At 34.4% G+C, this 81,149-nt stretch carries 78 protein-coding genes and 4 pseudogenes; 44 read left to right on the forward strand and 38 right to left on the reverse strand.

Features of this window, described 5'->3' with window-relative positions; genetic code table 11:
* Positions 1-230 precede the first annotated feature (230 nt).
* Positions 231-437, reverse strand: coding sequence for a hypothetical protein (locus AC3OCB_RS00715; protein ID WP_498340235.1), 207 nt, complete (start codon positions 435-437; stop codon positions 231-233).
* Between the two features lie 8 nt (positions 438-445).
* On the reverse strand, positions 446-637 hold the full coding sequence (locus tag AC3OCB_RS00720) for a hypothetical protein (protein WP_338601220.1): 192 nt from the start codon (positions 635-637) through the stop codon (positions 446-448).
* A 133-nt stretch (positions 638-770) separates the two neighbouring features.
* On the opposite strand from AC3OCB_RS00720, the gene AC3OCB_RS00725 reads away from it, so the two are divergent.
* Genes AC3OCB_RS00725 through AC3OCB_RS00750 form a run of 6 tightly spaced genes read left to right on the forward strand, consistent with a single transcriptional unit; the run spans position 771 to position 7,557 of the window.
* On the forward strand, positions 771-2,669 hold the full coding sequence (locus AC3OCB_RS00725) for a VirB4 family type IV secretion system protein (protein WP_498340236.1): 1,899 nt from the start codon (positions 771-773) through the stop codon (positions 2,667-2,669).
* Positions 2,669-2,806, forward strand: coding sequence for a ribbon-helix-helix domain-containing protein (locus AC3OCB_RS00730; RefSeq protein ID WP_498340237.1), 138 nt, complete (start codon positions 2,669-2,671; stop codon positions 2,804-2,806). Before AC3OCB_RS00725 ends, AC3OCB_RS00730 begins: the two co-directional genes overlap by 1 nt.
* Entirely contained in the window at positions 2,793-3,380 is a 588-nt protein-coding gene (locus tag AC3OCB_RS00735; protein WP_338604962.1) for a hypothetical protein, read from the forward strand. The genes AC3OCB_RS00730 and AC3OCB_RS00735 overlap by 14 nt, the downstream gene beginning before the upstream one ends.
* 48 nt (positions 3,381-3,428) lie before the next feature.
* Positions 3,429-5,279, forward strand: a complete 1,851-nt coding sequence (locus AC3OCB_RS00740) for a hypothetical protein (RefSeq protein WP_498340238.1) — start codon at positions 3,429-3,431, stop codon at positions 5,277-5,279.
* Between the two features lie 36 nt (positions 5,280-5,315).
* On the forward strand, positions 5,316-7,097 hold the full coding sequence (locus AC3OCB_RS00745) for a hypothetical protein (protein ID WP_498340240.1): 1,782 nt from the start codon (positions 5,316-5,318) through the stop codon (positions 7,095-7,097).
* Between the two features lie 10 nt (positions 7,098-7,107).
* Positions 7,108-7,557, forward strand: coding sequence for a hypothetical protein (locus tag AC3OCB_RS00750; protein WP_338604970.1), 450 nt, complete (start codon positions 7,108-7,110; stop codon positions 7,555-7,557).
* 46 nt (positions 7,558-7,603) lie between these two features.
* Here the strand turns inward: AC3OCB_RS00750 and AC3OCB_RS00755 are convergent, their stop codons facing one another.
* The 5 genes and pseudogenes from AC3OCB_RS00755 to AC3OCB_RS00775 form a co-directional block, all read right to left on the reverse strand.
* On the reverse strand, positions 7,604-7,885 hold the full coding sequence (locus AC3OCB_RS00755) for a winged helix DNA-binding protein (RefSeq protein WP_338604881.1): 282 nt from the start codon (positions 7,883-7,885) through the stop codon (positions 7,604-7,606).
* 796 nt (positions 7,886-8,681) lie between these two features.
* Positions 8,682-8,969: pseudogene (locus tag AC3OCB_RS00760) on the reverse strand (SSO2105 N-terminal domain-containing protein); the annotation flags it as partial.
* Between the two features lie 344 nt (positions 8,970-9,313).
* Positions 9,314-9,748: pseudogene (locus AC3OCB_RS00765) on the reverse strand (ATP-binding cassette domain-containing protein); the annotation flags it as partial.
* A gap of 720 nt (positions 9,749-10,468) precedes the next feature.
* Positions 10,469-10,837: a hypothetical protein gene (locus AC3OCB_RS00770; RefSeq protein ID WP_498340242.1), complete on the reverse strand. Its 369-nt coding sequence runs from the start codon at positions 10,835-10,837 to the stop codon at positions 10,469-10,471.
* A gap of 12 nt (positions 10,838-10,849) precedes the next feature.
* Positions 10,850-11,311, reverse strand: coding sequence for a hypothetical protein (locus tag AC3OCB_RS00775; protein ID WP_498340244.1), 462 nt, complete (start codon positions 11,309-11,311; stop codon positions 10,850-10,852).
* 459 nt (positions 11,312-11,770) lie between these two features.
* Here AC3OCB_RS00775 and AC3OCB_RS00780 point away from each other — a divergent pair, with 459 nt between their 5' ends.
* Both AC3OCB_RS00780 and AC3OCB_RS00785 read left to right on the forward strand, forming a co-directional pair.
* Positions 11,771-11,965 (forward strand): hypothetical protein, encoded by a 195-nt coding sequence (locus AC3OCB_RS00780; RefSeq protein ID WP_498340246.1) that lies wholly within the window; start codon positions 11,771-11,773, stop codon positions 11,963-11,965.
* A gap of 144 nt (positions 11,966-12,109) precedes the next feature.
* Positions 12,110-12,241, forward strand: coding sequence for a hypothetical protein (locus tag AC3OCB_RS00785; RefSeq protein WP_498340248.1), 132 nt, complete (start codon positions 12,110-12,112; stop codon positions 12,239-12,241).
* Between the two features lie 13 nt (positions 12,242-12,254).
* On the opposite strand, the gene AC3OCB_RS00790 is transcribed toward AC3OCB_RS00785, so the two are convergent.
* Together AC3OCB_RS00790 and AC3OCB_RS00795 are read right to left on the reverse strand one after the other, a co-directional pair.
* A complete protein-coding gene (locus tag AC3OCB_RS00790) occupies positions 12,255-13,025 on the reverse strand; it encodes a hypothetical protein (protein ID WP_498340250.1) in 771 nt (256 codons plus the stop codon).
* Positions 13,026-13,096: 71 nt separating this feature from the next.
* Positions 13,097-13,825 carry an exodeoxyribonuclease III gene (locus AC3OCB_RS00795; protein ID WP_498340252.1) on the reverse strand — a complete coding sequence of 243 codons (729 nt, stop codon included), beginning with the start codon at positions 13,823-13,825 and terminating at the stop codon, positions 13,097-13,099.
* 185 nt (positions 13,826-14,010) lie between these two features.
* Between AC3OCB_RS00795 and AC3OCB_RS00800 the strand changes: the two genes are divergently transcribed.
* From AC3OCB_RS00800 to AC3OCB_RS00820, 5 genes are all read left to right on the forward strand, one after another.
* Complete coding sequence (locus AC3OCB_RS00800; protein ID WP_498340253.1) at positions 14,011-14,886, forward strand: hypothetical protein; 876 nt, start codon at positions 14,011-14,013, stop codon at positions 14,884-14,886.
* Between the two features lie 315 nt (positions 14,887-15,201).
* Positions 15,202-15,468: a DNA polymerase II gene (locus tag AC3OCB_RS00805; RefSeq protein WP_498340255.1), complete on the forward strand. Its 267-nt coding sequence runs from the start codon at positions 15,202-15,204 to the stop codon at positions 15,466-15,468.
* Positions 15,423-17,096 (forward strand): DNA polymerase domain-containing protein, encoded by a 1,674-nt coding sequence (locus tag AC3OCB_RS00810; protein ID WP_498340257.1) that lies wholly within the window; start codon positions 15,423-15,425, stop codon positions 17,094-17,096. Before AC3OCB_RS00805 ends, AC3OCB_RS00810 begins: the two co-directional genes overlap by 46 nt.
* A complete protein-coding gene (locus AC3OCB_RS00815) occupies positions 17,090-17,662 on the forward strand; it encodes a hypothetical protein (protein ID WP_498340259.1) in 573 nt (190 codons plus the stop codon). Before AC3OCB_RS00810 ends, AC3OCB_RS00815 begins: the two co-directional genes overlap by 7 nt.
* Positions 17,663-17,781: 119 nt before the next feature.
* Positions 17,782-18,516 (forward strand): transglutaminase-like domain-containing protein, encoded by a 735-nt coding sequence (locus AC3OCB_RS00820; RefSeq protein ID WP_498340261.1) that lies wholly within the window; start codon positions 17,782-17,784, stop codon positions 18,514-18,516.
* Positions 18,517-18,625: 109 nt separating this feature from the next.
* On the opposite strand, the gene AC3OCB_RS00825 is transcribed toward AC3OCB_RS00820, so the two are convergent.
* The 7 genes from AC3OCB_RS00825 to AC3OCB_RS00855 form a co-directional block, all read right to left on the reverse strand.
* Positions 18,626-19,465, reverse strand: a complete 840-nt coding sequence (locus AC3OCB_RS00825; RefSeq protein WP_498340263.1) for a hypothetical protein — start codon at positions 19,463-19,465, stop codon at positions 18,626-18,628.
* On the reverse strand, positions 19,452-19,898 hold the full coding sequence (locus tag AC3OCB_RS00830) for a conjugal transfer protein (protein WP_498340265.1): 447 nt from the start codon (positions 19,896-19,898) through the stop codon (positions 19,452-19,454). The genes AC3OCB_RS00825 and AC3OCB_RS00830 overlap by 14 nt, the downstream gene beginning before the upstream one ends.
* Before the next feature lie 216 nt (positions 19,899-20,114).
* Complete coding sequence (locus AC3OCB_RS00835; RefSeq protein WP_498340327.1) at positions 20,115-21,155, reverse strand: glycosyltransferase family 4 protein; 1,041 nt, start codon at positions 21,153-21,155, stop codon at positions 20,115-20,117.
* 601 nt (positions 21,156-21,756) lie between these two features.
* Complete coding sequence (locus tag AC3OCB_RS00840) at positions 21,757-22,347, reverse strand: PaREP1 family protein (protein WP_498340267.1); 591 nt, start codon at positions 22,345-22,347, stop codon at positions 21,757-21,759.
* A 405-nt stretch (positions 22,348-22,752) separates the two neighbouring features.
* Positions 22,753-23,394: a hypothetical protein gene (locus AC3OCB_RS00845; protein ID WP_498340269.1), complete on the reverse strand. Its 642-nt coding sequence runs from the start codon at positions 23,392-23,394 to the stop codon at positions 22,753-22,755.
* Between the two features lie 92 nt (positions 23,395-23,486).
* Entirely contained in the window at positions 23,487-23,615 is a 129-nt protein-coding gene (locus tag AC3OCB_RS00850) for a hypothetical protein (RefSeq protein ID WP_498340270.1), read from the reverse strand.
* Positions 23,602-24,051, reverse strand: a complete 450-nt coding sequence (locus AC3OCB_RS00855) for a conjugal transfer protein (protein ID WP_498340271.1) — start codon at positions 24,049-24,051, stop codon at positions 23,602-23,604. The genes AC3OCB_RS00850 and AC3OCB_RS00855 overlap by 14 nt, the downstream gene beginning before the upstream one ends.
* A 172-nt stretch (positions 24,052-24,223) precedes the next feature.
* Here AC3OCB_RS00855 and AC3OCB_RS00860 point away from each other — a divergent pair, with 172 nt between their 5' ends.
* The gene (locus AC3OCB_RS00860; RefSeq protein ID WP_498340272.1) at positions 24,224-24,514 is read left to right on the forward strand and encodes an AbrB/MazE/SpoVT family DNA-binding domain-containing protein; all 291 of its coding nucleotides are present in this window, start codon (positions 24,224-24,226) and stop codon (positions 24,512-24,514) included.
* A 99-nt stretch (positions 24,515-24,613) separates the two neighbouring features.
* Here the strand turns inward: AC3OCB_RS00860 and AC3OCB_RS00865 are convergent, their stop codons facing one another.
* Positions 24,614-25,204: a PaREP1 family protein gene (locus AC3OCB_RS00865; RefSeq protein WP_498340273.1), complete on the reverse strand. Its 591-nt coding sequence runs from the start codon at positions 25,202-25,204 to the stop codon at positions 24,614-24,616.
* Positions 25,205-25,465: 261 nt separating this feature from the next.
* On the opposite strand from AC3OCB_RS00865, the pseudogene AC3OCB_RS00870 reads away from it, so the two are divergent.
* Positions 25,466-25,609, forward strand: a pseudogene (locus tag AC3OCB_RS00870) (RNA-guided endonuclease TnpB family protein); the annotation flags it as partial.
* Between the two features lie 74 nt (positions 25,610-25,683).
* Here the strand turns inward: AC3OCB_RS00870 and AC3OCB_RS00875 are convergent.
* The 4 genes from AC3OCB_RS00875 to AC3OCB_RS00890 form a co-directional block, all read right to left on the reverse strand.
* On the reverse strand, positions 25,684-26,253 hold the full coding sequence (locus AC3OCB_RS00875) for a PaREP1 family protein (protein ID WP_498340274.1): 570 nt from the start codon (positions 26,251-26,253) through the stop codon (positions 25,684-25,686).
* Positions 26,254-26,750: 497 nt separating this feature from the next.
* Positions 26,751-27,164 carry a type II toxin-antitoxin system VapC family toxin gene (locus AC3OCB_RS00880; RefSeq protein ID WP_498340275.1) on the reverse strand — a complete coding sequence of 138 codons (414 nt, stop codon included), beginning with the start codon at positions 27,162-27,164 and terminating at the stop codon, positions 26,751-26,753.
* Positions 27,157-27,849, reverse strand: coding sequence for a hypothetical protein (locus AC3OCB_RS00885; RefSeq protein ID WP_498340276.1), 693 nt, complete (start codon positions 27,847-27,849; stop codon positions 27,157-27,159). Before AC3OCB_RS00885 ends, AC3OCB_RS00880 begins: the two co-directional genes overlap by 8 nt.
* Position 27,850: 1 nt before the next feature.
* Positions 27,851-28,327: a hypothetical protein gene (locus AC3OCB_RS00890; protein ID WP_498340277.1), complete on the reverse strand. Its 477-nt coding sequence runs from the start codon at positions 28,325-28,327 to the stop codon at positions 27,851-27,853.
* A gap of 1,056 nt (positions 28,328-29,383) precedes the next feature.
* Between AC3OCB_RS00890 and AC3OCB_RS00895 the strand changes: the two are divergent.
* The 13 genes and pseudogenes from AC3OCB_RS00895 to AC3OCB_RS00955 form a co-directional block, all read left to right on the forward strand.
* A pseudogene (locus AC3OCB_RS00895) lies at positions 29,384-29,631 on the forward strand (recombinase family protein); the annotation flags it as partial.
* Positions 29,632-29,755: 124 nt separating this feature from the next.
* Complete coding sequence (locus tag AC3OCB_RS00900; protein ID WP_498340278.1) at positions 29,756-30,211, forward strand: hypothetical protein; 456 nt, start codon at positions 29,756-29,758, stop codon at positions 30,209-30,211.
* A 435-nt stretch (positions 30,212-30,646) separates the two neighbouring features.
* Complete coding sequence (locus AC3OCB_RS00905; RefSeq protein ID WP_498340279.1) at positions 30,647-31,288, forward strand: FkbM family methyltransferase; 642 nt, start codon at positions 30,647-30,649, stop codon at positions 31,286-31,288.
* Positions 31,289-31,297: 9 nt separating this feature from the next.
* Positions 31,298-31,909: an IS607 family transposase gene (locus AC3OCB_RS00910; protein WP_498340280.1), complete on the forward strand. Its 612-nt coding sequence runs from the start codon at positions 31,298-31,300 to the stop codon at positions 31,907-31,909.
* Positions 31,881-33,206 (forward strand): zinc ribbon domain-containing protein, encoded by a 1,326-nt coding sequence (locus AC3OCB_RS00915; RefSeq protein WP_498340281.1) that lies wholly within the window; start codon positions 31,881-31,883, stop codon positions 33,204-33,206. The genes AC3OCB_RS00910 and AC3OCB_RS00915 overlap by 29 nt, the downstream gene beginning before the upstream one ends.
* Positions 33,207-33,247: 41 nt before the next feature.
* On the forward strand, positions 33,248-33,514 hold the full coding sequence (locus tag AC3OCB_RS00920) for an FkbM family methyltransferase (RefSeq protein ID WP_498340328.1): 267 nt from the start codon (positions 33,248-33,250) through the stop codon (positions 33,512-33,514).
* Positions 33,515-33,961: 447 nt separating this feature from the next.
* Positions 33,962-35,329: a hypothetical protein gene (locus tag AC3OCB_RS00925; protein ID WP_498340282.1), complete on the forward strand. Its 1,368-nt coding sequence runs from the start codon at positions 33,962-33,964 to the stop codon at positions 35,327-35,329.
* A gap of 282 nt (positions 35,330-35,611) precedes the next feature.
* Positions 35,612-36,178, forward strand: coding sequence for a hypothetical protein (locus AC3OCB_RS00930; protein WP_498340283.1), 567 nt, complete (start codon positions 35,612-35,614; stop codon positions 36,176-36,178).
* 78 nt (positions 36,179-36,256) lie between these two features.
* Positions 36,257-36,397 (forward strand): hypothetical protein, encoded by a 141-nt coding sequence (locus AC3OCB_RS00935; protein WP_498340284.1) that lies wholly within the window; start codon positions 36,257-36,259, stop codon positions 36,395-36,397.
* Positions 36,398-36,850: 453 nt separating this feature from the next.
* The gene (locus AC3OCB_RS00940; RefSeq protein ID WP_498340285.1) at positions 36,851-37,678 is read left to right on the forward strand and encodes a hypothetical protein; all 828 of its coding nucleotides are present in this window, start codon (positions 36,851-36,853) and stop codon (positions 37,676-37,678) included.
* Between the two features lie 1,254 nt (positions 37,679-38,932).
* Positions 38,933-39,265, forward strand: coding sequence for a hypothetical protein (locus AC3OCB_RS00945; protein ID WP_498340286.1), 333 nt, complete (start codon positions 38,933-38,935; stop codon positions 39,263-39,265).
* A complete protein-coding gene (locus AC3OCB_RS00950; protein WP_498340287.1) occupies positions 39,262-39,798 on the forward strand; it encodes a hypothetical protein in 537 nt (178 codons plus the stop codon). The genes AC3OCB_RS00945 and AC3OCB_RS00950 overlap by 4 nt, the downstream gene beginning before the upstream one ends.
* A 495-nt stretch (positions 39,799-40,293) precedes the next feature.
* Complete coding sequence (locus tag AC3OCB_RS00955) at positions 40,294-41,628, forward strand: hypothetical protein (protein ID WP_498340288.1); 1,335 nt, start codon at positions 40,294-40,296, stop codon at positions 41,626-41,628.
* Positions 41,629-42,411: 783 nt separating this feature from the next.
* Here AC3OCB_RS00955 and AC3OCB_RS00960 read toward each other — a convergent pair.
* A complete protein-coding gene (locus AC3OCB_RS00960; protein ID WP_498340289.1) occupies positions 42,412-43,320 on the reverse strand; it encodes a hypothetical protein in 909 nt (302 codons plus the stop codon).
* Between the two features lie 54 nt (positions 43,321-43,374).
* The gene (locus AC3OCB_RS00965; RefSeq protein ID WP_498340290.1) at positions 43,375-43,896 is read right to left on the reverse strand and encodes a hypothetical protein; all 522 of its coding nucleotides are present in this window, start codon (positions 43,894-43,896) and stop codon (positions 43,375-43,377) included.
* Between the two features lie 98 nt (positions 43,897-43,994).
* Here AC3OCB_RS00965 and AC3OCB_RS00970 point away from each other — a divergent pair, with 98 nt between their 5' ends.
* Positions 43,995-44,939 (forward strand): hypothetical protein, encoded by a 945-nt coding sequence (locus tag AC3OCB_RS00970; RefSeq protein WP_498340291.1) that lies wholly within the window; start codon positions 43,995-43,997, stop codon positions 44,937-44,939.
* 232 nt (positions 44,940-45,171) lie between these two features.
* On the opposite strand, the gene AC3OCB_RS00975 is transcribed toward AC3OCB_RS00970, so the two are convergent.
* Positions 45,172-45,837 (reverse strand): FkbM family methyltransferase, encoded by a 666-nt coding sequence (locus AC3OCB_RS00975; RefSeq protein WP_498340329.1) that lies wholly within the window; start codon positions 45,835-45,837, stop codon positions 45,172-45,174.
* Positions 45,838-47,430: 1,593 nt separating this feature from the next.
* Between AC3OCB_RS00975 and AC3OCB_RS00980 the strand changes: the two genes are divergently transcribed.
* Both AC3OCB_RS00980 and AC3OCB_RS00985 read left to right on the forward strand, forming a co-directional pair.
* Positions 47,431-48,561, forward strand: coding sequence for a glycosyltransferase family 4 protein (locus AC3OCB_RS00980; RefSeq protein WP_498340293.1), 1,131 nt, complete (start codon positions 47,431-47,433; stop codon positions 48,559-48,561).
* Between the two features lie 826 nt (positions 48,562-49,387).
* The gene (locus tag AC3OCB_RS00985) at positions 49,388-50,353 is read left to right on the forward strand and encodes a glycosyltransferase family 2 protein (protein WP_498340294.1); all 966 of its coding nucleotides are present in this window, start codon (positions 49,388-49,390) and stop codon (positions 50,351-50,353) included.
* Between the two features lie 1,290 nt (positions 50,354-51,643).
* Here AC3OCB_RS00985 and AC3OCB_RS00990 read toward each other — a convergent pair.
* Positions 51,644-51,919 carry a glycosyltransferase family 2 protein gene (locus tag AC3OCB_RS00990; protein WP_498340296.1) on the reverse strand — a complete coding sequence of 92 codons (276 nt, stop codon included), beginning with the start codon at positions 51,917-51,919 and terminating at the stop codon, positions 51,644-51,646.
* Between the two features lie 647 nt (positions 51,920-52,566).
* Between AC3OCB_RS00990 and AC3OCB_RS00995 the strand changes: the two genes are divergently transcribed.
* Together AC3OCB_RS00995 and AC3OCB_RS01000 are read left to right on the forward strand one after the other, a co-directional pair.
* On the forward strand, positions 52,567-53,454 hold the full coding sequence (locus tag AC3OCB_RS00995) for a glycosyltransferase family 2 protein (RefSeq protein WP_498340297.1): 888 nt from the start codon (positions 52,567-52,569) through the stop codon (positions 53,452-53,454).
* Between the two features lie 14 nt (positions 53,455-53,468).
* Positions 53,469-55,658, forward strand: a complete 2,190-nt coding sequence (locus tag AC3OCB_RS01000) for a hypothetical protein (RefSeq protein ID WP_498340298.1) — start codon at positions 53,469-53,471, stop codon at positions 55,656-55,658.
* Positions 55,659-55,700: 42 nt separating this feature from the next.
* Here AC3OCB_RS01000 and AC3OCB_RS01005 read toward each other — a convergent pair whose 3' ends face one another.
* Positions 55,701-56,657, reverse strand: coding sequence for a glycosyltransferase family A protein (locus AC3OCB_RS01005; RefSeq protein ID WP_498340299.1), 957 nt, complete (start codon positions 56,655-56,657; stop codon positions 55,701-55,703).
* A 535-nt stretch (positions 56,658-57,192) separates the two neighbouring features.
* Between AC3OCB_RS01005 and AC3OCB_RS01010 the strand changes: the two genes are divergently transcribed.
* Positions 57,193-58,593, forward strand: a complete 1,401-nt coding sequence (locus tag AC3OCB_RS01010) for an oligosaccharide flippase family protein (protein WP_498340300.1) — start codon at positions 57,193-57,195, stop codon at positions 58,591-58,593.
* Between the two features lie 39 nt (positions 58,594-58,632).
* On the opposite strand, the gene AC3OCB_RS01015 is transcribed toward AC3OCB_RS01010, so the two are convergent.
* The 3 genes from AC3OCB_RS01015 to AC3OCB_RS01025 form a co-directional block, all read right to left on the reverse strand.
* Positions 58,633-59,670: a glycosyltransferase gene (locus AC3OCB_RS01015; RefSeq protein ID WP_498340302.1), complete on the reverse strand. Its 1,038-nt coding sequence runs from the start codon at positions 59,668-59,670 to the stop codon at positions 58,633-58,635.
* 190 nt (positions 59,671-59,860) lie between these two features.
* Positions 59,861-60,088, reverse strand: coding sequence for a hypothetical protein (locus AC3OCB_RS01020; RefSeq protein ID WP_498340303.1), 228 nt, complete (start codon positions 60,086-60,088; stop codon positions 59,861-59,863).
* 24 nt (positions 60,089-60,112) lie between these two features.
* Positions 60,113-61,489, reverse strand: coding sequence for an AAA family ATPase (locus AC3OCB_RS01025; RefSeq protein WP_498340304.1), 1,377 nt, complete (start codon positions 61,487-61,489; stop codon positions 60,113-60,115).
* A 98-nt stretch (positions 61,490-61,587) separates the two neighbouring features.
* On the opposite strand from AC3OCB_RS01025, the gene AC3OCB_RS01030 reads away from it, so the two are divergent.
* The gene (locus tag AC3OCB_RS01030) at positions 61,588-62,019 is read left to right on the forward strand and encodes a hypothetical protein (protein WP_498340306.1); all 432 of its coding nucleotides are present in this window, start codon (positions 61,588-61,590) and stop codon (positions 62,017-62,019) included.
* Between the two features lie 15 nt (positions 62,020-62,034).
* Here AC3OCB_RS01030 and AC3OCB_RS01035 read toward each other — a convergent pair whose 3' ends face one another.
* Positions 62,035-62,823 carry a glycosyltransferase family A protein gene (locus tag AC3OCB_RS01035; protein WP_498340307.1) on the reverse strand — a complete coding sequence of 263 codons (789 nt, stop codon included), beginning with the start codon at positions 62,821-62,823 and terminating at the stop codon, positions 62,035-62,037.
* A gap of 96 nt (positions 62,824-62,919) precedes the next feature.
* Positions 62,920-63,885 (reverse strand): glycosyltransferase family 2 protein, encoded by a 966-nt coding sequence (locus tag AC3OCB_RS01040; RefSeq protein WP_498340308.1) that lies wholly within the window; start codon positions 63,883-63,885, stop codon positions 62,920-62,922.
* Positions 63,886-64,919: 1,034 nt separating this feature from the next.
* Here AC3OCB_RS01040 and AC3OCB_RS01045 point away from each other — a divergent pair.
* Positions 64,920-66,566 (forward strand): AAA family ATPase, encoded by a 1,647-nt coding sequence (locus tag AC3OCB_RS01045; protein WP_498340310.1) that lies wholly within the window; start codon positions 64,920-64,922, stop codon positions 66,564-66,566.
* A complete protein-coding gene (locus AC3OCB_RS01050) occupies positions 66,559-67,146 on the forward strand; it encodes a hypothetical protein (protein ID WP_498340311.1) in 588 nt (195 codons plus the stop codon). The genes AC3OCB_RS01045 and AC3OCB_RS01050 overlap by 8 nt, the downstream gene beginning before the upstream one ends.
* A gap of 451 nt (positions 67,147-67,597) precedes the next feature.
* On the opposite strand, the gene AC3OCB_RS01055 is transcribed toward AC3OCB_RS01050, so the two are convergent.
* Positions 67,598-68,065, reverse strand: a complete 468-nt coding sequence (locus AC3OCB_RS01055) for a hypothetical protein (RefSeq protein ID WP_498340312.1) — start codon at positions 68,063-68,065, stop codon at positions 67,598-67,600.
* A 621-nt stretch (positions 68,066-68,686) separates the two neighbouring features.
* On the opposite strand from AC3OCB_RS01055, the gene AC3OCB_RS01060 reads away from it, so the two are divergent.
* From AC3OCB_RS01060 to AC3OCB_RS01080, 5 genes are all read left to right on the forward strand, one after another.
* On the forward strand, positions 68,687-70,369 hold the full coding sequence (locus tag AC3OCB_RS01060) for a hypothetical protein (RefSeq protein WP_498340313.1): 1,683 nt from the start codon (positions 68,687-68,689) through the stop codon (positions 70,367-70,369).
* Positions 70,341-70,919: a hypothetical protein gene (locus tag AC3OCB_RS01065; protein ID WP_498340314.1), complete on the forward strand. Its 579-nt coding sequence runs from the start codon at positions 70,341-70,343 to the stop codon at positions 70,917-70,919. Before AC3OCB_RS01060 ends, AC3OCB_RS01065 begins: the two co-directional genes overlap by 29 nt.
* A gap of 47 nt (positions 70,920-70,966) precedes the next feature.
* Complete coding sequence (locus AC3OCB_RS01070) at positions 70,967-71,491, forward strand: hypothetical protein (RefSeq protein ID WP_498340316.1); 525 nt, start codon at positions 70,967-70,969, stop codon at positions 71,489-71,491.
* A gap of 82 nt (positions 71,492-71,573) precedes the next feature.
* Positions 71,574-72,575: a hypothetical protein gene (locus AC3OCB_RS01075; RefSeq protein ID WP_498340317.1), complete on the forward strand. Its 1,002-nt coding sequence runs from the start codon at positions 71,574-71,576 to the stop codon at positions 72,573-72,575.
* Positions 72,576-73,243: 668 nt separating this feature from the next.
* Positions 73,244-74,443, forward strand: coding sequence for a hypothetical protein (locus tag AC3OCB_RS01080; RefSeq protein ID WP_498340318.1), 1,200 nt, complete (start codon positions 73,244-73,246; stop codon positions 74,441-74,443).
* Positions 74,444-74,447: 4 nt separating this feature from the next.
* Here AC3OCB_RS01080 and AC3OCB_RS01085 read toward each other — a convergent pair whose 3' ends face one another.
* The 3 genes from AC3OCB_RS01085 to AC3OCB_RS01095 all read right to left on the reverse strand — a co-directional run bounded on the left by AC3OCB_RS01085 (position 74,448) and on the right by AC3OCB_RS01095 (position 76,520).
* Positions 74,448-74,924 (reverse strand): hypothetical protein, encoded by a 477-nt coding sequence (locus AC3OCB_RS01085; protein WP_498340319.1) that lies wholly within the window; start codon positions 74,922-74,924, stop codon positions 74,448-74,450.
* 661 nt (positions 74,925-75,585) lie between these two features.
* Positions 75,586-76,035 (reverse strand): hypothetical protein, encoded by a 450-nt coding sequence (locus AC3OCB_RS01090; protein ID WP_498340321.1) that lies wholly within the window; start codon positions 76,033-76,035, stop codon positions 75,586-75,588.
* On the reverse strand, positions 76,023-76,520 hold the full coding sequence (locus AC3OCB_RS01095; RefSeq protein ID WP_498340322.1) for a hypothetical protein: 498 nt from the start codon (positions 76,518-76,520) through the stop codon (positions 76,023-76,025). The genes AC3OCB_RS01090 and AC3OCB_RS01095 overlap by 13 nt, the downstream gene beginning before the upstream one ends.
* A 461-nt stretch (positions 76,521-76,981) precedes the next feature.
* Between AC3OCB_RS01095 and AC3OCB_RS01100 the strand changes: the two genes are divergently transcribed.
* Positions 76,982-77,437, forward strand: a complete 456-nt coding sequence (locus AC3OCB_RS01100; RefSeq protein WP_498340323.1) for a hypothetical protein — start codon at positions 76,982-76,984, stop codon at positions 77,435-77,437.
* A gap of 419 nt (positions 77,438-77,856) precedes the next feature.
* A complete protein-coding gene (locus AC3OCB_RS01105) occupies positions 77,857-78,006 on the forward strand; it encodes a hypothetical protein (RefSeq protein ID WP_498340324.1) in 150 nt (49 codons plus the stop codon).
* Positions 78,007-78,768: 762 nt separating this feature from the next.
* Here AC3OCB_RS01105 and AC3OCB_RS01110 read toward each other — a convergent pair.
* From AC3OCB_RS01110 to AC3OCB_RS01120, 3 genes are all read right to left on the reverse strand, one after another.
* Positions 78,769-79,071: a hypothetical protein gene (locus tag AC3OCB_RS01110; protein WP_498340330.1), complete on the reverse strand. Its 303-nt coding sequence runs from the start codon at positions 79,069-79,071 to the stop codon at positions 78,769-78,771.
* A gap of 570 nt (positions 79,072-79,641) precedes the next feature.
* Positions 79,642-79,878, reverse strand: a complete 237-nt coding sequence (locus tag AC3OCB_RS01115) for a hypothetical protein (RefSeq protein ID WP_498340325.1) — start codon at positions 79,876-79,878, stop codon at positions 79,642-79,644.
* Positions 79,838-81,091 carry an RNA-guided endonuclease TnpB family protein gene (locus AC3OCB_RS01120; RefSeq protein WP_498340326.1) on the reverse strand — a complete coding sequence of 418 codons (1,254 nt, stop codon included), beginning with the start codon at positions 81,089-81,091 and terminating at the stop codon, positions 79,838-79,840. The genes AC3OCB_RS01115 and AC3OCB_RS01120 overlap by 41 nt, the downstream gene beginning before the upstream one ends.
* Positions 81,092-81,149: the final 58 nt, after the last annotated feature.

Below are 81,149 nucleotides of genomic sequence, written 5' to 3' on the forward strand. Positions count from 1 at the left end.
GTGGATGAAGGTTCTGGGAGGGGTTACCGCGAAAGGGGGTAAGGGCGATGATATGCCACCGATGAACCCAAGAGGTGGACTGAGCCTAATGAACCCCAAGGCTTTCATAGGTCTATGAATGCCTATGAAAGCTGAACCCCATATATACTGTTAACATCAATTAACAAAAGTTAACGGTATGCTAACAATTACTAACAAATTGTTAACATGTGCTCTACTGGGAATAAATACTAAAACTTATAGCATAGTTTGAAATCCCTTTCAGTTTCTATTAAGATAACATCAATTTTATCTATTTTATCTTCTATTTCAGTCATTGTTTTTTGTATGTCTTCTTTATTTGAGATCAACACGATCTCTTTTACTCCTCTTTCTGTTAAAAACCCTATGAATCTGCTAACATCGCTAAATATTGATTTAGACGTGTAGCATTTCATTCTCTTCTCTAAATCACTAAATACAATGACAGTAATAACACACCACCAGCTAGAAGAGTTGCTGAAATTATTTTAACTGATGGAGTATCGAAATTAGGTATTTTAGCGAGATATAGTATATAATAGACAAAGGAAAAAAAGAAGAAAATTATAGCGGGGATTATTAGAAGAATTTTTATTGCTACTGTGGGACTTAACATTTCTCCTCATTGTGACAATATCATATCTTTTTAAACTCCCCCGATTAACATCGAATTTACTCCCCAGTAAACAGAGAAAAATTAAAAGACTGTAACCTAGGGGTATTTAAAGATATGATATTTTTCTTTTGAGATGGCATTATTAGATATCTTTAAGAGTAAAAATCAAAAGAAGACTGAGCAAAAAACCCAGAAGCCAAAAGAAAGACCTCAGAAACAACTTAATGTCTATCAACTTGAGCCTGGACCTTTCGAAATATTATCAGATGAAGAAAGAGATCAATTAGAACAGAAATTCCTCCAGATCCTTAACGTGGTTGATAAAGGCACAATCTATATACAAGCAAGTAAGACTAAGTACCAATACGAAGACGAAGAGTATGAAGTGCTTTTCAATAAATTTTACCTCATAACAGAGGCAAACCTAGATTATCCAAAAGGTGAACTGACAAGAAAGAAAGTAAAAAGGGCATTACCTAGGTATGTCATTCTCGAGGACAACACTCTAGCGCAAGCAGCAGTTTTCTACAAGTTCCCAGACTTAGCCCCTGAAGGTATGTTATTCGAGTATTTCGGTTTAGGAGACATAGTTATAAAATGGGAATCTCTGGATCCAGTCTCTGCAGCTTCAGCTGTCGACAGATCGAGAAAGAGATTGGAAAGTTTAGGGAGCACAGACAGTATTATCATGAGGAAATTAGAGAAAGTAAAACAATTACAAGCAATTATTGGCGGTCAAGCCAAACTTTTGAGAATGTGGGTATATATAATTCTATACGGAAAGGACGAAGCTGAACTCAAGCAGAAATTCCTTCAGGCTAGAACTATCGCTAGATCAAGATTATTTGACTTAGATATTCCAGTTTTTTACCAAAAAGCTCTTTATAATTTAGAAACTTCAGTAGCTTTATTCATACCTTTTGCGAACTCTGTCAAATCAGTGTATGTAGACACGCTAACAGCATCATGGGAATTCTATCCGCTAATCTCGGAAGATCTTATAGACTCTGAGGGTATATTTGTAGGATTTTCCGATTCTGGTTCGCCAGTGTTGTTTAACCCATTCATGAGAAATAACCATAACATCGTAATATTAGGAGAGACTGGCTCAGGGAAATCAATGACATTGAAAATTTTGTTGAAGAGAATGAAGGAAAAATACAAGATTAAGCTATGGGGAATTGATCCTGAAAACGAATACGTTAAGTTGGCAGACATTTTGGGCTTCAAAGCAATAACAGTTAAACGTGGAACAAAGCTGGGGTTAGATCCAGTACTAATGACAAAGGTTGGTGTTCTTAACCCCGAAGACGTCGCAGAGTTACTATCAGAATTCTACTTACCTGATGATATTACATTAAGGAATAGACTAAGAGCAGCAGTATTTGACGTGTTCGAAAGCTCTAGCGATTTATTTGACTTAATAGAGAGAATAAAAAGCGTTGATGATCAGATATATAAATACTTAGAAGCAGCTAAGACACCTCCAGACTCATATATCTTTGAAACTGAAGAGAACGAAATAGAAACGACAGAAAACATTGTCTTCGGCTTAAGAGAAATATCAGGGCAGGGAGCAACTAGACTAAAAGCACTGATAACTACTCTGTTAGCTGGGATTTTCCAAAGAGAGGCATTCTCTGACCGCGAAAGAGGATTTATATTTGTAGACGAGGGATGGCTGTTTGTTAATTACCCAATAACAATGTCTTTACTAGAAAACTTAGCAAGGAGAGCTAGGAAATATTCCAAAGGGCTTATATTTGCAACACAGAGACCTGCGGATGTCGTGAACAACGATTCAGGTCGAACAATACTAGAACAAAGCGCTACAGTGTTCTTATTGAGGCAGAGAACCCAATCCCTGCAAGTACTAAAGCAGACATTCGCATTAAGGGATGAAGAAGCACAAGCATTACTTCAGGCTGAGCCTGGGCATGGTATTCTGAGAACAGGCAACTATCTCCTTAGAGTATATGTACAGCCATCCAGAGCTGAATTTGAAGCATTTAAGACCACTGGTGAGTGGTGATGAAGAAAAAAGCAATTATTACTTATGTAGATGAAGAGACATATAGAAAATTAAACGAATTAGCCTTAAAGAAAGGTGCTTCGATTTCTCAGGTAGCTAGAGAGATAATTTTAGGTGAATTAAATGGCGAGAATTAGAGAGAGCCTAATCATTGAAGAATTATCTTTCTTGGACGAGAAGCTAGGAGGAAACCCATTACTGACCCTGAGAAACATGATGTATCTAATGGTGGGGGGACTTGTTTCGTATAAATTGATCGAGGGAGGAGGGGTAAAAACGGCGGTAGGAGTAATCATTATACTCTTCGTCCTTGCGCTCATCGCTTATCCGAAGAGATCATTAACGTTAGAGAACATCATTATAGGAGTAATATCATATTATTTAGAGCCCCAAGGTGAAGAGAAGAAGAAACAAACAGCGAAAAAAGAGGCAAGAAAGCAAGAGCTAAAGAAAGAAAAACCAAAAGCAAAGAACCCTGCGCCATTAATGAAGCTATCAACGATTCTAAGGCTCTTCAAAATAGATATATCGTTGTTAAGTGCTGGCATTACTCTACTGGCATTAGCATTTGTGTTGTATAGCAGAATATTACTACTGGCTATATTCCCTGGTGTTATTGGAAGTTCCCTAATAGCTTCAGAGATCCTATATTTCCTTATGGTAAGGTTAGTGAGGTTGAAAAAGAAGAAAGCCGGGTTTACTGGGGAGTAAACTCCTAGGGGCACTATTTAAAGTTACGATATTTTTTAACGAGGAAAAATGAGAGTGTCATACATAAATGCTCTGTTATGGTTCATTCTAGCAATAATAATATCAGGTTTTTTAGTCGTACAACTTGGGATAATACATTCTCCTCCGCCTAGTCCTTCAGCAAATCCCCCACCTGGGCTGAACGTCACGAAATTAAGCTTAGTCCTTCAGCCATACTTCTCAGAACTTCCCGTTATCATCAATAAAACAGCATTGACGTCAAAATTTGGTAATTCGATCTTTATCTCTAACGGATCCGGCGAGCCTATCATTGACATAATAAAGCAAATTCTAACAATGAATGCTTCAGAGGTAGCACCGGGCCCCTACTGGGAGACAGCAGACCTAGGTGGATTTATCTACATGCAGCAGATAAATACGACGCACTACCCTGCAGTCGTTCAAAATGTGTCAAACCTCTCAGATGTACATTACTATAATATATCATTACCATTTTACACCGCAAAGCCTTACAATGTAACGTACCCTCCTTCCGACAACGTCATGGCAACTACTTCTTCAGAGATCGTGAACTCTTTCACTGTAGAGGCAGTGATACATCTTTCGTATAGCACGAATGAGTATCTCGCACAATCGTCGTCGTACTCAGTAACTCATTGCACGCATGATAACATGACGAACACAACATGCGTAACATATCATTATGTCACGGAATGGTACGACATACAAGTGTCAGGAATTGCACAACTACTAGCGAACGGGGTAGCAATAGCCCAGCAGGCCTTCACGGTCACTTTTACGTGGAATGGAGGGACCTACGGGCCTGTGACATTATATGGAAGTTACACAATCCCCCCAGGGGTTCAGAAGGAGGTTTTTGCTAGCTATGAACTCCAAGCGGGGGCGGGAGAGACTAGCTACTGGTCAGGAAACACGCACTACACGATTTACTACCCGACAGGTCCTACTGCTATTACACCCGTAAATACGTTCACTTGGTATGAATATCTAGTGGCTGTTCCGTTACAAATACAAGTTGATAACGGGACTTCTCCCGTCACTACGATCACTTTGCAAAATAGTACATACAAGCAGACATGGACTGAGACTGGGAGAAGTATTTCCGTGAGTCCCGGTATGTTAGAATGGACTAGCGCTCCTTATGATTTCAATGTATCCGTAGTCACTAAAGATCATATCGAATACAATAATCAAACGTTGTATAGAACATGGAACGCAGGTACTATAGAGGTACTCCCATCATGCTATAGTGTTTCCTCTGGGAGTTTTCCGGGGAGCGTTACAGTTGATTATTATCTAAACGTCTCAATGAATTCTGATATAACACCTCAACCTACTTGGGTCTTCCATCACATACCGCAAGAATATGTTTATCAATTTAATCTTGCAAATGACTACGTCAACGGAATAGCATACTATTATAGTTTGGACAAAGCACTATCACAGAACTTCACAGCATATGAGATTTTCGAAATCATACACGCTATCCAGTCTCAAATGAGAATAACAAACGTAACATATTCACCTGTTCTCTCATTAGAGACTAAAAATGGGTCAATGATAGATATCTATGATCAAATAATTCCGCTATTATTTACTAATTATTGGCATAACTTTACAAATGTAAATGCAAGCGTCTTAGTACAAGCTTTCAATTACATCAACCAGAGCCCTATAATTATAAAGAATTCAAGCTATACCTACAGTGGTATTATTACCGATGCATCATACACACCTAACAAATACATAAATATCTCAGAGCTGCTGACGAATGGGACATATAACTACTACGTATGGCTGAACTATTCAGAACCACCTATACAATTTATAACATCTCGTCCAATACAAATGCAAACGACATTCTCCCCGATACCATGAGTATAAAAAGATATGATATTGTATTGGTGAGAGGAAATGATTGACCTAGGTACTTTAATAGATTACGGAGTATATGGAGCTTGGTTAGCTGTTTTTGGCGGACTTATTTTAAGTGCAATATACATTGCGTTAGGCAAGGAAGAAGGGAAGAAGCTTCTTATTGGTTCAGTAATTGCAGCATTTATATTAGCCTTTGGTTGGACAATATTGACCTCATCAATCTCGTATCAAAGTTATAACATACCTGGCTGGAGTGATATTGCTTATATTATCTATGCGGCAGCTGCGACTGCTGTCATTGCATCAGCAATAATGTTTCTCCGTGGTGATTCCAGAGAAGCATTAGGATATTTAGTAACAGCAGCAATATTGCTTTGGGCTGTGAATTATGGGCCGAGCGTACTAGGGGTCAATAACCTAAATCTTAACTCAACTACACCAACGGAAGAGCTTGGTGGATTTAGTGTTGCTGGTTTCTCTATCGGCGGAGTGCCAGTAACTTGGTTAGTTGATTTACCAAATCCCGATACTTTACCAGGCTTCAAGAGCATGTATCAGACAGCACAAAACATCGCGTTGGGGGTACTTGGGATAACAGCTACTGGGGCATTGATTTATTATATATACGAGACAGAGGACGCTTTTGAAGGGCTGAAAAGAACTGCTAAAGATTTGATAATTGCAGTGTTATTAATATACTCGATACCCGACCTCTACTCGCTATTTGCACAAGTCATAAACTATATGTCTAACACATTGATGACACAGCAATCAGTTGTACAAGGAATAGGCACGATGGACAATGCAGCAATATCAATCATTCTAGCGGGATTTGCTACAGGGTATTTCGTGCCAGCCTTAGCCGATATAGCTAGTGACTTACTCTTTTCTATTTTCATTCTAGCAGCCTTAGCTGCAATAAGATTCTTCGTTATCGCTGCCGCTATTCTGCTTGCACCGATGTTTGCTGCACTCTGGCTTTTCCCACCGTTACGCGGTGCTGCAAAACTCCTCGCTGAGATAATAATAGGATTGGGGTTCGCAGGAGTAATTGCCGCTGGAATGATATACTTACTCATTAACTTCTTGAACACTTATCCAATTCTCTACATAGCGTCACCTGTATTACTAGCATTCTTCCCAATGATGCTCGGCTTCGGTGGAGCAACTGGCTTGATTTCTGGGGGCACAAATCTGATACCCTTTAGAAGACCAAAAGCCCAGGGTTCTGGTAGTAGTGGTGGTTCTGCTGGCATTGGTAGTACTATAGCACAGACACAGCTAAGGCCAGCTCAAATGCAAATCCAGAGATCTGCAACATCTCAAGGGACTACTGCAGTTACTGTTCTCAGAAAGCCATTAGTCCCTCAAGGAATTGTAGGAAGAGTCAAGAATAGAGAGCAACAAATTCAGATTACTCCAGGTATTGTCCCAGCACCTAAACAATCCTTTTTGGATAAATTAAAGTACAAAGTAAACAGGGAAATCTTACCTCCTAATGTAAATATGCAAAAAGTACCCTCTGGTAGTCTAAGATTAAATAATATGGGTCAAATCCAAGGAATGGCTCGTATAGGTGATAACATAACACCAGCTAGGACTGATGTTTGGACTAAGATAACTAAGCAAGAAAGAATTGGTCATGCTATTATTAGTGGTATGGCTTCAAACATGAAGGAAGGAATTAAGATGACGATGGACAAAACAATAGATAAAATCGATGCATTTCTGAAAGCTCATGGACTAAATCTTAAATTATCTGAAGCGAAAGAATATATAAAGAATACAAAATTAAGAAGAAGAAAAATGAATGTATAAGGGATGGGAAATGTCAGAATTAATTGAAGTTCCTGATGTCGTTGAATTAATAAGAAATGATATGATGCCAAGAGAGCTTTATGCACCAGACGGGACATTATTAATGAGTGATGATGATTATATTGCAGAAACCCCTCTCGTCAAAAATAGAAAGGTCTGGAAATTGTATCCAAATATAGAGATATATGAATTTGATCCTGATAAAGAAATTGTAATTTATAGAAGGCTTAGTGATGGCGCCTTTGTTAAAGTTACAGACGTATATGTGGCAAATGTAATAGGTCACGTAAGGAGAAACCCTGGGATTACTGTAGAGACTGCTATCGCAATGGAATTAAATGCTATTGAAAATGAAACGGGAGAAATAACTGATGAGAGAGAGTTCGCAGCAACCTTAACTGCATTGTATTATGCTTTAGCTTATGCAATAATATACGATCTTGTAAGATTACAAAAGTAATTTTTTCTTTTTTTATTTTGGTTTACTGGGGAGTAAACTGAAATTTTTAAGATTGCTCATTAAGAATTTTATCTATTTCCTTTAAATGCTGAGCAACAATCTTTCCCCTATCAGTCAACTTTACGAATCTTCGTCTAGGGAACTCTTTCTCTCTTTCTTCCTCAATTAACCCCATCTCTTTTAGCTCATTAATTGCCTTCAACACCGCCGAAGAATTTGCCTTAGTTAGCTCAATCACTTGGGTCACAGTTAAGAACTCGTCACTTAAAACAAGCAACACTCTTTCTTGTATTTCTGTCAGTACTTTTCGTTTTGTTTCTTCCGACATAGGAAAACCTAGTTGAATATTAAATCGAAGAAAAGAAAAGAGTTACTTCTGTATAGCGAATTCCGTAATAAGAAAGACTTATATATTGTTTTTGTAGACTTTCATTCACCCACATTTACCAGGTCTTATTTGCATTTTTAGTGCTTAGAATGGCCCTTTTATTTGCTAGCTCTTGATCTTCTTCAGCAGTAAGGGGTTCTGGAAACTGTTTCGATTTTTAGGATGATTTAATTTGAAACAAGATGATTTAGAATGATTAATAAAAAGCACCAGCTTAGAGCTGTTACAGATGTTTCAACGCTATTAAATAAGCTGAAGTTGTATGTCTGTCTAATCCCTTTTCTCTCATTGTTTTATCATGCTCTTTTGAATGCGTAGTCCCTTTAGGTGAAACATAAACAACGCTAATCGAGTATAAAGGTGCTTTATAGCTTATTCTCTCTATCAAAGAGTTCCTAAACATTGAGACTTTGTAATTGTAGCTTTTGCCTTTCCTTTCGCCATTCTTAACCCAATAGTAACGCAAATAACCAATTACGTTAGGATTCTCTAAAACAATGGTTGAAACACCGTTATTATAGGCATAGTCTAGCAATCTGTGTATTGCCTCATTTATTTTGCTCCATGCCCCTTCCTTTCTGTATCCCCTCGCTAGCGTATCATTAAACCAAAAAGTCCTCTTGTCTCTCAAATTCCCCTTGCTATCTACAATGGCTAGATTCAATCTATCAGCATTAACATCAACACCACCAATGAGTTTGCCCAATGGCTTATCATACCTTTTCATGACTTCCATATACAGAGCGTAAGGAGCCATAATTTGGAGCTCACAGTATAAGTGAAGTCTATCAGAGTATGCATTGTACTCTTTTATTGCAACCCTAGCGGGATATCCAATTTCCTTTCTCTTACTCTTTTCTAACAAGACGTTGACTAACTTCTTATAACCTTTTGGTATTTGAATGTTCACTGTGATCCTTTGTGGATTTTTATCCTTATCAAAAGTCAACATCTCAACTTTTTCAACTGACATTAAGCGAATGTTTAAATTGCCTTCCGAAACAGTTAATAATTTGATAGGCAATAACAGAAATTGGTAGTCAAATATTGGACAATTAAATATAAATACTTGAACTGTTATATTACTTATCGAATGAAGTACTCCCAGAAGCGGAGGTAAAATAAAGCTCCAAGAGGGAGTATGGATAGTAACTTAAAATGTGCGGTTTTCCCAGACCCGAGCACCTCCACCATGTGGTGACCTCTGGGATGAACCCTTGGCTGGAGGTGTGGATGAAGGTTCTGGGAGGGGTTACCGCGAAAGGGGGTAAGGGCGATGATAAGCCACCTATGAACTCACGATGGTGGCTGAACCTTATGAACCCCAAGGCTTTCATAGGTCTATAAATGCCTATGAAAGCTGAACCCCATTGCTATCAAAGTCCTTCTCTTTAAACCGCCGGACAAGTCCCTAGCCAAAGTGTTCCTTTTTGAGGTTAAATCAAGTCTCTCTAGTAATTCTTCCCCTCTCTCTTTTATCTCCTCTTTTTTGACGCCCTTGAGCCTACCCATGTAATATATATTATCCCAAACTGTCAAATCCCCGTAAGGTTCACATTCTTGTGGGATAACTCCTAGCATCTTCCTCATATGTCTATCAGTTGGTTTTTTCCCGAGTACTCTTATCTCTCCTCTCGTGGGAGTTAATTCGCCGTAAATTTGCTTTACTAATGTCGTTTTACCTGCACCATTAGGGCCTAACAAAGCAACTATCTCACCCTCTTTTACGAGCATTGAAACATCTTCGTTGGCAACAAGTTTGCCATAATATTTCCAAACATGATTAACTTCAACAACATTCATATTAAATACTTAATTATGCTATACCATATAAATTTATATAAGATTAAGAAATGAAACTCTTCTAGTTTGTTTTATAAATTAGTTGTAAAGAAAAATTAGATATTTAATAAACAATTGATGTTCTTGCTAGATCCTCACCAGAGAAATGTTATGAATGTTTTTATTTTCGACGAAATGTAATGTTTGAACTACACGTAAAGTGTTAATTATAATTTAATACTAATTGATTTATTATTCAAAATCATCGCCAAACCTTTAACATCTTTAAGTTCTTGGTTTTCAGTTTCACTCTCATGTACATTAATTATCGATCTCATAACTAGTTTTGACTACCTAGTTTTTCCTCTCAAAAGCTTGTTGGATTCATTCCTTAAACGAGGAAGTCTTCGAAAATCAGTAAATGAGATCAATTATGATTGAAGGCCTCATCTTTCAAGACAAGGAGAAGTCAGTTTCCTAAATATACATAATTCTTGCCATAACCTCTTTTATACCGTATTAACTTATTCCAAATATATAATTCCATTACGTTAAATATTTGGAAATTTTCCTACATGCCATACTTTACGACCGTGATTGTTTAACAAATTTTCATTTTCTAAGTCATTAACCAAGTCCTCAATAAGAAGCTCATTCTTTAGAAAAGCAATAAAAGATTTTTCATTGTGACGATAAACTTAGCTGTAGGTGCATCTATTAGCAGTATACTTATAAAAAAACTTACTTTAAGAAGCTATACACTAAATTCTTATTCTGCATATCGAAAATTGAAACAATTTGAACTGGAGTAGTTATTACAATCTCTTCAGCACCGCCTATTTGCCCATAAGCAGGAGCTACTGTACCTTTGTATTTTATATAGCTAGGGTCAATATCTTTCAGCATAAAACCTCCAATCCTATAAAGAGGGGGTTCTGGTAGTGAAAGTCTTTGCTGTGCATATTTAGGATCATTCGTTAAAAGAGTTGTCCAGTGAGTCCCTGAAGGATTAAAAGAGTAAATAATCCCATTTTTCATCACAAAATTAAACTCCGTAGTTGTTCTTACATATCTGTACATGTATTGGGTCTTTAAGAAAGTATAACTCATCTTTTTCACCTCTTATAGGGAAGGAAGGTTAAAATTCTTTGCAACTTCATCATATACTTGTACTAACACGTTTAAAAGACCGTAGTTAAGGACTTTAATCTCTCTGTCACTTCCTTCTAACTTCTTTTCTAACACTATTTTAAAATCGCTTCTATCTGGGCTGTCACAATTCCCCATCCAGCTGTAAACACGAATTATTGGAACACTTAGATTACCACTTTCAAGAATCTGTATATCTTCTAATGATATTGTAAAAGACCTTGGGTTATTTATATGATTTCCCATAACGACTGAAATAACTCTAGTATCAAATGGAAAGATGTGATAAGTAACGCACTCAAAATCCTTTTCCGTCATACTTTTAGTAAACCCTTGTAACTGTTCTTCAATAAGCGTGACTACCCCTAATATTTTGTCCCTCTTTTCAGACAGTTTCATCCAATAATCAAAATCATCTTTTAGTTGTTCTGTCATGATTTATATTTATTGCATAGCAATTAATAAATCTTGTCAAAACTTATGCTTACCAACAGAAATCACAAATTAAAGTAATGGAGATCTTAAATATATGAAAAAATTACATACATTTAACATTATTATCTAATCAGTATTTTATACGAGTAACGCTCCTCCATGTTAATTTCTATCTTCATCATTCTCTATTTACAAACAGAAATTATGCTTCTCGTACGTTATTTATGTTCTAATAGAGACATTAGCAACTTTATTGCAACCGAAAGCCTCGCCCTTTAGGAAGTCAGAAACTTACGCTGATTAATTTAATAAGATCAATCACTTGTTTTTAACATATATAATTCTACTTGTTGTTAGCTCGATGTATAACATTCACATGAAAAATAAGATATTTTAACCATATAATGTGCTTATTTTTGAAAATGTTTATTATTTTGAGGGTTATTAATTACATATTATATGTTTAAGTACGTTTTTGGTCATGTTCCTTCAAGAAGGTTTGGCAAATCTTTAGGAGTTAGCGTAGTACCTTTAAAATATTGCAATTGGAACTGCGTGTATTATCAGCTGGGTAGTACCAATCATTTCATGAACACTGAGATGGATTTTCAAGACTATAGAGAAATTGAAAAAGCTTCGCGAAAAGAAAGTTAAAGTCATTGTTATTGAAGAAAGTGATTAGAAGTAAGCAAAAATAACGAGAGTTCATTAAAAAAGGAAGAGACTAATGAAAGCTTCAGAGTTTTTTGAAAAGTATCTTTATAAAAAGCTTGAAGGAGGGTATCTTTACTTTTGACTTTGCCAAGAGAAAGGTTTAATGCTATAGTTGCTGATGGTTCAAGGTATTTTAAAAGACAGGTTAATTTCACTAGAATAACAATAAGCAGATACGATATTTCGGAGATAATGAAAGTAGTAAAACTTGACTGAAAGAGTAAAAAATCTAGCTTGAGAAGAAGAATGAGAATATTCCTAAGCCTATCATAAAGATTCCTAGGAAGAGTAAAGAAAGTCTTCCTGCACTTACTAAAAGTTCTGGCGACTTCATCGACTTAATTAGTCCTTTGTATGCCAAAACCACTACAGTCAATTGAGATAGCCAGCTGCCCACGCCAAACAGTAAGCCAGCTAGGAAGGTTGGAAACGATGGGAATAACGCAATAACGCTCAATGAAATTATTAGTACCACAAAGAAGTCCCCTCCAAATGCTGCAGCAGTGCCGTGAATCCAGATTAATTTATAGTCTGGTGCCTCTTTCCTAGTCACACCTACCTCATCTTTAACGGTGGATTTCTTTCCACTTTTAAAGATGTAAACGAATGCAACAGCTATCATTGTTAGTCCAACTATTATATCAATTGTTGGATCAAGAGTTGGGTTAGAGCCTAGACCTAAATTCACTACTTGTCCTACAAATGCGCTAAGCGCAGACCATATAGTTGTTAACGCTAGAGCAAAGACTGAAGTGGATTTAATAGCATCAACTAGGTTTTTCTGCATCATTGCGTAGGAAATTGTAATAGGCCAAGTGTGCTCATCTGGCTTTAGGCCGTGAATTACACCTATAATGAACAGTGCTAAAGGTAAAACAGGGGCTAAATTATTAATTATACTCTCAGCTATTGGCTCTAAGATATCTGGCATGGATAAAATTGCTATAGCTATTGCTGAACTTATAACCAAAGCCAAGTATAGTTCGTTTCTTTTAATCATTCAATCACCAAGTTATTTAGGGTTACCCAAAATAATAAATTTTTGCCTTAAAATGTTAATTTAAAGAAGATTTAAATCTCTATCTCAAGAAGAATTGGGTAATGGTCTGAGCCCTCAATTTTTAGGATTTGAAAGTCCTTCACTTTGCTTTTAAGCTCTTCAGAAACAATGCAGTAGTCAAGTCTCATCATAGTCCCTTCATGCCTATAACTCCTCCATGTATATTCAATTTTATCTGGGTACAACAGCCTGAAAGTATCTACATAACCCTTTTGCAAAATGTTGTTTATCCATTCTCTTTCTTTAGGTGATAATCCGGGTAGTCTTTCATTCCAAGTTGTTGAATCTTTTTTCAAATCAGTTACCGCGTTGAAGTCCCCGCAAGCAATTACTGGCTTTTCTTTCCTTAGTTTGTCCATAAATTTTTCAAATTCATTATCAAAGCTAAGTTTGAAATCAAGTCTAGATAAACCGTCCCCAGCTCTTGGGAAATACGCGTTAATTAAGTAAAAACTCTCAAGCTCTACAGTTATTACTCTTCCTTCATCATCAAACTCTGGTATTCCTATTCCTTTAATTACGTTCTTAGGTTGAGTTTTTAGAATTGTCATTACACCACTATAACCTTTCCTTTTAGCGGGGAAAGAAATTACCGTGAAACCACTAGAGAGTAAGTCTTGAGGTATTTCTTCAGTCCTTGTCTCTTGAAGCAAAATTGCGTCATACCTAAGGACTTCATCTAATTTTCCTTTTTTAGTAATTGATTTTAACCCATTAACGTTCCAGCTAACTATCTTCATAGGTTAAAAATGTTAGCAATGAAATAAAAGCTTCATGGATGTTGATGTAACTCACTTTCCAACATCTTGGATGAACGAAATTTATTAGACATTTCTTTTGTTAGCAAAAACTCATGACCACGATAATCTTATACTTTTGGTCAACAGTCAGCTATATTTATATATCTTGATACTGATGATTTCTTATGTCATCAGATGTTCTAACTAATACAATTTCCCAGCTAATTGCTGATTATGTTAAGACAATTCTTGATAAAGCTTTGCAAGGAAAGAAGCTTTCTAACCAAGAGTATTTGATATTACTTGTTTACTACAACGTAATGTATGCCAATATGAGGTTTACTGAACTAAAGGACTACATAGAGAAAAGATTAGAGGATAAATTCTATACTGTAAATCAAAGGATTGATTTATTGGAGAAAAGAATTGATGGCATGGAGAAGAACTTGATCCAGAGGATTAGTGATGTAGAGAAAAACACGAACCAAAGGATTGAAGACCTTAAATTCGGTTTGACTCAAAGGATTGACACAGTAGACAAAAAAGTTGATGAAATTAAAACTTCTCTAGGTCAAAGGGTTGAAGAAGTAAATAAAGGTTTGAACCAAAGAATTAACGATGTAGAGAAAAACCTGACTCAAAGGATTGATTTATTAGATAAAAAGGTTGAAGAGACTAAGGCAAGCCTGAACCAAAGGATTGATTCGTTAGACAAAAAAACTGACGAAATTAAAACGAGTTTGAACCAAAGGATTGAAGACCTTAAAGTTACCCTGACTCAGAGAGATGATAGCATTGAGAAAAACCTAACCCAAAGGATTGAGACTTTAGACAAAAAAATTGAAGAGACTAAAATAGCTTTGAGTCAAAGAGACGATAACATAGAGAAAAGAGTGGAAAAAGTAGAGAAGAAGGTTGACGATTTGGCAAATGATGTTTCTGAGTTAAGGAAAGAGGTAGGGGATATTAGGTCTGAGCTTAATGGTTTGAAAAAAGATATTGGAGATTTAAAAGACATGACGGGCAAAATATTAGATGTTTTACTTGGAGGAAAGAAATAGAAAAGTATAGCAAAACACTTCATACTTGACTAGCAATAAGGTTAAAGAAGAAATCTTAACTCTAAGCTGTCTAATCTTAATTCTCTCGCTTCTCCTCTTGATCGGCAAAATTTATCCCAGCTTTGCTATACTCTTGGTACTCAATTTGATGAAATGCTTCTCGAAACTGAAGAGGGAGAGAGTTAACCGAATTCATCTTTCCGGATAATACCAAAATAAAGGTATTATCTTCCTAGAATTCTTATTCAAAAGTTAAAATTTTCACTTTCACTGTTCTCTCTCGAAGTTTAATTATCACAAGACGAATCTACTCTTATGGGAAGAACTCAGCCCTCCTACACTAGGGCGGTTAATGAAGAGCTGGAGAGAGTTGAGAGAATCATTTCAAGGTTGAACTCACCAATCCTTTCATCCCTTCTTGAGGAGGTAAAGAAGAAAGTTAGGTATGTACAGAGCGCTTCTTACGACGAGTTCGTAGACCCCTATGACCTAGTCTTCTTCACGCTTATCTGGGCTTTAGCGGAGGAGTGTGAGAAATGGAGGAATATGTACTTGACGCATATCCAACAAAAGGAGGAGTGAAACTGCTATTAAGCAACTTCAAAGAGAAATTCGTAAAGACTACTTTCCCAGTTTACGCTATTACAGACAACCCGGAAGTTGTACTGCAACACCCAGAAGTGAAATACTATGAGGAAGAGAAATGGAGGACTTTAGAAGGGAAAGAAGTTATACTCTACCGCTTTGAAGTTGAGTCTTTTAACGCTTATCATTACATGAGAAAAAGGCTGAACATTGTAAACGAAATACCCACAGTTTTATCTCAAACGCTTTACCGTTTAGGGATAAGACCTTTCACCACGCTTTCTGGAGAAGAAGGAGAGGAAGCGTCATATTTTCCCAAAATCACAATGGCTAGAGTTGTCCCCCTAGATTGGTATGGAGAGTCTTTAGACGGTAACACTTTTGAGGTAGAAATAAATGGAGAAAGGAAAAAATTCTACGGCTACCCAGAAGTAGAAGCTGATGTAGTAGAGTGTTTGGGTAAAGCCTGTGACCACGTAAAAGCACAGGTTAAGGTGAGGATGGAAAAGAAAAGATCACCAGTTTCAATTAAAGGGTTAGTGGAATGGTCTCTCATCTCCAGAACCCCCCTGCATGAAATTGCTTACGCAACTATTGGAAAAGCGTTAACCACAAACGAGGCTTGGGTCGCATTTAAGAGGAAAGTCCTAATACCTAGAGTAGTACCGAGAGTGGAGAAGTTAAGGAGACTGGAAGACATAATGAACGCTGATAAAGGTGGTCTAATCCTTTTCCCACAGACCGGTTGCTTTGATGACGTATATCAAGTTGATTTCTCTTCAATGTACCCCTCCCTAATTGTCAAGTATAACATTTCAGCTGAAACTGTAGACTCATGCGACGATATAAAGACAGAGTTGCATTCGATCTGCCTGAGAGAGAAGGGGATAGTCCCGGAGGCTTTGGAGTGGTTGATAAAAAGGAAAGGCGAGTTGAAGAAAATAGACAAGGAGAGGGCTGAGGCAATTAAATGGATTTTAGTTGCATCTTTTGGTTACCTAGGCTTTAGGAATTCGCGTTTTGGAAAGATAGAGGCTTATGAAATGGTCACCTACTTCGCCAGAAAAACGTTAAGAAGAACAATGGAAATAGCTGAAAGAATGGGGTTAAGCATACTACACGGCATTGTTGACTCTCTAGTGGTTAAAGGGGACAACGTGGATAGGTTTGTTGAAGAGGTTGAAAAAGAAACGGGATTAAAGCTTGATTACAAGAGATTTAACTGGATAATTTTCACCTTGACTAGGGAAAATACACCTTACCCCACAAGATATATTGGGAACAGAGAAGGTGAAATGATAGCAAAAGGATTAATAAGGGAGAATATGCCTAACATTGTCAAATCATTCCTTGAGGATTCCCTAGACATTTTCTCTTCAACAAGGAACTGCGAAGAAGTTAAAAAAAGTGTAAGGAAAATCAGAGAACTCCTTGATGAGTATAAGAGGAGAAGTGTAAACGGAGAGCCTCTCGATTACGTGATCTGGGTTAAGGGAGTTCCCTACGTTAGAGGGATAAAGGGTTTTTATAAAGCGACTCTTGGTTTCAGAGGAAAGGATGTTGATTATTACAAGGAGTATCTCGAAAGGGCTTATGAAGACTTAACCAAGGTGATAAGATGCTAAGCACGGGATTTCCTTACCTAGATGAAATTATCAAGAGAGATGAAATAGTGGAGTTTTATTCGTTAGACGAAGATCTGCTCAGAGTATTTTATCATAAGGTCATTGCAATTTCTGCTCCCGTTTTTGTAGTTATAGTTTCCGAAAGAGGTGGTCTAGACCCTTACCTGGTTAGACGTTTTCAAAATGTTTTTGATAATCATTCCGAGGTCTATGTGAGAAGAGCGTTTAAGGCAGAAGACGTTCCTGAGACAATTAAAGCGATGGGTGATAACGAGTTAGTTGTTATTGACCCTTATCACCATAGAAAAGACTATGATAAGATACTGTCAGCGTTGAGAATGGGAAAGGGAAGGAAGTTCATTTTCAGTTTTATGGACAGGGAAAGGGAAGGGTCAGTTTTTGGACTACATACGGCACACTCGGTAATCAAGCTAGTTAAAGGCAAAAGGGGGTTTAAGTTCGTGATAGTTAAAAGCGTGACTACAAGAGAGATTGAAATACCCAACAGTATATGGGAGCTGTACGGTAAAGTTGTTGATGATGGAGGGTTACTAAGGTACTTATAAAGAGGAAGACTTACTTTCGGGAGGACGGTTTAAGACGATCTCGTCTAGGTGACAATAAGACGGTGATAGAAGGGGAACAAAAGAAAAAGACTTTTCAGCTAAGTCTTCGTTCAACAATTATGCAAAAGTACAAAGTCTCCATTGACATTTCCTTTCTTAACCCTACTGACATAAAGGGGAGAGTTTACGTCCTTCCTTACAAAGATGATAGTCAGAAAATACTTAGCTTTGATCTTTCTTATCCGTCATTTTGCAAAACTAAGATAAACCAAAATAAGTTTAAGAATGAATACCTTGAGTTTCAGTGCTCTCCTTCAGATGATTTTTCAATTAACGTTGAATATGAAGTAGAAGTTGATAATGCTTTTTCCAGGCTTAAAGGTGACGAAAAGGATTTCCTTTCTTCAAGTAAGTACGTAAACCTTGAGAAATTCCAAAGTCTCCAAATTCAGTATTCTTCCGTGGAAGAGCTTATCAACAAGGTGATAAGCGTTGTGAGAGGTTCGATGAAGTATGATAAAAACAGCGTCAAAATTAAGTCAGCCTTTGGCTCCTTACTCACGGGTACCGGTGTTTGCGTGAACTTCAGTCACGTAGCCCTAGGAATTTTTAGGTCTTTAGGAATCCCTGCTAGGTATGTTATTGGTTTAACTCCTTTCTTCAGTTCTACTAAAGAGGCTCATGCTTGGGTTGAGATTAAAGTAAATGACTATTGGTTGCCTGTGGATCCGACGAATGGACTTGTTGGGGTAAAATACTTAAAGTGGGCAATAGGAAGAGATGATAGTGACGTCAGAACTAGAGTCTGGTGCCATAAACCAACTGTAGTGGATTTCTCCTTTGAGATAAAGTGAGATAAACTATTAAAGGATGAAGTCTTCAATCAGTAGGAGAAATAACGACTTAGTCATGAGCAAAAAGTGTAACTGAATATATCATTTTTCTGTCTATTATTTAATCATTTCATGGGAAGTCTTCAAACATTATACGTATCTCATTTAGTTCATAGTTAAACTCTGGATTACTCACTAGTCCTTCTAATGTAGTCCCTTCTCTTTTCAAGAATTCCAAGATCTGTTTTTGATATTCCCTTACATTACTAAGATACCGTTCATCCGCTTCATCTCTCCCAACTCTATATCTTGCTACACCTCCCGCAGCGTGCTCTAAGTATAACATATAAAGTATTTTCTCCAGAACATCATCAAACACTATGGTAAATGTGACCACTAGATCTCTTATTTCAACTGGATCTTTCTTTAGGTTTCTAATTGTAGATTCTTCAGGATTATTTTCTAGTTTAAAAGAAATAAAAGTCATGTTAACTTCATCCATAATATTTTTCAAATATTCAAAAGTTCTCATTTTTGGGTTTAACTTCATATAATTAATTATCCTAGCATAAACTTTCCTTAATTCCTTTGGTAGAAGTTTTTCAGTATAGTACATCAAATCTTTTAGCTCTGATTGAGAGATTGGTTTATGGCCAAGCCTTTTCAACTCTTCTTCATCAAAAGATGTCAAAACTATTTTCCTCAGTAGCTCACCAATTTTCATTACTAGTTCTTGTTTATCCATTAAGTCTTCTAACTTGTTAAATATGAAGAGGGGAAATACAACGGTTAAGCCATAGATGGAAAGCAAAGCTTTAGAAAACCTTTCTGCTGAAGAAGCTAAATGAGATATTTTTATATTCTCTTTTCCTTTCCTTGTAAGATTCTTCTCTATATCTTCAGCAGCTTCCAAATAATCAATACCCTCTTCTACAAATTCTGCGAAAATCGATTTTCTACTTGTGGCCAAGAACCTCTTCCCTTATTTTTGATAGATCTGTGAATTCAGTATACTTAGAGTAGACATATTTTAGTATTTCTTTCCTATCTTTTACAATCCACTGTTTAAAGAAGTTGAGGATATCACTATCTACTTTGACTTCGTAATCTCCATTAAGCTCATAAGTGGACTTATGACCAATAACAAAATTCGTGAAAGGATCAACAATATCTTCTTCAATAACTTTAACAACTCCTTTCTCTATTAACATGTTTAATACATCATTAAGCTTTTTACTGTAGGGGCCATAAAGCCAGGGCCTAAAATCAAGGTTAAAGTTTATTCCCTTCTCTCTTTCTAGGAGAAAGAATATCTTCTGAATTTTAGTCGCATTCACTTCAGCCTTTTCCTCCTTAGCGGCCTTGAGGAGGGCAACTAAATAGTTTTCAACTTCGGAATCCATAAATACACATTCTCACTTGCTTTAATAAACTTTAGAGACGGTTGAAAGTACTAAAGCAACAGAAACTCTTTTCCGAGTAGAGAGTGGAAACCACATTTAATATCCTTGAGATAAATTGGTAAAAGTTTGAATTTTAATAGTCTTTGAGATAAACACTACTCAAAGTTACTCTCTTTTTAGTAAACAAAGTGATCTCTGATGAGGGAAATTGGTTACTTACAGTTTTTCCATTAACTCTTTCACTTTTTCAGCGTGATTTTTCCAATGAAGGTTTTTTGCAATTTCCCATGAGTTCAAGCTAAACTCTCGTCTGAGTCTCTCATCCTCTAGGATCTCATTTATTTTATCAACTGATTCCATTTCGTCCTTAACAACAAAACCGTTGTCTTTTATTAATTCTTTACTTCCAAGCCCCTCGTTAACGATAACTGGCATGCCACTTGCCATTGCCTCTAATACTCCCATACCAGGGCCTTTCTCGTGATAACCAAAACGTATAAGAACAGAAGCCTTATCGTAAAGAGTCTGAAGCTCACTTTCCGGTAAAGGGCCAGTAACTATAACCTCTGGGTAGTTCCTCTTAAACTCCTCCATTATTACTTTATCAACCCATGAGCCAGCCATCATCAGTTTGCCTTTTATTCTCTTAGCAATTTCTCCATAAACTTCTGGTCTCCTTCCTTTGTCCCAAAGAGAGACTGTAAGAACCAGCTTATCTCTCTCTAGGTTGATCTTTTCTTTTGGATAACAGCCTGGGTAAACGACCTCTGAGCTAAAACCGTGCTCCTGCAAGATCCTTTTGTTCCAATAGCTGTTAGTTATTATCAATTTACTTTTTGAAAGAACGGCTTTCTCTAGTTGTTTAGGCAAAAACCACTTTACGCCTTGGTTGTCTAGAGAGGTCTCATGGATGTAAACTGCATAATCCTCACCATGGTCCCTCTTTCGCAAATAACCAGTCAAACCAGCAAATTGGTCGTGAAAGAGTGCTTTCCCCTTGATCAAGTCCTTTGCTCTTATTATTCTGTCAAGGTCAACTGTTGCCTCACTCCCTCTATGTTTTGCGTAAAGAGAAGTAAGGAAAGTGAAAATCTTCCTTGAGCCACCTTCAAAAAGGATTTCGTAATTAACGCCTGTCAAATCGTAGTAAGTCTCGCCTTTTCTGTAAGCAATTAACTTTGCTGGAATATTTCTAGCCTCCTCAAGGGCAACCCTTGTAACTCCTCCTTTCCAAAGAATTCTTAAAACAATATTCATTGACATTGAGGATAAATAGAAAAGACATATAAAATGCTTAACGTAGAAGATTAGAGGGTTTAATTTAAAACGTCATTCTTCCTCATTCTTATAAATTCTGTGTTCCTAACCCCATCTTCTATTCCTCCTGGTCCGTTTAGTTTCATCCATAATTACGAGGCACTTCTTCCCCATATTGTCATATATAGGTACATATCTTTTATTCCATTACTTCTCGCTCACCCTAAGATGAAAGTGTTCTTCAAGAAGTTTAATTAAGTACAGCTTCAACTCGACAAGCTTTATGTTTAATATAAGGATTATCGTGAGTTCAATAATATTTGGTCATGGCTATAGTAGAAGAATGAGCCTCTTAGCTTATGTAGGTTTATAAACAATACATGAAAAATTAATAAATATAAAAAAATTAAAATTAAGCTTAACTCAAAATTCGAATGTATGAACAGTGAGATTACTTAACATTCTTCATTCCGAATCTTTATGCGTTAAGTAAATCATGATAATAAAAGTAAAGATGCCTCTTGCTACTTGGATTTAGAAATGATGAAACTAGTGTAAGCCAGATTACACAAGTCATTTGATACTCTATATCGCTGTAAAATCACATTTGATCAATAACTTTCTTGATCTTATCTATAAGTTCTACAGCCTTATTAAAGGCCTTTTCAAACGCTTCGTCACACAAGTTGTCCTCATAGAAGTTTACATGCAATACACCAGCGTTCAGAAGCAAATCATAAAAAGCGTCACTAAGTGAAATTGTAGAGCCATCCGGAAGTTTAACTGGCTTATCGCTTACGTTTTTAACAACGAAATTAAAAAGTTTCCCGTGATTCCAGACTTTTATGGGGATTCCTTTTTTAGCAGCATAAATCTTAATTAAAGCTGTAACAGCACCCCATAGTTTTTCTCCTGCCTGTCTATAGTCTTTTTTCTCCTTAAGTTCTTTAGCCTCTTTATAGTATTCATCAAATAGTTTTTGGTATGTTTCTAAACTGCTTGAAGGCTCTTTATCAAGGTTTTTGATTTCATCCATAACTGCATCTACGCTCCAACCAGTTTCTTTAGAAATTTCTTCAATCCATTCCATATCAAGAGTATTAAGTGTTTCGCCTCTGCGCAGCTTCTCGTAAATTCTGAAAATCTCTGGCCATTCTCTTTTTAAGTCAGATAAGTAAGCTTGTGACTCCAATTAAATCCCTACTTAATATTTCACATTCCTTACTTATATATATTGTAATGCGTAGACTTCTTATGATATTCAATTCCATTTATTTTCTAATTTAAGCCGTTCTACTTTTAGGAAATTAATGTTTACATCATAGTTTCTGACGAGATATCTTATCACATCTTAAATAATCAAAGAGTTTTCAATACTTATTTACTACTTTTTTATAAACTTCAGTCTGAACAGCACTTTGACATTTCGTATAAATATGTTACTGAGTTAACATAAACTTTCAGATTGTACTTAACATATCATTAGCTGAATTTACTTGCACAATATAACCTCAAAAAGCAATAGTCAACAAAAGTCAATTACACGTAATAAGGGACTAAGAAAGGGACTAATTAATACGATCAAAAATTACTTTCTCTATCTATTTCTAATCATTTCACGAAAGTGCACTTCTTCAAACAGTTTGCGTATGTTATCTAGCCCATCATTAAACACTGAAGATTCTGATAATCCCTCTAATATGACTCTTTCTCCCTCTAAGAATTCAAATATTTGTTTTTGATGGTCTCTTACGTTACTAAGATAACGATTATCAGCTTCATTTCTTCCCATGCTATACCTTGTCACGCCTCCTGCAGCATGCTCTAAATATAACGTATAAAGGATTTTCTTCAGTACGTCATTAAATACAGTATTGAATGATACTATTAGATCCACTACTGCAATCGGGTCTGTTTTATACATATCAGCTACAAGTCCTCTGAATAAATCCTTTACTTTAAAGGAGTTAAAAGCTTTGTCGACTTCATCCATTATGCTCTTAAGCTCGTCGTAAGTCCTCATCCTTAGATCTAGGTTTATATAATCGATAACTTTAGCATAAACTTTCCTTAATTCCTCTGGTAGAAGTTTTTCCGTGTAATACATTAGCTCTTTTAGCTCTGACTGAGAAATTGGCTTATGGCCAAGTCTTCTTAATTCTTCTTCGTCGAAAGGCGTTAAGATAACTTTCGTTAAGACTTCACTAATTTTAGTCATTAAATCTTGCTTTTCTCTCAAATCTTCCAACTTGTTAAACATGAAGAGAGGAAATACAACAGTTAAGCCATAGATAGAAAGCAAAGCTTTAGAAAACTTTTCTGCTGAAGAAGCTAGATGGAATATTTTCTATTTTCTTTTCCCTTACTCGTGAGATTCCTCTCTATATCTTCAGCAACTTCTAAATCATCAATACCATCTTGTATAAGTATAACAAAACTTGAATCTTCACTTGTGGCCAAGGACTTCCTCCCTTATCTTTGCTAAGTCAAGGAACTCCTCGTATTTAGAGTAAATATATCCGACAATTTCTTTCCTATCCTTAACAACCCATTGCTTAAAGAAATCTAGGACGTCTTTATCAACTTTAGCTTCACAATCTCCATTAAGTTCATAAGTGCGCTTATGACCAATAACTAAACCAGTAAACGGATCGTCAATAGCTCCTTTATCAACAACTTTGACAACTCCTTTGTCTATCAACCCATATAATACCTTATCAAGCTTCTTAGAATAAGGACCGAAAAGCCAAGGCCTAAAATCGAGATTTAGATTGACACCTTTCTCCCTTTCTAGGAGGAAGAATATCTTTTGAATTTTAGTTGCGTCAACTTCAACCTTCTCCTCCTTTGCGACCTTAAGGAGAGCAATTAAATAATCCTCAACACCAGTCTCCATAAATACACATTAGCCAAGACACTAATAAATTTTGGAGATGGTTGAAAGTGTTAGAAATTCAGCTTAAGTAAAGTTTCTCTTTTGTTATACAAAAAGCGTCTGTGTTGTAGTTTCGCAACGACTTACTTAGCTAACTGTGAAAGTTTAAATTCAACAAAGAATTATAACATTTGTGGAACGAAAAGAACAAACGGCAAAAAAATTTGAGTTTATAATAGGGAAAGAAGATAACATCCTCATTTTACCTAGGGCTATCCGTGAAGAGGCAGGGATTGAAGAAGGAGAGGAAGTTGAGGTCGAGGTTAGAAAAGGGGAAATAATAATCAGAAAAAAGAAGATAGACTTAGAAAAGCTTAAAGAAGCAATGAAGAGGCACGAAGAACTATTAAAACAGATACCTGGAATAAAATATCCTAAGCCTGGGGATGTGTACTACTTAGAAGAAGAGTTCGAAGATGAATAAAATTTTATGTCATTTAATTAAGTTTAAGTTTATGCAATTTATCTACTTTATATTGGAAAAGAAGTAATATTTGTTAATTTAGAATGTTGGTTTAAATAATCACTTTTCATCAATAGCTTTCTTAATTTTATCTATTAAATCTACTGCATGGTTGAAAACAATTTCAAAAACTTCTCCATGCATATTATCTTCATAGAAATTTTCATGTAATGTACGACCATCCGAAAGCAATAACGAAAAAGCTACTTTAAGCGAAATTTCTGAACCATCTGGAAGTTTGACTGGCTTATTGCTTACGTTATTGTCTACAAAATCATAAAGTTTTGCATGGGTCCAAGCGGTAATCCGAATTCCTCTTTTACTCGCATAGAGTTTAATTAAAGCTGTAATAGCATCCCAGAGCTTCTCTCCTGCTTGTTTATAGTCTTTTTTCTCCTTAAGTTCTTTTGCTTCTTTGTAATATTCTTCAAACAACCTCTTGTATTTATTAGCAAGGCTTGGTGGCTCTTTATCGAGGTTTTTGATTTCGTCCATTACAGCATCGACGCTCCACCCTGTTTCTTTAGATAGTTCAACAATCAATTCCATTTCAAGAGTATTAAGAGTTTCGCCTCTTACTAGTTTTTCATGAATTTTAACAACTTCAGGGAATTCTTCTCTTAGTTCAGATAGATAAGTTTCAGCTTCCAAGTTAATCCCTAATTAATATTTCGTTTCTTATTTAATATGTTTATATGAGGGAGTCAAAACAGAAGCATCGTCATAGATTTTGCTAAGAAAGTTAGCAGAGGGATTGTCAAAATAGCTACTTTGTTAAAAGTTAACGTTATAGTGCTACAAAAGACTAAAAAGATGGTTAAATACGTTAGCAATTTAAGGAGGGACTACAGACTTAAACTATACCTAATGCAATGTAATGTGTTCAAAGACGGATGGTAAGCACAAAAGTACGGTTTGAAAGTTTTATACGTTTTACCATCATATTCCTCAACTACATGTCCTAAATGCGAAGAAAAGATTAGAACACTTAAACGTGGCTTTGAGGAACATCGTAACTATGCAGTTGTTATTAACCTTTATGGGAGGGGTCTCTGACCCTCTCGCCTGCTCATAAGTGTGGGAAAGACCACTCAGACCATGAGAACCTTCGCCCTTTAGGGCGAAAGAAGTCAGCCAACTACGATCTTTTTTGCCTCTTCTATCAACTGTACAACTTCGTCAAACGTTTCTTTAAAACCTTCTTCACTCAAGTTGTCTTCATAAAAGTTAAAATGAAGTATTTGCCCCTTATAGAGTAATTCTCTAAAAAGTTTCTTATATTTTTCCTCTACGTTGCTAGAAATAAACCTGTCCATTTCTCCAGCACTCCAATAAATTACCCCAACTCCTTTCTTAGCAGCAAAGAGTTTAATTAGAGCTGTAATAGCCCCCCAAATTTTTTCTCCTGCTTGTCTTCTATCACCCTTCTTTTCCAATTCTTTAGCTTCATTATAGTATTCCTCAAACATTCTTTGATATATTTCGATACGCGAAGAAGGCTCTTTGTCAGCATTCTTTATCTCGTCAACCACATCATCCACGCTCCAGCCAGACTCTTTAGAAATTTCTTCAATCCATTCCATATCAAGAGTATTAAGTGTTTCGCCTTTATTTAATTTCTCATAAATTCTGAAAATTTCTGGCCATTCTCTTTTTAACTCAGATAAATAAGCTTCTGCCTCTAATTTTCTTACTTCCATTTTTCCACAACTATTATATTTCTCGTAAAGATTATTTAAACTTTTATAGTCTACTAGAATAAAAAGCATAAAGCATCATATATAAAAAAGAGAAATCCTCTAGTTAATCTACTGCAAAATTGAAAGCTAACATATAATGAAAGCAATAGTATTGGATAAGACTTCCATGTTAATCTCCTATAACATAAAAAGTCGAGCAATTAATTTTTCCTTATAAATGTATGTCAGATGAACATATATGTAAAGACGTTTTGAAACAAAGATAAGAGGAGAAACCCATGCTTACTGAAAGAGGGGAAAAACGCAATATGGAACAGTTAAAGCGTTCAGAACTATTTAAATGAGAAAATTGCGTTAAAGACAATAGCATGTAACACAAGGAGGATAATAATCTTGAATGACTCTATATTTATTTTAATTATTTTTAGGTTTTTACAGAGCTTTAGTCGCCAGTGTAAAAACGTTAAAACATTAGTATTTCACGAGTAGTTTTCTCTTTACTTAACTACTTTCTCGACATTCACATAATCTGATAGTCTGCTCCAGTCATTGTCGTTTGAAAGGACTTTTTGGATGTTATTAGATTTTGCTATACTAGCTAATGCTGCATCCCCAACATCAACTTTTCTTTTTACTGCTAAATCTATGCTATCTAAAAAATTATCTATGTTTGGGTGTAGCAATGGAATTTTTCTCTTCTTTATTTCCATAATCATTTGTCTTGAGCTTTTTAAAAGTTCCTCAGCCCTATCAACCTTTTTCCTCTTTAAAAACTCCTCGTACTGTTTCCTTACATGATTTAAGTACTCAAATATAACTATTGAAGAAAATGCAATATTTCTATTACCTAAAACCTCAAACAGTCCTTTCCCGTACATTATGATAATGTTTGTATCTACTAGCTCACTCATACCATTTCCCTAAATATTTCTCTGAAAATTCAAGGGAAATATCTAAATGCCTTATCATTTCCTCATCGGAATATCCCTTGCATGTTGGCAAAATTTCTCTTTTCTCTGATAAAGCATTAAACACACCATATACAAATACTACGTACTCTGCTTTCATTAATTTCTCACAATCATCTAACAAAATCGTTATCGCTTCTTCATTTTCGGTTACAGACTTTACTCTTATTCCTACGCCTTCTAGCGCGTCTAAATAGTTAAAGTCACGTTTTGTTGGAAAAACAATAGCTTGTAAATCAGAGTTCTTAACATAATTTATCCAATCATCATAACTTACATAAAATGCAGGCTCTCCTTTTTCGTCTATGTCTATATTCTCAACTCTTTTTACATATTTCAATACGTAATAAAGTCTTTCAAATACTAGATCATAATTAACTTTCTCCTCATCAAGCGCAAGGGGCGAATCTCCTAAGAAGAAAGTTAATGAAGTTAGTAATAGTAAAGATGATAATAAAGTAAAGAATATCTTTTTCTCTGCTTTATTTTCATTTTCTTCTATATTACTAAAATTTTCAAATGTAGCAAAGATTAAGGGACTAGGAACTTCGTTATTAGACTCTTCTATTTTCTCTTCTTTTCCTAGCTTTTTATAGGAGATAATTACTTTCGACACTGCTAAGTTCATGTCACTCCCCTTTTCTCCAGCTTATTTTAGTGGTTACTGCAACGTTATATATTGGTTCGCCTTTCACTGTGCGGTAATTAGTATTTTTTGAGACCATTAAAGCTTCCATTTCTGCCCTAATTATATATTTCTTTTCATCTAATATGTACTCGACCTCTTCGTATGCTGGCTGTTTTTCAATAATATCAATTAGAGTCCAACCATCTGTAGGTACTTTCCCGGGCTCTATCACTGGTTTGTCTTTTACTTCACTCATTGCTTTTTCTGAAGGAAGAATTGATATTCCACCAGCTGGAATAACCTCAAATTGTACTTCATATAGTGAAGGGCCTTGCAGAGGCTTTACGTCAACTATTGCAACCCTCATAATAACTATTGAGTCATCGGATAATTTAACATGGCCACGTCTATAATCCTTAACCTTAAATCTCTCTGATAAATCAGGCAACTGAGACATAGCTATTCGCACTCTCTTCATTTAGTAATATTTTGCTAATATTTTAACCTTAAGTGAAAGATGAGCTACAGTTAAATCGGTACCCTGATTTACTTTTTATGAGTGGAGAAGTAGAAAAAAGAAGAAAATAGGCTTAGCATTTCGCAAGTTCTTTCTGTCAGAGAGTTCTAGCTAAATTCTCCTTTTTCCTCATCGCTCTTTTCTCTAACCTGTTGCCTCTTCCGCAGTTTCATTTAAGTAAATAAAAATGCCTTTCTAAACGAAAGCTTGGAGACATTTTCAGCAATGTAGACTAAATCACGCAGGACCTCAAGAGTCTTAGAATTAGGTCGTCAAAAGTCCTTTCTCGGGGGCAAACAATTTACTAGGGTGTAAAAGCTAACTACTGGTTGTGCAGGAGTCCTTTCCCTGAAACATCTTCTCCAAACTACTAATTAATTACTCTAATTTCTCTTTTTTGAGAAGGCGAGGGCCAATATGAACTCAGTTTGTAGCTCATCAATAACTCATTTTGTTTGTTCTAGTTAATAAGAACGCGGTAAAAATCATTATACCTGAAGTCCAGGCTTTAGAGTCAATCTTTATAAGCTTTCAAAGAAAATGAAAAAGCTGATGCTGTCGTCACGCACATACCAAGTTAATAATTTCGTAGCTGTATTTACCTCTAACACTTCTAATTCTAAATTTTAAATCTACAAATTTTAAACTTTATACAAAGGAAGTGAAATTGCTTAGTGACAAATAGTTCAAGATCTCACAAAATTCTATTTTCAATATAATTATTCAGCTATTATAGAAGGAGCAAAGTTTTTTAAACCATATAACTGCAAAATAACAACGGGGGCGGGGGACATGTTGAAGAGCTAGACAGCTTAATCGTGATGAACCGGACTAGATCTGAATCCCCCGCCTCCTATACTTATACTAATTGCATTCCTTCTAATAAGCGTTTCTATTCATGGTCATTCAACAACTACAACAACTATAGCGATGTGGAAAAGTTCAACGTCTACCGAAACAATTAAATATGGTAAGCAATCATAGAAATTGATAGGCAAAGATGAAAAACTGTATTCGATGAAAAAAGCATTAAGATGCTTGGTGTCTACATAAGGACTCTGCAAAAGTAGGATGAGGAGGGAAAAATACACTTTGTTAGGACTGTTGGTGGTAAACACATAGTGCCTGAGTCAGAGATAAAGAGGATTTTGGGGCTACATGAGGAGAAGAAAGTGATTGGTTATGCCAGAGTATCCTTTCACACCCAGAGAGATGATTTGGAGAGACAAATCGAAGCGATAAGCCAATATGCAAAAGAGCGAGGGCGTTTTCAACTCTCCTTAATCCTTGCTACTTCTGCATAACACCTTTCTTGGAATATTGCATCTAGTTTGTTGAGCGGTACAAGTCTTGAAAATCTTTTTAAATGTCTAAAACAAGGTAAAATTAATGAAAGGCCTAATTGCACTTTCATTGATTATAGTGACAATAGTAGCTTTAGTGCTGGTAACTCATAAAACACAGCAAAACAGTCTTATAACGGGACAAAACTCCACTACATCAATAAAGCAGAACAGTTCTATCATAGTTATAAACACGGTAAGTAAAGGAATTTATCTGCTTAAGAATAGCAGTAGTATTGTTTATATAGTATATTACCAGCCAATAACTAAGCTAAAGATCTTCAATAACACTTTTGTAAATGCGGGACCTTTGTCAACATTTAACGGAGTAGTAGAGTTGCAAAATGCGACTGTGTATCAGAAACTACAGGATCAAAAAGAGTTAACAGTGCAAATTTACAATGGCACATGGGAAAGTATAACCCTTGTTATCTCTTACACTTCACAAAGTTTACAGCCCTATGCCTTTCTAGTTCCTAGTGAAGAAATAATGCCTTTCTAACTTTTCTTGTATAATCTATTTAGCTTTGATAGTAAGTGTCCAGAGTTTGCACTCATTAGGAGCTCTTAAAAAGGTCTGTTTAGTAGTAGTATAGCAATATACGTGTTCAACGCGAAGAAAAGCCAAAGGGTGGAGTAACATGGTTAAAGTAATTTTAAATGCTGGTGGTCATCTTCAGTTTCAAAACTATTCTGGTGAATGAAGAACTTTAGTGACTTCTTACGAAGAGAACAAACTTCCTATTCTGAAATGGAAACTCCAAGGCTTTCGCTTCTATTTCAATTAACTGGTTTTTCAGCCTCTTTAGCGTTTAAAGACAAATAAATGGCAAGGGTCTAGTTAACTATTTGATAGAGATTTAAGTCTTCTTTACTCGATCTTTCTACTAAGAAATGAGGAATTTTATATGAGTTATAGTACTATTAACTTGAAATAATGCTGATAGATGAAATAAGAATGGCCAGTTTGTTGCATAAAGAGCTTGGAATTAGCTATTTTCAATTTTTGAGGGGATACTTCACAAAAGGTAGGGTTGTAACTATACGTATCAAAAATTCATCTGTCAAAATGGATATTTATAAAGCATACTATTTAGCTAAAATTTTGAAGAATATAGAAGATCATGGATGGAAAATAATTGACAGTGCCAATAATCTAGTAGTATATGAAAATAAGCAAAAAGGGTTAAAGTTCTACTCTAGGATCGATGATATCTTAGATTTCACTAGCGTAATTAATGAGGTTTTTGTCCAAGAGCTTTACAAAGCAAATGTAAAAAACAAGGTTGTAATTGATGTTGGTGCTTATCGAGGGGAATCAGCAATCTATTTTGCTCTACAAGGGGCGAAAAAGGTAATTGCACTAGAGCCAGATGAAGAGAACCACAAGTTGGCTTTGATGAACGTGAAGGAGAATAGGTTAGAGGACAGGGTTGTCTTGTTAAACAAGGCTGTTGCAGCTAAAGAAGGTGTTATTAGCCTCTACAGATACTCTTATCCTTCAGATCTTGGCTCAACAGATCCTAGTAATATGCCTTCCGAAACAGTTAAATATTTGATAGACAAAGATATATTTTGATAGACAAAGATGGAAAAGCTCTATTCAATGAAAGAAGCATCAGAGATGCTTGGTGTCAATTTAAGGACTTTGCAAAGGTGGGATGAGGAAGGAAAGATACACTGTGTCAGAACTGTTGGTGGCAAACGCAGAGTCCCAGAGTCAGAGATTAAGAGGATTCTAGGGCTACATGAGGAGAAGAAAGTGATTGGGTATGCTAGAGTATCCTCCAACACACAGAGAGATGACTTAGAGAGGCAGATTGAAGCTATAACTCAGTATGCAAAAGAACAAGGATGGAATGTTGAAATCCTCAAAGACATTGGCAGTGGGCTAAATGAGGAAAGAAAAAACTTTCAAAAACTTCTCAAAATGGTTATGGACAAGAAAGTGTCAAAAGTTATTATCACGTACCCAGACAGGCTGACAAGGTTTGGGTTCAAGACCTTGCAGCAGTTCTTTCAAAACTACGGCACTGAAATTATTGTGATAAATCAAGAAGAAGAGAAGGAGCCAAAGGAGGAGTTGGTAGAGGACTTAATAACGATTGTCTCTCACTTCGCTGGCAAGCTCTATGGCAAGAGGAGTCGTAAGTACAAGGAGGTAGTCGAGAGTGCAAAAAGACTCATACAAGATCGTTAGCTATAAGGTTAAGCATAACTACAACATTATCGATTTTCTGCTCAGCTACCGCTCTCTGTTGCAAAAAGCAGTAGATATAATCTGGGAGAACATCACATGGGTTGAAAAATGGGAGGAGAGATGCTATGAGGTTGAAAGCGGAAGGAAGAGAAAGAAAAAGTGCTATCAAATTAAACGACTCGTCCCACTGCTTCCAAAGACTAGGGAGTTTAAAAACTCGCTTAGGAAAGAGCTGTTAAAGGGCTGGGTGTATGCTTCCCACTATGTTGATTCTGCAATAAAAGTAGCTTATTCTATTTTGAAGTCTTGGAAGAGAAATTATCTTAAGGGAGAAAGAAGGAGAACAAAACCTACTGTCAAGAAACTTTTTGTTAGAGTCAAAGAAACGCTCTATACCTACAAGAATGGAAAAATCAGGGTGACAGTAGTCCCTAGGAAACTATATTTAGAGTTTGACTTAGCAAAAGCTTGGTTTAAGAACAGGGTTAAAGGGCTGGATCTGGGAGAGCTGATACTGACAAGGAACGAATTAATAATTACTTTCAGAAGACCAAAAGAGGAGAAAAATCACATCGAATATATTGGTTGGGACTCAAACTTGTTCAGCCTTGATGGCTTTTCACCGAGGTATGGGTGGATAAAAATTGATTTGAGTGAACTGTACCACATCCACAGAGTTCATGAAATAAAGAGACAAGTCGCTCAAAGCGTAGCTAGTAAGAAAAACGCAGTGGAGGAGAGAGTGACTAGGCACGGAGAGAGGGAGAGAAACAGAGCTAAGGACTACGTGCACAAACTCACTAATGCACTCACGAGGATATTTCCAAATGCTGTGCACGGTTTCGAGGACTTGAACAAAGAGGGGATGTTCAACACCTCGAAAGACCACAACAGAGAGATTGCTAAACAAAACTGGAGGCAAATAGTCAGCTATATGAAATACAAAACTGAAACGAAATTAGTTGATCCTAGGTACACTTCATCCACCTGTCCTAGATGCGGAGGATGGATGGTAAAGCTCCAAGAGGGGCAGGTGGTTAGGTGTTTAAAGTGTGGATTAGAACTAGACAGACAGCTGTGCGGAGCAATAAACATCTACCTCAAAATGTGTGGCTTTCCCCAGAGCCCGAGCACCTTCTTCCGTGCGGTGATTAAAAAGATGATCCCTCGGTGGAAGGTTCAAATGAGGGCTCTGGGTGGGGTTGCCACGAAAGGGGGTAAGGGTGATGATATGCCACCGATGAACTCAAGAGGGTGGCTGAGCCTGATGAACTCCAAGGCTTTCATAGGTCTATGAATGCCTATGAAAGCTGAACCCCTAATGTTATCGATAAGTTAATAGTTAAGCAAGTTGAAGCAATAACGCTAAACCAAGTACTAAAAATGGCAAGTGAAGAAAGAATAGGGCTACTCAAATTAGATTGTGAAGGGTGTGAGTATTCCGTCTTAAACTCATTTTCTGATTTTGACGTAATTGATAGTATAGTCTTGGAATATCACAATGGTGTTCAGAACTTACCTAGTTTGCTGAAAAGTCATAATTTCGAAATATCGATAGAAAAAAGAGATGAGAAAATTGGAATCATAAGAGCTTTCAAAAGATAATCATCTTTAGGTTAACTGAATACATCATACGTAATGCTAATATCGCTTTTAGTTTTAGGGTCTCAAAAGTCTCCTCTTTTCTCATTCTAACTTTTGTATGGCAACCTCACAACCTCTTATAGTTTGTTCTCTTCAAAGAGTTATGATATCATTGCACTACTTATGAGATCTTACTCAGTCAGAACACAAACCTTATCTTATTCTCTTTGTCAGATGTAAAATTCAGAGTTAATGGTAATAAGTACTTAAATTGGTTACATAAGGATTTATACGGTAAATTATTAATTTATAAAACATTTAAATGGACACTGGCCAGTATCCCTTTTACAATTTTGTAGTTGCTGGCCAGTACCCTAGGAACAGTTATTATAAAACTACCTAGATGAAGCTGACTGATTACACAATAATATTTAAATAACTATTGTTTGACCAATAACTGAATCCATCATGATTAAAGTTTTTGAGTTTAAAGGAGGTCTCAGAAAATCTACTGAGTATCACTTCGTTATTGACGACAATAAATTAATTCATTTATCTAAATATGCTATTTCGGTTCAAGATAAAGGAGATCATATTGAGTATGAAGTAGATCTTAGTAAATTAAGTGGTAAAAATATCATTGAGATCTCAGTTAGTAACTCTGGAATAATATGTCTTGCTGATGAATATCCTGCTGGAGACCTAGCCTTACCATATCAATCTAAAAGGGTGATAAATAGACCTCTTTCTTATCTTAACAATCTTGAGTTTATACACTTAACATCGGATGAGAAGAAATTCGTTCAAGGTGATTGGAAACAGTATTACATCCCTATGATTGAACAAATTCGAATGTTTCTCGACTCGGTTAAGAATAATAAATTGAATTTACTTAAGGGCAATACATCAGATGTATTTATCTCATTACCCCAATTGCTTCAATGTCAAATTGAAAGCAATGCAAACTATCCTTTATCATACTTAATACCTTACTCTTCTAATAATAAATCTAACAAAAACAAAGAACCTAGAGAGATGTCTTTAGAGGGATTAACTAAGGAAATTCATCAGATTTGGATAGCTTCACGCATAATTGAGGAATTAGACAAGCTTAATGCTCTTAAAAGCTTCACTTCATTCTCTGATAATTTCAAATCTTTAGACTTTAAGCAAAGCCCTTCATATCCTATAGCAATCTTTAACTGTAGCTGCGGTACTTGCTCTCTTTGGTATGAGTTCGACTTAGATGTACATACCATGTGTGACGGTATGTTTAGAGATGCTATACGTGTCAAGCCTTCTTCCATACAGTTACCAGATAATACATCTAAATCATTAAGAGAAATGGAGCAAGAGCTTACTAATATGCCTCTACCCTATGCGAGGTACTTGAGGAAAATATATGAAAATGCGGAAATTGACCTAAGCAAACTACCTAGCGGGATAAGGAAAATATATGAAAGGGCAAGAAATACACCTGTTTACCAGGATTTATCTAAGGCAAAGCGTAGCAATAGAGCAGCCTTAAGGCCAGACATAGTAATTTTATGTAATATTAATAACTGCAACGACCTCCAGAAAGCTAATGAGATCAAAGTCAAAGCCTTTATTGAGTGTAAAGACAGAGACTTTGGAGAGTGGCAAGGAGAGATTGATACCCAGATAATTCCGTATAGGCAAATGCTTCGCTCAGATATCGCAATGGTTGCTTCCCTTAAGAAAGCCCCAAATAACATTAAGGATTGGTTAGCTAGCAAAGGAATTAAAGTTATTGACGAAGTATATCCAGGAGGTAAGGGAGAAAAGGATCTGCTTCAGATTATTACCAGCTTATAGCGAGAAAGACTAAGTGACTCAGACTAGCGACCTCATTTTACAATTTTTCTACTTATACTTCATTCTGTTAGAGGGGATTAAGTAAAGGAAAACTGGTAACGTCAATAGCCTTCACTTTTGCTAAAATCATTAAATGTTAGAGTTTTCGGGAATGTCTATGGTTTATAGCGTTGAAACGCTAATAGGGGATCATTATGAGAGGGCAAACTATTGTTAATTTAAAACTTAATTTTTATATCGTTTCTGAGTATATCATATCTTGTAGAGAGTATGAGTATTATAATGGCTTCAAGAACTCAAGAAATAATAGATAAATTAATGAGAGCATTGGCTAATCGGCAAATTACACATATACCCAATCAATTACACATATACATAGTACCAATTAAATTAACTGTTGAAATACCTCCAGCTCATCCTGCACAAAGCTCAATTCAGACTAAGATGTCACTTCAATTATGTCAATTCATAAAAGAAAATGAGACAAATATTATGATATTTACAAAGCAAATATGGGCAGTAGTAGACATTTATGTTACTCAACCTCTAAGCATAGATGGTTATCTTCAAATATCTAAGAATGGTGACCATTTAGGGGATTTCCCGTCATTAAACGCATTAAATATAACTAACCCAGGCCGTCACACATTACCATTGTTGCCTCCAGAACTAACTATATTTGAGTCTGGAGATGCATTGGCAGTTCATTTCGTGCCGTTAGGAGCAAATAATAGTACTAAAACGATAATAGAGAGTGCTACAATAAATGTTATTATAATAGACTTTACGTCTACTAACTTACCAAATGCTGAAGTGTCAATGATTGCTTATTTAATGCGAAATATTTAAAATAATCCTTTATCATTTTTCTATGCTTAATGGGACGTCTATGACTGCACGGCCTTTTTACAATAATACTGGCAAAGAATGAGGATATATCAGAGAGAAAAACAAAAAGAAGAGGAAAAGGCATTTGTCAGAAGAATTCAAAAGGATGTAGATAGTGAAACTATGCATTCAGTAATAAAGAGAAAGAGTTATTTGTTAGGTCAAAGATCCCAGAAGTAACTGAAGAAGGAATTATGTTAAAGATCAGGATTCAATAAGGGATACCGTAGTCCTAAATTACTCTATCGTTTTTCATCATTTTTTGGTTTTCTACGAATTTAAAAAGCATTTTAAAGTATAGAGACAGAAAACTTGTCTCATAGCTGTTGTGCATTTGTATGCATCTGCATTTAACTCTTCGAATAGCTTGATTACCGTAGACTCTAACACTTAAGAACAAATATTTTGACACGTACCACAATCCAAATTTTACCAAGAATGATCGCTCGAGATGTATTTTACTCTAACTTTATATGGCACTCACTAAATGTGCCATGAGTAAATATAACTACGTTTATATGTTTATTAAAGGTGAAAGGTTTATTTCCTTAAACAACGCAATCTAGCTTATATCATTTAAATGTTTCTATATTTATATACCTTAAACTCATTTAATATATTACGATATCTACAATGACATATCTAAACACTGAGGTAATAGAGGTGGCAATTCTTGAAAATTTCGAGCTTAAAGACGCAGAAGAGACATTGATAGATAAATATAGAATACGTAAGCTTAATGAATGGGAGAAAGAGCAACTAATGAAGTTGGGACGCTTTGAGAAACTTGGCATAATGGTTGGTCCGCCTCTTATTCTCCCACTGAATGTATGGTGTATTGAAGTTAATTATGGTGTTCAGAAAAAAGATTCGCCTGACTTAGGCTCTGATATAGATGAGTTCATAAAAGTAATGAGACTATTTAAAGGAGGTAGTGTATCTCGAGGTGCTGTATTAAGGTACTCCAAGATAGGGAATATATTTTCTGTCAACTTAGCTACTTGGAAAAACATTCAAATTTCCGTGCCAAGATCCATTTATTATGTCCTCAAACAAGATGAGGTAAATTCTCTGAGTCAGCTTTGGGAGCTCTACAATCGTGTGAAAGATAAATTACCAGATCAGCTGGAGTTATCCTTAAGATGGTTCGAAAAGTCATATGAGGAGCTTGAGGTCGAGGATAAAATCCTAGATCTAGATATAGCCTTCGATGCTATGTTTTCGGGTTACAAATACTTTAATTATGTGAGAAATCTACGACGACTTAGGGATGCGAGAAATGGCATTGTGCACTATCAACACGGTCAGCGCAAAAAACTTCAGCCTAATGAACTTGAAGCTATTGCTATAGAGGCTGAAGAGATCTTTAGGAAATGCTATAAATGGTTTCTCAAATTGATTGATAATAAGAAGTATTACGAAGAGATTATTAAAGAGGAAAAACACCCTCCCTGCGGTTGATCTAAGTGTCACACTCTACATCCTAGTATTTTCTATGTGTATCACATTTCCGATCTTCACATAGATTTATGTATTGTTCAAGCATTTTGCATAGAGGTTTATAATCGTAGACTCTTTATTCTGGCTTTTATGTTAGCTTAGACTTTGCAGATAACCGTTTTGAATATAATGAAGGAAGGGAGGATTTTATTATAAATGGTGTTGATGTAGGCAAGGCATCGGTTCCTATCACTGAGATGATAATAACCATTGAAAAGGCTAATTCTGATATACCCAAAGTTCTTTAAGTAAAATTAAACTGAAAACAAGAATAAAATAATAAAAAGCTATTTGGTGGAAGCAGGGAAAAGTAATAGCTCATCGAGTTATTACATTATACATTATATATTAATTATACATTTACAAAATGAGAGGCCAGGTAGTTTAATTGAAAATGTAAAGACTACATTAAAAAGTTAAAACGTAAAAGATGAATTCCATAGACGCGGGGAAGTTATGAAATAATATATGTTAACGATAAATAGAAGCCTAGTTTTACTTATCCGATTAGAATATCGCATATAACATGTAAGGGAATTCTTCCTACGTTTATCTCTATAATACAAAGATAAATCAGTTAGAAATGGAAATGAATAAATGTCGTTACGGCTATATTGTTTATCGCCGTGACAGTAAGGAAAAGTGAAATAATACTCCTAATTTGTCCTGCTAAGCAGAAAAAGATATCATGTTGATTTTATTGCATCATCAGAATTCGGTTATAAATATGAGGACTTGCTAAAGGACGTTAATTACAAAGTTATTTCACCTAACCATAAGTCACTAATGACACCCATTTACTCGAAGATAACTAGGATGTTCACAAAGAAAAGGAAGGACGAGCAGAGTTGATTATGACTTAGTTAGTAAGTTTCCTTCTGCAATAAAGGACGAAAAGTTAGACTGCTTAATGTCTCACGACAGTGGGCAGGCCCAGAGTTTTTGCTGTGAACAGAATGAATATATAATTTATCTAGAAAAGAATTTATAGTATAGAAACCCAGCTGCTCCTTTTTGATGAAAAGTAAAGAAGAACAAATAAGTTAAATGTTAAAAACTAATTAAGTTAATTGCAACTAAGCTAAAAAGAATATAATAAAAAGTTACAGAATAATCAATTATTAAGGTATTACCATAATAATAAGCAAAAGCAAGTATTTCTATAAAAATTATTATTCGTAAAATTTAAATTTTGACCAATTAGAAATTATATTAATGGTAAATAACGCGCCAAAAGAGAATAAAGAGAATATAGTCTTCTTATATCAATATAATATAGTAGAACTTATTCGGAATGCACTCTCCGATTTAGAATTTGTTATAGCAGAATTAATTGGTAAAGATAAAATTAAAGTTATGAGTGATACAGAGGACTTAGAAATATTTCACTTAGCTTCTTCATTCGAAAAATTCACAAAGGCCTTACTTCCTTTTATTGGAACTATGATAGCTTTCCCTTCATTTGCAGCTAGTGACCAAGACGTAGCAATAAACGCTGCTAAAATCCTACAAAGGATTGACCTAATACCTCTTGATGAGGAAAAATGAAAAAACTTAGTCATAAACCTATTTCCAAGTCAGAAGAATTAAAAGAGTTAATGATTTCTACAAAGGAATTATTACCACCAGAGTTAAGGATGATTTATGACAAATTACTTAATTATATGTCACTAGATCCAAAAACGAGGACTTATGAAGAACTAGAGAATATTATAAAAGAGATAGATAGAATTTTTAGATCTTTAGAAGTTAAAATTTTCCTTGAAAGAACTATGATGAAAATTTCTAAAACTCAACTGATTAAAGCGGAAGATGTTTTATTTACGGCTGAATTATACAAGAACGCGTTAGAAATAATGGCTTATATACTATATTTAGAACATGCTGCGGGAAGTGTGACAAGGTATGGCGTAGGAAGAGATGACATCGACGAACGATATCTTAGCAACGTAAGGGAACATAAGGGACAAATTTTAGACTTCTTAGTAGATAAATCAATAACTTTGATATCTTTCGCTATAATGCATATTAAAGCTGTTAGTAAACTCCCCGAGCTTATACTTTTTGACATGAGGAATTGAACAAGGAAAAAGATTGACTTTATTAGTTAGAAGGCTAACTAACTGTCTGCGAAAGAGAGATCAGGGCAAAGATTATACAGTTTACATCCTAAGGTCTCTCTAGGCAATCAGAATGTAAAATGGTTTTTGCCAAACAACTAGAAAAACTCATTCTTACAAAAAGCAAGTCTACAATTATTAACAGTTATTGAAACAAGAGAATCTTGTAAGGTTTTAGATTAGAGATTATCTATCTTGGCTATCATTCAAAAGAAAAGAGCCTCTACAATAGTTATCCATTATAATAATAATCTGTAGCTACATTATTTTCAGACGTTTATAGCGAAACCATTAATTATTTTATGAACTGAATTAAGATTAAAAGGAAGAACATAGAAAGTCATTACAATAGTATTACTTTAATATTAAGCAAAAATAGGTATTACTTTATTAATTTGCGTAACAGTTTTTAGGTCTTTGCATAGAATCTAAAATGACAAGGGAAGGGGAATATCTATGAGTACTAGTAACATAGCAAAAGTCGAAGATTACTTAATAGCTCTTCTTGACGTTGCTAGAAATAAAAATGTCGAAATATATGACGATCAAATTCACTGGATTTTCTTTCTTTTAGAGAATGAGAAGAAGATTAATTTAGGCCTAAATTTTATGCCTGATTATTACGGCCCTTCCTCGCCAGACCTTACTAGAGTATTAGTGAATTTAATAGAGGAAGGGGTCGTGAAAATTAATTTTAAAAAACTCAACTATATGTCCTTTGAGCATTTAGTTTTAGGTAGGCTACATAGTTATGAACTTAATGGCAATTATAGTGTAAATGTCAGTAATGAAATTAAGAGATTTTTTGAAGAGCAAATTAGTAAAAATACAAAAGAAATATTAAAAGACTTTAGTAACAAATATAAGCAATATATGAAAATATTAGAAGTAATAGAAAAACTATCAAAGAAAAATACAAAACTATCAAAAGTAATAGGTAAATATAATGATCCCTCAAAAATATTGGAAATAGAAGAAAATACAATTTCCTCGTATATTCAAGATGCTATTGTTGACTTAGAGATCGCTGGACAAATAAAAAGTAACATTACTAGAAAAGATAAGGAAAAAGAAAATAGAATGTTATTTTGTTTAGCGTCTTCTGCAGAGAAGTTCACTAAGGCCTTGCTACCTCTCTTTATATTGGAGATAAGAGAAACAATAAATTTATTTGTTCTAGGTGATATATTAGTTGACGTTGACGCTTACAAATTGAGTTTACTAGGTAGTATCGTTGAAAAAGCAAACCTTATCATGCTAATGGCTTTTAATGCGAATAAGTTAAAAAAGATTGGCCATGAACCAATTTCTAACTTAGAACTAGATGAGTTATTAGAAGATATCAAAAAGTTATTACCAAGTAATTCAATAAGCTTACATGAGGTTTTTGATGAAATAATACAATATATGCAAAAAGAACCAAATGAAAGGAGATATGACGAGCTGAGAAAAATTACAGATAAAATTAACAGTGTTCTTGATCCTTCTAACCTAAAGAATTACGTTGATGAAGCGATAGCGAAGGTATATAAAAATAAAGATCCTAACTTACTAGATAAAGCGATTAATGCGTATACTTATACGTTAAAGAATGTGTTAAAAGAGATACTTTATATGCTGTACTTAGAATATGCAGCAGGAAGTATAACAAGATATAGTGTAGGGAGAGAGGATGCTGATGAGAAGTATCTAGAAGATTTAAGGAGACATAAAGATAAAATTTTTGAATTCCTGAAAGAAGAGAAAGAACTTGCAGAGAAACTTTTAATGAGTTCTCAGTTAAATCATTGAGCAAGCATAATCAACAGCTAAATAAATATGAGCAAGCATTCATAACGGAGAAATTTTTCCATTGATTTAAGGCAAAATTTTGTCGGTTACTAAGTCAACATTAAATTTCCAAATCAATGAACAAAGACGGTATGCTGTAACTTTAATAAACTTAGTTAACTATATTAAACTTAAGTGTAATATTCATTGGCAGAGTAAAGTTTAGCTGGAATCCTGGTATTGTACTTTATGACAAGAGTTGTATAATACAAATCCTTTTCACGGTTCCAGCTATCCTCTAGCTATAGACTTTAACTCGATAACTGTTCTTAATCTTAGCTAACTAAGTTTATGCTCACCATCGTCTTTTTATACATGTTGACAAGATACAGAACACCCTGCTGGAGAAAAACCTATCTTAAATTTGTAAAGCTAATTGACTGTGCGATGATTCGGTGTTTCCATCTCTAATTCCAGATAATACACTACCTAAATTATATAAGACTTTAGATATTGAAAGTTTTCAAGCGCAAATAATTTTTATGAATTTATAAATATTAATACACTTGACAGACCTCTTAACAAGGGTTCCTCTCTCCATTTATACAACCCATGTATATGAATATTCTAAATAATTAAAAATGAAAAATAAACTTATTAAGATGATTTCACCTAATCATTAGGAAGGCATGAGGTTATAGGCTTTATGTGAAATGTTATATCATATAACATAACTAAGCAAAGGAAGAATTAGGTTTTACTTTTCTCCTTAATGAGGCAATAAATATAAAGGTAGAGAGCCAGTCATACGTGGAAATGTATAATCGGTACTATGGAGAGATAATTTACGAATGTAACAGTAAGAAAAAGTGAAAAGAGACCACTAATCAGTAATAAGGGGAATAAATCTACTTTCTTTCCTAGGTAAAGAAAAACGGGAGATAGAAAGGGAAACGGGAAAGAGGATAAAACAAAAGCTATTAACTCTTTTGCCCCTATTTGAGTCTTTGCCTTGATAAGCAGTGTCAAGAGTGAGAAAACTAGAGAGAAAGAAAGATACCACGTTGATTTTATTACGTCACCAGAAAAGAAGACGGAAAGGGAGTAGACAAAGTAAGTTCCGGAAACAGCTAGGAACAAGTGGTTGAGCTTCAGTTTTACGTCTTTCATGTAATGTAAAAGAGAGCCAATTAAAATGAAGATAAAACCTAACAGTGAGTAGTGAAACACAAAATAGCCAACTATGGGTACTAACAAAGAGAAGGCTGGGTATTCGAAGAGGGAAACCGAGACACCAGCAAATGGGTTAATTAGCGAAAGAAGGGCAAAAGCCAATCCCTTAATTTTCACTTCGTAGGGAAAAACTATTGCAATTGCGGTTAAAGAAAAAAGGGCAAAGTACATCAAATTGAAGAAATAGAAATAAACAGCAAGGAGAAGTAGTGATAGAGAAATTAAAGATGGGTAAATGCGGTAAAGTGTCTTAACAATCGACTTCACTGGTAAATGATAAACGGCAAGGAGAAAGATAAGAGAAAGGGACAGAAACACGACGTTGTTATAGTTGCCTGAAAGAAAGAAATAAACGTCGATAACTAGAGGCGGAATGAGATATAACGCTGTTCGTCTCTTATCAACTAGAGAAAGAGAAGGTAAAAGAAAAGAAAACAGAGCAGGGAGGGCAGAAGCATACTTAAACTTCTTTTCCAGCACTTTAAGAGTAAGAAAAAGTAAGTAGGGATTAAAGTAAGCAAAAGGAATTGCTAGCTAAGGGAAGAAAGTGAGAGTTAGGGGGAGAAGGAAGTAAAGATGAAAGTTGACTAAAAGAGAAGAAGAAATAGCAACGAAAGAAATTCTAGGTGAAAGTCTATCCTCTACAAGGGCTGAAATAACGCCTGCAACTAACAACATATAAGCTTTATCTCCTAGAGAAGGGATCAGCACAGAGGAAACTAAAAGGGATAAACCCGATAAAAATACTCCTCGTCTTTCTAAAGTTGAAAGAGAAAGAAGAAGTAAGAGATCGTCAAATAGGAAAGAGAGAGCTAGAGAGAGAAAATAAGAGATACTTAGCTTCTTATCTACAAAGAGGAGAGGATAAGGAAGAATTGAAAGAAGGGCGTGTAAAGGAGAGAAAAAAAGAAGAATTACTGAAACAAAGGGAGGGAAATACTTAAGCCTAAAGAAGGAGGCAAAGGCGTAAATAAGAAAGAGAGAAGAAAGGAAGTAGTGAGGGAAGAATGAAGAAAGGATAAGGAGGGAGCCTGCAATTACTTCTTTGTATTCCACGAAGATAAAAGAGATTAACGAATAAAAAGTTTAGCTTTGTGCTAACCTAGCTAAGTCTTATCAGAGCTTTTTATAAACCTATATCACTGTTTATTTTTATGCATAAGTTGCTACTATCTCTGCTTTTCTTGACGTTAATCATCTTGCCGTCTTCCGTGCTTTCAGCAAATTACGTAATCGAAGTAAATCATCCTAAGAGCGTTTATTGGGGGCAAAGCTTTACAATAGCTTTCTCTTTAGCAAGTACAATAATTAACTCGACAAACTTTCAGCATGTTACGCCTGGGACTAAAATATTGAAAATTGATAATCACACCGCCTATCAAGGATTTGGGGAATATTGGGCTGTTGATAAAGTAAATATGACCAATGCCTCTAAATTAGTAGTATCATTTGAAGGGAAAGTTGTAGGTGAAATTTCGGGTAATCCAGGGATTGTACTTTACAGTTCTAATTTCTCGTTAACAAGCAGAGATGGACAAATGGGAACTTATGAAATTTTAGTGGCTTGGAGCGGAATACTCTGGTTAGATAAACTAAATGGTTGGTACCAAGCATTAACTGAATTACCAACTTTTACTTCTGGTAATTATACAGTTATGTTCACAAAAAGTGAGAATGACTCTGTATGCGTCTACTCAATCATTATTAATGGCTCTACCTATCTTGTGAAATATAATACTGGAGTACCTTGGGACAGTATAGGATATGTGGGTATTAGAACTGATACTGATACTGTACTTCCCCTTAAGTTTTATGTAATAGCTAATATACCAGCACATTATATCGTTTACGTAAATGACAAAGACTACACTTCCGGTTTTGGTAGTTGCGGAAACCTATCACTAAAGCTCTATTCACCAGCTACAGTAAATATAACTTATCCTGCATATAACGTTTACAAGGTAATTACGGTATCTACTAGTAATAATTCAAATATCAAGCTACAGTTCCCAATTATTCAAGTAACGCTAATTGTTATAACTGGTTTCCTAATTGGAGTGTCGGCCTGGAGAGAAATAATAAAACTAAATAAGAAGTAGTATTGTAAACTTTTCTTATACATGATGAAAGAGAATTTAAATGTCTAAGCTATGAGAGACGTGAATATAGAGTTTACCAAGATTAAATACTACTAGTAAATATGAATACGTCTAATTAACCTTTAACATGGCTAATATACATAAATACGGCAAGATCCCTTATCAAATTAACGTTTACTTTTGTTGAGGATTTCTAAGAACTTGAAATTATAAGTGCTATAAAATTACAATTTTAGTTTTCTTTTCTTGTGGCATAAATATAGCCTACTTTCATACTAGGATTGGACGCATAGGGATTGTAACTACTCCTAGGCTCTGTATATTTTACATCAAAATTATTATCTTTTAAATAATTATACAATTCTTCATAACCATAATGATATTCAATTTGAATTCTTTTGAACCTTCTTATTGTATCTCTGTCTTCATTTAATAGATTGTATTCACATCCTTCACAATCCATTTTTAACACTGCCTCTTTGATATTAAACATTGAAAGTATCGTTATTAAAGAATACAGATTTATTAGCATACCCTTTTCGTCCTTGCTCTCTTTCAAATCAGAGGAAGAATTTGGTATGAAGTTTTCATCTATTCTCATTAATCCATCTTTGCCATATCCTGCATTTAGCGATATAATTTTATCTGTACAACCATTTATGTTTACGTTTTCAGAGAGTAATTTAAAAGTGTAAGGATAAGGCTCTAATGCAATGACTTGTCTGGCTCCTTCAACGCAGAAATAAATAGGAGTGTCACCAATGTTAGCTCCTATGTCAATAACTACCTCATTTTTTGGATCTAAAAAATTGTACTCTTCATTAGCGAAAACTGCGACAAGATCCCCGTTCCAAGGTTCAATAAATTCTAGCTCGAATCCCTTAAATGTAAAAGAAATTTCATTATTTTTATGTCAATATGTTTAATATTAGGATATTTAAGTAAAATAGTGTAAAAGAATGCTAATTCAAGATTAACTTCACGCATTTTTTCATTACTCCTAAGAATAACCTTTATTTTATAGTTCGATTTATCGCTTAAATTTCTAGCTTTATATATATTATACAACACGGAAACCCAGTTTCGATAAGCTTTTTTATAACGAGATATTATCTCGATTAAGCTCATACCTTATTTCTTTTTAATCTCCTTATTAAATGTTGCATTTAACAGTTATGCCTTTCATATTTTAAGTACTCGTTTGCTTGTTGCTATTCTACCTAATTTAGAAGTATATATTTCTATAGATACATTCGTTAGCCTAATCATAGGTCATCAGGTTTAAATAATAATGATAGTTAAACAAGTTGGAAACGGTAACGCTAAACCATATAATAAAAATAGTAAGAAGAGGAACATGGCTGCTCAAATTAGATTGAGAAGGTTTTAAATATTCCGTCTTAAACTCATTTTCTTGTTTTGATTTAATTAACAGCATGATCCTAAATATCACAATAATGTTCAGAACCTATTCTGGTTTATTATAAGACTACGGGTTTAAAATAGTATTTGGAAAAGGACTAAAATTTAGAATTTTAAAAGCTATTAAAAATAATCAAATTATATTTGAGTTAACTGATATCTCATATGCCAAGTCGTTACCAATAGATATCGTAGTGTTAGTACAAATCCTTTCCTTGGTTCCAAATATCCTTTAGCTATAGACTGTGAACTCGGTAACTGTTCTCGATCTTAGCTAACTAAGTTGATGATTACTATCGACTTTTCATATACGCTAAGAGATATAGAATGTATTACTGAGGGTAAAACCCTTTAAAGCTAGTTGAGTGGGCTGATTCAGTATTACTGCCTCTAATCTTAGTTGATACATTACCTAGAATTAAGTAAGACTTAAGACTTTAAACATTAAAGGTTAAGCTTCCAAGTTCATATAATTTTTGCGAGCATCAATACAAACGATTAACAAGAGTTACTCTACTTAATTTATACAAACCTTACATATAAGCATCTTAGTGATTAAAAATGAAAAATAAACTAATTAAAAAGGATTCCTCCCAACTATTAGGAAATCATAAGGTTGTAGACTTTATGCGATAACGTTATATTAAATAACATAAGCGAGTAAAGAAGAATTAGGTTTATATTTCTTCGTATGAAATAATAACATAGAGGTAGAGAGCCAGTCATACATGGAAATGTACAATCGGTATTATGGACAGATAGTTTTCGAATGTGGCAGTAAGAAAAAGCTGAGTAAGTTCACTTATTAGTGGTAAAGGGGATAAGTTCACTTTTATTTCGGGACACAAAAATAAGGGACATAATAAGTGGAAATAGAAAAGAGTGTAGAACAAAAGTTACTTGCTCTTTTAACCCTACTTGTAGGTATCCCTATAACAACAATACTATTTTATTATATAGAATATTATGTGTCAGTTTATACATAAGGATTATTATAGAAACACTTATTATTTGCGGTATTAACATAGTTCATAAAGTTATTATTGAGATCGAATAAAGGGGAAAATTAATGGAATTACTTAAAATAAATTATATGATTTTTAGCACACCAAAAACTGGAGGGGTGCGTGTACTATTTAACTTTATGAACGAATTAGCCAAACTTGGTCATGAAGTTACATTAACAACTTTGTATTATACCAATTGGTTCCCTTTCTCAAAAGATATAAAAATAATATCAGCAACAAAATTTTATTCCGGTTATATTTATTTATTAAGTAAACTTAATAAAAATAGAAACTTAATTTATAGAGTAGAAATGATCAAAAAATTAATGGATATGTCTCCTAAGGCTGATGTTCATGTTGCTACATTCTCTCCATCTGCTTATGCAGCTAGCTGGAAAAGCGTTGATGGATCTACTCCTTTTTACCACATACAACACTTTGAAACTATTATGTTCGACGATCCTATCATGAAAAAATTTGTATATGATACTTACTTTCTTCCAATTTATAAAGTGGTCAATTCTAGTTGGCTTCAAAGAAAAATAGCTTCAGTTACTGGCATTGAGTATCCTATCGTGTATAATGCAGTAGAGCACGATATTTTTCATCCTCGAAATGCACCTAAAGGAGATGGTAAGGTTATAAATATAGTAGCATTAGGAAAAGGAGGTTGGAAAAATGCGATGGGAATATATAAAGCCTATGACTTAGTAAGAAAAAAAATCCCTGATAAAAAAATTATTCTTCATTTTTATGGTTCTAAACCACCAAAAGGTATAAATTTTGATAATAAAAACGTTATATTTCATAAAAATTTAACCGACGAACAACTTGCTATATTGTATTCCAACTCGGACATACAAATAACATTTTCCACATATGAAAGTTTCCCATTACCACCATTGGAGGCAATGGCAAGTGGTTGTGCTGTTATTACAACACCCTATGGAACAGAGGACTTTGCCATTGATAATTATAATGCTTTGATTGTAGAGCCTAGTAACATAGAAATGCTAGCTGAGAAAATTTCATTATTGATTGAAGACGAAGCACTAAGAAAAAGATTAATAGAAAACGGATTAAAAACAGCATCTAAATTTACCTATTCACAGCAAGTAAAGATTCTGGAAGAACATATTAAAAAAGCAATTGATTTAAATAATAGTAAACTACTCAAGAATTCTTTACTATAAGCTTAGGATTGAAGTATTAATAAACCTATATTCTCCTTTGCTCCATTAAACAATTAAGGAAAAATAAACTCCGAATTTCGTAAACATACATTCAAAAAGTTCTTTTATATCCCATTTCGAGATTGCATTTATCTTAATATAAGTTCTGTGAATGACACAAATTTTTCCTTTGTCATAATGTTACATGTCTAAACGAGAATTATATGCCTTGAATATATCTTTAAAATTGTCACTAGAAGTTTGTTTTGATAACTAATTCTATATAAACTTCAATATTTCTTCTTCTACTATTCTTTCTCTGGCGAATCCATCATTTGCTTTGTTAGTAAGGAAAGGATCCTAAGGGCAAATCTTTCTGGGAAGGCTAAATATTGAGGATATATTATATATTTATCGCTTCCAATCTCATCTCACCTGATATACAGGCACATAGTAGCTCGGCTTACAACTCAAGGGCAAACTTCCATTTGCTTTATTCAATTGATTAAAGCCTCACAATAGTTTATTAACAACCTCCAAGCGATCTTATTTGAGGACAAAAATAGTCAAAGACTCTACCTCACACAAGGAAATACATAATTTATACTATAAATAGAGAGCTTACGAGCGTGATAGTAAGAAAAAACTGGAATAACAGTGCTAATTGCGGCAGGGTAAAGGAGTTTAGCTTCTTTTCTATATAAAGAAACAAGGGAGACAAGAAGAGAATTAGAAAAGAGGATAAAACAAAGGTTATTAATCCTTTTATCCCTACCTTTGTGTTGACCATATTAAGAAAAGACAGAAAACTAGATAAATTTAATAATATTACAATATTTCTACTACTGTGAATCCATATATTTCAGTAATAATTCCAGTGTATAACAGAACTCAATACGTAGGGGAAGCAATAAACTCTGTTTTAAACCAAGCGTTAGATAGGGATATGTATGAAATAATTGTTGTAACTAACGTAGATTTGCCAAAAAGTGAAGGAGTTAAGATAATAAAATCAAATGAAAGGTGGTTGGGGCCAAAGATTGCTGAAGGAATACTAAATGCAAAGGGAGAGATAATATGTCTCCTTGAAGACGACGACCTATTTCTCCATAACAAATTGGAAACCGTATACGAAGCATTTAAGGAACACCCTGAGCTGGGGCTATTTAAGAATCCAATGATAAGAGTAAAATATATAGGGCAAAAACAATCTCCATTGGCCCCTTCTCCAACACCCAAAAATCCAATTTACATTCACAATTCCATTCTTAACAAGCAATTCATAAATGAAGCATTAAGATATGAGACATGTTTTTACAATTCCACTTTATGTTTTAGAAAAAATCCTTTATTAGATTATATCGGGCTTATCCGTGAAGTGAAAATATTAGTTGACATGTTTATCGGACTGTATTTTCTTTCAAGGTATGACGTTATGATATGGAACTCATCTCTTTCTATATATAGAGTTACTGGTTTAAACACATATTTTGAACTGTCAGATTTCGAAGGATTTATAAAGAAATTCAATGAACTTCATATGCTGTTCTATAGAGATCATGAGGTAATTTTCAATGCCGTAAAAGGCACAAGGATTGAACATTTGTCTAAACAATATCTAGCTTTTGAAAAAATTTTGGCAAAATTCTCAGGGGACAGAGCGGTCCAACTTAGCACTAGAGATGTATTTTTAGCATCAACAGTAAATAGATACGCTATTTTTGCTTATTTGGCGTCGTTTCTTCCCATTCCATTAAAAAAAATGGCATATAGGTTAGCGTTTTGGCTACAAAAAAGGGCATTATCATATTAAAACCTCATGCTCTTTTAAAATAAATAGTTTTACTTCTTTGGGGAAATTAGCTTGAATAACTTTTAATCGTCAAGTTTATGATAATATGATCCACTCTTGCTTAAATCTCACAAATATAAAAACATCTCTTGTTGGTTTAAAATTTATAATATTTTCATAAGAGATATTATTCTTTAATAGAATATTGGTTTAGAAAATTTTTAGTAAAATAACCCTCATGGAAATCGAAAATAGTTTAAAACTAATTTACTACTCTTTATTCATGTCCACAATTCCTTTCCTTTTTGTTTATATATAACAAATTCGTTAATTGTAGAGTTCTTCAAGCTTTCCTATTAATTTCTTTGTCCGGATCATAGTTAGTCCTAAGAACTTAAAATTTATTTCAGAAAAGCCTTAAGACAAAATAGAACTAATAGTACTAAGCAGAAATTTCCTCATATCATGAACAAGAATAAGGACAGAAGGGTGAGGAGGAAGTTCGTAACTTAAATCCTCATAAGAGACACCATGTCTTTGGACCTAATAAAGTAAGGTACATTTACATATTCAATGCTTACTAGGTTTAACACCATAAATATCATATAATTTTTAAATTCCTAAGCTCATTTTTAAATATACGCTCAAAAATAAGCTTTTTCCTCAAGGAATAAGGCATAAATGAAGCCAAATAAACTAGTAATATCATCAATTTAGGAAATTTCGAATTATATATGAGCGCGGCATCTAATACGTCCTTTAAAGTCACTCTTATCTCATTTGTGTTTTTACTCCAAAGTTTTAGAGAAACTTTCTCATACTTTATCCATTTTTCCAGTAGCTCACTAAAACTTGAATTTTTAAGAGCTTTACATAGGGTCAAGTAGTCTTCATAATATAATCTCTTAAAAGAGCTTCTATGTTGTATATATTGATCTAGATTTATTAATTTATTTGACGTATTCCCCGATCAAATCCTATATATTGTTAGTGGTTTATTATATATCATAACTTCATTTGTAAATAGAAAAAGAAGACTTATAAATGTATCTACTGCCAGTTTGACTTCTTTCAAATAGTTTAAATATTTGCTTATATCTCTCTTTCTAAAGGACATAGAAGTACTATTAAATGCTAATTGGTATTTACTAATAATTTCATTTAATATACTTGATTTCAAATTTTTATATGATATTGTTATTGGCTCTTTAGGAAGAGGGTCTAACCATTCCTTGCCTTTATCATTTATATATTTTATAGGATTTTTGAAAAACCCAATTTCTAGCTCTTTAAAAACTTTATATAAAACTTCTAGCTTATTAGAAGGAAAAGATCGTCATCATCAAGTAGAGCTATTACTTCACCTCTAGCCTCTTCAATTCCTTGAATAATCATTGGACCTTGCCACCTTTCATTACTTTTTATTATTTTTACTCCTTCTCTGTCTGGCAAATCCATATTTGTAACTACAACAATTTCATACTTATCTCTACTTAATGTCTGATTTAGCACAGAGTTTACTGCTTCACCAATGTATTGAATACGATTATAAGCTGGGATAATGACAGAAATGTAAGGGATAGGCATATTTGAATAATGGATTTCTTAATTACAAAACTTTAAATCCACAAGTAAAAAGGACATAAGTTAGAATCTCGTTGTCACAAGTAAGAAAATATTACACCTTTTTTAATAATAAATTATGATCATTAACTGTCAAAATATAAATTTTTACCTCTGTCTCAGATTGGTTTCTATAATAATAAATCTTCAGAATAGTTAATAATGAAGGCTTTAGTTCTAGTATTATTTTAGACTAGAAATAGAAGAATTATATACACTTAGAGACGGAGCTGTATTTTCGTTAACCATAAAGAAGAACTATGAGTCATATGTAAAAGTGGACATGGTAAAGTTGGAGAAAGGGGATGATGAGGACAATAATAGTAATAGTAGTAACAATGTCTAAGATCAACCATTCACATGATAAGGTTATCATCTACGGATTCACTATAATGGACTTGACATCTATGCTTTACCTAACTCATGGTTCCAGCATGCCAAAAAAGAATGTCTTTGATAAGGCGATGTCAGTAGGCATGGATATTGATATTAAATCCGTTTTTCCGACAAACACTACCATTTCCCGCATATATGGATAGGTTTAATGGCAACTAGGAGAGATACGTTTTAAGTTGTAAATATATAAATACAAAAATTCTTTATACCGCATAATGTCCAAAGTCTCAGTAGTAATACCAACTTATAATCGCAAGGAAAAGCTAAGAAGGTTACTAAATTCACTTAAAAAATCTACACATAAGGACTTTGAGATAATAGTCGTAGACGATGCTTCCACTGACGGCACAGATGTGGTAATAAAAAGTGAATTTCCAGAAGTAATATATATAAGGCATGAGACAGAGACCCTTGTTTGGAAATCTAGGAACGATGGCATTACAGCGGCAAGTGGGGATATAGTATTTATGGTTGATGATGACAATGTAGTTGATCCTTATGCCATAGAAAAAATTGTCAAGGATTTTGATGAGATAAATGATGCAGGAGTAGTTGCTCCCGTAACGTGCTACTATTCAGAGCCCGATACTATTATGTATGCTGGAACCATATACACTAAGTATATGAGAAGAACCAAATATCTCTATGTCGATAGAAAATGTGAAGAATTAAATGGAAAATTTCTAGAGGTAGATGGTGCAGCAAATAGCTTCGCCTTAAGGAGAGATCTGGCATTAAAAGCAGGGCTTATTCCTCAAAAGATTCCCTTTAACGGAGAGGATGGATATTTACAATATAAAATTAAGAAAATGGGGTTCAAAATCATTGTTGACGGGTCAGCTAGGGTATACCATGACCATGAAGGATCAAAAGGTTACAATCAAATGCGATATTATTATGCCTTAAGAAGTAAGATAACCTTTCATATGGATCTTGATGAAGGATTGCAGAAGTTTACGTTTTTATTAAGTTTGCCTATTTATGTAGGTTATTATTCTTATAATGCTCTCAAGCTGAGAAATTGGGAAGGTCTTAAAGCAGTGTTTGAAGGAACAGCGGATGGCCTGCTCAAAAGGTATAACCTTAAATATTTAAAGAAATAGTAGGTAAATTAAGTATGCAAACTAGAGGCACGCCAACCTTTCTAGGAATCGAAAGACGCGTTCTATATGAAGTAATAGCAATAATAGCTTTATCAGCTATTGTGGTTTATAGGTGGTTTGGGGATCCAACAAAGTACTTAATTTATAATGGAGATGAGTTTTTACCATTTAGCCCTTCATATTACATGCAAAATCTTTTATCTTCATGGGCTTTTAACATCGGTACAGGTAGCGGGAATAATCCCGCTTATGTAGTTATTGTTCCCCCCTTTTATTTTTTACATGATATAATTGGACTTAGTTTGCAGATGACGGAGTACTTAATTGAAGTCATGTTCCTGAGCTTGAGTGGTCTTTCAATGCTGGCTTTTACCGAATCTATATACGAATATAAATTAAAAAGCTCTTTTGCGCCCATTATGTCGGCCGTTCTTTATATGTTAAGTTACTACATTTATTCTTGGTTGGGAGAGTTGTACAGCCAGATTTACTTTTATTCTGTCCTTCCATTACTTATGTTACTCATCTATAGGTCGCTCAAATTCCTAAAAACTGGTAGATTTCCTATTAAAGAGTTGCTTGGAATCTTCATTGTTGTATTTTTTATGGGACCTTCATTAGGCTGGGTTTGGGTTGAGCCTTTGTTATTTATTTTTATAACTTATATAGTAGGTCTTATACTGCATTTTAGGCCTAAAATAAGAGTAACCTTTGCATATATTTTATTACTTATAATAGGAACAATTCTTGTAAGCCTTCCTACAGTTATAGCTATATTGAGAAATATAAGCGGAGTTATAGCTTCATCAGAGGCTTCAGCTTCTTTAACTAATACACCATGGTGGGGATGGGTTGTGGGGAATAGTGAAAATACAAACTACCTTAGCGCAATGGCAGGAATGTACAAGACACCTACTCTGACTGTTGATTTTTATCTAGTATTGATAATCTTATCTATAATACCTTTTCTAACAGTAAAAAAAGATAATTCTGATCTAAAATTTCATGTTTACTATCTGCTCTTCCTTGAACTTGTGTTTACCCCAATAATTGCAGGGACAAATGGCCCATTTGGTCCAATTTTTGCTTATTTATGGTTACATAGTATTCTTTTTAGGCCATTTGTAACTTTAACAATGGATTTTGGATTTGTGGCACCTTTAGTAACTTCAGTTCTTGCTCCAGTAGGTTTAAAATATTTAGCAGAGAAGGTATCAATAAAGAAAATACCAGTAAAAAGGGTTAATATAGGAATTTATGTAGGGGCTATGATAATTTTATTGATGCTCTTCTTTGGGATTGCAAATACAAGTGCCATAACTGGGGCGTGGGCAACTCAACCAACCAATGGTCATGGGAGTCCCTCTTCACGTATCCACGTTCCAGAATATCAGTATGAAGCTGAAAAATTCTTTAAGCAAAATTTGGAGCCTTGGCAAAGAATTCTCGAGCTCCCAATGCAGGGCCCGTTAGTGGGAACCCCATGGTATTATGCAACAGATATTTTTAGATTCATGGGCATCTCAGCTATTTCGGGCACCTATTTGCCAGGGAATGATACTTCGATATATTACATAATTAATTCTCAAGTATATGGAAATAATACAGTAAACCTAGCTAATGAGCTTGCTGCTTTTGGCGTCAAATATGTTGTTGTTGTTACTCAAAATAAGCAGTTTTGGAGCCCACTTCCAATAACTCCACAAACACCATATCTATTGGAGGAAAACTTAAATGCCACACATAGCTTAAGGTTCGTTAAGCAGATAGGCATTTACGCAATTTATGAAGTTAATAAAACTTTGCCCTTGGTTTATACAGAACCAATAGATCTCTTAGGAAATGGAAAAACATTTAACCCCAACTCCTCATGGGTTGATAACGCTAATTTCATAAACACCGACTATAAAATAATATCTCCATATGAAATAATAGTAAACGTACATAATGCTACACAGCCCTATCTCCTTGTTTATGCAGAGACTTACAACACTGGATGGTCACTTATTGGCGCAAATTCTACCCACGTAGAGGTTTTGAGTTATGCTAACGGATGGGTAATAAATAAATCTGGAAGTTACACACTTATACTCTTTTATACCCCACAGTTAGAATATCAGAAGTATTCATCGATTTCAATTGTATCAGCGATAGTCTTCTTAATAGCCTTAATAATCCTATTTTTAAAGGAAAAATTACTTTAATATTATTAAGAATTTAAACGAAATTATTCTAAAATTTTGTTATTAACTATCTAAGTTTAATTGTCTCCTTAAGCGCTTGAGAGCATATCTGATTGCAATCTTTCTTAAAGACGAGGGGAAGAAAGTTGAAATGTAAGCTAAAAAAGCAAATCTGTTCATAGATTGGGCCAAAAATATATCCCTTAAGGTAATTTTCAAATCCTCTTCGTTATTAATATCATAATACTTTATTTGTATTTTCTTAAGTGCTATCATACGACTTATTAACGAGCGAACTATTTCATTATTTATGCAATCATTTATAGTAATATAGTCGTCATAGTGTTTCTTATTGCGCTCATTAAGTTTCTTTAAACCGCTTTCACTAAATAAATAGTCATGAGATTTATGTATCCTATATATCGATAACGGAGAGTCCCAAATCATTATTTCTGATCTGGAAAGAAAAAGATATGCTATTGAATCAACTGACGATTTGATTCTTTTTAAACAATCTTTGTACTCTAAAAGCATATTTTTATTAAAGCAATGAGTTGAGCTATTCCATCCTACCCCAAGCCGTAAAATTTCTTCCATTATTTTCTTATTTAATGTGGAATTCGAAATGTATAAGGGATTCTTTAGCATTAGAGGCGTAAATTCTCTCCCTAAATAATTCCTAAGCATCGCGGGGTGCTTGAATAAACCAAGATTTCTATTCTTCTTAAATACTTCATAGACTACTTCTAACTTGTTTGGCAAAAATAAATCATCATCATCGAGCGGACAAATTATTTCGCCCCGTGCTTCCTTAATTCCATCATAAATAAAGGCGCCTTGCCATTTGTTTTCTGACTTTACTATTTTTATACCGTCTTTTAAAGGAGTATCAACATTAGTTACAACTATGATCTCATACTTTTCTTTTTCAAGCGTTTGATTTATTACTGAACCAATGGCCTCATTAACAAAGTCGACTCTATTAAATACTGGGATTATGACCGAAATGGATGGATTCATAATAAGAGGATGAGTGAAAGAATATATAAAAATTAAGACTTACTCAAATGCCGTCTATTATTGAAGCTCATGGAGGATCTTACTAGAGATGACGTTGGAATGACAACTTTAGATACTATTACATGAGGAAACTCATGAAACATCATCTTCGATCAAACGTCCATCTAATATAAACAGTTATCGTTTTTAAGCAAAAAGATAACGTCTCCTTTAGTTTCTTTAGACCCAGAATTATCTCAGGTCATAGACACCTTTCATTAGACATTGTTACTTTTTCACTTCTCTAACATAATTGCCAACTTTTTTTGTCTTCTTTTTAACTATGACAACTTCGTATTTGTTTTTATCTAATGTTTGACAAAAAATTATACAAAGCACGAATCAAACGGCCACACTCTTTATTTTCGATTAAATACCAGTAGTTATTTAGGAGTTTAAATATAGGATAATAATGTTTGTCTCGTTGCAGATAATTAGGCTATACAAAAAGCCTTAGAAAGTTTTAAATCTAAACATGAAAACTAGTATGAGGTAAATGAATCCAATAGTAAATGCTCTTAAGAACTTGGGCTTGGCCACCGTTAACATTATAGTTGCTTTGGTCTTCTTCATTGTTACTGCAAAAATTACTAACCCTGCTTTCTTTGGAAAGGTAGCAATTATTCAGCTTCTAGAGATAATTTCTGCCTCATTTTTCATGATTCTTAATCCCAATATAGTAAGTAGAGAAGTAAGTTATATGTACGCAAGAAAAGAATTCGATAAGAGTTTTATTTCGACAGTACTTTTAACCCCTTTTATTGTCTCTCCAGCTTTTTTAATACTTTTACTATTTCCTACATATGTCAAGCTTGCGATACCTTACTTAGTTTTGTATGTGTATAATCTATATAATGGGAGTATTCTTATCGGAATGAATAAGTTCACTGAAAATACTGTACTAGGAACTGTTTTCTTAATAATTAGATGGGCAGTTTCAATCATAGCAGTTCTTCTTAAAAACATTTACCTCTTCATAGGTATATGGACACTTGGCGCATTACTAGCTAGTGGTGTTGGTTTCTTCATCATTTATAGAGCATTAAATAGTATACCATTGAGGTTAGATCTCAATATTTTCAAAAAGGTTTTCAAGATGAGTTTAACTTTATATTTGTCTAGTAGTACAAACTTTTTGGCTAGTCAAGGTGATAGAGTTACTACTTCTTTCTTGTTAGGAAGTTATTATCTCGGACTTTATCAATTTGCTGCTTTAGTTGCTAACGTACCTTCAATGATTATTAATAGTCTCACTAATGTCCTTTTACCAACTTCCTCTTATTACAAAGCTTTAGGAAAAGATGAAAATTTAATCTCTCGTCTCTCATTTAAGGTTACTTCTCTTTTAACCTTACTCGTTGTGACAATTTCCCTTCCTTCTGCAGTAATTTTAATTCCTAAGCTTTTTCCCGATTATGTAGAAAGTATAAAACCCATGATAATCCTTTTGCTAATCACTACCCTATCAGCGCCTATTATCACACTTACAACGTTTTTGATTTCCTTTAATAAGAGCTTAAGACCATTTCTAATCCTCTCTGTCATAAACGCTTTTACAACACTTCTCACTTCTTACCTTTTAATCCCAAGAATAGGTATATCGGGAGGGGCTTACTCTCAGCTAATTGTTGGTATAATCTCTACCTCTTTTGCTTTATACTACGTTATAAAGGAGAAAGTGTTTCATCCTACTAAAAAAGAATGGATCCTTCTATCTCTCCTTCCAATAACTTTGATCTTTGAGTTATTTGTAGACCCAACTTACCTCGACGTTGTATATGTGGTAATAATCTTTGTAATTTTCAAACTTCTAGGCGTTTTCGAAAAAAGGGAAAAAGAGATAATTCTTGGCTTTACTCCCTCTTCACTAAGAAAGGTTGTCAGCATCTTTTTATGACATATTCTAAACACATTAGCCATTAACTCAAATACTTCATTAACTTCTTACTGAGTCCTCTATAGAGAATTCTTTTGCCCTTTCCACAGCTTTTTCCCTCGTTTTATCTTCATAACCATTCTCCCACACCTCTATCACTTTCTGATAGAACTCCTTCTCATCATTTACAAGCCAACCTGTCTCTTGGTCAACAATTGTCTCTGCAGGACCTCCAGAAAACCTATAAGCAATAACTGGGGTTCCACAAGCCATCGACTCGACTGGAATATAACCAAAGTATTCAAACTTTATTGGGTAAAGAGTGGCATAAGCGTTACAGTAAAGCTCTCTCAACTCCTCATCGGAGATGTTAAAGTAAGCTTCTGCTCCCTCAATCCTAAAACCAATAACTTTCATCTTAACCTTTTTTGCCAACTTTTCTAGTAACTCAGTGTCACTTTTATACCCTCTTTTCACGAAAGCCAAAACGTATTTCTCTTCTACCTTTTTCCTAGCGTGACTAGAGTAGTACTCAACGTCTAGAGGAGGATAAATAACCTCACTGGGGGGTCTATCATAAAAGAGAGAGATGATGTTTGCTGATGTTTTGCTATTAGCTAAAACGATGTTGTATTTTTTCACTTCCTTGTGTAACCTTAGGTTGTAAGAGGAAGCAAAATATCCCATGAGCTTTTTCACAGAGTATCCCCTAGTGTAAAAGGGGGGCCACATAAAGAGCGAGGCTAAAGCACCTTGGCTCCAATAAACAAGGTTGGAGGGATCTTTAACGAAAGAAACAACGTTAGTTAAATCATCATTTGCTACAATGAACTTCTCGTTAACGTTATCAATGTGCTTAGCCATATCTTTGCTCATTTTATTAAACAAATACTCAAACGCTAGGGAAGTTATACTTCCTCCTCTTGTAGCCAAGGAGACAACTTCAAACCCTTTTATTTCCTCTTGTAGCCTGGGGTCAACCTTATAATAGCTAATAATTCTCACTTTGAAGTGTTTAGAAAGACCTTTGGCAAAGTTTAACACTGCTTTGCTTTGACCATCAAACTTACTTAGGTGGCTAACAAGAAAAGTAACCATGCTACTCTTTACTTGCTAATAGTAGTTTTTTGTTTATCTCTCTATATAGAGATGCTTTAGCTTAATTTTGAAATTAACTGCTACTCGTTAAAGGAAAGCAAGGATCTGAGTATTTAATTGTCTAGGATAGCAATTAGTGATAGATGATCTGATAGTTAGTGATAAACTAAAGAGTCAAAACAAAGGAAAACTAATTTCTTTTCAATAACATCTCAGCTATCTTCTTTACCAGTTTCTTCTCATCCTCTTCTGATTTCATCTTTGCTTTAATAACCTCAAGGAATTTGTCAATTACATCATCAAATGTAAATGCCTCATCTTCCTTAATGACATCTAAAAAGGTTAACATTTGCTTCTTATATTTTTCATCACGTCCAAGCACTCTTACTTTCTCCCCTTTTCTCACTATAATTTTCATCTTCTTAATTTCTGCAAAAAACCTTTATTGGTCTTCTCTTCCTCCCTTTAGCTCAAACATTACAATGTTACCCATTACTTGTTTTCCAGGGGAGTTATAGGCCAATTCATTGGCAGGGATTTCTTTTGCAGTCCCCTTTTCGAATTGATAAGCCTTTATCCCCTTTAACGTCTTTTCAGCCTCCTTCAGGACATAGGCAGGGAGGGGTTCATAGCCGAATATTCTCTTTAGTAGTTCATCAACCCCCTCTTTACTCATTACACTAAGGAATGAGACTAATAAGTCGCTATGCGTTTCAATAACAAACTTATAACCGTGTTGGACTAGGCTTAACAGCACTAGGAGGAGTAAAATCTGATAAGTTGGGTGAAGATAAGCCTCTGGCTCTTCAATAAAAACTAAGGCTGGGGTTTGGACGTCTGCAAGAGGCAATAAAATCCTTACTATCTCTTTTATTGTTACAGAGGCGTGAGAAGGTCTTATCTCTCCCCATTTCTCTTTAAATACAATCTTTCCATTTTCAACGCTTAAACCAGTGATAGCTTTTAGAAGGTCAAGGACATGACCATTGGGCAATTTCTCTTTTGCGTTATTAAAATGAAGGATGTACTGCTGAACAGATAAATCAAGCCCAGCAATTGGGTAACAGCTGTCTAAGGCAAACATCTCCCCTAGGTCAGTCAAAAAAACTGAATATTCCATATTCGTCTCATTAACCAATTCTATTTCACTTCTAGCAGAAGGTATAAAGATTGCATCCTCGTTTATCCCTACAGAGTCAAAATATCTCTTTACCCCTATGGAAATGAGGCTTGATGATACTGAAGTAAGCCTTGATCCTGGCTTAAATTTTACTTGGAGTATTCCATTACTACTCAATTCAAATTTTGCGTTGCCAATTTCACCTTTCAATTCCTTTATATCTAGTCCTTCAACTTGCTCCATTATTTCTTTTCCGTTAATGTAAATTGCTGAGGAATCATTGTAGTTTAGACTTTTCCTCAAAAGCTTCAAGTAATCCTCCTTTATTCCATTTTTAATCATTGAAAGAAATTCTTTAAGAGTGTTAGAAATGTCCTCGTAAACCCTTATTTCACATTCATCTCCCACTTCCACCCTTATGTTAGGTATAAGGCTTTCAATAGCCTTTGGGTTACAAGTGTTATTTTGGAGGTAAGAAATTAAGCGATCTGTCCCCGTTATTGAAGCTTTAGCTAACATTTCATAAAACTTTTGCTCAAAGAACTTCTCGTATTTCCTGCTTAAAAGGACTAAAGATGTGTAGATGCTACGAAGTGCAAAAGACTTTCCAGTTGATGGTAAGCCTAGAAAGAGAGTGAAATCACCAAGCTCAATGTTAGCTTCTTTTATTGGACCTATATTCACAAGCTTAAATTTCATAAAAGTAATACACGAAGGAAAATATTAAGCTTAATAGTTGTTGCAATTTTTTGCATTGCCATAGTCATCTTTTTATATTCATGAAAGAATCTTTATTTATGTCAGAAATTTCGATAAATGTGGCATCTCAGTTGATTTCAAATTACAATAAGCTAGTCATTGATAAAGCAACTCAAGGGAAGAAGCTAAGCAATCAAGAGTACTTGATCTTGCTTGTGTATTATAACATAATGTATACCGATAGGAGATTTACCGAACTAAAGGACTATACAGATAAGAGGTATTTCGAGTTGAAAGACTATGTTGATAAAAGATTTCAGGAAGTGGACAAGAGGTTTGAATCTTTAGAAAATGAGGTCAGAGAGTTAAGAAAGGAAGTTAACGATATAAAAGCTAAGATTGCTACAATAGAAACTAGATTAGATAACATGGAAAAAGAAATGAGCGACTTAAAGAAATTGATGAAGCAAATGCTAGCATTGATGACCCAATTGGTTTCAGTGATACCAAGTAAGAGTCAAACGAGCTAGGCTCATTGATGTTTCTCATAAATAGTAACCGAGTAAGTAGGGAATACCTCTAGCTAAATAGAGAAGGTAAAGAGACTTCCTTTCCCAGAAACTCCCTTTGCAAATTCTCCTTGTAACTCTCTTTCTAGCTAAAAAGTCAGAATATGGGGAGTTTTTCAACACCCTTGCACTCTTTCCATAGCGGTAGTACTTTCTCATTATATCTAGTAAGGAGGAATCACCAAAATGAGAGATCAGTTCTTCACGAACTACATAAACTCTATTGGAAATTTTGCTAGCCTCATAAAATATGATGTCATGATCTCTAAAGACAACTTCGTAAAACTTTTCGCCAAGCTTTTCCTCTGCTGATGAGAAAGCCTTAGAAAGTATCTCGCTCTTGAAATATCTAGGCAAGGCAATTCCATTCAAGGGATCAACTGGATTACAATAAAGGACGTTCTCTTTATCAAGCTGAGCCAATTTAACCCAGAAGGAGTTTCCAGTCTCTTTTTCTCCAATAATGACCATGTCATAATCAAGGGAGGAAAGGGTTTTTAGTGTATCCTTTTCTAACATTCTAGTTTCGTCAAGGATCAAGGCGTAATCTCCTTTGCTCTCCTTATGGGCTAAATATCTAGCGTGAAGGAGTTTTGCTTTTTTCTCGACTACTCTAAAGCCAAACTGCTTAACTAAGTCTGAAAGCTCTTTTCTCCCAGAATTAACGACAATAACTTCATAATCTTGATATGATTGGTTGCGAATAGATTCTAACACTTGGCGTAAGTACTTTCCGTGTGTTACTGGCATTTCTATTGAAATCATTATTTTACTAAACGACAAGTAGTTTAAATTCGTGTATTGAAATCAGATGTTATGCTACAAGTTCTTCGACATAATTCAAACGAGCATAATTCATGTTTATAATTTTAATTTTTTGAGTTCTTTCTCATAGAACCTCTTATATACAACTTTCTTCAAAAAATAAGGAAAAGACGAAGCTAAATAGAGTGAGAGAATTTCCAATTTTGAGGCTTTAGGATCATCTAGAGACAAGGAGTTAAGCGCTTCTTTCAAATTTAACTTTACTGGCTCTTTGCTCCAAAGCTTTACAATAATTTTCTGATAATTTACAATTTTCTCTACTGTCTTTTCGAAACCAGAGGATTTAAGAGCTTTATATAATGTTACGTAGTCCTCATAAGCTATTCTCTCCAGTGTTCTTTTATGCTCTATGTATTGGTCTAAGCTTGATAACTTGCGTGAGGTACTAGTTGATAAAACTCTATAAACGCTTAATGGCTGATTCCATATAACTACTTGGCTGGTGAATAGGAAAAGAAAACCTATAAACGCATCTATCACTAGTTTTACCTCTTTTAAATAGTCAAGGTAGTTGAGAATATCCATCTTTCTAAAAGACAAAGAAGAGCTATTAAACCCCACTTTATATTTCACTGCTTCACTTAACTTATCTAAGTTTAGATCTTTGCTTGCAAGCGTTATTGGTTCCCTAGGCAAAGGGTCTAACCACTCTTTTCCTTGCTCATTTACCCATTTTAAGGGGTTTTTTACAAGCCCTACTTTATCATTTTTAAAGACCTTGTACACAACTTCTAGTTTATTAGGGAGGAAAAGGTCATCATCATCAAGTAGTGATATTACTTCTCCTTTAGCTTCTTCAATTGCTTGAGCAAATTTTGGCCCTTGCCACCTTTCATTGCTTTTTATTATTTTTACTCCTTCCATTTCTGGCAAATCTACGTTTGTAACTAAAATAAGCTCATATTTTTCTCTATGTAAGGTCTGAGAGAAGACGGAGTTTATTGCTTCGCCAATGTATTGAGTGCGATTGTAAACTGGGATAATGACAGAAATATAAGGCATCTAAATAGTGACAAATTCCTAATTATAAAAACCTATTCATAAAGGGAGCTCTGTAGAAAACCTAAAAATAACAAAAATAAATATAGAATGATATAGAATTATTATCCTCCTTATATTGTATGCTATTATCTTTAACGCAATCTCTTTTTCAGCTACATCTGGGGATCTTTAACCTAACAAATGATCTGCTCTTCCTTTTTACTACTGAATACATAATTTTAACACTGGACATTTTTTATATTCATCTGGCAAATGTCTTTTCATTCTCTTTCTGTTTTTCCTTTGACACAATATATTGGCGTATTCTTGTTCCTTAAGATATTATAACAATAAGAGTGTTTTTGACAATAACGTGATTTAACCTCTTTCTGAGTCATATCCCTTACCATCAGTGATGGGCTCAAACTTATCAATTATTTTACTGTCCTATTTTCTAGTGTCTCCTAGAACTTCTTTATATTATGAAATTCCCCAAAATAAACATCATATAAAACTATTATCGGGATTTATCATCTCCACATATTGTTGTTTGAACGGACTTTTTCCCTTTCCCTCTTCACAGAATCGTTAAGCCTTTCATCGTAGTAAAATAAATGGTAATTTATGGAAAACCCTCCACAATCATTACGATTGTATGGCCTCATGAAAGGTATGACAACCTTTTACAAAATTTTTGAATCGTCTTAAAGTAAGTGTTTCTGAAGGAGACAAAAGTACAACAAATACGGGATTAGAAATTATTATCTTGATGGCATCACGGGAGCTTACATTTGCCAAGATCTCATCTAAGAGAATAATAGAGAGCTAAACCGCTTGTATTTTTCTTTAAGAACTCGAGAAATAAATTAGGAGAACTTTTGGATATAATTATAGTCTGTTTGATGAATTCACACTTTAGAATTCCATAAGGGACTGGGACTTTGTAATAATACGATAAGTCGTAAATTCAGCAAATTCCCCTAGATAAATGCTTCACTAAGGGGTTTTCTACAAGACTACAATAGGCTTAAATATTTCCTAGTGTAGTACTACCCGTGAAATTTGAACTCGTAAATATTGGCCCGATAAAAGATGCTGAGATTGAGTTAGGCGACTTCACCCTTTTTCTGGGCTTACCATCAACCGGTAAATCGTTTGCACTAAGAAGTATTTACACTTCACTAATATTTCTAGATAAAGAATATGAACGCTCCATTAGAAGGAAACTATCAGATATTCTACGTCGTAGAACTACATTAACTGGAATAGATTATGCAATTTCTTATATTCTAAACTTGCTAGTAAACGGATATAATATGTGCGAGCCAGATGCCCTTGAAAATATAATAAAAGTGGTTAAAGAACATAATTTTGACATAAGTGGAACAATTGAGAATAATTGTTTAATAAAAATTTCAGAAAGAGTAAATCTTTTAGAGAAACTCGAAAATATTGTACCGTTAATAAAGGAAGAAATTAAGAATGAGCAATTAAAGTTGTTAAGACGAAGCATTGAATATACCGATATTTCATCGATTTATATTAACGGGAAAAAAATTGAGAATTTATTAGAAAGTATTAAGATACTTCCTATAGAAACAGAAGATTTGAGATTAAAGTGGAATGGAGGGTTTGTAATCCCAGAAAGGGGTGAAATCAGATTTAAAGTAAATGGAGATTATGAAGCTGGGATTATCAAAATTAATATAGAACTTAAACTAATAATCGGGCAAAAAACAGATAAAAAGTTGACATTCGAGGAAGTCAAATCTTTTAAGCCGAAACTAATAGATTCGTTTATCCTTAGTCATATATTGCCTTTAGAAAAGATAGCAAAAAACTTAATAAAGGAGTACGCTGATATGCTTGGGTTTACTTACAGTATAATTTTCATACCATATGGCAGAAGTGGGTTAGAAGTAATAAATGAAGAAAGCATCTCAATTTATTCCTCGACTAATGTATTGAAAAGAGTTGTTGCGCGCAGTTATTCTCCACTGAATATACTAGATGGATCAGTCAAGAACTTTCTATTCCATATTAATGATGTAAAAGAGAAAATGAGAAGAAACGAAATTATGGATAATTACATCCTTAATCTAATTTCCGCGATTACTAAAACAAGGATAAAAGTTGATGAGAAGAGAAGGATCAAGTTCGAGATACAAAACGGAGTAGAGTTAGATCCCTTTTATGCGTCAGCAATGATAAATGAGGTGACCAGCATTCTGCTCCCTCTTCTGGACTTACAAAAGCCAGCCTTAGTTTTGATTGAAGAGCCAGAATCTCGTCTTCACTTAGCTTACCAAACTCTGCTTCTCCTCGTGTTATTGAGCTTAATCCAACACGGATTCAAGTTTGTAATTACAACCCACTCGGATTTGATGGCTTCATTTTTAGGCGATTTAGTTAGATATAAGCCTTGTAAAGAGAAAATTGCAGGACTGTTGAAAAAGGTACTTAAACAAGATTCTCTTCCCCTCATTATTGAAAAAATCATAGAAGATGTAGAAAAGACAATAAAGGAGGAAAAAATAGAGGAAAAAATAAAGGTTTACTATTTTGACTTTGAAAATGGTACCTCAATGAGTATTGCAAGAGAATTTCCTGCTAAAGAATTGACTTACAATGTTCCTGGAATCACGAAAGAAGTGATAGATAGCATCGTAGACTGGGAGACTGAGCTGATAGGAGATGAGTGAACAATATATAGGTTGCCAGAACTCTGATGATATCGTCATTTGTGATAGCATAAGTAAAAAATGTTGTATCATGAGAAGGGATATTTTTCTTATATTAGACCTTGAAAAAAGAATTAACAGCGATTTAGTAATCAAAACGCATTTCAATTATAAGGACGAACTTACAAGTGGTGAAGAACCTCACCCTGATTTTTTAATAATGATTAGAGATGAAAAGTCACTAGTACTAGAAATTTTGGAGTTTAAAACTGCCTCTTATGAAGATACAATAAAATATGGAATAACGTTACAACTCTTGTATTTTTATAGTAGATTTAAAGAATTATTAGAAAAATTGCTAACCTTCCCTTTTGACATTAATAGTGTTAGGTTGTTGATTTACGTCTCCCCAGATAAAGTAGGGATGGCTCAAGATGTATTGAAAAAATTAAAAGTTAACATGGATGATTCCTTATTCTCTCTTTTCAGAAAATCGGAAGATAAGCGAAAGAAACTAGAAAAGGTAAAAAAGCTTATAAAAGATACTGAAGGGAGAATACTTGATAGAATTGAAATTAGATCTTGCGTTGAAGTGAAATAATAGATATTAAGTTCATTGTACCAACCTTGTGATAAATCCTGAGCCTTTATCTCGCTGTTATAAAATCTTAATACTTTCCATTCAAATTACTTTCTGTGAAATTTAGACTTATAAACGTTGGTCCGATAAGAGATGCTGAAATCGAGCCAGGAGACTTTCCTGGTCTCCCTCCAACTTGCAAATAGTTTGCACTTAGTACAGTAAGGGTCCTCTCCCTTAAGGCAGGGAGAAGCCAGCTTATGGAGTCTGTGCCATAACTCAAAATACTTCATTAGATTTCATCTTATGATAGATGGCATAAGTCCAAATAGCTGAGCAAATTGAGTTGCTACATTATAACTCAGTCGTTCTTAATATCAACTTCACTTTATGAACTCTTTAAACTTCAACTCTTTCTCTAATTCTTCACAGAAATCCTCTCTTCTACTTAAACAAAGTCGATAAGCGGAAGCTATATAGTCAGCAATTTCGGATCCAGCTGCAGCGCTAGTATGGTGAACCCTAAACGGTATCCTCTTTTGTTTTTTTTAATTGCTTCTCCTTCTAAATCACATCCCTTTCCTATTCCCTTAATTATTATTGTTAACAGCGAGTTAGAGACTGGAATTGAGTTTATTACGCTTGTAACGTAAAAATATGCGTATTCCTCGCAAGTCTTTGGAATTTTGTTAAAGAGCAAAACCCCAAAGTAGATTTTAGATTTTAATATCTCTTCAAAGAAAACTTTTCTAACTTCGATAGGATCATCACTAAAGTGAAATTTCCTTTTCCGTCTTATTTTATATGACAATTTCTTCATGGCCTTATCCTTTATGCTTTCTGGTAGTTTTTCTTTTTCTGTCCACACTACAGATATGACATAGAACGTAAAGTTTATCAAGTCATATGATTCGTCGACAAAGACATAAGCTTTTTTCACTGGCGATCAATTCTCTTAATGGTTAAAATTATTTATGTTTATCTCGAAAATATAACAGTTCTGCTTCATTTGAATACGTCTTAATTTCACAAACCAAAACGACTATGTTATGATACTTATAACCCCTTCATCCCTCTCGGGCTTACCCCGAGGGGTCTGGGGAAGGCCGATCTTCATTCCCCGAGTGATTACCTGGTTTTATTTTTTCTACCCAAGTAACCACTCGGGAATCAGGAGGCCTCAAGTTTATTTTTGTTAAAAAGTTTATTTAAATGTTGTGGACTTAAAGCTCTGTAGAAATTCTCAGTAAAGCACTTATTTAGAGAAATTTTACCGTATTTATGACTTGTCATATTATGGTCTAATTCGGCATGAAACCACGAGGTTGATCGAATAAGCAATATCAAAAAGGGTTCCTTCCCCTTATTCCTTCAAGTTCTCAAAGAAGAAGTCCAAGTAGTATTAGCTAAAAGGCTCAAAATAAGTACTAGGGGAATACTTGGTAGAATTGAAGTTGAACGCTGTGTCCTAGCAAACAGCAGTTATTAGCTCCTTTGATAGGTTCTAATCCTATATCTCATTGTTGTAAAATCTTAATATTTTTCCCCGAGTATTTCTTTTATGAAATTCATATTTGTAAACATTGGCCCAATAAAAGATGCTGAAATTGAGTTAGGGGATTTTACTCTTTTCCTAGGTTTACCATCAACTGGGAAGTCTTTTGCACTTCGTAGCATTTACTCTTCTTTTATCATGTTAGATGATAACTTTTTGGAGATTTTACGTGAGAAAATTTTAAACATAAATGCTGGCGCTATAGGTGTTGATTATATTACTGCCTATTTTGACAAAGTTTTGGCCTTAGGTAATAGCGTTTGTGATAAGGAATTTGTTGACAATGTAGTTAATATTGTAAATAGTTCTGGTTATAACGTTAAGAGTTCCTTTTCGTCTGCCCAAGAAGGATGTTCTATAACTCTTGTTGAGGAAGTAAACCCTGTGCCTAAGATTAACGAAATTATAAATGAGGCAAGCAAAATCATAGCCCAGAATATAACTGAAAAGCTTAGGAACCTTGCTGGATATGAAAAAGGCTCAGTAATTCTAATAAACGGCGAGGAAATAAAGAGCGTAATTGAAAGAATTAAGCCACATTTTAAGATTAAGCAGTTTGAACAAATTACTCGCTTATATCCTCCTATGCCCTTAAGTGAAGGTCAAAGAGATATTGCAATTACAATTAACAATAAAGGTTTAGTTGAGTTTGTTGTTAATTTTAACGTCAAATTAGCAAGGAAAGAAATAAGCAAAGTAACAAAGGAGGAAATAAAAAATGCCCTAATTCCAGGTTTTTCCTCTTTTCATAGACCATTCATTTTTGAAATACTTGATCTAGATAATATATTCCCAAAAGACATCATAAAGAATGTTATTTCGACGGAATATAACTCAGCAACATTTATACCTTATGGTAGAACTCAGCTAATGTTATCGTATAATAACTTAGTGAAACAAATGAACCAGGGTCTCTTTTCGACCATCAACTTAAGCTCTTATCTCTCGTCAATTTTGCAATCTCCAGAATGGTTAAACTCTTCCTATGTTTCACACTTTACTTCTGGATTAGAGAAGTTAGTAAACGTAGAGAACCTTAATGATGAGAGAATTAATTACATAAGTGAAATTATAAACGGCATCCTTGATCTGGTAAAGCTTAAAATAGAAGTAGTTAAGCTTACCCCGAACATTCCACAACTTTATTACAAGACGAAAGAAAAGAGGATAGAGTCATTTTTCGCCTCAGCAACGGTTAACGATGTTGTAAGTGTCTTTATACCCTTACTTGATCTAGAGACTCCAGCCTTAGTTCTAGCTGAAGAGCCAGAAATACAAGCCCATTTAGCATTTCAGCTTTTACTTGCTTTAAGCTTACTAAGCCTTGTACAATATGGCTATAAGTTTGTTATTTCTACTCACTCAGATACATTTGTAGCGTTTATTGGTGACCTCGCAAAATATAAGCCAGATGAAGATAACTTACTGCATCTACTTCAAGAGATCTTTGGGGAAGATGTTGCTGAATCAGAATTTTTGAAAAAAGTTGTTAAAGATACAGTAAAAACGATCAGAAACGGTAAGATAAAAGTCTATTACTTTGAGGGAGGGAAAGCAGAGGAGAGAGACCCAACTACGATTAATTTTGATGTTCCAGGTGTGACAAAAAAGGTAATAGAGAAAATTGCGTTATGGGAGTTTGACGAAGAGGAAAAGCTATATGAAGCAACTAGTCATATGCAAGGATAAAGACTCTATTTACGTTTGTGATAGAGAAGATGCAAAATGCTGTTTAGAAGTAAACAACATTTTCCTTTTAGTTGACTTAGAGAAAGAGGTAGTAAAAAATGAAAATAGGAAATTACTCAGAGAGATCTTTAACTATGAGGGAAAACACCCAGATTTTATGATTATTAAAGTTGAGAATGACAAAATCGTTCTCGAATTATTAGAATTTAAAAGGACTGAAAAGAAGGAAGAAATCCTTTACGCTATAGTGCATCAATTATTATATTTTTATTCAAAATTAAATAGGATCTTTAACAGGATAGACGAATATAAACTTTTAGTAGTTGTGCCTTGTGATTCAGACGAGTTAGGAAAATGCTGCAGTCTAAATTCATGTAATACATATAAGAAAGTTAATGAAATTGTTAAGAATTTTAAGAAAGACAAGGGGGAAAGAGAAAGATACATTAAAAGTCTCTTAGATCAGCAAATGAAAATATTGATACCACAACTCCTTAGTGATTCAAAAGTGTTAAATTCTATTGATGTAGCTTGTTACAAATCGTTGTAAATGTGAGAATGATAATAAGCTTAATACTTTCCCTTCAAATTACTTTTATGAAATTTGAACTAGTAAATATTGGCCCAATAAGTGAGGCTAGCATTGAGTTGGGCGATTTCACTCTCTTTCTGGGCTTATCTTCAACTGGCAAATCCCTAGCATTAAGAAGCATTTATACTTCACTGATATTTCTAGATAAAGAGTATGAACGTTCCCTTAGGAACAAACTGGATACTCTACTTGGTGGAATTGAAACCGGAATAGATTATGCAATTTCTTATATTCAAAGCTTGGTAAAAGAAGGATATAATGTATGCGACCCTAATGCACTTGAAAGTATAATAAAAAAGGTTAATAAAGAACATAATTTTGATATAAGTGGAACAATTGAGGATAACTGCTTAATAAAAATTTCAGAAAGAGTGGATCTCCTAGAGAAACTCAAAAACCTTGTTCCATCAATAAAGGAAAAGATTAATGATGAGCATCTAAAGTTGCTAAGAAAAAACGTTAATTACACTGATATTTCCTCGATTTATATTAATGGAAAAGAAGTAAAGGATATAATAGAAAAATCTTGAAATAACACGTTTAGAAATAGAAGGATTTAAAGGATGGACCTTTGGATTTATTACGTCTAAAAAAGGTGGAATAGATCTTAGAATGAGTCAAGATTATGAGGATGGGATTCTCAAAATTAACGTAGAAGTAGAACCAGATATCAAGGGAAACTTAGATATAACATTTGAAGAAATCCGAACTTTTAAGCTAGATAATATACACTCAATTACCTTTAGAGATAGGTTACTCTCACGAAAGCTTGCTAAAGAGTTAATAAAGGAGTACGCTAATAGAGTTGGTTTTGTTTCCAGCGTAATTTTCATACCGCATTGCAGAAGTGACTTAGAATTACTTGATGAAGAAACTACCTCAATTTGCTCATCTACAATTAAAATAATGGGAGAAAAGATGATGCGAAGTTTTTCTCCGCTAAAAAACCTAGATCTGCCTATCAAAAACTTTTTACTTCATCTTGACAATGTTAAAGAGAAAATAAAAGGAAATAAAATCACGGATAGCCACATCCTTAATATAATTTCTACGATTACTAAAACAAGGATAAAAGTTGATGAAAAGGGAAGGATCAAGTTCGAGGTACAAAACGGAGTAGAGTTAGAACCCTTTTATGCTTCAGCAATGATAAATGAGATAACTAGTATTTTGTTGCCCCTCCTGGACTTACAAACTCCAGCCTTAGTTTTGATTGAAGAGCCAGAATCTCGTCTTCACTTAGCTTACCAAATTCTGCTTCTCCTCGTGATGTTAAGCTTAGTCCAACATGGATATAGGTTTGTAATTACAACCCACGCGGATTTGATGACTTCATTTTTAGGTGATTTAGTCGAATATAAGCCTAGTAAAGAGAAAATAATGGAATTGCTGGAAAATATATTTGGCCAGGATATTGTTAGTTCTGCTATAGAGAAAATCATAGAGGACGTAGAAAAAACAATAAAGGGAAGTAAGATAAAGGTCTACTATTTCGAAAATGGAACGGCAAGAGAAGTTCCTGCTAATAGATTAGTTAATGAAGTCCCTGGAGTTACAAGGCAAGTGGTGGAAAAGGTTGCAGACTGGGAATGGGAGTTGAAAGAAAATAAGTGAGCAGAATATAGGACGCCAGAACACGATGATATTATTATTTGCGAGAGTGTGAAAAGAGAGTGTTATTTACCAACACAGGGCATTTTTCTTCTTATAGATCATGAAAAACAAACGGTAAACTAGTGCCTAATTCATAGTTTAGCTATGCAGAAGATCACGCTGATTTTTGAATAATGTTTAAGTTAAAAAGATGAAAATGTGAAGGAAAAAGTAGTTTTAGAAACTAAGAGTTTAAAAAGATACAAATTAAGATAATAAAGATGAAAAATCGAACAAATACTGCTGCATGGGATTCTTCTTCGTCTCTTGTATTTTTATGCTAAAAATAAAAAACCTTAGACAATTTAAATTTACTTTCAAGAGTAAAAAGAAATTTATATGTCTTTTCGAATATTAAACTATCTATTGACGTTCCTCAATGGATAGATCAAATAGCTAGGAAAATAAAAGAGAACTTGAAACGTGACTGAATAAACTTCTCAGAGATCTCTTACCTACTACTTTTTTCAAACACGAAAGAAAAAATTTGATGAAGTAAAAAGCTAATAGGAAGTACTAAAGGAGATTGATAATATTAACATTGTGACGTGTAAAAACTTGGCAATTGAGTCTTAACTCTTATCTTGCTATTGAAATAACCTTAATACTTTTCCTTTCGAATTACTTTTATGAAATTCAGACTTGTCAATATTGACCCTATAAGAGATGCTGAAATTGAACTTGGTGATTTTACTCTTTTTCTTGGCAACCCAAATGAGATATCTTCTGCCCTTCGTAGCGTTTACACATCTTTAGTCCTTTTAAGCAAAAGGTATGAGAAATTCTTTGAGCAAAAGTTTAATGAAATACTAGCTAAAGCCCCTCCAACTGGTATTGATTATGTAATTTCTTACCTTCAAAGCTTGATGAAAGATGGTTATAACATTTGTGACCCAAAGGTCTTTGAAGATGCTGTAAGTATTGCATCTGAATATGAGATAAAGGGGGAGGTCAATGATAACTGTGAAATAAGGATTTATGAGAACGTCTCAAAGATGGTCAATGAATTCCTTTCAGAAGTTAAAAGAGAAATAAAAGAGGACTATATGAGGATTCTGGCTAAAAACGTGAATTACACTAATTCCTCAGCAATTTATATTAACGGAAAAGAGATAAGGGAATTAGCTGACGAAATAAATATAGAAAAAGTAAAGGGCGAGATGACGGTAACTAGTGATGTAAGAATAAAATATGAGCTAAGTGATGATGGAATTCTTAAAGTTGAGCTAAAGCCAAATAGATCAAAGTTAAGGTTAACGTCTTTGCTAAAATTGCAAGATGAAAGCGTCCTTTCCCCATTCCTATTAGGAGTGAAGAAGTACTTTGACTCAATAAGGGTCAAGGAAGACGTGATCTATATCCCATCTTTTAGGATAGGTGGGGATTGTAAGTCTAAGTCAGTATATATGACAGATTTAGGGGAAATGTTTATCAGTTGTTATCCTGCAAAAGAACTGCCAATTCAGCATTACATCATTCACTTAAACAATTTAGAGAGAGGGGCAAAGAGCAAGTATATTCTTGATTTAATATCTAAACTTAATGAAGGGGCACGAGAAACTTTATTGCCTCTTGCAGATGCAGAAACCCCTGCTATAGTTTTAATTGAAGGGACGAATAATGTTGATTTGCTTTTTCCTTTGCTAAGCTTAGTTCAACATGGATATAAGTTTGTTATTGGAATGAATAATGAATCTCTTGATAAGGAGAAAATTGCTGAGTCACTTAGATTTAGCCAAAAACACCTTCATGAATCGGAAGAGACTGAAAAAGCATTAAAGGAGATAAAGGCTTATCGTTTCGAAAATGGGACTGCAATTCCTGTTTGAGTTACTATTGCTTACTTGCTAATACAGAGACCAGCTGAGTCATTAAAGCCAACATTTGCTTCATTAAATCCTTTAAGTCGCTCATCTCTTTTTCCATGTTATCTAATCTAGTTTCTATTGTAGCAATCTTAGCTTTTATATCATTGACCTCTTTTCTTAACTCTTTAACTTCATTTTCTAAAGATTCAAATCTCTTATCTATTTCTTGAAACCTCTTGTCAGTATAATCTTTCATTTCTACAAATCTTCTATCCACATCGTCAAATCTTTTATCTATGTATTGCTTTAGCTCCTCAAACCTCTTATCTGTATAGTCTTTTAGCTCAGCAAACCTCCTATCGATATACATTATGTTATAATACACAAGCAAGATTAGGTACTCTTGATTGCTTAATTTCTTCCCTTGAGTAGCTTTGTCAATGACTATCTTAATATAATTTGAAATCAACTGAGATGCTATATCTATCGAAATTTCTGCCATAAATAAAAATTCTTTCTTGAATATAAAAAGATAACTTTCGGAGAACTGAAAGTATAAAAATGAATAGTCTTTCTCTTTTAAGTAATAAGCGGGTTTAGAATAAACTAGGAGTCTCCTAAATAATTCAATTAGAAATTTCTCACAATGCCCTAAATGCTTAGATAATATAACTCTCTCTATCACGACGTGAACAAAGGAGTCTAATTGCTATCATGATGGTAACCGCAAGAATAAAGAGGAACTAGATGTGGATTAGAAAGTTAATTATGCCAATGAGATAAGGGAATTAGGAAGGATAATGGCACTTGCCTTGAGAAACAGTTAAATATTTAATAGGTGATAATGATTGCTGATAGTCAGATGAAAGTGCCTCAGATGAGGAGGAAAATAAAGCTCCAAGAGGGGCACTCGATCAGTGTACTCAAAATGTGCGGTTTTCCCCAGAGCCCGAGCCTCTCACCGTTGCGGTGATTAGTGATCCCTCGGTGGAAAGCGAAAATGAAGGCTCTGGAAGGGGTTACCGCGAAAGGGGGTGAGGGCTGTGATATGCCATCGATGAACTCACGATGGTGGCTGAGCTTTATGAACCCCAAGGCTTACGTAGGCTTACTAATGCCTATGACAGCTGAACCCCTAAAGCCATGTTTGTCTCTCGTAAATTCTAATATTTCTCTAAAAAGGAAAGAACATCTAAAGCATAGTTTATTAGTTTCTTTAGCTTGTCGTACTTAAGTTCTGTATAAATTATTTTTACAAACTTTTTGTCTCCATATCTAAAGACTAAAGTAACGTAAGTAGGATTTAATGCGTAATGATCAGCCAATACTCTATATAGATAAAGTTCATGAATTGCCTTATCTAACCCATTTTTAAACATTTCCTCTACAAATTCTAAATGAGAAAAATTATCTTGATTTTTACCAGCCATGGAGCCTTTATATCTTTTATTGTACAATTTGTAGCTTTTAATTGCCCAATAATTATATAAAGATAAAAATAACGCACTTGCAATCCTACGTAAAAGTACTGCATCAATCGCAGTTTTATTTATAGTCTGTTTGGTAATATCTTCTATTAACCTTCTGGGATTTAACTCCTCTATTTCCGACATATTAAAGCAACCTTACCTGATAAATTCTCAAATCCTTCTTGGTTCATATAAGCTTTGATTGCCTTACTTAGTTTTAGGCTTATCATCTCATCACAATCTAGGTCAATTTCGATGAATGCCAGTTTTCCGCTTTCAATATCTGGAAATGGGAATATTTCTATGATATGAATTGTATCACCAAATAGACTTTCAAACCATAAGATGAAAGCACCAAGTTTTCTTATATCAATCTCCTCTTTGATACCCTCGATTATATCCTCACTTAGGTGTTTTCTAAGAATATCTATGGCGCATTCAAGGGATATTATTTCATAAATTCCTCTTAAAGACATTATACCATAAGATAGCACTCCTTCTTCTTTTTGCTTTATAGAGAATGTAAGGGTCTCTGATAACTTGCCATACTCCTCGCTAAAGATTGGTGATCGAGAAGTAAGTATACTGTTTGACGATGAGTTGCCAAGGATATAAAGAGCTTGACTCATATTACTAATTAATATATTGAAGTATTAAAAGTTCAATCTAAAGTTGCTAAAGAACATCTATTTTAATTTTAGAGTTAAAGAATTGACAGCTAAAGTAATTCTTATTGTTGCAGAGACACAATCATAATATTCACAAATCGATATCATTGATGAGCATCAGAGTAATCTGTCCCTTATTAGTTCTAAAAAGATAAGTGAGAAAAAAGGTAAGAGCAATAGGGAGTTAAATAGGAGATATAAGTATTTCTGTATTGCGTGGCCTCTTATAATCCGCATTTGCTTTTATATAATTTGTTTTAACTACACATTTCGATTGTTTTGCAACAGAAAGCCCAGCCATTTAGGAAGAGTAGGTGGTCGGAGTACCGTAATATAAATACTTATAAGGTTATTCAATGTGTTAATCATGCATAGATAATGATAATGATAAAGTTTAATAAACTCTACAAAAAGTATCTCATATGTCTCAAGTTGCCTTTCTTAACAAATTTAGCCTTAAGGATTTTAATCTAGGTTATGTTAAGCTTTCCGATGGCACTACTATCATTTTGCGTGCTGCAGTGGTTGACATTAAACCTCTTCAAATAACTCCGCCTTTTGGAGTGGAATTTAACGTTTCAGTTGTTGGTGGTGTGTCTGCTTATCCTTCAGATTCTGCGTTAAATGAAGTTAAGGATAAACAGTTGATAGAGCCAGACAAAATGCCATCAGATGGTTGGACTTTAATTGACATCGTTGAAAAACAATCTGCATATGAAGAGGTGGTGTACCTTTTGAACGGAAAGGAGAAATACGTTATTAAGGCGGAAATTGAGCCGATTCTTGCAGCTAAAAACACTAACTATAGAACAATACAAAATGAACCACTTTATTTCGTTAGATGGGTAAACAAAGTTTCATGGAAAAAGTGTGAGTAAAATTACTGGCAGTTATCATAATGGAACAATTTAAAGACCAAAGAATATATTGACACCTATAAGAATTAAGGACTGAAAAAGAGAATAATTGTTTATATTTCATAAATCTAGTAGTTAAAATACCTAAAATTGAAAATATTTCCTTCCTATCTCAAAATTTAGCACAAACTAAGGATGCAACAAAAGTTTTTAAATAGAGCATTTTTAGTTTAGATAAATCAAAAGGCCTAACATAGAGAAACTAGAGAATCAATAAATATCCGATTCCTCGTGATTTAAGAATAATTGAATACTTTTCAGCAATAACTTCAAGCTTTATAATACTCACAGCGCCATCTAATAATACGGGTCAGACTTCTTATAATGCGTTTCTTAGTAACTTTTCAACAAACATTATTCCTCCCAGCTAAGAAATTTCAGTGACAAGATCAATATACCTGCAGATAAGGAGTATAGCACTTTCTAACGTTTTCCAACCAATAAAATCAAGAGAGATATTTGTGATTGTAGGAGTTGACGAAAAAATAAGATTACCTATTATTCCAGTGAAACAGATGACAGAAATCTAAAGGAGTTTACCAAAAAGATCAAAGATGAAAAATCCACAGTTACTTTAAAATTTAACGTGATCAAGAAATGTAACTAACGCCTTTTTTTGTTTTCTAAGGAAAACTTTTTTAGATCGAATTGACTAATCTGATTTCGGGGGAACCAGAGAAATCTGGGGATATCCGCCTCATCATGATTCAGCGGTTCATTTCCTCTTCATCTTTCCTTGGTTCCCCAGTGATATTCTGTTACGTAATATTAATAAAAACATTTAGGGAGGGAAATCGGTAATACCAGTTATTACAGGTGATTTTGCTAATCATAAAAATAATATATTTTATCTCTTTACTTAATTGTCTAAATATTAAACAAATACATAAGGGAATGGAAACATTAGTGTTAAAGAGAGCTGACCTCTACCCTAAGGTGAAGATCCCTTTGTATCGATTCATTGGTTTAGTATTGTATCCTTTTGTTTACCTCTAGACTGAGTCTTCAACCAATTATTATGTGAGGGGCTTTGAGTTATAACTTTTCTTCAAGGATACAACTTTAAGCACCTCTGCCCTTGCAACACCAAGAGTTTTTCAGAAACAATTGAACAAGCTTTTTCATCATTCTTACCTAAAAAAGGCGGAGCTTTTCGTTGCAAGAAAAACTCCTTTAGAGAAAATGTGGGTACTAATTAATAAAAAGAAAGGAGGATAAAATAAAATTTCATAGCAACTGATATTAGGAGACTAAAATGAATCTTGAAGACTGTAGAAAGTAGGAAAACTCCCTTAGCAATTGCGTCTTCTTCTCATCATTCTCATCTTTCCAGGCCTATTAGGTTTCTGCTGAATCGTATAGTAGTCTTCGATCCTAGCTAAGGCTTCTTTCCAATCCTTAACGCCTTCTAGCATTTCTGCTAAAGCGTTTTCTCCCAAATACTTTAGCCATGAAACAATATGACCTTGTTGTAAATGCCAATTTACGCATGCTGGGTCTGACTCTCCTATTCTCTCAATCTCTTCCTCTAATTCCTCCACGTCATGTGCTACTCCAACAACTTTATCGTATGATTTGAAGTAAAAGGGTTCCATACTATTTCCTTGTATTTCCTTGCTTTTCATATTATTTCTTTCTACTTCCTTTTTTAAAAAACTTTCTATTACATAGAGCTCTGTAGAAATCTCCAATGAAATGCTTATTCTATCAAGCTAGCTACATTATCACGTATTAGATATAAGCGATTCTAGCTATGAAAAAGCAGGAAAAATAAAATAAAAAGAAATTAAAAAAATCAGTTATACTAATTGTTTTTTATTTTTTAGTCATTAGGTAAACATCTGTTATGAAGAAGGGGTTCAGCTTACATAGGTGTTAATAGGCCTACGTAAGCCTTGGGGTTCATCAGGCTCATCTGCCTCGTGAGTTCATCGACAGCATGTCACTGCCCTTACCCCCTTTCGTGGCAACCCCACCCAGAACCCTCATCCGCTCTCCCGCCAAGGGATCATCCTTTGAATCACCGCATGGCAAGAGGGCTCAAGTTCTGGGGAAAGCCACACATTTTGAGCTCACTGCTATATCCATGTCCCTCTTGGAGCTTTATTTTACCCCCGCTTCTGGGACACTTCACCTACCAAATGTTATCAATGCTTATCAAATATTTAACTGTTTCGCAAGGTAAAAGTTACTATTGCAAATATCCATAAGGTCGGTGTAAAACCGATAATAGATGATAGATATCCAACCAATGGCATTAGGGCTGACATTATCATCATTGATGAGCTGAAGAACGATGTTGCTGTCCCTATTTCCTCTACTTTGAAAGTTGTGTTAGCAATCTCTGACTTCTCCCCGCTCTTAAGAGCGAGGATTCTCACGGTCTGAGTAGTTTCTCCCACCCTTCACTCCGTGAGCAGTCGAGAGGTGCAGAAGACCCCTCCCATAAAGGTTCATAACTGCAATATAATCACGATTTTCTTCAAATCCACAGTTAGGACAACGAAAAGTCCTATAATCACTTTCTTTCATCAATGTTCTGCATTTGGGACATGTAGTAGAGGAATATGCGGGATTAACCTTAATCACTCTCAGTCCATATTTCTTAGCTTGCCACTCAATCCATCTTTGTATTCTCCTGTATTGCATTAAGTATAACTTCAGTCTACAGTTTTTCCTTAAGTCGTCTACGTTATAAATCATTCTATTTAGTCTTTCCAGTACTATGACGTTAGCTTTTAACAACATAGCTATTTCGACTATCCATCTACCAACTTTCTTAGCAAAATCTACTAGGATGTTCCTTTCCCTTCTGAAGAAGTGGGCAATCCTATTTAGAATGTGCTTTGAACTCCTCCACTTCGTTGGGTATTTCTGTTGCAATTTATGGGCTTCATTCACATAGTGATCAGCATCATCTAATCTGGTTGGAATTTCTACAACTTTCTTATCATTGCCAACCGTGATAATATCTTGATTGATGTCTACTGCTACTATACCAGTTACCTTAAACTCTTCTTTCTTTTTCTTCTTCTCTTCTTTCTCTTTATTCTTATTTTCGCCTTCAGTTGTTAATCCTTCTTTTTTCTTTGCTTTTCCCTTCTCTTCTTCCTCCTTTCTAAAAGTGATAAACAAATACCAATCTTTTCCTCTCTTTACAAGTTTGGCTTCAGCTGTCTTGTAATCCTTGTAGAGTTTCAATGTCCTAGAATAGCCCAATATTGCTGTTTCATAACCTAGGATGCTTAGTTTAATCTTTTCTAAGTCTAGTTTATAACTCGCTTTAGGTGTTAAGATTACTGACACTTTCTTTATTCTAGGTTTCGATTTATTCTTGTTAGGATTCTCCAACCATGATGTATAAACGTTTGCTACATCTCTATAACAGTCTTCAGCTAGACGTCCTGTTAGCCCCATTTGTTTTAGTTTCTCATACCACTCGTGGTGTAGGATATTAATTAGATCTGTTTTAGTCTTAAAAGCAGGTTTTGTCTCAACTAACCAATTGACAACGAGTTGCTTAGCTCTTGTGTATACATACGCAAGGTGTTTAACCTCATGACTAGGTGCAACCTTCATCTGAACTGTGATTTGAAATCCGGTTGACCTAGCCATAAAATCAGATCATCTTTATTCGCATTTAAGCTTTTCATCCCCCGCCCTAAAGAGCGAG

Source organism: Sulfurisphaera sp. (genome assembly GCF_059755235.1).

Bases quoted from the DNA above. Each gene is read 5' to 3' on its own strand.
- AC3OCB_RS00770 (WP_498340242.1), bottom strand. From the start codon at position 10,837: ATGAGTTATACTTTCTTAAAGACCCAATACATGTACAGATATGTAAGA.
- AC3OCB_RS00715 (WP_498340235.1), bottom strand. From the start codon at position 437: ATGAAATGCTACACGTCTAAATCAATATTTAGCGATGTTAGCAGATTC.
- AC3OCB_RS01095 (WP_498340322.1), bottom strand. From the start codon at position 76,520: ATGAGTCAAGCTCTTTATATCCTTGGCAACTCATCGTCAAACAGTATA.
- AC3OCB_RS00980 (WP_498340293.1), top strand. From the start codon at position 47,431: ATGGAATTACTTAAAATAAATTATATGATTTTTAGCACACCAAAAACT.
- AC3OCB_RS00880 (WP_498340275.1), bottom strand. From the start codon at position 27,164: ATGAGTGAGCTAGTAGATACAAACATTATCATAATGTACGGGAAAGGA.
- AC3OCB_RS00740 (WP_498340238.1), top strand. From the start codon at position 3,429: ATGAGAGTGTCATACATAAATGCTCTGTTATGGTTCATTCTAGCAATA.
- AC3OCB_RS00815 (WP_498340259.1), top strand. From the start codon at position 17,090: ATGCTAAGCACGGGATTTCCTTACCTAGATGAAATTATCAAGAGAGAT.
- AC3OCB_RS00910 (WP_498340280.1), top strand. From the start codon at position 31,298: ATGGAAAAGCTCTATTCAATGAAAGAAGCATCAGAGATGCTTGGTGTC.
- AC3OCB_RS00890 (WP_498340277.1), bottom strand. From the start codon at position 28,327: ATGAAGAGAGTGCGAATAGCTATGTCTCAGTTGCCTGATTTATCAGAG.
- AC3OCB_RS01010 (WP_498340300.1), top strand. From the start codon at position 57,193: ATGAATCCAATAGTAAATGCTCTTAAGAACTTGGGCTTGGCCACCGTT.
- AC3OCB_RS01060 (WP_498340313.1), top strand. From the start codon at position 68,687: ATGAAATTCATATTTGTAAACATTGGCCCAATAAAAGATGCTGAAATT.
- AC3OCB_RS01070 (WP_498340316.1), top strand. From the start codon at position 70,967: ATGAAATTTGAACTAGTAAATATTGGCCCAATAAGTGAGGCTAGCATT.
- AC3OCB_RS00780 (WP_498340246.1), top strand. From the start codon at position 11,771: ATGTTTAAGTACGTTTTTGGTCATGTTCCTTCAAGAAGGTTTGGCAAA.
- AC3OCB_RS01085 (WP_498340319.1), bottom strand. From the start codon at position 74,924: ATGGCAGAAATTTCGATAGATATAGCATCTCAGTTGATTTCAAATTAT.
- AC3OCB_RS00800 (WP_498340253.1), top strand. From the start codon at position 14,011: ATGTCATCAGATGTTCTAACTAATACAATTTCCCAGCTAATTGCTGAT.
- AC3OCB_RS01090 (WP_498340321.1), bottom strand. From the start codon at position 76,035: ATGTCGGAAATAGAGGAGTTAAATCCCAGAAGGTTAATAGAAGATATT.
- AC3OCB_RS01030 (WP_498340306.1), top strand. From the start codon at position 61,588: ATGTCAGAAATTTCGATAAATGTGGCATCTCAGTTGATTTCAAATTAC.
- AC3OCB_RS00925 (WP_498340282.1), top strand. From the start codon at position 33,962: ATGATTAAAGTTTTTGAGTTTAAAGGAGGTCTCAGAAAATCTACTGAG.
- AC3OCB_RS00990 (WP_498340296.1), bottom strand. From the start codon at position 51,919: ATGCCTATCCCTTACATTTCTGTCATTATCCCAGCTTATAATCGTATT.
- AC3OCB_RS01100 (WP_498340323.1), top strand. From the start codon at position 76,982: ATGTCTCAAGTTGCCTTTCTTAACAAATTTAGCCTTAAGGATTTTAAT.
- AC3OCB_RS00875 (WP_498340274.1), bottom strand. From the start codon at position 26,253: ATGGAAGTAAGAAAATTAGAGGCAGAAGCTTATTTATCTGAGTTAAAA.
- AC3OCB_RS00775 (WP_498340244.1), bottom strand. From the start codon at position 11,311: ATGACAGAACAACTAAAAGATGATTTTGATTATTGGATGAAACTGTCT.
- AC3OCB_RS00790 (WP_498340250.1), bottom strand. From the start codon at position 13,025: ATGATTAAAAGAAACGAACTATACTTGGCTTTGGTTATAAGTTCAGCA.
- AC3OCB_RS01000 (WP_498340298.1), top strand. From the start codon at position 53,469: ATGCAAACTAGAGGCACGCCAACCTTTCTAGGAATCGAAAGACGCGTT.
- AC3OCB_RS01005 (WP_498340299.1), bottom strand. From the start codon at position 56,657: ATGAATCCATCCATTTCGGTCATAATCCCAGTATTTAATAGAGTCGAC.
- AC3OCB_RS01040 (WP_498340308.1), bottom strand. From the start codon at position 63,885: ATGCCTTATATTTCTGTCATTATCCCAGTTTACAATCGCACTCAATAC.
- AC3OCB_RS00820 (WP_498340261.1), top strand. From the start codon at position 17,782: ATGCAAAAGTACAAAGTCTCCATTGACATTTCCTTTCTTAACCCTACT.
- AC3OCB_RS01015 (WP_498340302.1), bottom strand. From the start codon at position 59,670: ATGGTTACTTTTCTTGTTAGCCACCTAAGTAAGTTTGATGGTCAAAGC.
- AC3OCB_RS00905 (WP_498340279.1), top strand. From the start codon at position 30,647: ATGCTGATAGATGAAATAAGAATGGCCAGTTTGTTGCATAAAGAGCTT.
- AC3OCB_RS00755 (WP_338604881.1), bottom strand. From the start codon at position 7,885: ATGTCGGAAGAAACAAAACGAAAAGTACTGACAGAAATACAAGAAAGA.
- AC3OCB_RS00935 (WP_498340284.1), top strand. From the start codon at position 36,257: ATGAGGATATATCAGAGAGAAAAACAAAAAGAAGAGGAAAAGGCATTT.
- AC3OCB_RS00955 (WP_498340288.1), top strand. From the start codon at position 40,294: ATGAGTACTAGTAACATAGCAAAAGTCGAAGATTACTTAATAGCTCTT.
- AC3OCB_RS00725 (WP_498340236.1), top strand. From the start codon at position 771: ATGGCATTATTAGATATCTTTAAGAGTAAAAATCAAAAGAAGACTGAG.
- AC3OCB_RS01110 (WP_498340330.1), bottom strand. From the start codon at position 79,071: ATGGAACCCTTTTACTTCAAATCATACGATAAAGTTGTTGGAGTAGCA.
- AC3OCB_RS01080 (WP_498340318.1), top strand. From the start codon at position 73,244: ATGAAATTCAGACTTGTCAATATTGACCCTATAAGAGATGCTGAAATT.
- AC3OCB_RS00930 (WP_498340283.1), top strand. From the start codon at position 35,612: ATGGCTTCAAGAACTCAAGAAATAATAGATAAATTAATGAGAGCATTG.
- AC3OCB_RS00830 (WP_498340265.1), bottom strand. From the start codon at position 19,898: ATGGATTCCGAAGTTGAAAACTATTTAGTTGCCCTCCTCAAGGCCGCT.
- AC3OCB_RS01020 (WP_498340303.1), bottom strand. From the start codon at position 60,088: ATGAAAATTATAGTGAGAAAAGGGGAGAAAGTAAGAGTGCTTGGACGT.
- AC3OCB_RS00945 (WP_498340286.1), top strand. From the start codon at position 38,933: ATGGTAAATAACGCGCCAAAAGAGAATAAAGAGAATATAGTCTTCTTA.
- AC3OCB_RS00835 (WP_498340327.1), bottom strand. From the start codon at position 21,155: ATGAATATTGTTTTAAGAATTCTTTGGAAAGGAGGAGTTACAAGGGTT.
- AC3OCB_RS00745 (WP_498340240.1), top strand. From the start codon at position 5,316: ATGATTGACCTAGGTACTTTAATAGATTACGGAGTATATGGAGCTTGG.
- AC3OCB_RS00720 (WP_338601220.1), bottom strand. From the start codon at position 637: ATGTTAAGTCCCACAGTAGCAATAAAAATTCTTCTAATAATCCCCGCT.
- AC3OCB_RS00900 (WP_498340278.1), top strand. From the start codon at position 29,756: ATGAAAGGCCTAATTGCACTTTCATTGATTATAGTGACAATAGTAGCT.
- AC3OCB_RS00950 (WP_498340287.1), top strand. From the start codon at position 39,262: ATGAAAAAACTTAGTCATAAACCTATTTCCAAGTCAGAAGAATTAAAA.
- AC3OCB_RS00805 (WP_498340255.1), top strand. From the start codon at position 15,202: ATGGGAAGAACTCAGCCCTCCTACACTAGGGCGGTTAATGAAGAGCTG.
- AC3OCB_RS00750 (WP_338604970.1), top strand. From the start codon at position 7,108: ATGTCAGAATTAATTGAAGTTCCTGATGTCGTTGAATTAATAAGAAAT.
- AC3OCB_RS00995 (WP_498340297.1), top strand. From the start codon at position 52,567: ATGTCCAAAGTCTCAGTAGTAATACCAACTTATAATCGCAAGGAAAAG.
- AC3OCB_RS01050 (WP_498340311.1), top strand. From the start codon at position 66,559: ATGAGTGAACAATATATAGGTTGCCAGAACTCTGATGATATCGTCATT.
- AC3OCB_RS01075 (WP_498340317.1), top strand. From the start codon at position 71,574: ATGAGTCAAGATTATGAGGATGGGATTCTCAAAATTAACGTAGAAGTA.
- AC3OCB_RS00730 (WP_498340237.1), top strand. From the start codon at position 2,669: ATGAAGAAAAAAGCAATTATTACTTATGTAGATGAAGAGACATATAGA.
- AC3OCB_RS01120 (WP_498340326.1), bottom strand. From the start codon at position 81,091: ATGGCTAGGTCAACCGGATTTCAAATCACAGTTCAGATGAAGGTTGCA.
- AC3OCB_RS00795 (WP_498340252.1), bottom strand. From the start codon at position 13,825: ATGAAGATAGTTAGCTGGAACGTTAATGGGTTAAAATCAATTACTAAA.
- AC3OCB_RS01035 (WP_498340307.1), bottom strand. From the start codon at position 62,823: ATGATTTCAATAGAAATGCCAGTAACACACGGAAAGTACTTACGCCAA.
- AC3OCB_RS00855 (WP_498340271.1), bottom strand. From the start codon at position 24,051: ATGGAGACTGGTGTTGAGGATTATTTAATTGCTCTCCTTAAGGTCGCA.
- AC3OCB_RS00735 (WP_338604962.1), top strand. From the start codon at position 2,793: ATGGCGAGAATTAGAGAGAGCCTAATCATTGAAGAATTATCTTTCTTG.
- AC3OCB_RS01065 (WP_498340314.1), top strand. From the start codon at position 70,341: ATGAAGCAACTAGTCATATGCAAGGATAAAGACTCTATTTACGTTTGT.
- AC3OCB_RS00940 (WP_498340285.1), top strand. From the start codon at position 36,851: ATGACATATCTAAACACTGAGGTAATAGAGGTGGCAATTCTTGAAAAT.
- AC3OCB_RS00810 (WP_498340257.1), top strand. From the start codon at position 15,423: ATGGAGGAATATGTACTTGACGCATATCCAACAAAAGGAGGAGTGAAA.
- AC3OCB_RS01025 (WP_498340304.1), bottom strand. From the start codon at position 61,489: ATGAAATTTAAGCTTGTGAATATAGGTCCAATAAAAGAAGCTAACATT.
- AC3OCB_RS00885 (WP_498340276.1), bottom strand. From the start codon at position 27,849: ATGAACTTAGCAGTGTCGAAAGTAATTATCTCCTATAAAAAGCTAGGA.
- AC3OCB_RS00970 (WP_498340291.1), top strand. From the start codon at position 43,995: ATGCATAAGTTGCTACTATCTCTGCTTTTCTTGACGTTAATCATCTTG.